At 37.0% G+C, this 93268-nt stretch carries 86 protein-coding genes and 1 pseudogene (1 of these 87 only partly in view); 19 read left to right on the top strand and 68 right to left on the bottom strand.

Translation table 11 applies throughout. The features are described 5' to 3' along the window. The 3 genes and pseudogenes from AC1Q8L_RS20275 to nuoA form a co-directional block, all read right to left on the bottom strand. A pseudogene (locus tag AC1Q8L_RS20275) lies at positions 1-728 on the bottom strand (NADH-quinone oxidoreductase subunit C); the annotation flags it as partial. Beyond that, entirely contained in the window at positions 725-1243 is a 519-nt protein-coding gene (gene nuoB / locus AC1Q8L_RS20270; protein ID WP_000236331.1) for an NADH-quinone oxidoreductase subunit NuoB, read from the bottom strand. The pseudogene AC1Q8L_RS20275 and the gene nuoB, both read right to left, overlap by 4 nt. Next, on the bottom strand, positions 1234-1602 hold the full coding sequence (nuoA, locus tag AC1Q8L_RS20265) for an NADH-quinone oxidoreductase subunit NuoA (protein ID WP_000179273.1): 369 nt from the start codon (positions 1600-1602) through the stop codon (positions 1234-1236). Before nuoA ends, nuoB begins: the two co-directional genes overlap by 10 nt. A gap of 254 nt (positions 1603-1856) precedes the next feature. Here nuoA and AC1Q8L_RS20260 point away from each other — a divergent pair, with 254 nt between their 5' ends. Continuing rightward, on the top strand, positions 1857-4586 hold the full coding sequence (locus AC1Q8L_RS20260; RefSeq protein ID WP_098311677.1) for a putative bifunctional diguanylate cyclase/phosphodiesterase: 2730 nt from the start codon (positions 1857-1859) through the stop codon (positions 4584-4586). A 23-nt stretch (positions 4587-4609) separates the two neighbouring features. Here the strand turns inward: AC1Q8L_RS20260 and AC1Q8L_RS20255 are convergent, their stop codons facing one another. The 19 genes from AC1Q8L_RS20255 to AC1Q8L_RS20165 all read right to left on the bottom strand — a co-directional run bounded on the left by AC1Q8L_RS20255 (position 4610) and on the right by AC1Q8L_RS20165 (position 18888). Then, positions 4610-5254, bottom strand: a complete 645-nt coding sequence (locus tag AC1Q8L_RS20255) for a DUF975 family protein (protein ID WP_000622468.1) — start codon at positions 5252-5254, stop codon at positions 4610-4612. 49 nt (positions 5255-5303) lie between these two features. Next, positions 5304-6089, bottom strand: coding sequence for a DUF975 family protein (locus AC1Q8L_RS20250; RefSeq protein ID WP_000578826.1), 786 nt, complete (start codon positions 6087-6089; stop codon positions 5304-5306). A 137-nt stretch (positions 6090-6226) separates the two neighbouring features. Then, complete coding sequence (gene atpC, locus AC1Q8L_RS20245; RefSeq protein ID WP_000847215.1) at positions 6227-6628, bottom strand: F0F1 ATP synthase subunit epsilon; 402 nt, start codon at positions 6626-6628, stop codon at positions 6227-6229. 20 nt (positions 6629-6648) lie between these two features. Beyond that, positions 6649-8055 (bottom strand): F0F1 ATP synthase subunit beta, encoded by a 1407-nt coding sequence (gene atpD / locus AC1Q8L_RS20240; RefSeq protein WP_001032596.1) that lies wholly within the window; start codon positions 8053-8055, stop codon positions 6649-6651. Positions 8056-8172: 117 nt separating this feature from the next. After that, positions 8173-9033, bottom strand: coding sequence for a F0F1 ATP synthase subunit gamma (gene atpG, locus AC1Q8L_RS20235; RefSeq protein ID WP_000157703.1), 861 nt, complete (start codon positions 9031-9033; stop codon positions 8173-8175). A gap of 266 nt (positions 9034-9299) precedes the next feature. Next, positions 9300-10808 carry a F0F1 ATP synthase subunit alpha gene (gene atpA, locus AC1Q8L_RS20230; RefSeq protein ID WP_000027521.1) on the bottom strand — a complete coding sequence of 503 codons (1509 nt, stop codon included), beginning with the start codon at positions 10806-10808 and terminating at the stop codon, positions 9300-9302. A gap of 11 nt (positions 10809-10819) precedes the next feature. After that, entirely contained in the window at positions 10820-11362 is a 543-nt protein-coding gene (gene atpH / locus AC1Q8L_RS20225) for a F0F1 ATP synthase subunit delta (protein WP_000064682.1), read from the bottom strand. Continuing rightward, positions 11359-11865 (bottom strand): F0F1 ATP synthase subunit B, encoded by a 507-nt coding sequence (gene atpF / locus AC1Q8L_RS20220; protein ID WP_001142615.1) that lies wholly within the window; start codon positions 11863-11865, stop codon positions 11359-11361. Before atpF ends, atpH begins: the two co-directional genes overlap by 4 nt. A 129-nt stretch (positions 11866-11994) precedes the next feature. After that, positions 11995-12213, bottom strand: coding sequence for a F0F1 ATP synthase subunit C (gene atpE / locus AC1Q8L_RS20215; protein ID WP_000052064.1), 219 nt, complete (start codon positions 12211-12213; stop codon positions 11995-11997). 56 nt (positions 12214-12269) lie between these two features. Next, positions 12270-12989, bottom strand: coding sequence for a F0F1 ATP synthase subunit A (atpB, locus tag AC1Q8L_RS20210; protein ID WP_000399870.1), 720 nt, complete (start codon positions 12987-12989; stop codon positions 12270-12272). 7 nt (positions 12990-12996) lie between these two features. Beyond that, the gene (locus tag AC1Q8L_RS20205; protein ID WP_000567600.1) at positions 12997-13389 is read right to left on the bottom strand and encodes an ATP synthase subunit I; all 393 of its coding nucleotides are present in this window, start codon (positions 13387-13389) and stop codon (positions 12997-12999) included. Further along, complete coding sequence (locus tag AC1Q8L_RS20200; protein ID WP_001171223.1) at positions 13389-13613, bottom strand: AtpZ/AtpI family protein; 225 nt, start codon at positions 13611-13613, stop codon at positions 13389-13391. Before AC1Q8L_RS20200 ends, AC1Q8L_RS20205 begins: the two co-directional genes overlap by 1 nt. A 26-nt stretch (positions 13614-13639) precedes the next feature. After that, on the bottom strand, positions 13640-13753 hold the full coding sequence (locus AC1Q8L_RS20195; protein ID WP_000232962.1) for a DUF4024 domain-containing protein: 114 nt from the start codon (positions 13751-13753) through the stop codon (positions 13640-13642). Between the two features lie 378 nt (positions 13754-14131). After that, complete coding sequence (gene upp, locus AC1Q8L_RS20190; RefSeq protein WP_000517539.1) at positions 14132-14761, bottom strand: uracil phosphoribosyltransferase; 630 nt, start codon at positions 14759-14761, stop codon at positions 14132-14134. 272 nt (positions 14762-15033) lie between these two features. Continuing rightward, positions 15034-16275 carry a serine hydroxymethyltransferase gene (gene glyA / locus AC1Q8L_RS20185; RefSeq protein ID WP_000349806.1) on the bottom strand — a complete coding sequence of 414 codons (1242 nt, stop codon included), beginning with the start codon at positions 16273-16275 and terminating at the stop codon, positions 15034-15036. A 253-nt stretch (positions 16276-16528) separates the two neighbouring features. Beyond that, positions 16529-17101 carry a TIGR01440 family protein gene (locus AC1Q8L_RS20180; protein WP_000136377.1) on the bottom strand — a complete coding sequence of 191 codons (573 nt, stop codon included), beginning with the start codon at positions 17099-17101 and terminating at the stop codon, positions 16529-16531. Positions 17102-17167: 66 nt separating this feature from the next. Continuing rightward, on the bottom strand, positions 17168-17611 hold the full coding sequence (gene rpiB, locus AC1Q8L_RS20175) for a ribose 5-phosphate isomerase B (protein WP_000869539.1): 444 nt from the start codon (positions 17609-17611) through the stop codon (positions 17168-17170). Between the two features lie 96 nt (positions 17612-17707). Beyond that, positions 17708-18148: a low molecular weight protein arginine phosphatase gene (locus tag AC1Q8L_RS20170; protein ID WP_000832375.1), complete on the bottom strand. Its 441-nt coding sequence runs from the start codon at positions 18146-18148 to the stop codon at positions 17708-17710. 242 nt (positions 18149-18390) lie between these two features. Further along, entirely contained in the window at positions 18391-18888 is a 498-nt protein-coding gene (locus AC1Q8L_RS20165; protein ID WP_000473666.1) for a PTS sugar transporter subunit IIA, read from the bottom strand. 387 nt (positions 18889-19275) lie between these two features. Between AC1Q8L_RS20165 and AC1Q8L_RS20160 the strand changes: the two genes are divergently transcribed. Both AC1Q8L_RS20160 and AC1Q8L_RS20155 read left to right on the top strand, forming a co-directional pair. Further along, positions 19276-19662 (top strand): DoxX family protein, encoded by a 387-nt coding sequence (locus AC1Q8L_RS20160; protein ID WP_000968616.1) that lies wholly within the window; start codon positions 19276-19278, stop codon positions 19660-19662. Positions 19663-19820: 158 nt separating this feature from the next. Further along, positions 19821-20432: a flavin reductase family protein gene (locus AC1Q8L_RS20155; RefSeq protein ID WP_000949046.1), complete on the top strand. Its 612-nt coding sequence runs from the start codon at positions 19821-19823 to the stop codon at positions 20430-20432. A gap of 327 nt (positions 20433-20759) precedes the next feature. Here AC1Q8L_RS20155 and AC1Q8L_RS20150 read toward each other — a convergent pair whose 3' ends face one another. The 15 genes from AC1Q8L_RS20150 to spo0F all read right to left on the bottom strand — a co-directional run bounded on the left by AC1Q8L_RS20150 (position 20760) and on the right by spo0F (position 33843). Further along, entirely contained in the window at positions 20760-21038 is a 279-nt protein-coding gene (locus AC1Q8L_RS20150) for a DUF3935 domain-containing protein (RefSeq protein WP_000197475.1), read from the bottom strand. Positions 21039-21117: 79 nt separating this feature from the next. Beyond that, a complete protein-coding gene (locus tag AC1Q8L_RS20145; protein WP_001037634.1) occupies positions 21118-21249 on the bottom strand; it encodes a hypothetical protein in 132 nt (43 codons plus the stop codon). 19 nt (positions 21250-21268) lie between these two features. After that, positions 21269-21817 carry a manganese efflux pump MntP gene (locus AC1Q8L_RS20140; RefSeq protein WP_000142477.1) on the bottom strand — a complete coding sequence of 183 codons (549 nt, stop codon included), beginning with the start codon at positions 21815-21817 and terminating at the stop codon, positions 21269-21271. 77 nt (positions 21818-21894) lie between these two features. Then, positions 21895-22935: an L-threonylcarbamoyladenylate synthase gene (locus tag AC1Q8L_RS20135; RefSeq protein WP_000557352.1), complete on the bottom strand. Its 1041-nt coding sequence runs from the start codon at positions 22933-22935 to the stop codon at positions 21895-21897. A gap of 108 nt (positions 22936-23043) precedes the next feature. Then, the gene (locus AC1Q8L_RS20130) at positions 23044-23502 is read right to left on the bottom strand and encodes a GNAT family N-acetyltransferase (RefSeq protein WP_000758437.1); all 459 of its coding nucleotides are present in this window, start codon (positions 23500-23502) and stop codon (positions 23044-23046) included. A 49-nt stretch (positions 23503-23551) separates the two neighbouring features. Next, positions 23552-24415: a stage II sporulation protein R gene (gene spoIIR, locus AC1Q8L_RS20125; RefSeq protein ID WP_000745068.1), complete on the bottom strand. Its 864-nt coding sequence runs from the start codon at positions 24413-24415 to the stop codon at positions 23552-23554. 112 nt (positions 24416-24527) lie between these two features. After that, on the bottom strand, positions 24528-25379 hold the full coding sequence (prmC, locus tag AC1Q8L_RS20120; protein WP_001267024.1) for a peptide chain release factor N(5)-glutamine methyltransferase: 852 nt from the start codon (positions 25377-25379) through the stop codon (positions 24528-24530). Next, positions 25379-26446: a peptide chain release factor 1 gene (prfA, locus tag AC1Q8L_RS20115; RefSeq protein ID WP_000887066.1), complete on the bottom strand. Its 1068-nt coding sequence runs from the start codon at positions 26444-26446 to the stop codon at positions 25379-25381. The genes prmC and prfA overlap by 1 nt, the downstream gene beginning before the upstream one ends. 266 nt (positions 26447-26712) lie before the next feature. Next, positions 26713-27300 carry a thymidine kinase gene (locus AC1Q8L_RS20110; protein WP_000280851.1) on the bottom strand — a complete coding sequence of 196 codons (588 nt, stop codon included), beginning with the start codon at positions 27298-27300 and terminating at the stop codon, positions 26713-26715. 108 nt (positions 27301-27408) lie between these two features. After that, complete coding sequence (locus AC1Q8L_RS20105; RefSeq protein ID WP_000643435.1) at positions 27409-27654, bottom strand: type B 50S ribosomal protein L31; 246 nt, start codon at positions 27652-27654, stop codon at positions 27409-27411. A 503-nt stretch (positions 27655-28157) separates the two neighbouring features. Beyond that, positions 28158-29429 carry a transcription termination factor Rho gene (rho, locus tag AC1Q8L_RS20100; RefSeq protein ID WP_001053903.1) on the bottom strand — a complete coding sequence of 424 codons (1272 nt, stop codon included), beginning with the start codon at positions 29427-29429 and terminating at the stop codon, positions 28158-28160. 272 nt (positions 29430-29701) lie between these two features. Next, a complete protein-coding gene (glpX, locus tag AC1Q8L_RS20095) occupies positions 29702-30667 on the bottom strand; it encodes a class II fructose-bisphosphatase (RefSeq protein WP_000442336.1) in 966 nt (321 codons plus the stop codon). A gap of 116 nt (positions 30668-30783) precedes the next feature. Further along, positions 30784-32073: a UDP-N-acetylglucosamine 1-carboxyvinyltransferase gene (gene murA, locus AC1Q8L_RS20090; protein ID WP_000413248.1), complete on the bottom strand. Its 1290-nt coding sequence runs from the start codon at positions 32071-32073 to the stop codon at positions 30784-30786. A gap of 332 nt (positions 32074-32405) precedes the next feature. Further along, positions 32406-33263, bottom strand: a complete 858-nt coding sequence (locus AC1Q8L_RS20085) for a class II fructose-bisphosphate aldolase (protein ID WP_001131852.1) — start codon at positions 33261-33263, stop codon at positions 32406-32408. 211 nt (positions 33264-33474) lie between these two features. Then, entirely contained in the window at positions 33475-33843 is a 369-nt protein-coding gene (gene spo0F, locus AC1Q8L_RS20080) for a sporulation initiation phosphotransferase Spo0F (protein ID WP_000398593.1), read from the bottom strand. A 201-nt stretch (positions 33844-34044) separates the two neighbouring features. On the opposite strand from spo0F, the gene AC1Q8L_RS20075 reads away from it, so the two are divergent. Further along, positions 34045-34569 carry a DUF2529 domain-containing protein gene (locus AC1Q8L_RS20075; RefSeq protein ID WP_000912413.1) on the top strand — a complete coding sequence of 175 codons (525 nt, stop codon included), beginning with the start codon at positions 34045-34047 and terminating at the stop codon, positions 34567-34569. Between the two features lie 31 nt (positions 34570-34600). Here AC1Q8L_RS20075 and pyrG read toward each other — a convergent pair whose 3' ends face one another. From pyrG to AC1Q8L_RS20035, 8 genes are all read right to left on the bottom strand, one after another. Then, positions 34601-36208 (bottom strand): CTP synthase, encoded by a 1608-nt coding sequence (gene pyrG, locus AC1Q8L_RS20070; protein WP_000170447.1) that lies wholly within the window; start codon positions 36206-36208, stop codon positions 34601-34603. Between the two features lie 257 nt (positions 36209-36465). Beyond that, a complete protein-coding gene (gene rpoE, locus AC1Q8L_RS20065) occupies positions 36466-37002 on the bottom strand; it encodes a DNA-directed RNA polymerase subunit delta (protein ID WP_001009771.1) in 537 nt (178 codons plus the stop codon). Positions 37003-37157: 155 nt separating this feature from the next. Next, complete coding sequence (locus AC1Q8L_RS20060; protein WP_000238600.1) at positions 37158-37787, bottom strand: TetR/AcrR family transcriptional regulator; 630 nt, start codon at positions 37785-37787, stop codon at positions 37158-37160. Between the two features lie 66 nt (positions 37788-37853). Next, entirely contained in the window at positions 37854-38993 is a 1140-nt protein-coding gene (gene acdA / locus AC1Q8L_RS20055) for an acyl-CoA dehydrogenase AcdA (protein WP_000545539.1), read from the bottom strand. 21 nt (positions 38994-39014) lie between these two features. Next, positions 39015-40145, bottom strand: coding sequence for an acyl-CoA dehydrogenase (locus tag AC1Q8L_RS20050; RefSeq protein ID WP_001011175.1), 1131 nt, complete (start codon positions 40143-40145; stop codon positions 39015-39017). Between the two features lie 73 nt (positions 40146-40218). Next, on the bottom strand, positions 40219-41070 hold the full coding sequence (locus AC1Q8L_RS20045; protein ID WP_000538874.1) for a 3-hydroxybutyryl-CoA dehydrogenase: 852 nt from the start codon (positions 41068-41070) through the stop codon (positions 40219-40221). A gap of 49 nt (positions 41071-41119) precedes the next feature. Then, entirely contained in the window at positions 41120-42403 is a 1284-nt protein-coding gene (locus tag AC1Q8L_RS20040) for an acetyl-CoA C-acetyltransferase (RefSeq protein ID WP_025118040.1), read from the bottom strand. Positions 42404-42412: 9 nt separating this feature from the next. Continuing rightward, a complete protein-coding gene (locus AC1Q8L_RS20035) occupies positions 42413-44524 on the bottom strand; it encodes a (Fe-S)-binding protein (protein WP_001086771.1) in 2112 nt (703 codons plus the stop codon). A gap of 408 nt (positions 44525-44932) precedes the next feature. Between AC1Q8L_RS20035 and cls the strand changes: the two genes are divergently transcribed. The 3 genes from cls to AC1Q8L_RS20020 all read left to right on the top strand — a co-directional run bounded on the left by cls (position 44933) and on the right by AC1Q8L_RS20020 (position 49917). Further along, positions 44933-46126 (top strand): cardiolipin synthase, encoded by a 1194-nt coding sequence (gene cls / locus AC1Q8L_RS20030; RefSeq protein ID WP_492339483.1) that lies wholly within the window; start codon positions 44933-44935, stop codon positions 46124-46126. Positions 46127-46158: 32 nt separating this feature from the next. After that, positions 46159-47112, top strand: a complete 954-nt coding sequence (gene uvsE, locus AC1Q8L_RS20025; protein WP_002094209.1) for a UV DNA damage repair endonuclease UvsE — start codon at positions 46159-46161, stop codon at positions 47110-47112. Positions 47113-47238: 126 nt separating this feature from the next. Continuing rightward, complete coding sequence (locus AC1Q8L_RS20020; protein ID WP_016513272.1) at positions 47239-49917, top strand: DUF4084 domain-containing protein; 2679 nt, start codon at positions 47239-47241, stop codon at positions 49915-49917. A 16-nt stretch (positions 49918-49933) separates the two neighbouring features. Here AC1Q8L_RS20020 and AC1Q8L_RS20015 read toward each other — a convergent pair whose 3' ends face one another. Both AC1Q8L_RS20015 and plcR read right to left on the bottom strand, forming a co-directional pair. After that, positions 49934-50080 (bottom strand): quorum-sensing peptide PapR, encoded by a 147-nt coding sequence (locus AC1Q8L_RS20015; RefSeq protein WP_000734730.1) that lies wholly within the window; start codon positions 50078-50080, stop codon positions 49934-49936. Between the two features lie 87 nt (positions 50081-50167). Then, complete coding sequence (gene plcR / locus AC1Q8L_RS20010; protein WP_000542919.1) at positions 50168-51025, bottom strand: transcriptional regulator PlcR; 858 nt, start codon at positions 51023-51025, stop codon at positions 50168-50170. Positions 51026-51193: 168 nt separating this feature from the next. On the opposite strand from plcR, the gene AC1Q8L_RS20005 reads away from it, so the two are divergent. Next, a complete protein-coding gene (locus tag AC1Q8L_RS20005; RefSeq protein ID WP_001109501.1) occupies positions 51194-52945 on the top strand; it encodes a M4 family metallopeptidase in 1752 nt (583 codons plus the stop codon). A 38-nt stretch (positions 52946-52983) separates the two neighbouring features. On the opposite strand, the gene AC1Q8L_RS20000 is transcribed toward AC1Q8L_RS20005, so the two are convergent. Genes AC1Q8L_RS20000 through AC1Q8L_RS19985 form a run of 4 tightly spaced genes read right to left on the bottom strand, consistent with a single transcriptional unit; the run spans position 52984 to position 56347 of the window. Continuing rightward, the gene (locus AC1Q8L_RS20000; protein WP_000619252.1) at positions 52984-53586 is read right to left on the bottom strand and encodes a response regulator transcription factor; all 603 of its coding nucleotides are present in this window, start codon (positions 53584-53586) and stop codon (positions 52984-52986) included. Continuing rightward, positions 53583-54713: a sensor histidine kinase gene (locus AC1Q8L_RS19995; protein WP_098311678.1), complete on the bottom strand. Its 1131-nt coding sequence runs from the start codon at positions 54711-54713 to the stop codon at positions 53583-53585. Before AC1Q8L_RS19995 ends, AC1Q8L_RS20000 begins: the two co-directional genes overlap by 4 nt. Further along, on the bottom strand, positions 54714-55448 hold the full coding sequence (locus AC1Q8L_RS19990) for an ABC transporter permease (protein WP_001202428.1): 735 nt from the start codon (positions 55446-55448) through the stop codon (positions 54714-54716). After that, a complete protein-coding gene (locus AC1Q8L_RS19985) occupies positions 55445-56347 on the bottom strand; it encodes an ABC transporter ATP-binding protein (RefSeq protein ID WP_000411124.1) in 903 nt (300 codons plus the stop codon). The genes AC1Q8L_RS19990 and AC1Q8L_RS19985 overlap by 4 nt, the downstream gene beginning before the upstream one ends. Before the next feature lie 157 nt (positions 56348-56504). On the opposite strand from AC1Q8L_RS19985, the gene map reads away from it, so the two are divergent. The 4 genes from map to AC1Q8L_RS19965 all read left to right on the top strand — a co-directional run bounded on the left by map (position 56505) and on the right by AC1Q8L_RS19965 (position 70170). Next, complete coding sequence (gene map / locus AC1Q8L_RS19980; RefSeq protein WP_003313889.1) at positions 56505-57299, top strand: type I methionyl aminopeptidase; 795 nt, start codon at positions 56505-56507, stop codon at positions 57297-57299. Between the two features lie 779 nt (positions 57300-58078). Then, entirely contained in the window at positions 58079-67759 is a 9681-nt protein-coding gene (locus AC1Q8L_RS19975; protein ID WP_098281705.1) for a SpaA isopeptide-forming pilin-related protein, read from the top strand. Between the two features lie 489 nt (positions 67760-68248). After that, a complete protein-coding gene (locus AC1Q8L_RS19970; protein ID WP_001232224.1) occupies positions 68249-69649 on the top strand; it encodes a M28 family metallopeptidase in 1401 nt (466 codons plus the stop codon). A gap of 146 nt (positions 69650-69795) precedes the next feature. Further along, entirely contained in the window at positions 69796-70170 is a 375-nt protein-coding gene (locus AC1Q8L_RS19965) for a hypothetical protein (RefSeq protein WP_000738223.1), read from the top strand. 26 nt (positions 70171-70196) lie between these two features. Here AC1Q8L_RS19965 and AC1Q8L_RS19960 read toward each other — a convergent pair whose 3' ends face one another. The 3 genes from AC1Q8L_RS19960 to AC1Q8L_RS19950 all read right to left on the bottom strand — a co-directional run bounded on the left by AC1Q8L_RS19960 (position 70197) and on the right by AC1Q8L_RS19950 (position 73057). Then, positions 70197-70697, bottom strand: a complete 501-nt coding sequence (locus tag AC1Q8L_RS19960; protein ID WP_000391660.1) for an RNA polymerase sigma factor — start codon at positions 70695-70697, stop codon at positions 70197-70199. A 252-nt stretch (positions 70698-70949) separates the two neighbouring features. Continuing rightward, positions 70950-72620, bottom strand: a complete 1671-nt coding sequence (gene argS / locus AC1Q8L_RS19955) for an arginine--tRNA ligase (RefSeq protein WP_025118038.1) — start codon at positions 72618-72620, stop codon at positions 70950-70952. Then, positions 72620-73057 (bottom strand): YwiB family protein, encoded by a 438-nt coding sequence (locus tag AC1Q8L_RS19950; protein WP_000744343.1) that lies wholly within the window; start codon positions 73055-73057, stop codon positions 72620-72622. Before AC1Q8L_RS19950 ends, argS begins: the two co-directional genes overlap by 1 nt. A gap of 202 nt (positions 73058-73259) precedes the next feature. Here AC1Q8L_RS19950 and AC1Q8L_RS19945 point away from each other — a divergent pair, with 202 nt between their 5' ends. Further along, the gene (locus tag AC1Q8L_RS19945; protein WP_492339482.1) at positions 73260-74246 is read left to right on the top strand and encodes a S66 family peptidase; all 987 of its coding nucleotides are present in this window, start codon (positions 73260-73262) and stop codon (positions 74244-74246) included. 25 nt (positions 74247-74271) lie between these two features. Here the strand turns inward: AC1Q8L_RS19945 and AC1Q8L_RS19940 are convergent, their stop codons facing one another. After that, entirely contained in the window at positions 74272-74634 is a 363-nt protein-coding gene (locus AC1Q8L_RS19940; RefSeq protein WP_000779932.1) for a YxeA family protein, read from the bottom strand. 233 nt (positions 74635-74867) lie between these two features. Here AC1Q8L_RS19940 and AC1Q8L_RS19935 point away from each other — a divergent pair, with 233 nt between their 5' ends. Next, complete coding sequence (locus AC1Q8L_RS19935) at positions 74868-75905, top strand: PTS sugar transporter subunit IIC (RefSeq protein WP_000996313.1); 1038 nt, start codon at positions 74868-74870, stop codon at positions 75903-75905. A gap of 387 nt (positions 75906-76292) precedes the next feature. Here AC1Q8L_RS19935 and speB read toward each other — a convergent pair whose 3' ends face one another. The 4 genes from speB to AC1Q8L_RS19915 all read right to left on the bottom strand — a co-directional run bounded on the left by speB (position 76293) and on the right by AC1Q8L_RS19915 (position 79952). Next, a complete protein-coding gene (speB, locus tag AC1Q8L_RS19930; RefSeq protein WP_001209831.1) occupies positions 76293-77165 on the bottom strand; it encodes an agmatinase in 873 nt (290 codons plus the stop codon). A 218-nt stretch (positions 77166-77383) separates the two neighbouring features. Then, positions 77384-78211 (bottom strand): polyamine aminopropyltransferase, encoded by an 828-nt coding sequence (gene speE / locus AC1Q8L_RS19925; protein ID WP_000424696.1) that lies wholly within the window; start codon positions 78209-78211, stop codon positions 77384-77386. A 164-nt stretch (positions 78212-78375) separates the two neighbouring features. Further along, the gene (locus AC1Q8L_RS19920) at positions 78376-79539 is read right to left on the bottom strand and encodes an MFS transporter (protein ID WP_000444233.1); all 1164 of its coding nucleotides are present in this window, start codon (positions 79537-79539) and stop codon (positions 78376-78378) included. A 5-nt stretch (positions 79540-79544) separates the two neighbouring features. Further along, positions 79545-79952, bottom strand: a complete 408-nt coding sequence (locus tag AC1Q8L_RS19915) for a MerR family transcriptional regulator (RefSeq protein WP_000276560.1) — start codon at positions 79950-79952, stop codon at positions 79545-79547. Positions 79953-80104: 152 nt separating this feature from the next. Between AC1Q8L_RS19915 and AC1Q8L_RS19910 the strand changes: the two genes are divergently transcribed. Next, on the top strand, positions 80105-80830 hold the full coding sequence (locus tag AC1Q8L_RS19910) for a glycerophosphodiester phosphodiesterase (RefSeq protein ID WP_000042783.1): 726 nt from the start codon (positions 80105-80107) through the stop codon (positions 80828-80830). Between the two features lie 100 nt (positions 80831-80930). Beyond that, positions 80931-82982: a transglycosylase domain-containing protein gene (locus tag AC1Q8L_RS19905; protein WP_000372960.1), complete on the top strand. Its 2052-nt coding sequence runs from the start codon at positions 80931-80933 to the stop codon at positions 82980-82982. 34 nt (positions 82983-83016) lie between these two features. Here the strand turns inward: AC1Q8L_RS19905 and AC1Q8L_RS19900 are convergent, their stop codons facing one another. Beyond that, positions 83017-83526, bottom strand: coding sequence for a YwhD family protein (locus tag AC1Q8L_RS19900; RefSeq protein ID WP_000136682.1), 510 nt, complete (start codon positions 83524-83526; stop codon positions 83017-83019). Between the two features lie 25 nt (positions 83527-83551). Next, a complete protein-coding gene (locus tag AC1Q8L_RS19895) occupies positions 83552-84226 on the bottom strand; it encodes a site-2 protease family protein (protein ID WP_000372443.1) in 675 nt (224 codons plus the stop codon). Between the two features lie 112 nt (positions 84227-84338). On the opposite strand from AC1Q8L_RS19895, the gene thmT reads away from it, so the two are divergent. After that, complete coding sequence (gene thmT / locus AC1Q8L_RS19890) at positions 84339-84524, top strand: 2-hydroxymuconate tautomerase (RefSeq protein WP_001147171.1); 186 nt, start codon at positions 84339-84341, stop codon at positions 84522-84524. A 38-nt stretch (positions 84525-84562) separates the two neighbouring features. Here thmT and AC1Q8L_RS19885 read toward each other — a convergent pair whose 3' ends face one another. The 6 genes from AC1Q8L_RS19885 to AC1Q8L_RS19860 form a co-directional block, all read right to left on the bottom strand. Further along, the gene (locus tag AC1Q8L_RS19885) at positions 84563-85867 is read right to left on the bottom strand and encodes an HD domain-containing protein (protein ID WP_000262741.1); all 1305 of its coding nucleotides are present in this window, start codon (positions 85865-85867) and stop codon (positions 84563-84565) included. A 145-nt stretch (positions 85868-86012) separates the two neighbouring features. Further along, on the bottom strand, positions 86013-86951 hold the full coding sequence (locus AC1Q8L_RS19880) for an ABC transporter substrate-binding protein (protein WP_000787724.1): 939 nt from the start codon (positions 86949-86951) through the stop codon (positions 86013-86015). Positions 86952-87141: 190 nt separating this feature from the next. Next, entirely contained in the window at positions 87142-87954 is an 813-nt protein-coding gene (locus AC1Q8L_RS19875) for an ABC transporter ATP-binding protein (RefSeq protein WP_000212068.1), read from the bottom strand. A 15-nt stretch (positions 87955-87969) separates the two neighbouring features. Further along, positions 87970-88986 (bottom strand): FecCD family ABC transporter permease, encoded by a 1017-nt coding sequence (locus AC1Q8L_RS19870; protein WP_001260759.1) that lies wholly within the window; start codon positions 88984-88986, stop codon positions 87970-87972. Next, complete coding sequence (locus AC1Q8L_RS19865; RefSeq protein ID WP_000388296.1) at positions 88983-90038, bottom strand: FecCD family ABC transporter permease; 1056 nt, start codon at positions 90036-90038, stop codon at positions 88983-88985. Before AC1Q8L_RS19865 ends, AC1Q8L_RS19870 begins: the two co-directional genes overlap by 4 nt. A 312-nt stretch (positions 90039-90350) precedes the next feature. Next, positions 90351-90575: a YuzB family protein gene (locus tag AC1Q8L_RS19860; RefSeq protein WP_000526079.1), complete on the bottom strand. Its 225-nt coding sequence runs from the start codon at positions 90573-90575 to the stop codon at positions 90351-90353. A gap of 284 nt (positions 90576-90859) precedes the next feature. Here AC1Q8L_RS19860 and AC1Q8L_RS19855 point away from each other — a divergent pair, with 284 nt between their 5' ends. Further along, entirely contained in the window at positions 90860-91552 is a 693-nt protein-coding gene (locus AC1Q8L_RS19855) for an RsfA family transcriptional regulator (RefSeq protein ID WP_000868358.1), read from the top strand. A gap of 128 nt (positions 91553-91680) precedes the next feature. Beyond that, a complete protein-coding gene (gene lipL / locus AC1Q8L_RS19850) occupies positions 91681-92526 on the top strand; it encodes an octanoyl-[GcvH]:protein N-octanoyltransferase (protein ID WP_000071941.1) in 846 nt (281 codons plus the stop codon). Positions 92527-92575: 49 nt separating this feature from the next. Here the strand turns inward: lipL and pta are convergent, their stop codons facing one another. Then, positions 92576-93268, bottom strand: partial view of a phosphate acetyltransferase gene (pta, locus tag AC1Q8L_RS19845; RefSeq protein WP_000067217.1) — the 3' portion only. Its footprint extends 279 nt past the window's final position; 693 of the gene's 972 nt are visible here — the last part of the coding sequence; its start codon lies beyond the right edge, outside the window; the stop codon is at positions 92576-92578.

The raw sequence follows: 93268 nt of genomic DNA, 5'->3' as shown, positions 1-93268 counted from the left end.
GCCGCTTTTGCTTTTGCAGCTGCTGCTGCCTTCGCCTTGGCTTTCGCTTTTTCTTCTTCCGTTACTTCTTCTGTTCCTTCTCTTTTTTGCTTCGCTAACGCCGCCGCTTTTGCTTTTGCAGCTACTGCCGCCTTCGCCTTGGCTTTCGCTTTTTCTTCTTCCATTACTTCTTCTGTTCCTTCTCTTTTTTGCTTCGCTAACGCCGCCGCTTTTGCTTTTGCAGCTGCTGCTGCCTTCGCCTTGGCTTTCGCTTTTTCTTCTTCCGTTACTTCTTCTGTTCCCTCTCTTTTTTGCTTCGCTAACGCCGCCGTTTTTGCCTTTGCTGCCGCTGCTGCCTTCGCCTTGGCTTTCGCTTTTTCTTCTTCCGTTACTTCTTCTGTTCCTTCTCTTTTTTGCTTCGCTAACGCTGCCGCTTTTGCTTTTGCTGCCGCTGCTGCCTTCGCCTTCACTTTCGCTTTTTCTTCTTCCGTTACTTCTTCTGTTCCTTCTCTTTTCTGCTTCGCTAACGCTGCCGCTTTTGCTTTTGCTGCCGCTGCTGCACGTCGTTTTGCTTCTTCTATAGTAATATCATCATTTTTTGGTAGCGCTTTCTCTTTTTCTTGATCTTCTGCCTCAAGCTCACTTATTTCCGCCTCGTGTTTCGCTACAAGGCGTTTTCTCGCTTCTTCTTTTGCACGCCTAGCTGCTTCTTTTTTCAGATCCTCTAAATCTTTGTTTGGATTACTCATTTATTCGTCACCTGCTTCCCGGTCTTTGCTTCGTAACGAATTTTTTCTTTTAATTTATTAATTCCATAAATTAAAGCAGCCGGATTTGGGGGACAACCAGGAATATACACATCAACTGGTACGATTTGGTCTACACCTTTCACAACAGCATATGAATTTACATACGGACCACCTGCTGTCGCACAAGATCCCATCGCAATAACCCATTTCGGTTCAGGCATTTGATCATATAAACGCCGAACAATAGGAGCCATCTTCTTCGTTACTGTTCCCGATACAATCATGACGTCCGATTGCCTTGGTGAAGTCCGAAAAAATGACCCAAATCGATCTAAATCATAATGTGATGAGCCTACTCCCATCATTTCAATTGCACAGCACGCCAGTCCGAATGTCATCGGCCATAAAGAATTGCTCCTCGCCCACCCTTTCAACTGTTCCAATGTAGAAAAAAAGATATTTCGTTCTAATTCTGCTCGCTCATTTGGATGTAATTCCTCAAAATTTATAACCATTGTAACACCTTCTTTTTCCAAGCATACGCTAATCCAACTAGCAACATTACAACAAAGATGAGCATCTCAATTAATGCAAATAAACCTAGCTTGTCATACGCAACAGCCCAAGGATATAAAAATAAAGTTTCTACATCAAAGATCACAAACAATAAAGCGAAAATATAATAACGAGCATGAAACCGAATATTTGCATCGTGAAAAGGCTCAATTCCACTCTCATACGTCGTCGCCTTTGCTGCACTTGGTTTATTTGGGCGCAGCATCCTTCCTAATGTAAGAGCCACTACCGGCAGCAATATACCTAATAGTAAGAAAATCAAAACGATCATATAACTATTTTCATATACACTTGCCATTGTGAAACCCTCCCCCCTAAATTAAGAACAAGTTCACATAGTAAACAATATGTCCTAGTTGCAGTAATTATTATTTTTAAATTTTTCTAAATAATACAACTATTCTAATCATTATAGCAAACTTCAAATTCCTATGTCGATATGTTGGGAGACAGAAACAAGAATTATTAAAATCTATCTTTACAACTTGCTATAATTGTGCAAAATAAATATAAAACTTATATATGCTTTTCAAGGAACCGTAGGTGATATAAATGAAAAAACAAACACATGTAAGTATTCTTATAAGCATTGTATTGCTGTCCATAACGCTTCACTACGTAGCGATGCCTTTTCTATATGAATACTCATTTCCTTTCCAGCTATTAATCGGAACGAGTACCCTATTAATTGATATTATCGCTTGTAGTTATATTCTTTACTTTTCAAACACGAAAGAAGGGCTACCTCGTTTATTTTGGATCATATTATCTGTTGGAGCTCTCTCTTATTTTATCGGTGATATAGTCGTTGCCTATCAGCGTTTAATTGTAAAGGACTTCTATACGTTCGTTGATCCGTCTGATTTTTTTTACTTACTTTTTTTAGTTAGTTTTGCATTTGCCTTTCTATACGAAATCATTTACAACCGAGATTTATTAGAAAAACTTTTTATGCTATGTGATATTTGTATTATCGTTACAGCCCAATTTACTTTAAGTTACTACTTACTTATTGAACGAACCATTCACATCTTTACAACATCCTATATCGACATATTTGTTCAACTTACCTATCCAATGGCTGATTTACTCTTTCTCTTAATAGGAATCAATCTTTTATTCAAACCACTATCCTTATTACCTAAAAAGGTTGGTGCGCTTCTTGGCAGTGCTTTAATTTTATATGCTACTACCGATGCGATTTATGCTTATATAAAATACTTCATACCAGAGTATTCTATGTTTACAGTTACTCCTTTCTATCAAGTAACCTTAGTACTAGTAGCAATTGCCTGTATTCTCCATACAAAAGAACCTGAAAAACAAGAACAAGTACTACTAACACTTAAAATTGGTGAAGCAATCCGATTATCATTACCGTATATTTCGGTAGTAATGCTTATTGTTTTTATATTAGTCGAATACGTTTTTGCGCCTATTATAGTAATCGGACTTATAATAACTTTCTCTTTCGTTCTCATACGTCATAGTTTAGTTCGAAAACAAAATAAAATATTATTGCTAGCTCAAATGCAATTCAACTCAGAACTCGAGAAACAAATTGAACTACGTACAGAAGATTTAGTAGCACAGAAAAATGAACTCTATCATAATCAACAAATGTTTAAATCTTTATACGAGCATCATCCAGATCCAATCTTCACATTAGATTTGTACGGTAATTTTCTCAAAGTAAATAACGCTGGTACTACTTTACTTGGTTATCAAACGAATGAATTATTAAATCAGCCTTACTATTCACTCATATACGAAGAAGATTTAGAAGAAATGATTAACGCCTTTCATCGTGTAAAAAAGGGATATTCTATCTCTTTAGAAATACGGGCGTACCATAAAAACAGAGATATTTACTACTTGCACGTTACCGCCGTACCGATCTTTTTAAAAGAGAAAATTTCTGGGGTTTATTTAATGATTAAAGATATTACGGAAAGCAAACAACAACAAGAACAAATTAATTTCCTAGCATACCATGATACTTTAACAGAGCTTGCAAATCGTCGCGCATTTCATCAACATTTAGAACAGGCAATTGCACGAGCAAAAGTATCGAAAAAGTCTTTTGCTGTTATGTTTCTCGACCTAGACCGTTTTAAAGTTATTAATGATACCCTCGGTCATCGAGTAGGAGACCTATTGCTTATCGCAGTAGCAAAAAGGCTCGAAAGAATATCAACATCAAATATGAAACTCGCACGGCTAGCTGGGGATGAGTTCACGATCCTTATCGAAAATTACAAAAAAAAGCCAGATGTCCAAAAAATGGCTGATATGATTGTAGCGGCCATGAATGAGCCATTTGAAATCGAAAATCAACATTTACAAATCTCACCAAGTATCGGAATTGCAATATATCCTGAAGCAGGTGAAGATCCGCTATCCATTTTGCAGCATGCTGATATGGCCATGTACGAAGCAAAGAATAAAGGAAAAAACGGTAGCACTCTTTACACGAAAGAACTATATAAAAAAATGGAGCGAAAAGCTCGAATTGAAAAAGATTTGCCAATCGCTTTAGTAAACAAAGAATTTTATCTCGTTTATCAACCACAAATTGATACGACAACAAATAAAATTATCGGTGCTGAAGCTTTAATACGGTGGAAACACCCGCTATTAGGTGACATTTCACCATGTGAGTTTATTCCAATTGTAGAAGAGACGCCACAAGTAGTCCCACTTGGACATTGGGTATTACAAGAAGCTTGTCTCCAATTAAAAATATGGCATACCTTTGGCTACCAAAATTTAAAAATAAGTGTTAATTTATCTGCAAAAGAGTTCCGGCAAGATCAATTAATCGAAAACATTTCACAAATATTAAACGACGTGCAAGTCGACCCAAAATATGTAACCCTCGAGTTAACAGAAAGAATTGCAATGATTGACGAGAAAGAAACGTTATTAAGACTGAAGCAATTAAAAGAATACGGTATCCAAACTTCCATTGATGACTTCGGTACTGGGTATTCTTCTCTTGCTTATTTATCAATTTTTCCAATCGACACATTAAAAGTACCTAGAGAATTTACACAATTAGCTGATCATCGTCCTGAAGAACGAGCCATCGTTTCTACAATCCTTTCCCTCGCAAATACTTTAAATCTTTCAGTCGTTGCCGAAGGAATTGAAACCGAAAAACAGCTTAAGTTTCTGCAAAAACATAAATGTAAATATATGCAAGGTTACTATTTCAGTAAACCACTTACTAGCAATCAATTTATAAAGTTTCTACAAAAAACCCCCAGTATGAACAAATAATTCATACTGGGGGTTTTATAGTGCTAAATATTTTTCTCATAATATTCTTCTGCGATCTCTTCGTAAAAAGCCGCAGATGTTGTGTAGAAATATGGAATTAACCATAAGAATCCAATCCCTAACGTAATACAACTTAATATAAACCAACCGATAAAACTTAAACATAAAATGAAATACTCCATCTTATGTCCATCCATCATACGACGACTTTCTGTAATAGCTTGGTTCAGTGAATACTCAGGATGATCATTTATAATAAAGTATGTCATCGCATAAGAAAATGATTTAATAATACCTGGAATAACGAACAATAACGTCCATAAGAAAAGATAAAGATTTACTAATAAATATAATAAAAATGATTTTAGAAATCTCTTTCCCTCTGAAAACCAAATGAATACATTACCGATACTAGCTTGATTTTCACGAAGGATATTTAAACCAAGGTAATATCCACCTAAAGTTAACGGTCCAGTAACAAAAAATGTAAGAATATTCGTTGAAAGTGAACCATTTGTTTTTTGCCAACCGAAAATTAAAGAAAATCCCCAATCAACACTAAAACTAAAAGCCGTGATAAGAATTGAAATGAGCAGTGTAGCCCCAACAGCTAATCCCCATTTCCCTTCTAATGAATCTAGTGCTTCTCCTTTTAGATCACTAATCATGCGTAGCCTCGCCTCCTATACACAATAATTCTATTAGTATAGCATGTTCCTATTGAAATTCACCTTTTGAAATGTAGCGATAAAAGTGTGCTGTCGTTGTACTCATATACGGACTAAGCCAAAGAAATCCTATTCCAAAAGTAAGAAGCGCTAAAACAACCCAGCCTATGAAGCTCAGCCATAAAAGAAACAAATCTAACTTATGACCCCTCATAAGATTCTTACTTTCCTTCATCGCCTGCGAAACACTATATTCTGGATTTTCAATCATCACATAGTACGTCAGTGCATAAGAAAAATACATCACAATCATACCAACAATTGAAATTGCTAATAGTACGAAGAAAGCTATTGTAAACGACAGATTTCCTTCTTCACCTAAGAATATGAATAAACCTGTTAACAACATCGGAATCCATGTACCTGTATATAACAAAATCGCAAGCATTGCCCACATTGTTTTCATCATTCTTTTAAAGCCACGAAATCCTTCGAATAAGTAATCTACTTTAGCATCTTCTCGTTTACTAATCTGTAAAAATACATTTGTATAACCATATGACGTAATCCCATACGATGCGTTACTCAAAATTATCATAATGCAATAAAAAATTCCAAAGGTAATACCCGCTCCAATTGACATCGTTTCCGCTTCAAATGATCCAGTCACACTTACAACTAAAAGAAATATAATAATTCCTGGAATTAATAATATAAGCATTGCAGCCATCGAAACGACATAACTTAAAATAAAATATAAAATCGTTGATCCAACACCTAGTCCCCATTTCCCCTTTAAAGAGTACAATGCTTCTCGTTTCATTTCACCGATCATTGATTCATCCCCTTCATAAAATATAAATTGCTGTACACTTCTACTTATACAAGCATCAATATAATTATACCAGTTTTGTAAAATTATCCATAAAACACATAAAAAAATCCGTAAAGGCAAGGCCCTTACGGATTTTTTTACTTCATATCAGAAACATTTAAACGGTTCACAGCACGTTGTAATGCCATTTCTGCACGTCTAAAGTCAACATGTGCTTGTTTGTCTTGCATACGTTGCTCAGCGCGACGCTTCGCTTCATTTGCACGATGGATATCGATATGGTTTGCTTCTTCAGCAGATGATGATAATACAGTTACTTTATCTGGACGAACTTCGATAAAGCCACCACTTACTGCTACATAATCAGTGTGTCCACCATTTTTCAGACGAACTGCACTAATTTTTAATGGTGCAACAGTTGGAATGTGACCTGGTAAGATCCCCATTTCCCCACTCTCTGCTTTTACACTTACCATTTCTACTTCTTTTTCGTAAACCGGTCCATCAGGAGTTACAATACTGACTGGAAATGTCTTCATACTTCGTCCCTCCTAAGGCCTTACGCCATCATTTTCTTCGCGTTCTCAATAACTTCTTCAATGCTACCAACAAGGCGGAATGCATCTTCTGGAAGGTCATCATATTTTCCTTCTAGAATTTCTTTGAAGCCACTAACTGTATTTTTTACAGGTACGTAAGAACCTTTTTGACCTGTAAACTGCTCAGCTACGTGGAAGTTTTGAGATAAGAAGAATTGAATACGACGAGCACGATGTACAACTAACTTATCTTCTTCAGATAACTCATCCATACCTAAGATAGCAATGATATCTTGAAGTTCTTTGTAACGTTGTAAAGTTTGCTGCACTTGACGTGCTACTTCATAATGCTCTTCTCCTACGATTTCTGGAGAAAGTGCACGAGATGTAGATGCTAATGGATCTACGGCTGGGTAAATACCCATTTGTGTTAAACGACGCTCTAAGTTTGTTGTTGCATCTAAGTGAGCGAATGTTGTAGCTGGTGCTGGGTCAGTATAGTCATCGGCTGGTACATATACCGCTTGGATAGACGTGATAGACCCTTTATTTGTAGATGTAATACGCTCTTGTAATTGACCCATTTCTGTTGCAAGTGTTGGTTGGTAACCTACCGCAGATGGCATACGACCAAGAAGGGCAGATACTTCAGAACCCGCTTGCGTGAAACGGAAGATGTTATCGATGAACAGAAGTACGTCTTGTCCTTGCTCATCACGGAAATGCTCAGCCATTGTTAAACCTGTTAATGCAACACGTTGACGTGCTCCAGGTGGCTCATTCATTTGTCCGAATACCATCGCAGTTTTCTTGATTACGCCAGAATCGCTCATTTCATGGTATAAGTCATTACCCTCACGAGTACGCTCACCTACACCAGCGAATACAGAGATACCACCGTGCTCTTGTGCGATGTTGTTAATTAATTCCTGAATTAATACTGTTTTACCTACGCCGGCACCACCGAATAGGCCGATCTTACCACCCTTAATGTAAGGAGCAAGTAAGTCTACTACTTTAATACCAGTTTCAAGAATTTCTACTTTAGTAGATAATTCTTCGAATGCAGGTGCTTGACGGTGAATTGGGTCACGGTGTACATCCGCAGGAAGTTCACCATCTAAGTCAATTGCATCACCTAATACGTTGAATACACGACCAAGTGTTGCATCACCAACTGGTACAGAGATTGCTTTACCAGTATCTTCTACTTCTGTGCCACGAACAAGTCCATCTGTGGAAGACATCGCAACTGTACGAACTGTATCATCACCTAAATGAAGTGCAACTTCAAATGTTAAGTTCATGCTTCCGTTTTCGTTGCTTTGTTTTACCGTAAGGGCGTTGTAGATTTCTGGTAGCTTTCCGCCATCAAACTTAACGTCTACAACCGGACCCATGATTTGCGTAACGCGCCCTTTATTCATCGGGTTCCCTCCTAGCTTTCTTTTAATTAGCCAGCTCTCTAAGCGAAGTCGGCTTTTAATTTTTTATTAGTTTAGCTTACGCGACTCTTTTGAAAGAGCCGCTTCCACTTTTTATTACTATTCTAACGCTGCTGCTCCACCAACGATTTCCGTAATTTCTTGCGTAATCGCTGCCTGACGCGCACGGTTGAATGAAAGTGTAAGTGAATCGATAACTTCCATTGCGTTGTCTGTAGCACTCTTCATTGCTGTCATACGCGCTGCGTGCTCACTTGCTTTACCATCTAGTAATGCACCGTACACTAAGCTTTCTGCGTATTGTGGCAATAATACTTTTAAAATTTCTTCTTCAGAAGGTTCAAATTCATAAGCTGTCGTCGGTTTGTCAGACGCCACATCAGTAAGCGGTAAAATTTTATTTTCCGTTACTTCTTGTGAAATTTTACTTACGTAATGGTTGTAGTAAATATACAGCTCATCATAAGCACCATCTGCGAACATCGCAATTGCTCGAGAAGCAAGATCTTTAATATCAGTAAATGATGGGTGGTCAGATAATCCAACTACTTCATCAATGATGTTAAAGCCGCGACGTTTTAAATAATCACGTCCTAGTCGTCCAAGTACAATAATTGAATATTGATTTGAATCCATATTATGACGTTCACGAATTACGTTACTTACTGTACGTAATACGTTACTGTTATAACCACCTGCTAGTCCGCGATCAGATGTAATAACGATGTATCCTGTACGCTTTACAGGACGCGCATTTAGCATTGGATGATTAATTCCTTTACTTCCTTGCGCAATGCTCGCTACTACTTCTTGAATCTTTTCCATATACGGAACGAAAGATTTAGCATTTTGCTCTGCACGGTTTAACTTAGATGCAGATACCATCTCCATCGCCTTCGTAATTTGACTCGTTTTCTTTGTCGAGGTAATCTTCGCTTTTATATCGCGTAAAGATGCCACAGGTTTTCACCACCTTTTTTCCGGAAGTTGGCACGATTAGTAAGAATCCTCTTCCTAATCTACGTTGCAAGATATTCTTGCTCATGATTGAAGGAAAAGAATAGGTGCACCTACTCTTTTCCTTTACATAACCGTCAGCAATCTCAGAGTCTGAGATGCCTTATATATTATCTAGCGTCGGCGGCTTGTACGAGCCGCTTCCGCTTTTATTAATCTAGTTCCGCCTCTTAGCCGATGAGGCTGAACAGTCGGCTTCACTTTTATTATTATTCAGAAGCTACGAATACTTTTTTAAATCCGTTAATTGCTGCTGCAAATTTGTCGTCATCCGCAAGTTTCTTAGTTGTGCGGATTTCTTCTAATAAGTCAGTCGCATTAGAATCTAACCAAGCATGGAATTCTTCTTCGAAACGAGTGATATCTACTACTGGGATATCATCTAGGAATCCACGTGTTAAAGCGTAAAGAATGATAACTTGTTTCTCTACACGTAACGGTTTGTGTAATCCTTGTTTTAATACCTCAACAGTACGAGCACCACGGTTTAATTTCGCTTGAGTTGCTTTATCAAGGTCAGAACCGAACTGAGCGAACGCTTCTAACTCACGGTAAGATGCAAGGTCAAGACGAAGTGTACCTGATACTTTACTCATTGCTTTAATCTGAGCAGATCCACCTACACGAGATACAGAAGTACCCGCATCGATCGCTGGACGTACGCCAGAGAAGAATAGGTCAGATTGTAAGAAGATTTGTCCATCCGTAATAGAAATTACGTTTGTTGGGATGTATGCTGATACGTCCCCTGCTTGTGTTTCGATGAAAGGTAGTGCAGTTAAAGAACCGCCGCCTCTTGCATCACTTAATTTTGCTGCACGCTCTAATAAGCGAGAATGTAAGTAGAATACATCCCCTGGATAAGCTTCACGACCTGGAGGACGACGTAATAGTAATGACAGCTCACGGTAAGCCGCTGCTTGTTTTGATAAGTCATCATATACTACTAATACGTGTTTACCATTGTACATGAACTCTTCACCCATTGTTACACCAGCATAAGGAGCTAAGTATAATAATGGAGCTGGTTGAGAAGCAGATGCAGTTACAACGATTGTGTACTCTAATGCACCGTGCTTACGTAGTGTTTCTACTACGTTACGTACAGTTGATTCTTTTTGTCCGATAGCTACATAGATACAAATCATATCTTCATCTTTTTGGTTAATGATTGTATCAAGTGCAACTGCTGTTTTACCAGTTTGACGGTCACCGATGATTAACTCACGTTGACCACGGCCAATTGGTACAAGAGCGTCGATCGCTTTAATACCTGTTTGAAGTGGCTCATGAACAGATTTACGATCCATTACACCTGGTGCTGGACTTTCGATTGGACGAGTGTTTGTTGTATTGATTGGGCCTAAACCATCAACTGGTTGACCTAATGGGTTTACAACACGACCAATTAGTTCTTTTCCTACTGGTACTTGCATGATGCGACCAGTACGACGAACTTCGTCACCTTCACGGATTTCTGTGTAAGGTCCTAAAATGATAATACCTACGTTGTTTTCCTCTAAGTTTTGTGCTAGTCCCATAACGCCGTTAGAGAACTCTACAAGTTCACCAGCCATAACGTTATCAAGACCATGAGCACGCGCGATACCGTCACCAACTTGGATAACTGTACCAACATCACTAACTTCGATTTCAGACTGATAGTTCTCGATTTGTTGCTTTATCAGTGCGCTAATTTCTTCAGCTCTGATGCTCATGTGCTTCACCCCTATCTATTCTTCATTAATTCACGCTGAATACGTGCTAATTTTCCTTGTAAACTTCCGTCATAAATGCGATTTCCAATGCGTACTTTAATTCCGCCTAGTAAATCTTCATCTACAACATTTTTCACGCGAATTGCATCTTTTCCCGTTCTCTTTGCAAATGCTTCTGCAATGTTAAGCTTCTCTTCTTCAGATAGAAGACGAATAGAATATACAGTTGCATCCGCTACGTTACGTTCTTCATTAGCAAGAACAACATATTCATCTGCAATTTCAGGTAAGATATCAATACGCTTGTTATCAATTAAAATATATAACGTATTTAAAATTGATTCAGAAACAGATCCGAATACGTTTGCAAGAAACGTTTTCTTCTGCTCTTTTGAAATGTTCGGTTGCGTTAAAAAGCTATGTAGTTCTCCGTTCTTTACATAAACGTTTTGTACAAGGCGTAATTCTTCTTCAAACATTTCTAATACGTGTTTTTCTTTTGCAATTTTAAAAAGAGCGACAGCATAACGTTTTGCTACAATCCCATTGCTCATCGCGCTTCTCCTACTTCTTTAATATAATCGCGAATTAACTTAACTTGATCTTCTTCTTTTAATTCTTTTTCAATTACTTTAGAAGCAATTTGAACAGATAAAGAAGCGACTTGTTCTTGTAAAGCAGCAATCGCTTGCTCTTTTTCGCGTTGAATTTCTTGTACAGCAGATGCTTTAATTGATTCTGCTTCTTCTTTCGCAGCAGCAACAATAACATCCTTTTGATCTACAGCTTGTTTTTTCGCTCTTTCGATTAACTCTTGTGCTTCAACACGTGATTGTTTTAACATTTCACGTTGTTCTTCTACTAACTTCTTCGCTTCAGCGTTACTTCTTTCTGCAGCGTCGATTTCATTAGTAACATGCTCTTCACGTTCTTTCATAATTCCCATTAAAGGACCCCACGCAAATTTGCGTAGCATTACTAATAGAATTAAGAAAATGAACAATGTATAAGCAATCGTTCCAAATGGAATGGCAGCTCCTAATAATAAAGTTGGCACAAGGATTCACTCCCTTCAAAATATCTAAATTGATCATATGAAAAAAAAAGACATACGTTTCGTTCATAAAGCAATGGCGAAGAAAGTTCGGAAAAACACTCTTCGCCATCTATGTAAGGGGAGTCTCCCTTATTTGTTCATTACGATGAATGCAATAACTACACCGATGATTGGAAGTGCCTCAACTAAAGCAACCCCGATGAACATAATTGTTTGAAGTGCGCCTTTTAATTCTGGTTGACGAGCAACACCTTCGATTGTACGTGATACGATAAGACCGTTACCAATACCTGCACCTAATGCTGATAAACCAATTGCAATTGCAGCTGCGATTACACCTAAACTCATTTAATTTGTCCTCCTTTGTATTATAAAAAAATAAATTTTTTCTTACTTAAATTATATTAATGGTCATGACTTACTTTATGAGCCATATAAACCATCGTTAACATAACGAAAATAAATGCTTGGATTGATCCAACGAATACACTGAATCCCATCCATGCTAACATTGGTACAAGCGCACCTAATGCTCCAAGGAATGATGCCCCGCCTAACTTAGCAAGTAATCCTAATAAGATCTCACCTGCATAAATGTTACCGAATAAACGAAGACCTAACGTTAATGTGTTAGCAAACTCCTCAATAACCTTTAATGGGAATAAGAATTTCATAGGTTGGAAATAACCTTTAACATACTCTTTCGTACCCTTCATCTTAATTCCATAATAATGGGTGAGGGTAACTACCATCACGGCTAATGTTAATGTAACTGCTGGATCAGACGTTGGTGACCTCCACCATGCAATATGTTCGCCAGCTTCAGTTGCTGAATACATGAATGGTAAACCAAGGAAGTTCGATACGATGATAAACATGATAAGCGTAACGCCAAGCGTTAAGAAACGTCCACCTGTTTTCCAGTCCATCGTACTATTGATAATCCCTTTCACGAAGTCAAACACCCATTCCATGAAGTTTTGCATCCCGGTTGGGCGAAGGGCTAAGCTGCGAGTTCCGATAACAGCGATTAAGAAAACAATAACTGCTGCTACAGTAACCATCATAACTGATGACAAATCGAACGTTAAACCTAGAAATTCAACTAATTTACCGTGTTCCACTAGTAATTCACCTCTCTTCCCTGCTCTTATACTCTAAATAAAGAAAATCTATGATCATGACAAGGTATCCTGTCAGCAATCCTACACCTAAGCCCCACATCGCAATTAACTCTTGATATTTGGCTGCAAATAAAATTAATAACCCAATCGTGGCGAATCTTGAATATGTACTTACAGCTGTCGCCTTAAACTTCACGTTTTCTCCATTTGTTACGCGATCTAACAGCTTGTCTGTTCTACGTGCAATGATGCGCAAACTAAGAAAACTGAAAATCGTTCCGATAATCAGCCCAAGAAATACATCCTTGTAAGAGGTAAATCCCCATCCTAGCACTAGAAGCGCAAGCAAGTAGTACATATATTTCTTTTGTCTTTGGACAAGTCCATGTACGTCTATCATCATTGCTCTCCCGAATAGTAATGTCGAATGAGTCGAATCATTGCGTATACCCCTGTTCCTAACCCGAGTAATAACCCTATAATAAGAAACAATGGAAACGTTCCAACCTTATTATCAATCCACTGCCCACCAAAGATTCCAACAAGTATAGAACCGACTAACTGAGCAAGAATTCCTGACATTAAAGCATATGCTTTTATATGGCTGCGATCGTTTTTTTGCAAGGATTCATCCCTCCAATATGTAACCCTCATTCACGATGTGTTAATAATAACTCATTTTTTTGCATAAATCCTATACAAAACAAAAAGTTTACATTTTCGTCACGGAATAGATGTAATTTTGTCACTGAAAGCCCTACCATCTATCCCCGTTGTTAGCATACAATAGGGTATTAACAGTGTCAACGAGAAATCGTAAAAAATCTAAAAATTTGAGTATTAGGCATTTCCTCCCAAAAATGAAAACGTTCCCCTTCTAAATACTGGTTACATATATGCAATTTCTAACAGTTTTCTCTTTATAATAGAAGGAAATGTTCACAAGTTTGTCACTATTATATTTTCGAGATATAACGCTTTTCTTCCATAATATAGTGTTCCTCAGACGTAAGACTTCTATATTATATGTGATGTGTATGCAACTTATGTTGTATATACGATGTATATTTATCCTCCCCCTCCCCTACTTGTTTGCAGCAAAAAAAAACGAGCAGGGGAATCTCCCCTGCTCGTCAGTTGTCTTACTTCGTTCCGAATAAACGGTCACCAGCATCACCAAGACCTGGTACTACATATCCGTGGTCATTTAATTTCTCATCTAATGCTGCTACATAAATATCAACATCAGGATGTTCTTCTTGTACTACTTTTACCCCTTCTGGAGCTGCAACGATACACATTAATTTAATTTGTTTCGCACCGCGCTTTTTCAGAGAGTTAATTGCTTCAGCCGCAGAACCACCTGTTGCTAGCATCGGATCTAGTACGATAAAGTCGCGCTCTTCTACATCCGTTGGAAGTTTCACATAGTATTCTACCGGTTGCAATGTTTTAGGGTCACGGTATAAACCAACGTGTCCCACTTTTGCTGCTGGAATTAATTTCAGAATTCCATCAACCATTCCTAAACCTGCACGTAAAATCGGAATTAAACCAAGTTTTTTACCAGCGATCACTTTTGTTGTCGCTTTGCTTACAGGCGTTTCAATTTCGATGTCCTTAAGCGGAAGGTCGCGAGTAATTTCGAAAGCCATTAAGCTTGCTACTTCGTCCACTAATTCACGAAAATCTTTCGTACCTGTATTCTTATCGCGAATATATGTAATCTTATGTTGAATTAACGGGTGATCAAATACATACAGTTTTCCCATGTGAATCTCTCCTTTAGATGATATTCATGCGTTTGCACGCTTTTTTACACTATTTACGATTGTAAAGAAAACGCTACTAATATTCAAGGGCAAATTTGGCAAAATCATGATTTTACGATGAATCTATCTAGTATCTTTACCAATTATGGGAGCTGTATCCTTCATTATATCGCCAAAATTTATTCATCATTTGTATACATACTTTAAAAATAATATATGTCCACAAAAAAGACCGCCAAAACAATTAAGTCTCGGCAGTCTTCTTCAATCTATTATAGATTTGGATACATTGGGAATTTGCTAGTTAACGCTTCTACACGCTTACGTACTTCTTCTAATGCAGCTTCATTTTCATGATTTTTTAATGTATAAGCAATAAGTGACGCAATTTCATCCATTTCTTCTAAACCGAAACCACGAGATGTTACAGCTGCTGTACCGATACGTACACCACTTGTTACAAATGGGCTTGCTGTTTCAAATGGAATTGTATTTTTGTTCACTGTAATACCAACTTCATCTAATACGTGCTCTGCTACTTTACCTGTGATTTCTAAGTTACGAACATCAATCAAGATTAAGTGATTGTCTGTTCCGCCAGAAACAAGTGTAAGTCCTTCTTTTTGAAGACCTTCAGCTAAGCGGTTCGCATTGTTAATGATATTTTGTGCATATGTTTTGAAATCATCTTGAAGTGCTTCACCAAACGCAACAGCTTTTGCAGCGATTACGTGCATAAGTGGACCACCTTGAATACCAGGGAAGATTGATTTATCAATTTGTTTTGCAAATTGCTCTTCACATAAAATCATACCACCACGCGGGCCACGTAACGTTTTATGTGTTGTCGTTGTAACGAAATGTGCATGTGGTACTGGATTTGGATGTAAACCAGCAGCTACTAAACCAGCGATATGTGCCATATCAACCATTAAATAAGCGCCCACTTCATCTGCAATCTCACGGAATCGCTTGAAATCGATAACACGAGGGTATGCACTTGCACCTGCAACGATTAATTTTGGTTTATGTTCTTTCGCTTTTGCTAATACATCATCGTAATTAATACGGTGAGAGTCAGCATCCACGCCATATTCTACGAAATTATATTGTACTCCACTGAAGTTAACAGGGCTTCCGTGTGTTAAGTGACCACCATGAGATAAATTCATACCAAGTACTGTATCGCCTTGCTCTAAAATCGTGAAGTATACTGCCATGTTCGCTTGTGCACCAGAGTGTGGTTGAACATTTACGTGCTCTGCGCCGAAAATTTCTTTCACGCGATCACGTGCGATATCTTCTACTACGTCTACGTGTTCACAGCCACCATAATAACGTTTTCCAGGATATCCTTCAGCATACTTATTCGTTAAAACAGAACCTTGCGCCTCCATTACTGCTTCACTTACGAAGTTTTCCGAAGCAATTAACTCAATCTTCGAACGCTGTCTTCCTAGTTCTGCCTCAATTGCAGCAAATACCTTTTCATCTTGACGTTTTAAATGATCCACCAAAATCCCCCTTTTCTGAACGAATTACATCAATTCCCAACAGTTTTTTCTTATTTATTCAGAAAAAACGAAAATTCAGGTTGTAATTCTTTCGAACCTTCATGTTTTCAACTACATTCTAACATGACTTTCTATATCATAAAAGAAAAAAAAGACCGAAAATCGGTCTTTTCTTTCTTCTACTATAAAGTCAGACAACATACCTTTTATCTTATGATAAACAGCTACTATATGACTTCCTAATTTCTCATATTTAACTGCAAGTGGTAGTCTCTTCCGCCACCGCGTAAACAGCACGTGCTCCACCTATTAGTTTTCCACGTGTTTTGGCCATCGTTACATGTGCACTTCCAATTGCCTTCACACTTGTACGAACCGGAACAGCTACATGTTTTAAATGCATACCAATAAACGTATCACCAATATCCATTCCTGCATCTGCTTTAATAAACTCAACTACTACCGGATCTTTCAAATTGTGATACGCATATGTCCCCAATGCACCACCTGCTGATCTAACAGGCGTAACTGTTACAATTTCAAATTGATATTTTATCGCTACTTCTCTCTCAACCACTAAAGCACGGTTTAAATGCTCACAACATTGAAACGCTAATTCAATACCTGTTTGCTCTTGAAATTGTTTTAACTCAGAAAAAATCGCCTCTGCTACTTCCATCGTTCCTGATGTTCCAATTCTTTCGCCTAGCACTTCACTCGTGCTACAACCCACTACAAAAATTTGACCGCTTTGTAATGAAGCTTGTTCTTGGAAATCAGAAAGCGACATTTGTAGCTGTTCTCTTACCTTTACGATTTCTGTCATTACGCCTCTTCCTTTCACAGGTTGGTTCACCAAATTATATTTCACACTACTGATAGTTAGAATGTATTACTTTGTTTCGTATGTTTTAATTTTTCCTACGCGGTTTTCGTGACGACCACCTTCATAGTCAGTTGTTAACCAGATTTTCGCGATATCACGCGCTAGACCAGCACCAATTACACGCTCGCCCATTGCTAGCATGTTAGTGTCATTATGCTCTCTCGTTGCTTTCGCGCTGAAAGTATCATGAACTAACGCACAACGGATACCATTTACTTTGTTTGCTGCGATTGACATACCAATGCCTGTCCCACAAACTAAAATACCACGATCCACTTCACCATTCGCTACCATTTCAGCTGCTGGAAACGCAAAGTCAGGGTAATCAACAGAACCAGCTTCACATTCACAACCTAAATCAACATATTCAATATTTAACTCTTCTAATAAATTTACAAGTTCTTTGCGGATATTCATACCGCCGTGATCAGATGCTATTACTACTTTCATTTTTACCCCTCCAAAGTTTCAATCAATTATCTTCATTTCACACTCGCTACCTCAATAGGACGAAGTGATCTCCAATATCGTATTATACACGAAACATCAACCTACCGAATGTTTTTTCAGTAAAGTTTGTACAAGTTTTTCCATCTCATCTAACGTTTCTTTATAAATAGAAAGCGAGCCTCCAAATGGATCTGAAATGTCCTTGCCTATACCTTCAGTTAATCCATATAACGTATTCAATTTCTTTTCAACACTCGGATAATGCCCAAGTACAATTTGTTTATGATTTTCTGTCATCGTTACGACAATATCAGCCCAATCAAGCAAAGTTTCGTTTACTTGCTGCGCGGTATGGTCAATTGAAATCCCTTTTTCAGCTAAAGCTTCCTTCGCATGTACCGATGCATCGCTCCCAGGATAGGCGAAAACACCGGCAGATTGTACTTCAAACCTATCTCCTCCGTGATGACGAAGCAACGCCTCAGCCATTGGACTACGACATGTATTGCCAGTACAAACAAATAATACTCGTTTCATCCAAACCCACCCCTATATTCGATTTCTTACCACTCATCATAACTTACATTAGAATAGAACAAAAGAAATGTGAATATACAAAAGGCGCATTTCTCTTATATTTTTTCTAAGAAAAATGCGCCTTATCCACATATATGTGAAACCCTATTTCCAAGTGCCCAGAGTATTTTAACATACCTACTGAATATGCAACAAAAATAAGGAATCCATTTCATACGAAACGGATTCCTCTTATACAGCAATTATTTCATTGTAACTTTCATTACTTCTGTTGAACCTTTTGTAGCTGTTACGCCTACAGTTGTCTTAATAGACTCAGCTGCATCTGTGTTTGTAATAACGATTGGAGTAATTGTGCTTTTCGCTTTTTCACGGATTAATTCTAAGTCGAATGAGATTAATTTATCTCCAGCTTTTACAGCTTGGCCTTCAGAAACGTGAGCTTCGAAACCTTCGCCTTCCATTTTTACAGTTTCTAATCCAACGTGGATTAAAATTTCTGTGCCATTTTTCGCTTTAATTCCGATAGCATGTTTTGTGTGGAATAATTGTACGATTTCACCATCAACTGGAGATACAACTACACCTTCAGTAGGATCGATTGCAACACCGTCACCCATCATACGACCAGCGAATACTGGATCTGGTACTTCTTCAATATTTTTCACTGCTCCAGTTAATGGAGCTACGATTGTTTCTTCATTTGTTTTTGAACCAAGACCGAATAATTTTTTAAACATAGGATAGTCCTCCTTATAATTTACCTAAAAGTTTATAGGGCAATCCCTAGTAAAGCTCGGGATACATGTAAGACTTCATACTTCGAATATTATACTGTAAAAACGCTTTCGAAATAAATTACGTCATTACTAATAGACTCTTATTGTAGCGCTTCACAAAATTCCAGTCAATTCTGATTGTCTGAATAACAATAAGAAGTTAACTTCTATTTATATTTTCTCTTTTTTTGCCCAACTTGTCTAGAGGTCTTTACTACATTTTATTTTTTGTTGTTAATTTGTAAAATTTAATTCAAACTTTTTTCAAAATCCGCTTGACTAAAGTAAGTAACTATTTTATCATTACTTACGTAAGGTAAGTTAATAACTTTTAGGAGGTTTTTAAAAATGATGGATTTCGGTCTACTTATTATTCGTCTTATTATAGGAATTACATTCATGGGTCATGGCGCTCAAAAATTATTTGGTTGGTTCGGCGGTTACGGTTTAAAAGGAACAGGTGGCTGGATGGAGTCAATCGGTTTACGCCCTGGTGTATTTATGGCATTTATGGCTGGCGCAACTGAATTACTAGGTGGTTTCTTATTCGCATCAGGTATTTTCATTGTAGTTGGTTCATTATTTATCGTTGGAACAATGTTAATGGCTATCTTCACTGTTCACGGAAAAAATGGTTACTGGGTAACACAAAATGGATATGAATATAACTTAATGTTAATCGCTGTTGCTGTTGGTGTAGCTTTAATCGGACCTGGCGCATACGTTTTACTTTAATTTTTATCTCAGATTTGAGATTCTTGAAAAAGAACTTACTTCATTACAATTGAAGTAAGTTCTTTTTATGAAACAAAATATTATTTCCAGCAGGATTTTCTCATCGTTATCTTGTAAACAAACAATAAGTATTCATATTTAGAAAGGGGATTACAAGCATGTTATCCATTAATCCAAATGAACAAACTGAAAAAGATAATTACAAATTACTTACTGGAAGTATCATCCCTCGCCCTGTCGCATTCGTTACTTCTTTAACAAAAGACGGTGTATTAAACGGCGCACCATATAGTTATTTTAATATTGTCGCTGCTAATCCACCACTTATCTCAGTATCTGTACAACGAAAAGCCGGAGAAAGAAAGGACACTTCCCGAAACGCAATTGAAAAAGGTGAATTTGTCGTACATATTTCTGACGAATCATATGTAGCAGCAATTAATGAAACAGCAGCTAATCTCCCGCCAAATGAAAGTGAAATTGAACTAGCAAAACTAACACCAATTGAAAGTGAAGTCATCTCCGTTCCAGGTGTAAAAGAAGCAAATATTCGAATGGAATGCGTATTAGAACGTGCAATTCCACTTGGTGGAACAGAAGACTCACCAGCTTGTGATCTACTAATTGGACGCGTCGTTCGTTTCCACGTTGCCGAACATCTATATGAAAAAGGGCGCATTCACGCAGAAGGACTCAAACCAATAAGCCGCCTAGCAGGACACAACTATGCAAAATTAGGAGAACAATTTGAATTAGTTAGGCCAGTTTAAAAGCGAAAGCGGCTCGCTCAGAATCGCAGGGCATTGGAGCTCTCGACCTTGAAGCGCTTTTTGCTTCATGCGAGAGAGCGAAATGACCGGAGATTCTAGCCGCTGAAGCTGGATAATATTTAAAAGCGGAAGCGGCTCGCTCAGAATGGGAGGGGGATGGAGCTTCTGACGTAGAGGCACTTTTTGCCTCGCAGGAAGACGCGAAGCCACCGACCATTCTAGCCGCTGGAACTGGATAATATCTAAAAGCGAAAGCGGCTCGCTCAGAATCGATTCCTGCCATCACTCAAACATAAAAATCCCCTGCTTTTTAGCAGGGGATTTTTATCATTGTAATTCTTCCTTCTTTTCCTCTAAAGTAGGCAGTTTTTCTTTTTTCGGTTTCCCTAGCTTCATTACGAAGAAGTATAGGGAAAGCAGTGTAATAAGAAAAACAATTAAAAACGGGTACGGAGAGTAAAAGGCACGCGCCGCCTCAGTCTTTCCTGCAACAAATTTCAATGACTCAATATCTAAAAACTCAGCAAACATTTGTACACCGAGCATACTAAACCAAAAAACAAAAAAACTAATAATAATACCGAAAACTTGCTTCAATCTCGTCATTCATCTCATCCTTTCTATATCTGTAATTTTTAGTGCAATAAATATAGTACAAACAAAATATTCACAGAAAGGAACTATCTCACCATTCACGAATTAACTTAATCCAACCTAACATCGAAATTTGCAAAATAATACCCCAAATTATAAGTCTTCTTAGCCATCGAGGAAAGAAGGTTAAAAACTTAACATACCATTCCAATAGCTTGTTCATAATTCCCTCCTACATAAAATTATATAGGAAAAAGGATATATAATCCAAATCCAACCAAAATGATGCCACCTACTATCTCGCCATATGTACCGAGCATATCTTTCGCATGTCTACCAATTAATAGACCAATCCATGCTAATAACATGCTAACAAATCCAAAAAGTAATATCGTAATGATTGTTTGTGCCCCATAAATACCAAGACTAAGCCCTACTGAGAAACTATCTATACTAACGCCAAATGCAAATACGAATAAGCTAATTCCAATAGGGGCAGTTCTAGTCTCTTCATTTTGTAAAATGGTCGAATATACGATATAAAAACCTAGTCCGATTAATAAAATAGCACCCGCAAAATGTGCAATCTCTCCATACTTCTCTGATAAAAAACGACCTAGTACCATCCCTATAAACGGCATAATAATATGAAATATCCCTATCGTCATACCAATATACAGGATTTGTCTTAACTTTAGGGGCATCATCCCCATACCAAGACTCACCGAGAACGCATCCATCCCTAAGGCGAATGCCATAATTATTAAAGGTATTAGCTGTTCAAACGTCATTCATGCCCCTCCTTGGACGTGCTACTTCACAATATGCTTATCCAAGGAGAAATATTCTGTTTGCTAATCGTACCTTATCATTCAATAATAATATGATGTCCTGCCGCTTTTGTTAAACGATTCATAATAGCATTTCCTATTCCTTCATTAGGGAACGACTCACTAAAAATAACATCCACTTCACTTGCATCAAATGTTCTAAGTACATCATATAATTTAGTCGCAACGCTAGCTAAGTCACTTCGAACACCACAAGATAATATAACATCTGCGCTATATACATGCTGATACTCTTCCGTCGTTAATACGCCTACTTTAAATCCTTCTTCCTTTTTCTCATCTACAAGATGCTGAATAAACTCACGTGAGCCCTCAACAATACTAAGTGGTGCTTTCGGCGCATAATGTGTGTATTTCATTCCAGGTGATTTCGGTTTTTCCTTCTCATCCTTTAAAGCTGGATCTAAAGAAACGGTACCTATCACTGCTTCTAATTGTTCTTTCGTAATCCCACCTGGACGTAATATTGTTGGAACCGTGCTTGTACAATCAATTACAGTTGATTCAACGCCTACTCCAGTTGCACCACCATCAACAATACCTGCGATCTTCCCGTTCAAATCTTCATATACGTGAGAAGCTAGTGTTGGACTTGGACGCCCTGAACGATTCGCACTTGGTGCCGCAACAGGTACATTCGCCTCTTCAATAAGAGCAAGTGCAATTGGATGATCAGGCATTCTTACTCCAACCGTATTAAGTCCTGCGGTCACCTTCTCTGAAATCCCTTCTTTTCTCGGCAAAATAATTGTTAATGGCCCTGGCCAAAAATGCGCCATTAACTTCTCTGCAACTGGTGGAATTTCTTTCACAATGCCATCTAACTGAGATTTTGTACCTATGTGGACAATGAGTGGATTATCACTCGGTCTTCCTTTCGCTTCGAAAATTTTTGCGATTGCTTCATCATCCATCGCGTTTGCACCTAACCCATATACTGTTTCCGTAGGGAAAGCAACCGCCTCATTTTCTCTTAATAATTTTGCTGCTTCTTGTAACTGTGGATAATATTTTTTTCTTTCCACAACATTATCCACAACCCACATATTTGTATGCATTTTTTTCCACGTCCTTTTCTACCCTTAAATACTTGTCTATTTTTAGTTTACTATGAGATTTATCCAAAAGACAAACAAGGTTTATCCACAAAATGTGGATAAACCTAATTAATCCGTGGATAACTTTGTGAATAGCTGACAATTTAGTATTATTGCATTCTGCTCTTTTATATTTTTACAAAAATGTTCTAACTGTTGAATTCCCTCTGGAACCTCATCCTTTTCTATAGTAAAAAAGTCAAAGAACTGAAAGATTGGTACAGATTGTGGATGGTTTGTTAGTAAGTACAATTGTTGAACACTTTTTTCTTTCATATACTGCAAAAACATTTCAAAAAAATATAAGAAAGTCTGTTTATCCACATGAGGTGTGAATAAACAAGAACGAATAAGTACATCTTCCCCACTTTGTTCATAACCAATTACAGCTCGTATTTCTTCCGCCTCTTCCAAAATCATAAATTGTGCGTACAACTCATTTATTTTATCATCTTTTTTATTAGCTTGTCCGAAAAAAGAATGTAATCTTTCCACATCTGCCTTCGTAGCAAAATACACTTTCTTCATAATAAATCCCTCCTCATTTTTATATATGAGGAGGGATTTATTAATAGTACTATTTAGAGAATAAAGATGTAAAAGCTTCTACAATAAACAATTTAACTTCTGGCTTTTCTTCTTCCTCTTCTACTTTTACATACTCATTTTGCTTTTCTTGTTTTTTCTCCACAGGTTTCTCCACTTTTTCCACAGTTTTTGTTTCTTCTTTACTTACAGGCTGCTCTTCGACTTTTGTTTCATTTTTTACTACTTTCTTTTCAGAAGATGTTACTTTTTTTACTACTTCCTGTTTTACAACTTTCGTTTCTTTTACCTTATCCACTTTCTTCTCTTCTGTATTTACTACTTCCTCATCTAGTTGTTTCACCTGCTCCTCTTCAGGAGATTCCGCCTTCACAACGTGCTCTTCTTTTCTTACAGCTGTCCCACTCGAAAAATCTAAGAAACACATTGGTGGAAATAATACACACCACCAGTTCGCCCCTTCACCTTCTCCAATTGTAATCAATACCGCTTCATATTCTCCTGCTGGATAAATAAAATTCCCATATACCTTTGTAGGAAACTTTACATTCTTACTAAATTTCACTTGAAATGATTCTTTACTTCCTTCTCTTTTTAACGTATTTTCCACCGTTTTCTCGATTTCTGGAATATGACTTTGAATTACTTTGCGCGCCTCTTCAAATGAAGTTAAATCCGCTACCCATCCATCAATTTGTGCTTTTACTTCATCACGCACTTTACGCTTTAATGCCTGGTCTTTATCTGAATCACTATTTGCTAAAATTCGTAATCGAACGGCCTCTTTCGGAATAACTGAAGGCCCTTTTGCATCAGCTTTCATATATCCAAACTGCACAAGTAACTGTGCACCAATTAATAATATAAGAAGATAAGCAATAACTTGTTTTTTCATTTCCTCCACCGTCCCCTCTACAAACAGTGTGGACAGACTTTCATATTTCTAAACTATTAAATTCAAAATCTATATGAATTTTCCCACAAAAAAATGGAGTAAGGTGTGAACCTTACTCCATCTCTGCAAATACCATACGGTCTTTTCCGTTAATATCGAAAACAACCTCAACATGGGCATGTGGAAAAGCTTGTTGTAACAATCTTTTTACATCCTCACCTTGTCCTACTCCAATTTCAAACGCTACAATTGCTTTCTCCTGCAACACATTCGGCAATTCTTCCATAAAACGGCGATAAAAATCTAATCCGTCTTCTCCACCAACAAGCGCTCTCTTCGGTTCATGCTCTTTCACAACAGGAGAAAGACCACGCCAATCCTCTTCCGGTATATATGGAGGATTTGAAACAACAACATCTAGCTTTTGACCCGTTTTATGAAATGGTGACAATAAATCACCGTGATAGAACGTTACTTCTGCACCTAAAGCTTTTGCATTTTCTTTTGCAACTTCAATCGACTCTTGTGCAATATCTACTGTATATACGTGGAGATTTTTATTTTCTAAAGCAAGCGTAATAGAAATCGCTCCACTACCTGTGCCTATATCTGCTACATGTAGTTCCTTGTCGCCAAAATGGCGCTCAATTCTTTCTAATACTCCTACTATAAGCTCTTCTGTTTCCGGTCTTGGTATTAATACTTCTTCATTCACAAAGAACGACCGGCCATAAAACATTTCATAACCAATCATATATTGAATAGGAATACCTTCTACATGCTTGTGGATAAACTCCGTAAAGCTTGCCTCTTGTTCCTCATTTATTTCTTCACGCATATTCATAAGTAATCCTGTTCTGTTCATCTTTAATACATGACAAAGGACAATTTCTCCCGCATTTTCATCTCGTCCATTTTCCTGTAAAAAAGAAGAAGCCCATTTCAGGGCTTCATAGACACGCATTACTCAGCTGCCTCCATCCTTTGAGCCTGATCTTCCATCACTAAGGCATTGATGAAATCATCTAACTTACCTTGTAAGATTTGATCTAGCTTTTGAATCGTTAAACCGATTCGATGGTCTGTAACACGGTTTTGCGGGAAGTTATACGTACGAATACGCTCTGAACGATCACCCGTACCAACAGCTTGTTTACGGTTTTGATCATATTCAGCTTGTGCTTCTTGTCTAAACTTATCATAAACACGTGCGCGTAATACTTTCATCGCTTTTTCTTTATTCTTAATTTGTGATTTCTCATCCTGACAAGATACAACTACACCAGTCGGTAAATGCGTTAAACGTACCGCTGACATCGTTGTATTAACACTTTGTCCACCAGGACCACTAGAAGCGAATGTATCAACACGAACATCTTTCTCGTGAATGTCGATTTCTACTTCCTCTGCCTCTGGTAATACAGCTACAGTTGCTGTAGATGTATGAATACGTCCACCAGATTCCGTTTCAGGAACACGTTGTACACGGTGAGCACCATTCTCGAATTTCAGCTTCGCGAAAGCACCTTTACCGTTAATCATAAAGATAATCTCTTTATATCCACCTAACTCTGTATAGCTAGCCTCGATAATCTCCGTTTTCCAGCCCTGTACCTCAGCGTAACGGCTATACATACGGTATAAGTCACCAGCAAATAAAGCGGCCTCGTCGCCACCAGCAGCCCCACGAACCTCAACGATAACGTTCTTATCATCATTAGGGTCCTTTGGAACTAGTAAAATTTTCAGACGTTCTGATAACGTTTTTTCTTGTGATTCTAACTCAGAAACCTCTTCTTTTACCATGTCACGCATTTCTGCGTCTAACTTCTCTTCTAACATTGCTTTCGCATCTTTTAATTGCTCACGAACATCCTTATACTCACGATACACCTCTACCGTTTCCTGTATATCAGACTGTTCCTTTGAATATTCACGAAGTTTATTTGTATCGCTAATAACCTCTGGGTCACTTAACAATTCATTTAACTTCTCATAACGATTTTCTACAGCTTGCAAACGATCTAACACATCATTCACCTCTACATCCTAGTATCTAATACAAATAGTATATGGTACTTACTCAAAAAAACGCAAATTATATTTAAAAGTGGCGGTGGCTCTTTCAGCTCTGACCAGCTAAGGTTCTTTCGACCTAAAGGTGCTTTTTACCTTTTGGGCGGAAGGTTCTTAGATGCGAAGAGCTAGCCACCAGAACTAGATATATTTAAAAGCGTAAGCGGCTCACACCACCCACACTCTCTATTCTGAAAAAAACCCGCCTTGCGCAGCGAGTTTTACTTATCTTTGTTTGTAGGAACTGCATGACAATGACGACAGCGTGGCTCATACGATTCTGAAGCCCCAACTAAAATAATCGGATCATCAAATGCCGCTGGTTCTCCATCAATTAATCGTTGTGTACGACTTGCCGGAGATCCACATGCAGAACATACTGCTTGTAGCTTTGTTACATGTTCAGCAATCGCCATCAGCTGAGGAACTTGTCCAAATGGTAGACCACGGAAATCTTGGTCTAAACCAGCTACAATGACACGATAGCCACGATTTGCCAATACTTGCACCACTTCCACAATGTCCCCATCAAAGAATTGTACCTCATCGATTGCAATTACATCCATATCTTCAGTGATATGTTCAAATATATCTTTTGAAGCTGAAACAGGAACTGCTTTTACCTTTAATCCGTTATGTGATACAACGTCTTCTTCACTATAGCGATTATCAATACATGGTTTAAATACAATTGCATGTTGTTTCGCAAATTGCGTACGGCGCACACGGCGGATTAACTCTTCTGATTTACCAGAAAACATACTACCGCAAATCACTTCAATCCAGCCATTTTGATTTATTAAGTACATGAAGCTCTCCTTTCATCTACTTTTTAGTTAAAAGTAGGGTAAAGGTATAATATTTTCACAAAAAAAACAGACAAGCGAATACATACACTTGCCTGTTTTATGTTTTTATTACTTGATACCGTATTTCTTATTGAAGCGATCAACGCGTCCGTCTGCAGTAGCAAACTTCTGACGTCCAGTGTAGAATGGGTGAGAATCAGAACTGATCTCAACTTTTAGTAATGGATAAGTGTTACCATCTTCCCACTCAACAGTTTCGCTAGAGCCTTTAGTAGACCCGCTTAAGAATTTGAAGCCTGTGTTTGTGTCCATGAATACAACTTTCTTGTAATCTGGGTGAATTCCTGCTTTCATTCTTTTCATCTCCTTCCGCCCTGAATCATTTTCGAAACAGAGTTTTTCATCTTCAGCTGCATACACAACTATATTGATGAAACACATATGATGAAATTATAACAAGGCTAACTTCATTTTGCAACTACCTGTTTTTGTCTTTTGAAATTAAAAGTGTAGACGGCTCGTTTAGCTCTGACCAGCTAAGGTTCTTTCGCCCTAAAGGTGCTTTTTACCTGTCGGGCGGAAGGTTCTTAGATGTGAAGAGCTAGCCACCGGAACTGGATATCACTTAAAAATCCAGGACACTTCACACCCTCTCACTTGAGGCGCTTTTTGCCTCATGGAAAGACGCGAAGCCACCTACCATTCTAGCCGCTGGAGCTAGATATCACCTTAAAGTGGAGGCGGTTCGTTCTGCTCTGACCAGCTAAGGTTCTCCCACTTATTTCTCTCTTTAATATCACCTAAAAGGCATAAAAAACTCGCTTACTATAAAATAAGCGAGTCCCAATCTTTTCCCTTTACTTAGTTGTTACATATCTTTTCGAGTCTGCAACAATGTTTTGTAAAAATTCTTCGTTTGTCTTCGTTTGACGAAGCTTACGTAAGAAACTTTCAACAAAGTCTGGTGTATCACGCATTGTTTTACGAATGCCCCATAACTTGTCTAAATGCTCTTTTGGAATTAATAGATCTTCTTTACGTGTACCAGAACGACGAATATCAATCGCTGGGAAGATACGACGTTCAGCTAACGAACGATCTAAGTGAAGTTCCATATTTCCAGTTCCTTTAAATTCCTCGTAAATAACATCGTCCATACGAGATCCTGTATCAACAAGGGCTGTTGCTAAAATCGTTAAGCTACCGCCTTCTTCAATATTACGTGCCGCTCCAAAGAAACGCTTCGGTCTATGGAAAGCCGCTGGGTCGATACCACCCGATAATGTTCTACCACTTGGCGGAATAACGAGGTTGTAAGCTCGCGCTAAACGGGTAATACTATCCATTAAAATGATAACATCTTTTTTGTGCTCTACAAGACGCATTGCACGTTCTAACACAAGTTCAGCTACTTTAATATGATTTTCTGGTACTTCATCAAAAGTAGAACTTACAACGTCGCCCTTAACAGAACGTTCAATGTCTGTTACTTCCTCTGGACGCTCATCAATTAAAAGCACAATTAATTCTGCTTCTGGATGATTTGTTGTAACACTGTGTGCAATTTCTTTTAATAGACTTGTTTTACCAGCCTTTGGAGGCGCAACAATTAAACCACGTTGTCCAAATCCAACTGGTGCGATTAAATCCATGATACGTGTCGGTAACTTTTTCGGTTCCGTTTCCAATTTCATTTGGCGATCTGGGTATAATGGTGTTAATGCAGGGAAATGCACACGCTCTTTTGCTGAATCTGGATCATCTCCGTTTACAGCTTCAACTTGTAATAACCCAAAATAGCGTTCATTTTCTTTCGGAGGTCGTACTTTACCAGAAACTTTGTCTCCATTACGTAAATCGAAACGACGAATTTGCGAAGCTGAGATATAAATATCTTCTGAGCTTGGAGAATAGTTGATAGGACGTAGGAATCCAAATCCTTCTGATTGAATAATTTCTAATACGCCTTCCATGAAAAAGAAACCTTCTTTTTCTGCTCGAGCTTTCAAAATAGAAAAGATTAACTCTTTTTTCGTTAACTTGCTATAATACGAAATCTTAAATTCTTTCGCAAGCTCGTATAACTCTTTTAATTTCATGTTTTCTAATGCTGCAATTGACAAATTCATTCAGACACCACACTTTAACGTTATTCTCTTTTTTCATGGGTAAAGGGAAAAAATACGGAAGGCAAATAATTAATAATGAAAGGCAATAAGTTCAAGTAGGGTAATATTCACTATTGTAACCCTTTTATCTAGTTTTAATCAATACGTTGGAACACAAATACAAGAAGCGAAGACAAGAAAATTTGTCTTCGCTTCTTATTTAATTTAGTTCCGGCTCCGATAGTTAAAAAGATCGACCATTTTAACCTTTCTGAACGAGCCGCTTCCACCTTTTACTTAATAACCAAGTTCGGTTTTTTATTTAAGCTATGACGACCATCTACAAAGCGAACTGTACCTGATTTTGCACGCATAACAAGAGATTGTGTTGTTCCTACGCTACCTTTAAATTGAACACCACGTAATAGTTCACCATCTGTTACACCTGTTGCTGCAAAGATTGCATCGTCACCTTTTACTAAGTCCTCCATACGAAGGATACGATTAATGTCTTCTATGCCCATTTTTTTACAACGTGCTAATTCAGCTTCGTTTTGTGGCAATAGTTTTCCGTGAATTTCTCCACCTAAACATTTTAAAGCAACTGCTGCTAATACACCTTCAGGTGCTCCACCAGATCCAAATAAAATATCTACACCTGTACGGTCAAACGCTGTATTAATTGCTCCAGCTACATCTCCATCGTTAATTAATTTAATACGAGCACCAGCTTTACGAATTTCTTCGATAATTGCTTGGTGACGTGGACGGTTTAAAACTGTTGCTACAACATCTTCAATGTCTTTATTTTTCGCTTTCGCAACTGCACGTAAGTTATCAATAATAGGCGCATCAATGTCGACTGCCCCAACTGCTTCTGGGCCAACCGCGATTTTATCCATGTACATGTCAGGAGCATGTAACAAATTACCGTGGTCTGCAATTGCAATAACAGCAAGAGCATTCCAGCCACCAGCTGCTACGATGTTTGTCCCTTCTAAAGGATCAACCGCAACGTCTACACGTGGTCCATATCCTGTACCTAATTTCTCTCCGATATATAGCATTGGTGCTTCATCCATCTCACCTTCACCAATTACGACTGTACCTTTCATCGGAATTGTATCAAATACATCACGCATAGCTGATGTTGCTGCACCGTCTGCCTCATCCTTTTTCCCGCGCCCCATCCAACGCGCTGATGATAATGCTGCAGCCTCTGTTACACGTACTAACTCCATAGATAAACTTCTTTCCACAATAATCCCTCTCCTTTAAGTCTTTATATTTCTGCCGTATTTTGTGAACCGTGTTTTTCTATAAAGTGTACTTCCGCAAGTAGTGATGCTTCGCTTCCCCCTTACGGAAGTATCACTTATGCGTTCTTCATCTCTTCAATTTCTTGTTTTGTCATTTGTTCTCGCCAAATGTTTGCTCCAAGCCCTTTAAGCTTGTCCACTATATTCTCATAACCTCGATCAATATGCTCAAGTCCTGTTACTTCTGTAATTCCATCTGCCATTAACCCTGCAATAACAAGTGCTGCTCCCGCTCGTAAATCACTCGCCTTCACTTTTGCACCTTGCAGTAACACAGGACCAGTTACAATTGCCGAACGACCTTCTACTTTAATTTGAGCATTCATACGACGTAATTCATCAATGTGTTTGAAACGGGCACCGTAAATTGTATCTGTTACAACTCCCGTCCCGTGCGCCTTTGTTAAAAGCGTCGTAAACGGCTGTTGTAAATCTGTTGGAAAACCTGGATATACAAGCGTTTTGATATCAACTACTTTTAACTTTCTATTACCGTTCACTGTAATTTGATCATCATTCGTTTCAACTTGAACACCAGCTTCTCTTAGCTTAGCAGTAACTGATTCTAAATGCTGAGGAATAACGTTATCAACCGTTACTTCTCCTCCTGATGCAGCTCCTAGAATCATATACGTACCAGCTTCAATACGATCTGGGATGATAGTATGGTGACAACCATGTAAAGAGTCCACACCATCTATTCGGATTACATCTGTACCAGCACCTTTAATACGTGCTCCCATGCTTGTTAACAATGTAGCTACATCAATAATCTCGGGCTCTTTCGCTGCATTTTCAATAACAGTTCTACCTTTTGCTCGTACAGCTGCTAGCATAATATTAATCGTAGCCCCCACACTAACAACATCTAAATAAATACGTGCTCCATGTAGTTCATCTGCTCTTAAATAGATGGCACCTTGTTCATTTGTAACATGTGCACCTAGCGCTTCAAACCCTTTAATATGCTGATCAATCGGCCTCGGTCCTAAGTGACATCCACCCGGAAGCCCAATAACAGCTTTTTTAAAACGGCCAAGCATCGCACCCATTAAATAATAAGAAGCGCGCAATTTTTTCACTTTTCCATTTGGCAAAGGCATTGCAACCATGTTAGAAGGATCGACTACCATCTCTTCCTCCTGTCCATAAGTTACTTTCCCTCCAATTTCCTCTAGTAAGTCGCCTAACATTTTCACGTCCGAAATATTAGGGACACCACCAATAGTTACTGGAGTATCTGCTAAAATTGTCGCTGGAATTAATGCAACAGCACTGTTCTTTGCACCGCTTACTCGAATTGTTCCATTTAAAGCTCTTCCGCCTTCAATTAGCAATTTTTCCATATTGAGCTCCCTTCTTGTGAATGTATTTACTTTCTATCTTTTTATAGAAAGCTCCCCTTAAGAATCTCAATTACTCTTTCCATCCCAAAACTCAATAAATAGGAAACCATTATCTTCATTCCTCCTGTAGCACGAATAGATAAAGATCAACTATTCATCGAATTCACTTTATCAATTTAGATACGTTATCACATTTATTAATAGGACTATGCACATTATTTTCTATTTAAAAACCAAAAATGATAAAATCTTTCGACTTGTTCACGCTTTCATTATACAACGAAAGGAAACCGTCTAAAAGACTAGACGGTTTCCAAAACGGAATTTTATTCTTACGCTTTACCGTTAGAACCGAACTCACGCATTTTACCAGCAACAGTTGCTTTAATAGCGTCGCGGCCAGGTCCAATAAATTTACGAGGATCGTAAACTTCTTGGTCTTTGTTTAATACTTCACGAACAGCTTTTGTAAACTCGATTTGGTTCTCAGTGTTTACGTTGATTTTTGAAGTACCTAAAGAGATAGCTTTTACGATATCAGCAGTTGGGATACCAGTACCACCGTGTAATACTAAAGGTACGCCAGTGAAGTCACGAACTTGTTCCATTTCAGCGAATCCTAAGTTAGGCTCACCTTTGTAAGGACCGTGTACAGAACCTAAAGCTGGAGCTAGGCAATCGATACCTGTTGCTTCAACAAGGTGTTTACACTCTGCAGGATCAGCGTAAATTACGCCTTCAGCGATTACGTCGTCTTCTTGTCCGCCAACTGTCCCAAGCTCAGCTTCAACAGATACGTTACGAGCGTGTGCGTATTCTACTACTTTTTTAGTAGTTTCAACGTTTTCTTCGAATGGGTGGTGAGAAGCGTCGATCATTACAGATGTGAAACCTGCATCGATTGCTTCTTTACATTTTTCAAAGCTTGAACCATGGTCAAGGTGAATCGCTACAGGAACAGTGATGTTCATTTCTTCGATTAAAGCTTTAACCATAGCTACAACTGTTTTGAAACCAGTCATATGACGAGCTGCACCCTCAGATACACCTAGGATTACAGGAGATTTTTCTTCTTCCGCAGCAGCTAAGATAGCTTGAGTCCACTCTAAGTTGTTCATGTTGAATTGACCAACTGCGTATTTTCCTTCTAGTGCTTTGTTTAGCATTTCTTTCATAGAAACTAAAGGCATGGTGAATCCTCCTAAAAAACGTTTTTTGTATCCGATAAATTCTTATCGCTGGTAGTATGACCAGGATAAGGTAAATTATGTATATTTACCTACCGGACTTTTTTCTACACTCAATAGGATAACAACTTGTACTCAAAAACTCAACTGTATTCACCTGCTCAATAGTCCATGTAAACGCTTTTTTCCATATTTTTTATAAAAAATTCATTTTTTACGCCTCTACAGCAAGTTGCTCTCTCACAGCTTGACGAATTTCATCAATATCAAATGGTTTAGCAAAATGCATTAAAGCACCTAAATCTTTTGCTTCTTGAATCATATCAAGCTCTCCATAAGCAGTCATTAAAATGACTTTAATACTCTCATCAATTTCTTTTACATGCTTTAAAATCTCTATACCATCCATGCCTGGAATTTTCATATCTAACACTACTAAATCTGGATTATCTTTTTTCACGATATCTAAAGCTTGAAATCCATTCGCTGCTTGGAATGTCTGATAACCTTCTTTTTGGAACACTTCATGTAATAACACACGAATCCCATATTGATCATCAACAATTAAAATTTTACCTTCCATAATTCCCAACCTTTCTGTGTAAGTACAAGATTTAAAGCTTCTTATATCTTAACGATTTATTTTCGCTATTCTTTGGCAAATTCCTTCCTATTCTTTCTTATTTTACCGTTTCCTATTTTGTTATGCTACCCTACGATTTCACCTTTCTAAAAAAATAAACTATAATGAAAGCCGGCAAACACGTACGAAGGGAGTAACATTATGTTAAAAATTTTTTCAACTCAATTAAGTGGTTATTTCTCCAGAGTTTCTCAAAAAGAGGAAATGAATATAGAAGATAGCGCTCGTTTACTTGCTCAAGCACTAGTTGGCGATGGTTTCATTTATTTATATGGTACAAATGAAATGGAGGGCGTTGTTGCCGAAGCACTATTCGGTGCTGAACCAATGAAGCAAGCAAAACGCTTATTTGAAAATGGTAAAGAAGCAGAAGTAACCTCTGCAGATCGTGTACTTCTTATTAGCCGTTTTTCAACAGATGAAGCGGTTGTAGAAATTGCAAAAAAACTACAAGAAGAGGGACACTCTATTGTCGGCATTTCTGCTCTTCAAGAAGGTACGGAATCACTGGAACAATATACAGACGTACATATTGATACAAAACTGTTAAAAGGTCTTATTCCAGACGATGAAGGTAATCGCTACGGGTTCCCAAGCTTAATAGTAGCTTTATTTGCTTATCACGGAATCAAATTTACAATTGATGAAATGTTAAATGAATATTAAAAAAAGCGCCTTATTTCAGGCGCTTTTTTTATTACTTGCTCTCTTTATTCGTAATAGAAGCTCTTACGAAGTCATGGAACAATGGTTGTGGACGGTTTGGACGAGAAACAAGTTCTGGGTGGAACTGTGCCGCCACGAACCAAGGGTGGTCTTTTAATTCAATGATTTCAACTAGACGGCCGTCTGGGCTTGTACCAGAGAATACGAATCCTTCTTTTTCCATATCCGGACGGAACTGGTTGTTGAACTCATAACGATGACGATGACGCTCATATACAACCGGCTCATTATAAGCATTGTAAGCATTTGTTTCTTCAGCAAGCTTACATGGGTATAGACCAAGACGAAGTGTACCACCTAAGTCCTCTACATCTTTTTGTTCTGGTAATAAGTCAATGATTGCATATGGCGTATCAGGATTGATTTCAGAAGAGTTAGCACCTTCTAAACCTAATACGTTACGTGCAAATTCGATTGATGCAAGTTGCATACCTAAGCAAATTCCTAAGAATGGAACTTTGTTTTCACGAGCATATTGAATCGCAACGATTTTACCTTCTACACCACGATCGCCGAAGCCACCTGGTACAAGGATACCATCTGTATCGCCAACTAATTCTTTTACGTTTTCTGCTGTTACGTGCTCAGCATTTACCCATTTTACTTCTACATCTGTGTCGAATGAGTAACCAGCATGACGAAGTGCTTCTACAACAGAAATATATGCATCTTGAAGTTCTACATATTTACCAACAAGAGCGATTTTTGTTTTCTTAGAAAGATTACGTACTTTGTTAACTAGCGCAGTCCACTCTGTCATATCTGCAGCTGGATTGTCTAATTTTAAGTGGTCACAAACGATTTGGTCCATGTTTTGTTCTTGAAGAGATAATGGAACCGCATATAAAGTATCTGCATCGCGAGCTTCGATAACTGCTTTTGTATCGATGTCACAGAATAATGCAAGCTTGTCTTTCATATCTTGAGAAACAGGAAGTTCTGTACGAACAACGATAATGTTTGGTTGAATACCTAAGCTACGAAGTTCTTTAACGCTATGTTGCGTTGGTTTTGTTTTCATTTCACCCGCTGCTTTTAAGTACGGGATTAACGTACAGTGAATGTACATTACATTGTCACGACCGATGTCGCTCTTAATTTGACGGATTGCTTCTAAGAATGGTAGAGACTCGATATCACCAACAGTTCCACCGATTTCTGTAATAACAACATCCGCATTTGTTTCACGGCCAGAACGATATACGCGCTCTTTAATTTCGTTAGTAATGTGAGGAATAACTTGAACTGTTCCTCCTAAATATTCACCGCGACGCTCTTTTTGAAGAACTGAAGAGTAAATTTTACCTGTTGTTACGTTGCTGTATTTGTTTAAGTTAATGTCGATAAAACGCTCATAGTGACCAAGGTCTAAGTCAGTTTCTGCGCCATCATCTGTTACGAATACCTCACCGTGTTGGTATGGGCTCATAGTCCCTGGGTCTACGTTAATGTATGGATCAAACTTTTGAATCGTTACATTTAAACCACGATTTTTTAAAAGTCTTCCAAGAGATGCTGCTGTAATACCTTTCCCTAAAGACGATACTACACCGCCTGTTACAAAAATATACTTAGTCATGAAAAAGCTCCCTTCTATTTTGCTGTTATATAATCACCGTTGCAAAGCGCAACGTATGTAGATAACACTGTATCCATCTTATTGTTAGACTCTTTTTATTTTCTAAACAAAAAACAAAAAAGAAAATTGCTCCCCTCATCACATAAAGTAATAAGTAGGGAGCAATTTTCTTTTATATTTACACTTTAAAAGTATTATCGTCCTTTTTTAAAGAGCCCAAAAATGATTCTACATGGACGATAATGAAAAGTCAAGAACTACAGTTCTTCCTCTTCTTCTTCTTCAGTTTCATCATACTCAAGTTCTTCTTCAGCGAAGTCGTCGTCTTCATCCTCTTCTAAATCATCAAGATCGTCGTCATCTCCGTCTTCATCTTCAAGAACCTTGTCCAAATCTTCTACATCATCTTCTTCGTCTGCATTTCCGTCTGCATCGTCAAAGTCATCTTCATCTTCTTCAATGTAGTCGTCAAAGCCGTCTTCTTCAACTTTACGTTTCTTCTTCGGTTTTGGCTGCGGTAAGATTTCTTCATCAATTTGCTCATATGGGTACCAGCTGCGTAGTCCCCAACGATTTTCTCCTAAATTAATGAAACGTCCATCGATGTTTAAGTCTGTATAAAATTGTGCGAGTTTCGCATTAACTTGCTCTTGAGATAGTCCCAGCACTTGAGCGATTTCTTGAACCAACTCGTTGAATGTCGTTGCTTGTCTTTTATCCCCTAAAACGCTATGTACAACTTCAATCATTGAACATTCTTTTAGCTCTTCTGGTGAATATTGCTTAAAATTCACTTATGCGGCACTTCCTTTCATCAAATATAACCTTATATATAACGGTCTGCCTAAAAAAATCCATACTATTCATTATAAACAAAAGTCGCACAAATATGCTACAAAAAAAACGTGAAACTTTTATATGGTAATAAAATTAATAATTTGTCTGTTCCTTATTTCGGAAGCATATGGGCACCTTGCAACACATACCTAATTTGCATTTCTGTATATTCTTCGAGCGTATACAGTTTTTGCAGTGCCCAACGTCTAAACCCCCACATTTGTCCTTGTATAAAAATATTATGTGCAAGAAGCTGTATTTCTTTTTTATTTAATATAAATGTTCCATTTTCCGTACACTGTTCTAAAATATCCTCAAACATCCCTACCATTTGAAACTCTTTTTCTAATACATATGGGAGAGATTCTTTCGGTAAAAAACGTACTTCTTGATACATAATTAATACTTCTTCTTGTAATTCGTCCATCACTTTAAAGTAATTCTTTATCGCTACCTTTAAACTTTCTATACTCCCTTTTTCTGTACACACTACTTCCTCTAATCGTTCTTTTACATGTTCATATATACTATCACAAACTAAATACAAAACATCATCTTTTGTACGAATGTACTCATAAAGTGTCCCTATACTAAATCCAGCCGCTTTTGCAATCTCTCTCGTTGTTGTACGCGGAAATCCTTTTTGTTTAAACAGTTGCACCGCACCTTTAATCATTTGTTCACGTCTTAACGCAACTAATTTTTCATCTTTCACCGATGCATGTACATTATGTTTAACCATTCCCTTCACCTCTCTCTATTATTTTTTGGAAGGAAAAAGCGTAGGAGAATACCTACGCTTTCGTTCCTACTTCGTTAACATACGAGAAATTACAAGCCTCTGAATCTCTTGTGTTCCTTCATATATTTGTGTAATCTTTGCATCTCGCATATAACGCTCTACTGGATAATCTTTCGTATAACCGTAACCACCAAATACTTGCACCGCTTCAGTCGTCACCTTCATCGCTGTATCCCCTGCAAATACTTTTGACATCGCTGATTCTTTTCCATACGGAAGCCCTTCTGATTCAAGCCAAGCCGCTTGATATGTTAAAAGGCGTGCCGCTTCTACATCTGTTGCCATATCCGCAAGTTTAAAGCCAATCCCTTGCTGCGCCGCAATTGGTTTTCCAAATTGATGGCGCTCCCTTGCATATTCTACAGAAGCATCTAAAGCCCCTTGTGCAATACCAACAGCTTGCGCCGCAATACCGTTACGACCTCCATCTAATGTTTGCATCGCAACTTTAAATCCTTGCCCCTCTTCTCCAAGTAGATTCTCTACCGGAATACGGCAATCTTCAAACATAATTTCAGTAGTTGGTGAAGAGCGAATCCCTAGCTTGCTCTCCTTCTTCCCAACTGAAAATCCCGGTGTATCACTTTCTACAATAAATGCACTCGTACCACGCTGCTTCGATTCAGGATCAGTTAGCGCAAAAACAACATAAATATCAGCAATACCGCCATTTGTAATGAAAATTTTTGATCCATTTAAAATATAATGGTCGCCATCTCTCTTTGCGATTGTCTTCATTCCACCAGCATCCGATCCAGATGCTGGCTCCGTTAAGCCGTATGCACCAATTTTCTTCCCTTCAGCCATCGGTCGTAAAAACTTTTGCTTTTGTTCTTCTGTCCCAAATTTAAAAATTGGCCATCCCGCAAGTGAAGTATGCGCAGATAGTGTTACACCTGTTGAAGCACAAACTCGAGATAATTCTTCAATCGCAATTACGTAAGCTAAGTAATCGCTTCCAATTCCGCCGTACTCTTCAGGCCATGGAATACCGGTTAAACCAAGCTCTGCCATTTGATCAAATAACTCTCGATCAAATCGCTCTTCCTCATCACGCTCAGCTGCTGTTGGTGCTACTTCATTTTTAGCAAAATCTCGAACCATTTTTCTTATCATTTCATGTTCTTCTGATAGTTTAAAATGCATCTCCGTCTCCCCCTCGCCCTTTTATAAAGCACGGCTAATAACAAGTTTCTGTATTTCACTTGTTCCTTCATATATTTGCGTGATTTTCGCATCCCGGAAAAATCGTTCTACTGGATATTCTTTCGTATAACCGTAACCACCAAATACTTGCACCGCCTCAATCGCGACTTCAACCGCTGTCTTAGAAGCAAATAATTTCGCAATAGATGCTTCTTTACCGCATGGTAATCCTTGTGCCCTAAGAGACGCCGCTCTATATACGAGTAACCTTGCCGCTTCGACACTTGTTGCCATATCTGCAAGCTTGAAGCCAATCCCTTGCTGCGCCGCAATTGGTTTCCCAAATTGTTCTCGTTCTTTTGCATAATCAATCGCACATGCAAGCGCCGCTTCAGCAATTCCTAACGCCTGTGCACCGATTCCAATTCGCCCAACATCTAAATTCGCCATCGCCACCTTGAATCCTTGTCCTTCTTCCCCAAGTAAATTCTCCGCTGGTACTTTCATATCTTCAAAAGTAAGTTGTACTGTACGAGAACCAAGGAGCCCCATCTTATGTTCATCTTTTCCGATGATTAAACCAGGTGTATCTTTCTCTACTATAAATGCAGAAATACCACTTTTTCCTGCCTCTGGATTTGTAGAAGCGAATACAATGTATGTACTTGCTTCACCACCATTTGTAATAAACACTTTCGATCCATTAATAATATAATGATCGCCTTTTTTGACAGCTCTTGATTTCAAACTCCCTGCATCTGATCCTGCATTTGGCTCTGTTAAAGCAAATGCGCCTAAATATTCCCCGGTTGCAAGTTTAGAAACATATTTTTTCTTCTGTTCTTCTGTTCCGAAATATAAAATCGGATTCATTCCAACTGACGTATGTACAGCTAAAATTACACCAACTGTTGCACTTACCTTTGAGATTTCCTCAATGGCTAGAATATAAGAAATAAAATCCATTTCTGCCCCGCCGTATTTTGCAGGCGCTGGAATACCCATTAATCCAAGCTCACCCATCTTTTGCAAAATCTCTTTCGGGAACACCCCTTGTTCCATACTAGGAACAAAGGGAGCAATTTCCTTCTGTGCAAAATCCCGAACCATTTTCCTCATCATTTGCTGCTCTTCATTAAAACGAAAGTTCATATATTCCGCCTCCATTTGCTATATATCCTTTAAATAATTTGGTAAGACCACTATTTTGTAACAAAAGGGGCATTTATTCGTAAACGTAGAATCCACGACCTGTTTTACGCCCTAACCATCCTGCATTTACATACTTACGTAATAACGGACATGGGCGATATTTACTATCTCCTAATCCTTCATGCAACACTTCCATAATGTATAAACACGTATCTAAACCGATAAAATCAGCGAGTGTCAAAGGCCCCATCGGATGGTTCATACCAAGCTTCATGACCTCATCAATTGCTTCTTTCGTCGCTACACCTTCGTATAACGTATAAATTGCTTCGTTAATCATCGGTAGCAAAATGCGGTTTGATACAAAACCTGGGAAATCATTTACTTCAACTGGCACTTTCCCAATTTTTTTCGTAATATCTTCAATTGCTTCATATACTGCATCATCTGTAGCCAAACCACGAATAATCTCAACAAGCTTCATAACTGGAACTGGATTCATAAAGTGCATGCCGATTACTTTTTCCGGACGCTTCGTTACCGCTGCAATTTCTGTAATTGGCAGAGATGACGTATTTGTCGCTAAAATTGCGTGTTCTGGAGCAATTTCATCTAGATTCGCAAAGATTTTCTTTTTAATATCCATTTTCTCAACAGCTGCTTCAATAATAAGATCCGCTTCTTTCACACAATCTAAATCAAGCGTTACTGTAAGACGATTTAATGTCGCTTCCTTCTCTTCTTCCTTCATGCGTCCTTTTTCTACTTGGCGCGCTAAGTTTTTCGTAATGATAGCCAATCCTCTATCTAATTGCTCTTGTTTTAAATCTTGTACCTTCACGTCATATCCTGCCATTGCACATACTTGTGCAATTCCTGATCCCATTTGCCCTGCACCAATTACAACAATGTTTTGTACACCCATTTTTTCTTCCCCCTTAATTGTTAATAAATTTTATACCCTCGAACTTTAATTAGTGAACTTCAATCATCACTGCGTCCCCTTGACCGCCACCGCTACAAATCGATGCAATTCCAATTCCGCCGCCGCGCTGCTTAAGTGCATGGATTAGCGTAACGATAATGCGCGCTCCGCTTGCTCCAATTGGATGGCCCATCGCTACCGCGCCGCCATTTACATTCAATTTTTCTGGATCAATTCCTGCGATTTCTGTACTTGCAATTGCTACCGCTGCAAATGCTTCATTAATCTCGAATAAATCGATGTCTTCAATTGTCTTGCCTGTTTTTTCAAGCAATGCGTTAATTGCATAACCTGGCGTTCTTGGGAAATCTTTAGATTCCACTGCAATTGCTGTATGCGCCAAAATTGTCGCTAATGGCTTTCTTCCTTCTTGCTTCGCTCTGTCTTCGCTCATTAACACAAGTGCGGCACCACCATCGTTTAGTCCTGGCGCATTACCAGCTGTCACTGCCGCTGTCTTATCAAATACAGGTTTTAACTTTGCTAACTTTTCAATCGTTGTATCTTCACGTGGCGCCTCATCCTTTGCAACGACAATAGGATCGCCTTTTCTTTGCGGGATCGTTACTGGCACGATCTCCTCTTCAAAACGTCCTTCTTTATGCGCTGAAACCGCACGCTGATGGCTACGATATGCCCATTCATCTTGTGCTTCGCGAGAAATTCCATCTTCCTTCGCAACTTCTCCGCCATAAACACCCATGTGTGTACCTGAAAATGCGCATGTTAAACCGTCAGCAACGTTTAAATCAATAACTTCGTTGTTGCCCATTCTGTATCCCCATCTTGCTCCGCGTAAAATGTAAGGACTGTTACTCATCGACTCCATACCGCCAGCTACAATCAGTGATTGATCGCCAGTACGAATAATTTGATCCGCTAACGTAACCGCACGAAGTCCTGATGCACAAACTTTATTCACTGTTTCCGTCTGCACTTCCCAAGGGATTCCAGCAGCCCTTGCAGCTTGACGCGATGGAATTTGCCCCTGTCCCCCCTGAATAACCGTTCCAAATATAACTTCTTCAACATCACTAGCCGCAACATTTGCTCTTTCAAGCGCTGCTTTAATTGCAATTCCTCCAAGTTCCGTCGCTTTTACATCTTTTAAAGATCCTCCAAATTTTCCAACTGGTGTTCTTGCAGCACTTAAAATAACTGTTTTACTCATGTTTCTTTCCCCCATTTCATTTTTTAACACTGAGCGCTCGCTCGGTATCCCTACGTTGAGAAGAGGTGCAATCATTGCACCTCTTTCTAAAGTTGTATACATTCTTATAAACTACATCGCTTCTTTTTTCTGTCCGATAACAGATCGTTCTAAAATCTCTGTCACATCAAGAGTTTGAACTTTCTCTTCTACCTCTTTCGCTTTCGTTCCATCACTGATCATCGTTAAGCAATATGGACAACCTGTACCGATAATGGATGGCTGTACAGCTAATGCTTGTTCTGTACGAGCAACGTTAATACGAGAACCTGTTGTTTCTTCCATCCACATTAAGCCACCACCTGCGCCACAGCACATTCCAGTTTCACGGTTACGTGCCATTTCTACAAGATTCACTCCAGGAATCGCTTTCAAAATGTCACGTGGCGCTTCGTACACTTCGTTGTATCTTCCTAAATAACAGGAATCATGGTACGTAACTGTTTCTTCAATAGCGTGAACAGGCTTTAAGCGCTCTTCTTTCACCCACTGAGCTAACAATTCTGTATGATGATAGACTTCTGCTTGCAAGCCAAAGTCCGGATACTCATTTTTAAATGTGTTATAAGCATGAGGATCAATCGTAACGATTTTCTTCACTCCTGCCTTTTCAAATTCTTCGATATTCTTTGTCGCCATCTCTTGGAATACAAATTCATTTCCAAGGCGGCGTGGTGTATCTCCAGAATTCTTTTCTTTATTACCGAGAATTGCGAATGAAATGCCTGCTTCGTTCATTAACTTCGCAAACGATATCGCAATCTTCTGACTACGATTGTCGTATGATCCCATTGAACCAACCCAGAATAAATACTCGAATTCCTCCCCAGCTTTTGATTTTTCTTTTACAGTTGGAACTGTTACTTCGTCATCACCTTGGCGCCATGTTTCACGCTCTTTACGGTTCAGACCCCACGGATTCCCTTGACGCTCGATATTTGTCATCGCGCGTTGTGCTTCCGCGTCCATTTTTCCTTCTGTTAAAACGAGATATCGACGTAAATCAATAATTTTGTCAACATGCTCATTCATAACTGGACATTGATCTTCACAGTTACGACACGTTGTACATGCCCAAATCTCTTCTTCTGTAATAACATCTCCGATTAAACTCGGATCGTAAGCGAGAGTTGTAGCCGCTGATTCTTGTTGTCCTTTTCCAGCCGCCATCATCGCTAACTGATTTCCTTGTGTATTATTGAAGGCAACTACTGGAACCCACGGTGCTTTTGATGTTACCGCAGCTCCTTTATCAGTTAAATGATCACGAAGTTTTAAAATTAAGTCCATCGGCGATAACATTTTTCCTGTTCCTGTTGCCGGACACATATTTGTACAACGACCACACTCTACACAAGCGTATAAGTCAATAAGTTGATTTTGTCTAAAGTCTTCAATTTTACCAACACCAAATGTTTCTTGCGTTTCATCTTCAAAATCAATCTTTTCAAGCTTCCCTGGGTTTGAAAGACGACCGAAGAATACATTAGCTGGTCCCGCAATTAAATGCGCATGTTTTGATTGTGGAACATAGACTAAAAACGTTAACAAAATTAGTAAATGCACCCACCAAGAAAAATAGAACACTGAAATGGCTACGGTTTCATTTATCCCGCTAAAAACGTAAGCGATTGCAGAAGCGATTGGTTCACTCCATGAAAGCTCCTCGCCATGCCATATAAGTCCCATACCGTTACCAAGTAGCACAGAAATCATTAAGCCACCGATAAAGATAAGAACAAGACCTGATTTGAAGTTACGTTTTAAACGAACAAGCTTTTCTACATAACGTCTATGAAAAGCCCAAAATACTGCAATTAAAATAACAAGTGTGACAATTTCCTGGAAGAATGTAAATGCAGGGTATAGTGGTCCAAGTGGAAGATGTGATCCTGGTGCGAGTCCTTTCCAAACGAAGTCAATTGCTCCAAATTGGACAAGAATAAATCCGTAAAAGAACATAACGTGAATGATGCCGCTTTTCTTATCTTTCAGCAGCTTTTTCTGACCGAAAACATTGACCTTAAGGAGATCCCAACGCTCTTTAAAACGACGGTCAAATTCAATTTTTTTTCCTAATTGTATGTAGGCCATTCTCGTCCGTATAAGATATACAAACAAATATCCTGCATAAGCAATAACAGCAATGGCAGCCAGCCAATTAATGATCAGTAAGCTATTCATTTTTATGCTACCCCTCTCTTTGTAAGCCCTATTTCTTTTTTTGAATCTTCAAAAATATATAATTTTCTGAATTATATCCCCTATCCCCATTATATAATGAGTGAGCATTCAGTCAACAGTTTTTTGTTATAGAACAACACATTTTTTCATAAAGCTGTTTATTTCGGTGAAACTATAAAGTGAAACTTTAATCAGTAGGGCTTTTACGGGCAGTTGATTTCCAAACTAACTTCTACTTATCCACCAGTTTTTGAGGTGGGAAGCTTACTGCCCGTTAAAGCGGGATAAAGTGAAACTTTAATCAGTGCAACATACTATCCTCTAATGAAATTTATAATAACAGCCGTACTACCCATATCATTTGTAACACACTGAAGGTGAAAAGAATGCAAAGGAGGGAATTCACTGATGCTCTACTTATCTCTTTTGTTAATATCCGTTGCTCTTTGGATTACAATTGACCTTTCATACGGGCGACTTCTTCATTTAAAACGAGTAAGCTCTCGCACTTTCCCTTTACGTCAAAGTGATTTTCACCTTTATACATACGGGAAAGATTTATATGACGCTTTATTTACTGATATAAAACAAGCACAGCATCACATTCATATTTTATTCTTCATTGTAAAAAATGATAAAATCAGTCGTGAATTTTTTAAATTGCTGATTGATAAGGCTCAGGAAGGAATTGAAGTACGACTTTTACTTGATCGATTTGGCAGCCATTCTTTATCAAACGAAGCTATTCGCTCCCTGCAAAAACATGGTATATCTTTTTCATTTTGTCATAAGGTAAAATTTCCTCTGCCTTTCTTTTCTGCTAATCAAAGAAATCATAGAAAAATTACAGTGATTGATGGGAAAACCGGCTATATCGGGGGATTTAATATTGGCGAAGAGTATCTAGGGCATAATGAACACTTAGGATTATGGCGAGACTATCATTTACGTCTTACAGGAGAAGGGGTTCAAGATTTACAAAAGCAATTTTTGCATGATTGGTTTGATGATACGAAACAGAATTTATTGGATGCTTCTCTTTATTTTCCAAAACAACAACCAGGTACCATCCTGCATCAATTTATTCCGACTGATGGTGCTTATTTACAGCATACTTTTTTACATTTAATTAACGCGGCAAAAAAAGAAATCTGTATCGGTACACCATATTTCATTCCTGGAAAAAAAATTATGAATGCCTTATTAAAAGCAAGAGAAAGAGGGGTTCAAATCACAATTCTTGTTCCAGAAAAAGCTGATCACCCTCTCGTTCGGGAAGCAAAATTCCCGTACTGCCGAAAATTAATACAGGCTGGTTGCAATATTTATGCCTTTCAACAAGGGTTTTTTCACGCAAAAATTATTATAGTGGACGATAATATTTGTGATATCGGAACGGCAAACTTTGATATGAGAAGTTTATATATTAATCATGAAATAAACTGCCTGTTATATAATAAACATTTCATTCAAACAGTAAAAAATAAATTCCATGAAGATCTAGAGAATGCATCCGTACTTTCCTATAGCGATGTAAACCCGCCTTCTCTTATCGATAGAGGAAAGGAATGGATTGGAACAATGTTTGCTTTCTTTTTATAGGAAAGACAATGAATAAAAGAGGTGTATCTCATATGATTATACGGTTTGGATATGTCTCACATGCAATGGCACTCTGGGACTGTTCTCCTGCCAAAACAATGACGTTTACAAGCTTTAAGAAACTTAGCAAGCAAGAACGAGAAGACAAACTGTACCATGTTATAAGGCAAAATTTAGAGCACACAATACGTATCCTTCATTACAATATAGCACATGAAATCCCACTATATCGCCTATCGTCTTCCATCGTCCCACTTGCAACACATCCCGAAGTCGAGTTTGACTATATTGGGGTATTCACACCACTTTGGCATAAAATAGGGGCTTTAATTAAAGAACACAATTTACGAATAAGTTTTCATCCGAATCAATTTACGCTGTTTACAAGCGACAAACCACATATTACTACTAACGCTATTACGGATATGACTTATCATTATAAAATATTGGATGCTATAGGCATTGCAGATTCTTCTTACATTAATATTCATGTAGGTGGAGCCTATGGAAATAAAGAAAAGGCAATTGAGCGCTTCCATGAAAACATAAAAAAACTTCCTACACATATAAAAAAACAAATGACTCTTGAAAATGATGATAAAACCTATACAACCGCTGAAACTTTATCCATTTGCCAAAAAGAAAATATTCCATTTGTATTTGATTATCATCATCATATGGCCAATCTTTGCGAGGAACCACTAGAAGAGTTGCTTCCTGCAATTTTTGAAACTTGGTCACATACAAATATCTCTCCTAAAGTTCACATTTCCTCCCCGAGATCGGAAAAAGAATTTAGGGCTCATGCTGAATATATCGATTTAGAGTTTATTAAGCCTTTCTTACACATTGCAAAAAAACACAATCATAATTTCGATATTATGATTGAAAGTAAACAAAAAGACTTAGCACTATTCCAATTAATAGATGAACTTTCTGCTATAAGAGGAATTAAAAGAATAAGTGGTGCAATGTTACAGTGGTAAATTGTAACTTTGCACCATTTTTTCAAAAAAGTAATTTTTATAGTAAAAAACATTCTGTTTTATATGCTATTATTTAAATTAGCATTTTCTCCCCGAGATTCAACTTTATTGAAACGGAGTCATAATATGATTAATCAAAAAAAGTATATACAATCTGTCATAATATACATATTTATATTTGCTCTTTGGATATTCCTTATACCAAATGAGTCGAATATAAAAGAAATCGGGATTCTTTTCTTATTCTGTTTCGCTGCACTTTTTTCTTGCTATTGCTTATGTAAAGCGATTAGAAAAATGACGCATGGTGATAAATTATTTTGGATTTTATTATTATGTACTTGTCTATGCGGGTTAGCTATGGAAATAACTTTATTTCTTCCTTCACTTTCTATTCATAAGCAAGTTATATTCTCATATAAAGCATTACCTTTTTTTATCATACAATATGTTTTACTCTTTGTTGGATTTGCTATAAAGTTTATAAAAATTTACTCTATTAAGGGTCTTGCTCAATTTTCATTCGATAGCATCTTTATTGTTATTATGAACATTTATTTCACTTTAACTTTTATCTTGGACCTTTCAAGCTTCCGTATGTTAACAAAGGAAACTTGGATTTTAATTGGCTATTTTATTGCACAATCATTAGTAATTTACGCCGTTATTAGTCTTTATAGAAGAGAACAATATTCTTCTAGTAGAATCGCATTAATTATCGGTTTCACTATTATACTCGTATACGGTTACATTCATCTGTTTCAATTAAATTTTGGGATGAAAACTTCTCCTGAATTTAATTATTTAATACACACTGCTTCTATTTTATTAATTGGACTTTCTTCCATACTATATATCTTGGATAAACCAATGCAACATGAAACGAAAGCAAAATATTATCGATTCGATTATGTACGTTTTATACTACCTTATTTTAGTATAATTATTACTTTTTCCTTTATTATCATTCAACCTTGGGATGATAAATTTATGTTAATTGGTCTCGTATTATCACTTATTTTGTTATTCTTGCGGCAACTTTACATGTGGAAAGATAATCAAGCACTAATCCTTACATATGAACAGTTGACTACACAACTAGAGGACGAAGTTGAAGAAGGTGCATTTGCATTATCAAAAAGTGAACAACGCTATAAGTCTTTATTCGAAGATCATCCCGATGCCGTTTTCTCTTTAAATATGAATGGCATTTTTCAACAATCTAATAAGGCATGCGAAAGCTTATTTACTGCCTATTATTGTGAAGTAGCAAGCTATTCTCTGGTACACTTCATTGATTCAAAAGACCACGAACTACTAAAGAAGGCTTTACAAATTACAAAGGAAGGTAGGCCACAAACGTTAGAAGTTCGTACAAAAGAACAAGAAGGCTATTATTATTATCTTCATATTACACTTATCCCTACTTTTATAAACAAAGAAGTGGTCGGAATGTTTGGGATAGCGCGTGATATTACAACTTTATATGAAAAACAAAAACAAGTAGAGCATTTAGCCTTTCACGATGCACTTACTGGATTACCAAATCGCCGAAAGTTCGAAAAAGATTTAAAAGCCATTTTAAATACAGCCCAAACTAACGCAAATGATGTTGCCGTCATATTCCTTGATTTAGATCGATTTAAAAAAATTAACGATAGACTTGGTCATGACGTCGGAGATTTATTATTAATTGAAGTAGCAAAAAGATTACGCGGTTGCTTGCGTTCAAAAGATATCGTCGCTCGCCAAGGTGGAGATGAGTTTACAATTCTATTACCAGAAATGTACTCAGAAAAAAGTGCAATTTTTATAGCTGAACAGATTTTAACTATTTTAAACAAACCATTCTTCATTCAAGGCGAAGAACTCTCTATTACACCAAGTATCGGAATTGCGATGTACCCTGATTATGGAACTAATGTAAATGAGTTAATGAAAAATGCTGATATGGCTATGTACCGTGCGAAAGCAAATGGAAAAAACAGATTTGTTTTCTTCTCAAAAGAAATGAGTATCGCTCAAAATGAAATTCAATTCTTAGAAGGTGAACTTTCAAAAGCATTACAACAAAATGAATTTTTCCTTGAATACCAGCCACAAGTAAGCACAAAAACAAAACAAATTATCGGTTTTGAAGCATTAATACGTTGGAAGCATCCAAAACTCGGTATCGTATCTCCTGCCCAATTTATCCCTCTAGCAGAGGAAACTGGTTTTATTATTGAACTTGGCAATTGGATTTTACGTACTGCCTGCTTAGAGGCAAAAAGATGGCATAATCAAGGTTTTTCTCACTTAAAAGTTGGTGTAAATTTATCTGTTGTTCAATTTAACCATGCAGATTTAATCCCAACTATTTCAAAGGTGTTGGAAGAAACAGAACTGAAACCAGAAGCACTAGATATTGAAATTACGGAAAGCATCGCAATTAATCAAAATCAATCTGTAGTTGCAAAACTAGAACAACTTCAAAATCTCGGTATTCAAATTTCAATCGACGACTTTGGAACTGGTTATAGTTCTTTAGCTTATTTAACAAAATACCCAATCAACACATTAAAAATCGCTCGAGAGTTTATTTGTGGAATTACAACTAGTCCTTTAGAAGAAGCAATTGTCTCTTCCATTATTACACTATCAAAAGAACTAAATTTAAAAGTGATTGCAGAAGGTGTAGAAACAGCAGAAGAATGGGAATTTTTACATAAACAAAATTGTGATCACATTCAAGGATTCTTTATTAGCAAACCTGTTTCTAGTAAAGACGTTTGGATGTTACTCCATAAAAAAACAACCGCCTAAGTAAGACGGTTGTTTTTTAATATTCAAAAGGTAAATCTTTAGCTAATTGTACCTCTTGATCGTTATGAGAAATTATATGGCTTTTCTCTAATGCCGTATCGCCTAATGAAATACCCCATGCCATCGCTAACGTTAATAAACTACCAATAAGTAATTTCTTCATATTCCATCACCCACATTTTTTATTTTAATATATCATGAAAATTTATCCCTATTATATGCAATTATGCATACCCATTTTTTAGGATATTTATCTACTGATTTTATTTACGAGCGCTTCTTTATATGCATGCATTTCTAATATATCAAAAAAGAAACTTGCCTTTTTATATGCATCTTCAACCTCTGCCTCATCGTACTCCAACTTCCCTAGGCATTCACCTCTTTGATAATATAGCTGTCCAATTAATGCCATACTATTAATTCGGCATGATATTTCAATCGCTTTATTTACTTGATAAAGTGACTCTTCATATTGATTATCTAAATATAATGCTTTTGCATGATTATATCTTACCTTCACTTCAAATTCTTCATTATCATGCAATACATCTAATTGTTTTAATATATCTTCAAATAACTCAATACTCTTCTTAAAATAGCTATTTTCAGCATAAATATTTGCAATCGCATTTTCTATATAAAGATTTTGGTATACGTCTATTCCAGCTAACTGTTGATTTAACAATTTTTTCAATTCTAAAATACAATATTCGTAATCGATTTTCTTTAATATGTAAGCTGCTACATGATATTGCCATTGAAGAAACTGCTGAAATTCAGGATGATATTCTTCCTTTTTCAGCTCATTCCATACTTTATTATAAATTTCTTTATATCTTTTTTGCTTACAAAGCATAATGATTTGATCTTTAAACTGTTTTTTTCTTTCAATATCAGAATAAATGAGTACCTCGTAAAAATGAATAATGGGAACTTGTAATTTTGCTGCGATACCTTGCAATATATCCATACTTGGGTATACCGCGCCCGATTCAATTCGACTTACTTCCGATTGATGACATATGTTCTCGGATAACTGTTTCTGTGTTAATCCTCTCATCACCCTAATTTTCTTAATTTCACTTCCTAATTTTTCTGCGTGCATACTTACTCACCATCCCATTAGAACAATCTAATTTTTTGAGTTGTCATACCACTACAATAATGTGAATTCGACAATTTTTGATATGAAATAATGCATAATATATATAAAATTCGGCAAATTTTTCATACAATTCATCTCACATACAATAATAGATTAGGAGTGTTATAGATGAATTATAGAAAACTTGCTAGTGCTTTCGTTACATTCGGTCTTCTTTGCCCTTTATCAACAGAAGCTATTCATGCTCAAGAATTAGACAAAGGTGCAGTCAAAGTTGAAATTGCTCAGCCTGGTTTAACAATCGGTAAATTAACACAACCTCAAAATGATACGAAAGAAAATATTGCTAAAAAGTATTTAAAAGGTGAGGTAAATGGGGCGAAAGCTCAACAAGAACAAGTCACTACTGAAAAAAATGTAGATTTCCAACCTACAAATAAAGAAACCAAAGAAAATCAAACCGAAGTTCGCCTTGCACAAACATATAAAAACTATAAAGTATATGGCCAAGATCTCATTGTAAAAGTAGATAAAAATGGAGTAATCACAACTGTTAGTGGTAAAGTTGTTCAAAATTTAAATCAACAACCTAATCTTACTATAACAAATTTTTTGTCGAAAAATGAAGTAAAATCTAAATTACGCGATATAGTTCAAATTCCAAGTGATGCAGTTGAGACAGAATTCTCTAGCGAAACCGTTGTTTATAAGAAAAAAGATGGCTATTATACATTCGCAACTGTTATTACATTTACTTATGAAAACAATGAACAAATTATAAACGGCAATGCTATAGTTGATTTAAAAACTGGCGAAGTACTTTTCCAAGAAAAATTCATTAAAAACAAAGAGAATAAGACTATAAATCAAGTAACATCACCTAGATTATCCCCCGCAAGTGAGCAAGGAACTGGGAAAAATGCACTTCAAGAAAACATCTCTTTCAATATTGCCAAAGGAACTGATGGAAAATTTTATTTAGCGGATTTATCACGCGGAAATGGTATTTATATTTATAATGCAAACTACGCCGATTCCCTCGGGGGATATAGTCAAGCTGGTTATCCAGGGACACTAATTTCAAGTAGTACTCCTAATTTTGCAGATAAAGAAGCCGCGGGCGCTATGAAGAACATGAGTGATATTTACGATTACTTTAAGAAAGAACATAATCTAAAAAGTTACGACAATAAAGATTCAAAAGTTGTTGCTAGTGTACACGGTTTTGATTCTACTGAAGTTAGTGATGGTGTAAAAGAAGACTATGTAAATGCATTTTGGCATCCCGCTTGGAACCAAATGGTATTTGGTGATGGTTTAGACGGAAAACTAACATCCGCTCTTGATGTAACAGCTCATGAATTTGGACATGCTGTATTTAGTGGCACGACGAAAAATAAAGTCGTGAGATATCCAAGCGCTGAAACATCTGCACTAAACGAGGGATTAGCGGATTTCTGGGGTACACAAATCGAATATTACGTAAAGAAAGATAAAGGAAACTGGATTATGGGCGATACATTAGGTGGCCTAACAATTCGTGATATCCCAAGGGAAATTGGTGACGGCGGTCATAAATTATATACAAATTTACAAGATTTCTATAACGATGGTAATAATCAAGAATCACACGTGAATTCTGGTATTATCAGTCACGTATTATATCAATTAGCTGAAGGTAAAACATATAACGGTGTTGCTGTTCAAAAGCAAGGAAATGAAAAAGTAAGTAAAGTTGTTATGCGTACATTGCAAAATTATGCAACTTCCGCTGAAGACTTTGAATCACTTCAATCTCATATTGTACAAGCTGCAAAAGATTTATATGGCACTGCCGTATCAAATGAATTTGCAAAGGCATTTGAAGCACACGGTTACAAACCGTTACAAAAAATAAATAAAGTAATAGCGGTACAATAATAAAAAAAGAAGTTTACCAATCATAGGTAAACTTCTTTTCATATCCAACCCTTTTCTTCCGCAATTGTAATTGCCTCAATTCTATTTTTCGCATCGAGCTTCGTTAATACTTCAGAAATATAATTACGCACTGTACCCGGCGAAAGATAAAGTGCCTTCGCAATTTCGTTTGCCGTCTTTCCTTCTTTCGCAAGCAACAATACTTCCTTTTCGCGATCTGACAACGGATTTTGCTCCTGCCATAGGCCGAACATTAAATCTTGGGAGACCTCTCGTTTTCCCTTCATTACATTACGAATTGCTGCTGCTAAATCTTCACTTGGGCTATCTTTTAACAAATAGCCGTGCACACCAGCTTTCATTGCTCTTTCAAAATATCCCGGCCGTGCAAATGTTGTTAAAATCATTACTTTGCATGATGATTTTTCTTTCTTTAACGCTTCAGCAACATCTAATCCACTTTGAATCGGCATTTCAATATCCATAATACTTACATCTGGCTTTAACGATTCAATTAATTTTAACGCCTCTTCCCCGTTCGCAGCTTGCCCAATTACTTCGATATCATCTTCTAGATCAAGCAGAGCCCCTAACGCACCACGAAGCATCCGCTGATCTTCTGCAATAATAATTCGGATCATGCCCTCACCTCATCTTTTCCTGTTCTAATAACAACTGGAACTTTTACTGTTAACAACGTCCCTGGATTGATTGTACCTAGTTCAACAAATCCATCAATAAGAGCAATTCGTTCTTTCATGCCACGGATACCATTTCCATCATGATTTTGATCTGTTAAACCGATTCCGTTATCTTCTACTTTCAAAATCAGCTCACCTTGCGATTCTAATACAGAAACTGCGCATCGCGTTGCCTTACTATGTTTTACAACATTTGTAACGGCCTCACGTAAACACATCCCGACAATATTTTGTTCAATTGGTGATAACGAGCTCGATCTTGCTTCTTGCCTCACTTCTAATTCAATATTAGCTGCTTGTAAGATCGCTTTTATTTGCTCTAGCTCTTCTTCTACCGTAATCATACGCATATCAGAAATTAATTCTCTCAGCTGTTTTAAGGCTGTACGAGACGTTTGTGTAATTTCCTTCGCTTCCACACTTGCACGCTCCGGATTTTTCACAATTAACTTCTCTACAAGCTGGCTTTTCAAAGTAATAAGAGATAACGTATGTCCTAATGTGTCATGAAGATCTCTTGCAATCCGCTGCCGTTCTTCACGTTTTACTAAGTCTTTAATTTGCTCGTTTGCTTCATTCAGTTGGTTCTTTAACATCTTTTTCTGATTAAAATTGCGCATACCAAATGGCGTAAGAAGCATTAAAATAAACATCGGAACGATATTTACTAAACTTGTAGTTGTTAGTTGATTCATATTTATAAATAAAAATGCTCCAAGCATGATAACTAACGAACATAACAGCACTCGAAATACTTTCTTATTTGGCGCAAATCCCATTGCACTTGCTGTGAAAAAGCCAAAAAATATCATAAAAGGATTATAAAATAAAGCAAATAAAAAGATGAGTACCATTTGAATACACGCCCAAAAAACAAACGTCCTCTGAACAAAATAAAGCTGACGGTATGTGAAGATAAAAATTATCAACATACCGCTTCCTATTACAAGCTTCCATCCTGATGCCTGCGCTAAGTGATAAATTGGAAATAATAGATAAACAAACCACATATACGGGAAGAATCCCATATGTTTCGGAAAAATCTCAATCCTCTTCTTCTCTATCATTTATACCGCTTCCTGTCTTTTTCTTATATATATTGATACTACAACAAATATAAGGAAATAACCTCCTAATACCGCGATATTTTCCCATCCAATTGATTTTCCAGCTACAATATCCCACGCACCGCTTCCGAAGTGGTATGTTGGTGTCCATTCACCAATTGTTCTTAATATTTTTGGGAATACTTCAATCGGCATCCATAACCCACCAACTATAGCTAAACTCATATTTAAGATATTTGCTAAGCCAGCAGCTGCGTCCGCCTTCTTAATGGAACCTATTACTGTTCCTAATGCTAAAAATGGTGTTACCCCTAACAATAACCATAACCCCGCACCAATCCATTGCCCTACCGTTAACTCAACATGATTAATCAATATCCCTGCTATAAAAATAACTAAGATTGAAAAAGCATTCACCACTGTTTGGGCAATAATTTTAGCAGTTATATACGCACCCTCTGGAAGTGGCGTGATTTTCAAAAGATGTGTCCATCCTTGCCCTCTTTCCTGAGAAAGTCTCACACCGAAACTAAAGAGCGCAGTCCCTACAATACTGAAAGTTGCCATCGAAATTAAATAGTGTGCTTTCCACGCATCTCCGTTTTGTGGTACTTGAACAACATTTGTAAAAATGTAGTAAAACATAACAGGCATTAATAATGAGAAAAAGATAAATAATTTATTGCGGAATGTACGTAAAATTTCTATTTTGCATTGCATCCATAATGCTCTCATGCGATTTCCTCCTTCTGATTTGCGACAAACTGTTCAAATGCTTCATCAAGGCTTCCACGTTCAACTGAAACATCTATTACAGGTAAATTCCTTTGATAAATGGCTTTTAAAGTTGCATCCGTATCCTCCGTTGTTAAAATGAAGCGTCCTTCGTTTGACTTTACTTCTGTTACATTTGGTAATTCCTTTAGTAACTTTGTAGGAATGCTTTCCTTCGAGTAAAATGTGATTGTTTTTCGCGAAATCGTTGCTTTCATTTCGTCTGGTGTACCATCTGCGATAATCTTTCCGTTCGCAAATAATAAGATACGATTTGCTAAAGCATCTGCTTCTTCTAAATAATGCGTCGTTAAAATAATCGTTTTCCCTTCACTTGCTAACTTTCGAATCGTTTCCCAAAACGTTCTTCGAGACGTAATATCCATTCCGACTGTCGGCTCATCTAAAAATAACAAATCTGGATTTCCCGCAAGTGCAAGCGCAAAGTTTAACCTTCTTTTTTGCCCACCTGATAACTTCTCACATCTTTGCTTTCGCTCTGATTCTAAATTTGATAACTGCAGTAACGTTTCTTTCGCTATAGGATTCGTATAATAACTACGGAATAACTCAATTGCCTCTTCCACCTTAATACTATCAATGACACTTACTTCTTGCAGCATCGCACCGAGGCTATTACGAACATCTCTATGCTTTGGACTCTTTCCAAATATAAAGACCTTACCTTCTGTTGGGTCCTTTAATCCAAGCATCATCGACATCGTCGTTGTTTTCCCCGCACCATTCGGACCAAGTAACGCTACTATTTCCCCTTTATTTACATGAAATGAAACATTATTTACTGCGTTTTTATGTTTAAATGTTTTAGAAACACCATTTACTTCAATAATCTTTTCCATCTCTCCACCCCCGCTGTTTCTTATATTTACATTGTATTACTTGGAAAACTTAGGAAACAGTATGATGCGTCATGACATCGATATGACAATTGTCATGTATTCTTTATGAGAGGAATCAACCCGCATACCGCAAGCGAGTAGCAGGACGAAAATAAACATGATACAATCGGATAAGATATATATTCGAGGAAGGACAGTGGTTTTCATGATTATTCGTAATGAACAAGATTTAGAAGGCTTACGAAAAATCGGCCGCATCGTTGCGCTTGCACGTGAAGAAATGAAAAAACAAGCGAAGCCAGGTATGACAACGAAAGAGCTTGATTTGATCGGTAAAAAAGTATTAGATGAGCATGGTGCTATTTCTGCACCTGAAAAAGAATATGATTTCCCAGGTGTAACTTGCATTAGTGTAAATGAGGAAGTTGCTCATGGTATTCCAGGAGATCGCGTATTAAAAGAAGGCGACTTAGTAAACGTCGATGTATCTGCTGCACTTGATGGCTATTATGCAGATACAGGTATCTCATTTGTTCTTGGAGAAGACGAAGCAAAAGAAAAGCTTTGCCAAGCAGCAGTTGATGCATTTTGGGCAGCAATGAAAAAGGTTAGAGCTGGCTCAAAACAAAATCAAATTGGTCGTGCTGTTTCAAACTTCGCACATAAAAGTGGATACAATGTTATTCAAAACTTAACTGGTCACGGCATTGGTCTTAGCTTACATGAAGCACCAAATCACATTTTAAGTTACTATGATCCAATGGATAATGCGCTTCTAAAAGACGGTCTTGTTATCGCTGTAGAACCGTTCATCTCTATGAAAGCTGATCATATTATTGAACGTGGTGACGACGGCTGGACATTCGTTACACCTGATAAAAGTCTTGTTGCACAATGTGAACATACCGTTGTCGTAACGCGCGGCGAACCAATAATTTTAACAGAAATCTAATACCAAAAACGGCTGTTTTGTAGATTTATTCCACATAAAACAGCCGTTTTTATTTTTGGGAAAATATGTGAACTACTGTTGAACTCTTTATCATTTAAGTATATAATCTTTAGCGGAGGTTACTTAAGCTTATCTTTACTAAAAAGATATTGTAACTAAGGAGGAAAACACCTTCTTTCTTATTGTTTAAACAGTCTCAAAAATGACCGTAGTAACGTGTTAGTCAAATATTCTGTAATTCTTATATTCCTCTAACAATGTAAGAAACTATCATCTTTCAACTTCGGTCCACTAATCGCACAACTCTCTTTAGACAAAATAAATGACTATTTTCAAAGTACATATTGTCTTCATTCTGACCAAAACCAACCCTATCTAGCTTTTTATCTCCACATAACTTTAAGGCAAAAATAAGCCTTCACAAAGGGATACACTACATTGGTTAGTATGTATCGTAAAACTTACCTTTATAACCATTCTTTTTTACTAGATATACATGAAAACTATCTCACATATAAAGGTCTGATATCATTCTTTAATATCAGTATTTTTTTCGACATTTTTTGTCGAATTGTGTATATTTCCACAGAACTGTGTAAATATACATTTTGTTTTACGTTAAATAATATTACTTTGAACATAACTCTACTTGTCTGAGAACGCGTATAGAAACGGAGGGATAGCAAAAAGTAAATAGCTTATAAAAAATACTTTTTATATTCCATTTGTTCATGTGGAATAAGTCCCCAATGGACAAATGAATGTTCAGAGGAGGAAAAATGAAAAAACTTTTCAATGTATGTTTAATTGTATTCGTACTATTTTCGCAACTTGCTAGTTTTCCATACAATCAAGTAAAAGCGGAAACCTTAACAGGAGATTCCTTATTTGACACTGTTGAAATGAAAGATGCAACGAATCATATTATTGACGAAGCATTAAATCCTAAAAACTTAATAAATGCAGGATCAATCATTCACCTAGAATATGCTTGGTCAATAAAAGATCATCAAATTGCACAAGAAAAAGATGCAACAGTTCTTCAAATACCTAACGCATTAAAAGTAAAAAATGATCAACAAGGAAACTTGATGGCAGATCAACAAATTATTGGTCAATATTTTGTTACGGCAAACGATAACAAAATGAAAATAGTCTTTAACGATTCAGTAAAAGATTCAAAAGGTGTTAAGGGAAAAATTAAATTTGACACTGTATTCAATCCAGATTTAAAACCTGGCATAAAAGCCGTCCCACTCACTTTCCCTCTAGGTACAGTAGCTAAGACTATCTCAGTTCCTGTTCAAGTAGATAACCCTACTTCACCTACTATTAATAGTGATGATGCTAAGCAGACTACCGAAGAGCAAAAGAACGGTGACGCACAGCAACCTACTGAACAGCCAAAAGATGGTGAAACACAGCAGAAACCTGCGGAACAACCAAAAGACGGAAATCCTCAGCAGCCTGCGAAACATTCAAAAGATGGTGAGACACAGCAGAAACCTGCGGAACAACCAAAAGACGGGAACACTCAGCAACCTGCGGAACAGCCGAAAAACGGGAATCCTCAGCAGCCTACGGAACAGCCAAAAGATGGCGGGACACAGCAACCTACTGAGAATCCTGGTGATAACACAACAGGGCAACCTGTTGAAAATCCAGACCCATCACCTAAGCAAATTAAAGAAAATATTTTAACAAGCGTAAAATTAACAGATAAAGACGGAAAACCATTTAATGATACAGATAATCGTCCAAATCCTGATTCTGCTGCCAATATCGATTTTACATGGGAAGTTTTAGAATCATTAAAAGTAAAAAAGGGAGATTACTATATTTTCCAACTACCGGAATATTTTATCGTCCACAACACCATTACACAGCCTTTAGTTGATGGAACTGGACATGAAATTGGGACGTTCGTTGTTGACTTAAACGGAAAAGTAACTATGACTTTTAACGAGTACGTTGAAGACAATCCTAATATAGATGGTCATTTAAAAGTTGGTACGGAATTCAATAAAACAAAAATTAAAGGGACTACGGAACAAAAAATTCCTTTCCCAATTAAAGAACAAGACGTTATTATCGAGCTTGATTTCAAACCTAATGTAAAGAAATCTATGAATAAAAAAGGTATACCTGATAGACCGATTAATACGAATCAAATCAATTGGACAGTCGAAATGAACAAAACAAAAGACATTCTTACAAACGCTGTCTTCCAAGACAATATTCCAAATGGAGCCAATCTCAATGAAGATTCTATTAAGGTTTATGAGTTAGAAGTAGATATTAACGGGAAAACGACTCGTGGAGCCGAAGTTAGTAAAGAAGAATATACACTCACTTCATCCTCCGATAAATTAAATATCGCTTTTAAAAATGAAACGAAAAAAGCATATCAAATTGAATATGCGACAAAAATTACTGACGAAAGTGTTACTAGTTTCAAAAATGAAGCAAAAGTATCCAGCAAGAATCAAGGAGATGTATCCGCAAATGCAACTGTAACTGTTTCACGCGGTACACATCTAGAGAAAACTAGTAAATATAATCCAAAAACACAAACAATTGAATGGACAATTACTTTCAACGGTGACCAGAGAGAGATTAAACAATCTGATGCGCTTTTAAAAGACATCTTGGACAAATCTCATAAAGTTGATGCAAGTTCTATCGTGGTTAAAAATGCTTCTTATGATAATAACGGAAAACTTGTTACAGGTGACAACGCTACAAACTTTACTGTAAAAGAAACCGATGAGGGATTTGATTTACAATTTAATGAAGATATTAATAGTGCCTATGTGATTACTTATACATCGAAAGCCAAGAATGATGTTATACAAGATGGCGAAATCGAAAATACAATTATTGCAGATGGAAAATGGAGTAAAACAAACAAAGTTACATTACAACAACAAAACATCATAAAGAAACATAATAAAAATGCAAACGATACAGATTACAATAAGAAAACAACGAAATGGACAATTATTGTAAATGATAACAATTACGTGTTAAATGATGCTGTTATCACTGATACGTTTGACTATAGTGGACTTACATTACAAAAAGATAGTTTCAAAATTACTGATGGATCAACTGAACTGAAATTAGACTCTGATTACACACTTGATGTAACAGCTGACGGATTCAAAGTAACACTAGCTGGTATTTATAAGTCTAATATGGATAAAACTTTAACCATCACGTACACAACAGACTTTAATTACGAGACTCTATCTAAAAAGGATGATAATAAATCATTCAAAAATACAGCTGAGTTATCATGGAAAGATATAAATGGGAACGATAAAAATAGTAAATCTCATGATAGATTCAATCCTGACGGCTATACAAAAGGAAACGGATTTAAATACGGTTCTTACAATGCCCAAACGAAAGAAATCAAATGGGACATAGGGTTTAACTATAATAACAGGACTATTAAAGACCCTTCTATCGTTGACGTACTAGAAAACAATCAAAAACTTATACCAGACTCCATTGAGATTCATCATATGGAATTAACTGGTGGTGCAGACGGTTATAAATTAGGGGCACTTGTTTCCCCTGACGAATATACGGTAGAAAATGCAACGAAAGATAATAAAAATACATTAACGATTCATTTTAAAAATGAAATTAAAACAGCGTACCATATCAGCTTTAAAACTTCACTTGCAGGTGAAGAAATTAATAAGCGCTATGATAATTACGCCAAATTAAAAGATGGATCGGAAACTATCGCCAATATTCATGGTGCATTCGAGATCAAAAATGGTGGTAGCGGCGTTACGAAAAAAGCAAAACAAAATGACAAGTACATTGATTGGAGCGTTTCTATTAATGCAAGTCAATCAACGATTGAAAATGCTGTCGTAACAGACGATCCGACAGACAATCAAATTCTCGATGAAAAGTCATTCCACCTATATGGGACAACAGTAGCCGTGGATGGCACTTTAACGAAAGATACAACAAACGAATTAAAAGAAGGAAAAGACTATAAACTCAAAATAACAACAGACAACAATACGGGGAAACAACAATTTACAATTGAATTTCTTCATACTATTGATCGAGCTTATATTTTAGAATACCGTTCACTCATTAATGCAGACAATAATGAAAAGGTAAGCAATAAAGCGAAGATTACTGGTAATAGTTTGAAATTAACAGAAACTGAAAAAATTGAAGAAATAGTAGTTAAAGTATCTTCTGGATCTGGAGGCGGTTCTGCTACTAAGGGACGCGGAAACCTTCAAATTAAAAAAGTAGATAATGCAGATCCAAATAAAATTTTATCTGGCGTAGTATTTACTTTATTCGATCGCACAGGTACAACTGCTATTCGAACAATTACAACAGACGACAATGGTATCGCTCAGTTTAACAACTTAAAACGCGATGAATATCTGCTTAGAGAAATGAAAACTCTTGATGGCTATGTCATTAGTAAAGAATTAAAAGCAGGTAAACTTGTTAAGCTTGGTGCAGAAGAAACTACAACATATACTCTTAAAAACGAGAAATTTGTTGGAAAAGTAGTACTTACAAAGACCGATGCTCATAACAAAGAAAAGCTTAAAAATGCAGTTTTCTCTCTGCTTGATCAAAACCATAATGTCATTCCTGAACATAAAGAATTAATAACAAATGATAAAGGACAAATTACTGTAGATAATTTAAAACCAGGAACTTACTACTTAAAAGAAATAAAGGCTCCTGAGCATTATCAATTAGATGATCGACTTATTGAATTTAAAATCGAGGAAGATCAAACAACAGTAATTAATAAAGAGGCCCAAAACAGCTTAATTAGAGGCTCAGCTATCCTAAAAAAAGTTGATAAAGAGGGTAATACTTTAGAAGGTGCTGTATTTAGTGTACGGGACCGAAATAACAAAAAAATCCCTGGTTATACCAAATTAACGACAAATGGTAACGGACAAATCGAAGCGAAAAATTTACTTCCTGGAGAGTACCAATTTGTTGAAGAAAAAGCACCTGAACATTATGAAATAGATAAAAAACCGCTTAAATTTACAGTTGAAAAGAGCCAACAGAAAGCACTTACTGTTACAGCGACAAATCACCTCATTAAAGGTGGTGTCACTTTAACGAAAGTCGATGATGTCGATGGCACTGCCCTTGAAGGTGCTGTATTTAAAATTGTCGATGCGAATGACGAGAAACAAGTAATTCGTGAAAATATAAAAACAGGTTCAGATGGAAAAGTTACCGTTAAAGATCTAGAGCCTGGTGCTTATAAATTTATCGAAACAGAAGCTCCTAAGGATTATACGTTAAGTACAAACCCTATCGAGTTTACAATTGATAAAAGCCAACAAACTCTTGCTACTGTTACGGCAAATAACAGCTTAAAAACGGGCGAGGTTGAATTATTAAAAGTTGATGAGTTTGGTGAGAAAAAACCACTAGAAGGTGCTGTATTCAAACTTGTCGATACAAATAATAATGACGTTTCCCCTCACACTAACTTAACTACTGATAAACACGGTAAAGTTAAAGTTAGTAACCTACGTCCTGGTACGTATAAATTTATTGAAATAGCTGCTCCTGAACATTACGTTTTACGAGCAGAACCTATTGAATTTACAATCGATAGAAGTCAGAAAGAAACTCTACTTGTGAAAGCTGAAAATGCTTTAAAACCAGGAGATGTTGAATTAACTAAAGTTGATGATATCGATGGTACAGCTCTTGAAGGTGCTGTATTTAAAATTGTTGATGCAAATGATGAAAAGAAAGTTATTCGCGAAAATGTAAAAACTGGTGCGGATGGTAAAGCTATCGCTACTGGCTTACGCCCTGGCGATTATAAATTTATCGAAGTAACAGCACCGAAGTATTACGACAAAAATACAAAACCAATTAAATTTACGATTACAGAAAGTCAAACAACTCAGGCTACTGTTACCGCTAAAAACAGCTTAACAAAAGGCGGTATTGAGTTAACAAAAGTGAATGCTGCAGATGAAAAGGAAACACTTGAAGGTGCAGTATTTAAAATCGTTAATAGAGATACTAATGAAGATGTTCGTACGGACCTTGTTACGAATAGTAAAGGAATGCTAGTTGTAGATGACTTACGTCCTGGTAACTATAAGCTTATCGAAACAAAGGCTCCAACTTATTACGATGTAAATGTAGAACCAATTGAATTTACAATCGAAAAAGGACAACAAAAACTCCTTCCACTTACATTTAAAAATAGTTTAACGAAAGGAAAAGTTAAACTTATTAAAGAAGATGATGTGGAAAGTAGTAAAGCTCTTGCCGGCGCTGTATTCACATTGCAAGATGCAACTGGCAAAGAAATTATGAAAGATTTAACAACAGATGATTACGGAGTATTAGTTATTCCTGATTTAGCACCAGGGGATTATCAATTTATCGAAACAAAAGCCCCTGAACATTATAAATTAGACAAAACACCTATTAAGTTCACAATTAAAAAAGGTAGTAAGGAAGATCTTCCTATCCCTGTTACTGTAAAAAATAGTTTACTTACAGGTGGCGTCACTTTAACAAAAGTTGATGATGTTGATGGCACTACTCTTGAAGGTGCAGAATTTATAATCGTTGACGCTCATGATACTAAAAAGGTAATTCGCAAAGGTTTAACAACTGATAAAAACGGTAAAATTTCTGCTTCTGATTTACGTCCTGGAGACTATCAATTTATTGAAGTAAAAGCTCCAAAAGACTATACCTTAAGCAAAGACCCTATTCCATTCACTATCGAAAAAAGTCAAAAAGAGAATATTACTGTTACTGCTACTAACAGTTTAAAGAAAGGTGCAGTAACATTAACAAAAATTGATGACATCGATCGTACGATGCTCGAAGGTGCAATCTTTAAGATTGTGGATATGAATGGTAAGGAAGTTCATACGAATCTTGTTACAGATAAAAACGGTAAAATTTCTGTTTCTGATTTACGCCCTGGAGACTATCAGTTCATTGAAACAAAAGCTCCTGAGCACTATGTATTAGATGAAACAACGATTCCATTTACAATTGAAAGAAGTCAAACGAAAGAGATCAATGTTACAGGCAAAAATGCTTTGAAAAAAGGTAGCGTTGAACTAACAAAGATTGACGATATTGATGTAAATACAAAACTTTCTAACGCCGTATTTAATTTATTAGATGCAGACGGAGAGCTAGTTAAAGAAGGCTTAAAAACAAATGATGAAGGTAAAATTGTTGTTGAAAACCTACGTCCTGGTACGTATCAATTCGTTGAAACAATTGCTCCTGAACATTACGATTTAGATAAAAAACCTATCGTATTTACAATTAAAAAGAGCCAAACTGAAACTCTTCATATCACTGCTACAAATGCTTTAACAAAGGGTGCAGTTAAACTTTCTAAAGTAGACGATGTTGATGGCACTGTTCTTAAAGATGCAGTATTTAAAATTGTTAATATGAACGGTGATGTAGTTCATAAAGACCTTGTTACAAATGAACAAGGAATAATCGAAATTAATGACCTACGTCCTGGTGATTACCAATTTATCGAAACGAAAGCTCCTAAGCATTACGTTTTAGATGAAACACCAATCAAATTCACTATTGAAAAAGGACAGAAGAAAGCTATTTCTTTAACTGCTACAAATAGCTTAAAACAAGGTAGTATCGAATTACTTAAAGTTGATGATTTAAACACTCAAACAAAACTTGCTGATGCGGTATTTAATTTACTGGATCAAGATGGCAAAGTACTTAAAACAGATTTAAAAACAAACAGTGAAGGTAAAATCGTTATCGAAAACTTACGTCCTGGTACGTATCAATTCGTTGAAATAACGGCTCCTGAACACTATGATTTAGACAAAAAACCAATTATATTTACAATTGAAAAAAGCCAAAAAGATATTGCTACCGTTACTATGAAAAATAGTTTAACAAAAGGCGGCGTGGAACTTTCTAAAGTGGATGACGTCGATGGCACTACTCTTGAAGGCGCAGTATTTAAAATTGTGGATATGAATGGTACTGTAATTCGCAAAAATCTTGTTACGAATCAACAAGGTAAAATTAGCGTTTCTGACCTACGTCCTGGTGATTATCAATTCATCGAGACAACGGCTCCGAAACACTACGATTTAAACAAAGAGCCAATTCCATTCACAATTACAAAGAGCCAAGCTGATCCTATCTCCGTTACAGCTACAAATAGCTTAACGAAAGGCGCTGTGGAACTTTCTAAAGTGGATGATGTAGATGGTACTGCTCTTAAAGATGCGGTATTTAAAATTACTGATCTGAATGGTAACGAGATTCGTACTGAGCTTACAACAGATGTACATGGAAAAATTTCTGTTTCTGATTTACGTCCTGGGGACTATCAGTTTGTTGAAACGAAAGCTCCTGAACACTATAAATTAGATAGTACACCTATTAAGTTTACAATTAAGAAAAGCCAAAAAGAAAAGCTCCAAGTTACTACTACAAATAGCTTAACTGAAGGTGCTGTAGAATTAATAAAAGTGGATGATATAAATCCAGATACAAAACTTTCTGATGCAGTGTTTAACATCATCGATGCGAAAGGTAAAATTGTTCGCACTGATTTAACTACTGATAAAGATGGTAAGATTACTGCTACGAACTTACGCCCAGGAGACTATCAATTCATTGAAACGAAAGCTCCTAAGCATTACGATTTAAATAAAACACCTATTAGCTTCACTATCGAAAGAAGTCAACTAACTCACGCTTCTGTTACTGCTAAGAATGGCCTAACAAAAGGTGGCGTGGAATTAACGAAAGTTGACTCTATAGATAAGAAAGAAATGCTAGAAGGTGCGGTATTTAAAATTACTGATCTGAACGGTAACGACATTCGTACGAATTTAGTTACCAATAAAGACGGAAAAATCATCGCTAAAGACTTACAACCAGGAGACTATCAATTTATTGAAACAAAAGCTCCTAAACATTACGACTTAAATGAAGAACCAATTAAGTTCACAATCGAAAGAAGTCAAACAAAGCATGTCTTCGTTACAGCTATTAATAGCTTAACGAAAGGTAGTGTTGAGTTAATTAAAGTTGATGATGCCAAGCAAAACACAACACTTGAAGGTGCAGTATTTAAAATTGTTAATAAGGATGGACACGATGTTCGTACCGATTTAACTACTGATAAAAACGGCCGTTTAGTTGTGGATGAATTACCGCCAGGAGACTATGAGTTTATCGAAACAAAAGCTCCTGAACACTATGACTTAAACAAAACACCTATTAAGTTCACAGTTAAAAAAGGCCAAGAAAAAATCGCCTCTGTTACTGCTACGAATAGCTTAACTAAAGGCGCAGTTGAATTAACTAAAGTTGATGACATCGATGGTACTACTCTTGAAGGAGCAATCTTTAAAATTGTAGATATGGACGGCAAGGATGTTCGTTCTGATTTAACTACTGATAAAGATGGGAAGATTTCTGTTTCTGATTTACGTCCGGGAGATTATCAGTTTATTGAAACGAAAGCTCCTAAGCATTATGACTTAAACCAAAATCCTATCAAGTTTACTGTTGAAAAGAGTCAAACTGCTAAAGCTTCTGTTACTGCTACTAACAGCTTAACTAAAGGCGCAGTTGAATTAACTAAAGTTGATGACATCGATGGTACTACTCTTGCAGAGGCTATCTTTAAAATTGTAGATATGAACGGTAAGGATGTTCATTCTGATTTAACTACTGATAAAGATGGTAAGATTTCTGTTTCTGATTTACGTCCAGGAGATTATCAGTTCATTGAAACGAAAGCTCCAACTGGCTATGATTTAAACATTAAACCAATTCCTTTCACAATTACGAAAGGACAATCTCAGATTACCTCTGTTACAGCTTTAAATAGTTTAACAACAGGTTCAATTGAGTTAACTAAAGTTGATATTGATCACCATGGAACACTTGAAGGTGCCATTTTCAATATTTTAGACCAAGATGGAAAAATCATCCGAGAAGGTTTAAAAACAGACCAACACGGAAAAGTAATCGTAAATGATTTGAAACCTGGTAATTATCAATTAGTAGAAACACAGGCTCCTAAAGGCTATCAATTAGATGCATCACCAATAAACTTTACAATTGATAAAGCCCAAGCTACACCACTACAAATTACAGTTTCAAATAAAAAGATTGAATCTTCGTCAGGTGGAGATGACAAGCCAGTTACTCCTCCAAATAAAGAAGAAAACAAAGGCAATGAAACATCTGAGAAACACAAAAACGGAACTTCCGAAGAAACATCAAATGAAACAGATAACAAACAGCAAGATGATCGAAATACGGATAAACACCTTCCAAATACAGGTCATAAAGAAGACCCTACACAAACAGTAGGTATCGTCCTTCTACTAGCTGGATTATTAAGTATTTTAGCTACAAAACGCAAAAAACATTATTAATAATGTTTTTACATCCAATCAATCTCTCAATTGATTGGATGTTTTTTTATACAAAAAGGACGATACATAAAGTATCGTCCTTTTAACGGGGTGAGGCTGCCCAAAAGTACGGAAAACCTTTGAACAGCCTCTTATTTTCATATGGATGCCTTACATATATCACTGATAATAATTATGAAATGCGGAAACATAATTACCATCAACTGATTCAAACATGAGAAATGAAACCCTACAGTGGTTCCATTTCTCTACATAATCTAAAGTTTGGGTACACTAGATTCATGCAATGTAGGAGCTTTCAGAGTAGAAAGCGAACCTTCGTTTAAAATGATAGCATACATATCTTCCTCAAAAATATGCAAATATGCATATATTGTTTTTATTTCTCAATGTCAGAATATTGAAAAATAAAAGGCGCGAAGGTAAAATAAAGTCATTATCCGTCTTCTTTTGTCAGTCACAGAGAATAGAAGAATAGGAGAGGAAAAAATGAGAAAATCATTGAAACAAAAAATAGTAAGCTCTTTGCTTGCTGTATCACTCGCTGTTAGCTTAGCTCCAATTGGGCAAGCAAAAGCGGATTCCACGTCAGAGGTTACACAAACTCCATCTATTACAAAACAGATTGATCCAAACCGCGCAATTGAACATGTTCGTTTCTTATCTGAAACAATTGGTCCTCGACCCGGTGGAACAAAATCCGAAGAATGGGCTTCTCGTTACATTGGTATGCAGCTTAAATCGATGGGCTATGAAGTAGAATATCAGCCATTTCAGGTGCCCGATCAGTACGTTGGATTCATTGAATCACCACTATCAATAAAACGTAATTGGCAAGCTGGTGCTGCTCCTAATTCACTAATTTCTACAGAAGCTGTTACAGCTCCCCTTATCTTTGTTCAAGGTGGGACAAAATTAGAAGATATTCCAAATGAAGTAAACGGTAAAATTGTTTTATTTGAAAGAGGAACGACAATTACAGACTATAATAAACAAGTTGAAAATGCTGTTAGCAAAGGTGCAAAAGGTGTTCTTTTATACAGTTTAATTGGCGGACGCGGAAATTATGGACAAACCTTCAATCCCCGCCTAACGAAAAAGCAATCTATCCCTGTCTTTGGTCTTGCTTATGCGCAAGGAAATACATTTAAAGAAGAAATCGCTAAAAAAGGGACAACAATTCTTTCCCTAAAAGCGAGACATGAATCTAAATTAACATCTCTAAATGTTATCGCCAAAAAGAAACCAAAAAAGAGTACCGGTAATGAAAAAGCAGTCGTTGTAAGTTCGCACTATGATAGTGTTGTCGGAGCACCTGGCGCAAATGATAATGCTTCTGGAACTGGATTAGTATTAGAACTAGCTCGTGCTTTTCAAAATGTAGAAACTGATAAGGAAATTCGGTTTATTACCTTTGGTTCTGAAGAGACTGGCTTACTTGGCTCCGATTATTACGTTAATAGTCTATCCCAAAAAGAACGCAATCGAATTTTAGGTGTCTTTAACGCAGACATGGTTGCAACAAATTATGATAAAGCAAAGAATTTATACGCTATGACACCTGATGGCTCTACAAACTTTGTAACAGATGCTGCCTTGCAAGCAGGTAAACAACTAAATAATGACCTCGTCCTACAAGGTAAATTCGGTTCTAGTGATCATGTTCCATTTGCTGAAGCTGGTATTCCTGCTGCTCTATTTATTTGGATGGGTGTCGATAGTTGGAATCCATTAATCTATCATATTGAGAAGGTATACCATACACCTCAAGATAACGTATTAGAAAATATTTCACCTGAACGAATGAAAATGGCATTAGACGTTATCGGAACAGGGGTTTATAACTCGCTTCAAAAACCTGTTACTCAAACTGAACAGAAAGCTGCTTAATCAATAAAAGACCACTGATTTTTATCAGTGGTCTTTTATTGAGAAAAAATATATATGCATAAAAGCATATTTTATCCTACTCATTATCGTATACAATATTAACTGTAACAATATCGATTACAACTTATAAGGAGGCTTTTTCTATTATGAAAAAAATGATTTTAGCAGGTGCGTTAACTTTAGCAGGAATTACCGGCGCTACCGCGTTTATTCCTGAAACAAAAGTCGCTGCTGCCGCTCAAGAACAAAGCTTTACAAAATTTTATTCTTTGCAAACTGGAGGTAGTTCTGAACAAGAACCTGTTTTCCTTCAAAAGGGACAAGAGTTAACAATTCAACCTAACAGCAAAACTCCTAGTTACAGTGTTTATGACTCAAATCATAACCTTATTGGACGTTATTCTGATGGTTACGGCCGAATTTTCACTGCAAAAACAGATGGAAATATGTACGTTCAATTTCATGCACCTTACGTTTACTATAGTCCTGTTAGTTTTTCTGTTACTTATACAATCCAATAAAATAAAGGGCCTTTCTCAAGGGCCCTTTATTTTGCTTCCCAATCCACTTTTACAAAACCATCTTTCACCATTACCGTACCAATCGGTATATTTAATATTTCACTCATTTCCTTGTAAGAATATTGTTCATAGTAATAGAGTACGAGTACCGTTTTATATTTTTCATTTAATAACTGTATTACTTCCCGTATCATTTCCGCTTCCACTTTTTGAATAAATTCTTCTGATATATTCACTTCATCTGCGAAATCTATTTCTCCACCATCTTCTTTATGAAACAAATCCAATATTCGATCTTTCCACCTTTTTTTCTTACGATAAAAATCATAAAACGTACGAACACAAATTGTAGTAATCCACTTTTTATAATTATCCACATAAGAAAGTCGGTGCCTTGATGAAAAAACCTTTATCCACGTCTCTTGAAAAATATCTTCCGCATCTTCTTTCGTTTTCGCTAACTTATAGCATAAGGAATATATTTGCTGCTTATATATATCAATTAATTCTTCTACCTTTTCTTCCATCATAAGCCTCCTGTCATTTATATAAGACGACGCAAATTATCCTTTTGTTTGATGAAATTTTATTTTTTTATTATCTCCATACAAAAAGGCAATCACAACATCGTGTGATTGCCTTTTACTGAAAGCGAAAAATCGGCTCCGCTTTGCTAGAATACTCGGTGGCTTCGCGCCTTCCTCCGAGGCAAAGTACGCCTCTCTGTCAGGAGCTCCATCCCCCTCCTATTCTAAACGAGCCGCTTTCGCTTTTCTTAATTACATTTTTTCTGGTGCAGATACTCCTACGATTGCTAATGCATTTTGAAGTGTAGTGCGTACTGCTTTCATTAACTCGTAACGAGCTTTACTTAATTCTAAGTTATCTTGGTTCAATACTTTTTCTGCATTGTAGAAGCTGTGTAATGCTGCTGCTAATTCAAATGCATAGCTTGTAATGCGGTGTGGCAGACGTTTTTGTGCTGCATCCGCAACTACAGCTGGGAATTCACCAAGTTTTTTCAGTAACTCTACTTCTTTCTCAGAAGTAACAAGTTTGTAATTCACGTCTCCATCTGCAGCTAATCCTAACTCTTCACCTTGACGAAGGATACTGCATACACGAGCATGAGCATATTGTGCATAGTATACTGGGTTTTCATTAGATTTTGATACAGCTAAGTCCATATCGAAGTCTAAATGAGAATCACCGCTACGCATCGCGAAGAAGTATCTCATTGCGTCCACGCCTACTTCTTCCATAAGCTCACGAAGTGTAACTGCTTTACCTGTACGCTTACTCATTTTCATTTTTTCACCATTTTGGTACAGTTGTACCATTTGGATGATTTCTACTTCAAGTGTTTCTTTATCGTAACCTAGCGCTTGAATAGCAGCTTTCATACGAGGAATGTAACCGTGGTGGTCAGCACCCCAAATGTTGATTAACTTATCGAAACCACGCTCTAATTTATCACGGTGATAAGCGATATCTGGCGTTAAGTATGTGTAAGAACCGTCATTTTTAATTAATACACGGTTTTTGTCGTCACCGTAAGTCATTGAACGGAACCAAGTTGCTCCGCCTTCTTCAAAGATTTCATCACGCTCTTTTAATACAGCAAGTGCAGCATCAATTTTTCCGTTTTTGTATAATGATGTTTCTGAGAACCATACATCAAATTTAACACGGAAGCTCTCTAAGTCTTTTTGAAGTTTTGCTAACTCATATTTCAAACCATATTCACGGTAGAATTCATAGCTTTCTTTTTCATCAGCTTTTGCGTAACGATCACCAAACTCTTCAGCTAAACGTTTACCGATTCCAATGATATCCGCACCATGGTAACCGTCTTCTGGCATTTCTTTCTCTAAACCTAAAGCTTGCATGTAACGAGCTTCAACAGAAAGAGCTAAGTTATGAATTTGGTTACCAGCATCATTAATATAGTACTCACGAGATACATCGTATCCTGCTTTTGCTAATACGTTACATAAAGTGTCACCTACTGCCGCACCACGTGCATGTCCTAAGTGAAGGTCACCTGTTGGATTCGCAGATACGAACTCAACTTGTACTTTTTCACCTTTACCAGTGTTCGTTTCACCGTAAGCTTCACTAGCGTTTACGATTGTTGGAATTAAATCTGTTAAGTAGCTATTATCCATATAGAAGTTAATAAAACCAGGACCAGCGATTTCGATTTTTTCAATAGAAGCTTTTGCTTTATCGAAGTTTGCAACTAGTTCTTCTGCAATCATACGAGGTGCTTTTTTCGCAACGCGTGCAAGTTGCATTGCCATATTTGTAGAGAAGTCACCATTTATTTTATCTTTTGGAGATTCTAATACAACGTTTGGAATCTGTTCTTCTGTCGCTAATTCTGCCTTTAATACAGCAGCTTGAATTTCTTCTTTAATCAATCCTTTTACCTGTTCTAAGGAATTCATTATTTTGCCTCCTTCAAATTAATTGTAATTGTATATCTGCCAGCTTCTTGTTCACTTAGAAGCAATGCGTACGTTAAGAAGAGTTGTCCTTTTTTCTTTTCATCCGACCATTTAAAAAGAACGTTATCAGTTTTCGTTTGCAGTGCAAACGTACCAAGTTCACTCGTATACGTACCCGTTGTCCATTCACCTTTCACATGCGTCTGACGCATAGAAATAGCACCTGAACGCATAATGAGAACTTGTTCATCTTGAATTTTAATAATTGTTTTCACTTCGCCTTGTTCGTTCGGCTCCTGGAATGTTACATATGTACCTTGACCTTTTACATAGTATTGACCATTTGCTTCAAAAGCAACGGTTTCCTTCCTCGCCCCTTCACGGATTTCTGTTACGAAATGAACGTGTACCGGCAAGCCTGCAAGTTGTTTCTTCACGTCTTGCACACCTTTCAAATGTTATAGATATTAAATACTACTTATAATAAATCACTTTTCCTATCATATCAAAAAAAGACGCTGTCTGTCTGCTGAAAAATCAGGAAAACTCCATTTCAAAAAATAATTCACTTCTACTTTATTTCATGTGATAAAATATTTTTTAAATCTAAATATTCTTTTAATTATAGAGGTGAATTCAGTGATACCAACAAAGTTAAAAAAGGGTGATGAAATACGCGTGATTTCACCATCCTGTAGTTTAAGTATTGTTTCAAATGAAAATAGAAAACTTGCTACAAAAAGATTAACTGACATGGGCTTTCAAGTTACATTCTCAAAATATGCCGATGAGATAGATCAATTTGCTTCCTCTTCTATTTCTTCCCGCATTCAAGACCTCCATGAAGCATTTGGAGACCCTAATGTAAAAGCTATTTTGACGACACTTGGCGGATACAACTCCAATGGTTTATTGAAACATCTCGATTATGATCTAATTCGTAAAAACCCGAAATTTTTCTGTGGTTATTCTGATATTACTGCCTTAAATAATGCAATTTACACAAAAACAGGGCTTGTTACATATTCGGGTCCCCACTTCTCTTCATTTGGAATGGAGAAAGGGCTCGAGTATACAAACGATTACTTTTTACAATGCTTAACCACTAATGAGCCTATTGAAATCATTCCGGTGGAAACGTGGAGCGATGATTCTTGGTATATGGATCAGGAAAATCGAGAATTTATAAAAAATGAAGGGTATGTTCCAATTCAAGAGGGGGAAGCGACAGGAGAAATTATCGGTGGCAATATGAGCACACTTAATTTACTACAAGGCACACCATATATGCCAAACTTAAAGGGCAAAATTTTATTCCTTGAAGAAGACAGTTTAACAGGAAAATCAACGCTTAAAACTTTTGATCGCTATCTACATTCCCTTATGCAGCAACCTGATTTTGAACATATAACAGGTATTGTAATAGGAAGAATGCAAAAAGAAGCAGAATGTACGATAGCGGACATTCAAGAAATGATTTCTTCAAAACCTGAACTTGCACATATTCCTATCATTGCAAATGCAAATTTTGGACATACAACTCCAATTTTTACTTTTCCAATTGGTGGACATGCCAAAATCATTTCTAACAAAGAAAATACATCTATCACTATTTTAACGCACTAAAAAAGGAGCGAACGATTCGCTCCTTTTATGATTTTTCTATTTTTTGCAATGCTTTTTGCGGGATTGACTCTTTCGTTATTTCAGCCCATCCTTTTCCTTGCATACCTTTTGCATAAATTTTTATAAAAGCACCTGCATGCAATTCACGATTTACCATTCTTTTAATAATTTGTTGCTTTCCGTCCTCTGTATACCCTTTAAATGTATACAAATATTCACCGTCTTTTTTCTCACCTTTATCTACAACCGCATAATAATCTTGTATTTCTTTATTTGAAAAGAAGTTGTCTACAAAAGCATGTACACCTTCTGTTTTTGTGTTTAAATAATATGCTGTTCCCCCTAAAATGATGGCGAATACAGCTAAAACTTTAATTACCAATTTCATACATGCGCCTCCTGTTTGCACTTCTTTCTCACTAGTATTATATCTATACTTGTATTATACGGAAAAGAGCATACTATACTCTATCTAAAAGTCTTACACTTTCCTTACATTATTGTAAGGGATTTTTTCTTAAAGCAAGTTCCCAAGAAAAAATTTTTCCGTTTCATACACTTTTATATTATTATTGAATGATACGAATTTTTATTACAAAAATCAAAGGAGACAGTTTTCAAATGGCTATCTTGCAAGGTTTAGCACTATTACTTGTTGTACTTTGTCTATTTACACTTTTCAGTTACCGTGCGCCTTACGGAATGAAGGCGATGGGCGCTTTAGCTAATGCAGCAATCGCAAGTTTTCTTATTGAAGCATTTCACCGTTATATAGGTGGAGAAATGTTTCATAATGACTTTTTACAATCAGTAGGAGAAGCTTCTGGTAGTATGAGCGGTGTCGCAGCAGCGATTTTAGTCGCATTAGCAATCGGTGTTTCCCCCGTATACGCTGTTTTAATTGGTATCGCTACTAGTGGATTCGGTATTTTACCAGGATTTTTCGCCGGATACGTTTGTGCCTTCGTCGTGAAATTTCTCGAAAAGAAATTACCGGCTGGTGTGGAATTTTTAGCAATCCTATTTATCGCTGCACCAATCTCACGTGGAATGGCAATGCTTATGGATCCGCTCGTTAACGCAACACTTGGTAAAATCGGTTCTATGATATCAGTTGCAACTACAGAAAGTCCTATCATTATGGGTATTATGCTTGGTGGATTAATAACAGTTATTTCTACCTCTCCACTGAGTTCTATGGCACTAACTGCAATGCTTGGATTAACAGGTTTACCAATGGCAATTGGTAGTCTTGCCGTAGCAGCCTCAGCCCCGATGAACTTTATTTTCTTTAAGCGACTAAAAATTTGCTCAAAGAAAGACACAATCGCTGTAGCAATCGAGCCTTTAACACAAGCAGATGTTGTTTCAGCAAATCCAATTCCAATTTATGCAACAAACTTCGTTGGCGGTGCACTTGCCGGTATTATTACATCGCTATTCCAGCTTGTTAATAATGCACCAGGAACAGCATCACCAATTCCAGGTCTTCTTGTCCTATTCGGATTTAATGACGTTATAAAAGTAACGATTGCTGCTGTACTATGTGGAATCGTTACCACTATTGTCGGATACATCGGGTCTATTGTGTTCCGTAAATATCCGATCCGCTCTGCTGATGAAATTCGTGGAGTTACTTCGGAAGAGAAGGTTGCATAAGAAAAAGAGCTATTCCCATCGTTTGAGAATAGCTTTTTTTGTGTTGCGTAACGGTAAATGAAATTATATCGGCGATTTTTTAAATATATCGACTTACCGACACATAACGACAAAGCAAGAGCCCTCTAATCATATAGAGGGCTCTTACTTTATCTAGCTGCAGCGGCTAGAATGATCGGTGGCTTCGCTTCTTCCTTCGAGGCAAAAAGAGCCTCTACGTCTGAAGCTCCATCCCCCTCACATTCTGAGCGAGCCGCTTCCGCTTTTATTTCTATCCAGTTACACCTCCTAGACCCTTGCGTCTAAGAACCTTCCCTGCCAAAAGGTAAAAAGCACCTTTTGCAGGAAAGAACCTTAGTCACCGGGTCTAAACAGTCGGCTTCACTTTTATTTCACCCAACCGAGCAGCATTTCCCGCACGAATTTGCTTGCTGCGACTGGTGTTTGATCACTATGGTCGTAGACTGGGGCTACTTCTACTAAGTCTGCTCCAACTACATTTATATTTGAATTTGCAATTGCTACGATGGAATCTAATAATTCTTTAGATGTGATACCGCCAGCTTCTAACGTTCCTGTTCCTGGAGCGTGAGCTGGGTCTAATACATCAATGTCGATTGTGACATAGACTGGGCGTCCAGCAAGTTTCGGTAATACTTCTTTTAACGGTTCTAATACGTCAAATTTATATAAGTTCATACCTACTTCTTTCGCCCATTCAAATTCTTCCTTCATTCCAGAACGAATTCCGAAAGAATATACGTTTTCCGGACCAATTAAATCACACACTTTACGAATTGGTGTAGAGTGGGATAAAGGCTCCCCTTCATACGATTCACGTAAATCAGTATGAGCATCCATGTGGATGATTGCTAAATCCGGATATTTTTTTGCCATTGCCTTAAAAATTGGCCAAGACACTAGGTGCTCACCGCCGAGACCTAGTGGAAACTTATCGGCATCTAAAAGTTTTGATACATACTCTTCAATCATGTCTAAGCTGCGTTGTGCGTTTCCGAATGGTAATGGGATATCACCCGCATCAAAATATTTTACCTCTTCTAATTCACGATCTAAATACGGACTATATTCTTCAAGACCGATTGATACTTCACGAATACGTGCAGGGCCAAAACGAGATCCTGGACGGTAACTTACTGTCCAATCCATAGGCATCCCATAAATAACTACCTTTGACTCTTCAAAACTTGGATGACTTTTAATAAATACTTTACCTGAATAAGCTTCATCAAAACGCATATTCTTTTCCTCCTTATGTGGAACTTAAGGTATCCCAACCTTTCACTATTTCTCAAATTTGGAGCGAATTGCTCCTCTTTCTCGATTTACCGGGTCTTCTTTTTAACAACAAGAAGACGATTTTCTCTACAGAAGTGTAAGTAGCTAGCATGTTCAAGTCTTCTGGACAAACACCTTAAATGAGCTACTCACACTTTATTTGTTCAAGCTCGATTTTCTTACTTAATTAAATCGCCAACAAATTTCGGTAATGCGAATGCTGCGTTGTGTAATTCTTTTGTGTAGTATTTCGTTTCGATTTCGTGGAAACGCTCTTCACTTACTTCTAATGGATCATGTTTTTTAGATCCAATTGTGAACGTCCAAAGACCACTTGGGTATGTTGGAATATTAGCTGTGTATAAACGAGTAATTGGGAAAATTTCTTTTACATCTTTAAACACAGTCGTAATTAACTCTGGTGTGAACCAAGGGTTGTCCGTTTGTGCAACGAAAATACCATCTTCTTTTAACGCTTTTGAAATTCCAGCGTAGAAGCCTTTTGTAAATAGGTTTACTGCTGGTCCTACTGGCTCAGTAGAATCTACCATAATTACATCGTATTCATTTTCGCTTTCTGCGATATGTAGGAAACCGTCTCCTACTTTTACTTCTACACGCTCATTATCTAATGCGCCTGCAATTGATGGTAAGTATTGTTTGGAGTACTCAATTACTTTTCCATCGATTTCAACAAGAGTTGCTTTCTTTACACTTGGGTGTTTTAACACTTCACGAATAACACCACCATCACCGCCACCAACAACTAATACGTTTTCAGGGTTAGGATGTGTAAATAAAGGTACGTGCGCTACCATTTCATGATAAACGAACTCATCTTTTTCTGTTGTCATAACCATGCCATCTAAAATAAGCATGTTTCCGAACTCTTCCGTTTCAACCATATCAAGTTTTTGGAATTCTGTTTGCTCCGTATGTAATGTGCGGTTAATACGCGCCGTAATCCCAAAATGTTTTGTTTGTTTTTCAGTGAACCATAGTTCCATCGTACAATCACGCCTTTCAATGCAAATTTATAATAGGGACATCATTAATGTCCCCTAACAAAAATAAAACAAAACATCCAAAATGTATAGTTAAAAGTACAAAAATACCGAAAATATATTTTAGTCAGAGGGTTCTAACATATATGTATAAAGAAAACCCTTTCTTAAGAAAGGGCTTTTGTCTCTATTTCTACTGGTTTACGAATTGGAATTAGGATCATAATACAACCAACTAACACCACAATTCCACCTACTAAAAACGGGCTTTGTGGTGAAACAGTATGACCGATAATTCCTGATAAAATCGGAGCAATTGCGCCCCCTAACCAACGAACAAAGTTATAAACACCTGACGTAACAGATCTTTCATAAGGTGAAATATCCATTACATAACTTGTATATAATGCATTGTTTAAGCCAGATGCTAATCCTGATAAAACGATAAGAGTAATTTGTAACCACATAATTTTCACAAAGAATAGTGCAATTAAGAAAATCGCAAATACAAGTAAACTACCCTTCAATAATGTTTTTGGTTCATATTTCCCTTCTAGCTTATGTGCTAAAATTGCAGAACCGTAAGCTAACGCTAATCCCCATCCGCAAAATACAAAGCCTAATTGAATAGCTGATAAATGCATAATAAGTGGTGAATATGCTAACACAACGAAAAATCCGTAGTAGTATAACATTCCTGAAATCGCACCTTGCATAAACGGTTTATACTTCACCAGGTTAAGTAATTCTCCTACGCCAGCAGCCTTACGCTTCACTTTTCGCTCCGGTTCTTTTACAAAAAAGAATACTAAAATAAATGCTAAGAAAATTAAAATACTCGTCGCGAAAAATGGATAACGCCAAGAATGTCCACCTAATATTCCACCCAATAACGGCCCCCCAGCCATACCTAAGCCGATCGCTGCTTCGTATAATCCTACTGCTTCATGAACTTCTTTACTTAATGCTATTAACAGCGTCATTGCTGTAGCAAAAAACATCGCATTTCCTAATCCCCATCCAGCACGGAAAAGAGATAATTGAGCAATCGTTTGCGATATACCACATATAAACGCAAATACAGTCACAATCGCAAGACCGATTGTCATCATCCGTTTATCACCAAATCTTGATGCAAATATACCAGCTGGTAACATCATGATTGCCATCGTTAAAATATAAGCAGTAAATAACATTTCAACTTGCCAATGCGTTGCACCAATTTTCTCTGCAATAATCGGCAAAATTGGGTCGACTACTCCTATACCCGAAAAGGCAAGGAAGGTAGCCACCACTGTAATCAATCTCCCTAGTTTTTGTTTGCTCTCCATTTTGATTACTCTCCTTTTGTGCTCTCTAAAAATGTTACTGCACGATGTAAACTATCTTCAAGTTCTGCCTTTACACGTTGCATTTGCTCCATTTTTTCGTCTAACGTTTGCACTTGTTTTTCAAGCATATCTTTAATTTCTTGAATCACTTCACGATCACGAGGGTTCTCGCTATTTCTTCTTTGCTCCATTCTTTCTTTTAGTGATAAGAAATGCTGCATTTCTTGAAGTGTGATTCCTAGCACTTCTTTCGCTTCTACAATTCTTTTAATTCTGGCAATATCCTCATCCGTATACAGACGAATATTCCCCTCACTACGTTCTGGGGGATGAATTAAACCAATTTCCTCATAATAACGAAGTGTACGTTTTGTTAAACCGACTTGCTTTGTTACTTCATCAATTTTATACATGTTTATTCCTCCCTTCACTTGATTATTACATTTTACGTTAACGTTAACTTTTCTGCAACTGTTAGACTTTTGTAAATGTTTATCATATTCAATTGTATTTTCCCTAAAGCAGTTTCATAATGAAAGAAAAGAGATAATAAGGAGAATTTCACATGAGTAAACCACTTATTTTCGCTCACCGCGGAGTAAAAGGTACACATCCCGAAAATACGATGATTGCCTTCCAAGAAGCAGAACGCATTGGCGCTCACGGAATTGAACTCGATGTCCACTTATCAAAAGATGGTGAACTTGTCGTAATTCACGATGAAACCGTCGATCGTACAACAAATGGCGTTGGACTTGTTTCGGAAAAAACGGTAGAGGAACTACAATCATTGGACGCTGGTAGCTATAAAGACCCTTCTTTCCATGAAGCAAAAATCCCAACGTTGCGTGAGATTTTCATTTGGCTTTCCACAACGAACTTACAACTAAATATTGAATTAAAGACAGATGTTATTCATTACCCAAATATTGAGGAAAAAGCTGTTGCACTTGTGCGCGAATATCATCTTTCTAATCAAATTGTATTTTCATCATTTAACCATGACTCTGTTTCATTATTAGCAGAAATTGCTCCTGAAATCCCAAGAGCAATTTTATATGATACACCGATTGCTGATCCAATTGCCGAAGCAAAACAGAGAAAAGCAAGTGGATTACATCCAAACTTCCAGCTATTAACGAAAGAATTTGTGCAATTAGCACAAGAGCAAGGATATGTTTTCCGTCCATATACAATTAACGAATACAAAGATTTACAAACTATGATTGATTATGGTGTAGATGTCATCATTACCGATTGGCCAGCACGTGCCTTTGAGCTCCTTTCTTAATGGAAGGAGCTTTTTATTTTCGAAATTTCATTGTTTAAAATAAATGAAAACCCTCAATACTAATACAATAACGCTTGTATTAATGAGGGGCTGAAAAAAGATGGATCAGACTATGAATCCAAAACTTAAAAAATATAAACGTCTTTTCTTCACCGCAATGTTTTCTTGCGTCCTTTTCTTCGTTTTTTCTTTTTTTGTTATTATTATAGTCGCAAAAATTATGGGACCTCCTCCTGTTGCGGTCCCGCAAACAAGCGTCTTTTACGCAAACGATGATACTGTTATTGGACAAAGTAATGAAATTCAAAAACGTTACAATGTATCTCTCAATGAAATTTCTCCTTATGTAAAAGAGGCGACACTATCTATCGAAGACCAACGATTCTACAAACATCACGGCTTCGATGTGAAACGGATTGCGGGTGCAATTGTTGCTGATTTAAAAGCGATGGCAAAGGTACAAGGAGCTAGTACAATTACACAACAATACGCGCGTAATCTGTATTTAGATCATGATAAAACGTGGAAACGGAAATTATTAGAGGCAATGTACACTGTCCGCCTTGAAGTAAACTATAATAAAAATCATATTTTAGAAGGATATTTAAATACAATTTATTACGGACATGGCGCTTATGGAATCGAAGCTGCGTCCCGTCTATATTTCGATAAAACAGCAAAAGATTTAACATTAGCAGAAGCTAGTATGCTCGCAGGTATCCCGAAAGGGCCAAGTGTCTATTCTCCCTTTTTGAAAGAGGATCGTGCTAAAGGACGACAAGCTCTCATATTAGATGAAATGGTCGAACAAGGATATATTACGAAGCAACAAGCAGCCTTAGCGAAGAAAGAGCCACTAACTTTTGCCTCATTAGATACGAAAAAAGTAGCAGAGGTCGCACCATATTTCCAAGATGCTGTACAAGCTTCGCTTCTTCGTGATGTTGGATTAGACGAACAAGCTTTACAACGGGGTGGCTTGCGAATTTATACAACGCTAGACCCTAAACTACAAGCTGTAGCAGAGCAAGCTGTAAAAGATCATATACCTGACACAACAAACATACAAACTGCTCTCGTCTCTATGAATCCAACGACAGGTGAAGTGGCTGCTCTTGTTGGCGGAACTGATTATACTACGAGTCAATTTAACAGGGCTACACAAGCCGTTCGTCAGCCTGGTTCTACATTTAAGCCATTTCTATATTATGCAGCATTAGAACGAGGATTCACGCCTGCTACGCGCTTAAAAAGCGAATATACTGTATTTACTTTAGGTGACGGCGTTTCAAAGTATAAACCAAAAAACTATAAAGATTATTATGCAGATGATTTTGTAACGATGGCACAAGCTCTCGCAGTCTCTGATAACATATATGCTGTAAAAACGAATTTATTTTTAGGAGATGACGCACTCGCAAAAACAGCAAAACAATTTGGAATTACAAGTGCATTAAAAGATGTGCCTTCTCTAGCTCTCGGCACATCACCCGTAAAACCAATTGAAATGGTTAACGCTTATAGCATGTTCGCAAACGGTGGAAAAGAAGTAAAACCTACTTTCATTCGCCGCATTATGGATCATGAAGGAAATATATTATACGATGCTCATTTAGAGAGTAAACAAGTTCTCGACAAGAGCAAAGCGTTTGTAATGGAAGAAATGATGACCGGTATGTTTAATAAGAAACTAAGCAGTTATGCTGCTGTAACTGGCCAATCGATGTTATCAAAATTATCAAGAACATATGCCGGAAAATCTGGTTCTACTGAAACGGATAGTTGGATGATCGGATTTACTCCGCAAATCGTAACAGGTGTATGGGTCGGATATGATCAACCTAAATCTATTTCAAACGTAGCAGAACAAGGATATGCGAAGAAAATATGGACTGATACGATGGAGAAAGGCTTAGATGGACAGCCCAAAAAAGAATTTAAACAACCAGGTGACGTCGTAGCGGTTAATATCAACCCAGAGAACGGTAAAATTGCTACAAAAAATTGTCCTATTTCTGTGAAAATGTATTTCGCTAAAGGTACCGAACCGACTGAATATTGTATGGATCACGTCGATGATAAAGAAGAATTTGAAAAAACGACTGAAGAAAAGAAAAAAACAAGTTGGTGGAAAAAATATCTTCCTTGGTAAAAAAAATAGCTGACGGGCATCCGTCAGCTATTTTTTATTCACTTAATAATGCAAGGCGCAATTCTTCACTAGATTCGTTCCAAATCGCTTCATTATGTTCTTTCAAGAACGTACCAAGTACTTTTTTAGATGATTCATCCATATGGTCAACCATAATGTGACGCTTCATTGATTTATCCATTTTGTTTACGTGTTCTGGAAGTGATTTATATCCGCGACGAATTTCACGGTCTACTGTCATTTCACAAGCTGTTACACCTGCGTAATAAGCACCAGTTGCAGTTCTTTCAATCGTTACCCAAACAAGCCAAAATGGTTTTCCGTTTGGAACTTCATCTTTATTTGTTAAAAACTTAATACCTTTTTCTACTGTACTACGCGCATGCATCGCACCGATATCAACGAATGCGGTTTTCTCTAGTACATCAACAAATACAGGTGAAATGTTTTCTAGGCTTAATGCCCCAACACCAAATCCACCATGTCCATCTGTTGAATCATTTTTCACAATATTAAAACCGATTTTTTTCTTTTTCTCTGTCATATGTAAAATCCTCCTCACTTAAAAATTATAAAAGGCCAAAAATAGGCGCAATGATACTTTGTAAAAACATTAATACATGCGGAATAACTACCTGGAAAATAGGTTGAATTGTGTAATTACTAAGCGGTGTAATAACGAGAATTAATAACGCAATCGCTCCATATTTTTCATACTGTGTCATTTTCGCGCGAATATTTGCTGGTGCTAAATCTTCCACTACACGATACCCATCAAGTGGCGGGATCGGTAATAAATTAAATACAAGTAAAACAATATTTAACATAATAAAGAGCTCAAAAAACTTTCCTAATGTTTCAGCTACTGCAACTGGAACTGCATCTAACACTCCAAATACTGCTAAGCTATACAAAATAATTAAACCAATTGCACTTAAAATTAAGTTACTAATCGGCCCTGCAATTGAAACTAATATGCCTGCAAGACGCGGTCTTTTAAAGTTATATGGGTTAACAGGAACCGGTCTTGCCCAACCGAATCCAAGAATTAATACTGCAATCAAACCGATAGGGTCTAAATGAGCCATCGGTGATAACGTTAAACGCCCTTGTCTCTTTGCTGTATCGTCCCCAAATTTATATGCAACATATGCATGTGCAAATTCATGAACGGATAATGCAATAATAATCGCCATTGCTACCAACGGAATTTCGTGCAATGGATATCTAAATAACTGATCCATACTTCATCTCCTCTTCCATATGTCAAAAAAAGAAATTATTTGTTTTTTCGATTGTTCTTCCCCATAATCCGCTATAATAAGAGTGTAACTTATATAAAAGGAGCGATTGTACATGCCATACGTAACAGTGAAAATGCTAGAAGGACGCACAGAAGAACAAAAGAAAGCTCTTGCTGAGAAAGTAACAGCAGCAGTAAGCGAAACAACTGGTGCTCCTGAAGAAAACATCGTTGTTTTCATCGAAGAAATGTCTAAGAATCATTATGCAGTTGGCGGAAAACGCTTAAGCGACAAATAATTTCAAGTTTTTCATAAGAAGCAGCCACTAGCTGCTTCTTATTTCTTTCCTTCTAACAACTCAATAATTCTCTCTTTATATTTTCCTTTTCTTCCATCTTCATAGATTAAATCATGTGGATAGAATAGCTTTTGGTCCGTTCTTTTCTTACCTGTAATCGCCTCAACAATATCCGATTCACGTGAAAGCTCTCTAAGCTCTCCGTTTGGCATAAGAAGTAGGATTGGCAAACGCTCTTCTTCTTCTCCTGCACGATAAAAGTCATACGGTAAGTCTGATGTTGAATCAACTACTAAATAATACTCCGGATCAAGTCCAATCTTTTTAAATAAACTACTTAATTCCATCCAATTATCTAAACCGTGTTTATCTGTAAACTCTACATATTTAAATAGATTTCGATTCATAAAACGGCGGCATAGATCGCTTAAAATTGGATCTTCTTCTTCCTGCCATACTTGGAAGTAGTAATACATAACGTTCTCGTCTAACTTTAAATAATCCTCTACTGTTACTTCTTCTTCAAATAAAGAATAGAAATGAACAGGATGATTTTTAAATGTATAATACTTCTCGTGCAATGATTTAGCACGGTGTAAAATCTTCGTTAAAATAACTTCTGCACTTCGCGTTACCGGATGGAAATATACTTGCCAATACATTTGATAACGACTCATAATGTAATGCTCAACAGCATGCATACCACTATTTTTAATGACTACTTGATCCCCATACGGGCGCATTACACGCAGTATACGTTCCATATCGAAGTTTCCATACTTTACGCCTGTAAAATAAGCATCTCTTAATAAATAATCCATACGATCCGCATCAATTTGGCTCGAAATCATACTAATTGCTAATTTATTAGTAGACGTTTTTGCAATTACATCTGCTACCTTTTGTGGAAACTCCTTATCAACACGACTTAATACATCATTAATCTCCGTATTGCCAACAATAATCTTTTGCGTAAATTTCTCATGATCTAATGAAAATACTTTTTCAAACGAGTGAGAAAATGGGCCGTGACCGACATCATGAAGTAATGCCGCACATAAACATAACAATCTATCTTCAGCATTCCAATTTGGTCTGCCATCAAACACATCATCAATCATACGACGAATAATTTCGTATACACCTAACGAATGAGTAAAGCGACTATGCTCTGCACCGTGAAATGTAAAAAATGTCGTTCCAAGCTGCTTAATACGGCGCAAGCGTTGAAATTCTTTCGTTCCGATTAAATCCCAAATAACACGATCACGCACGTGCACATATTTATGTACTGGGTCTTTAAACACTTTTGTTTCGCTGAGTTTGTCGTTTAAATATACCACTTTCCGACATCCCCCTTTCTTTACTACATTCTTACTTTATATTATAAACGAAATGAGAAACAGAAAGAAATGAAAGACTGTATTAATTACCTTTATAAAAAGAAAAAATCACCTTTACCGAAGTAAAAGTGATTTCCTTTATACATTATTTACCTAAAACGAATTCAGCAACTTCGTCTAAGATCATATCTTTCCCTAATGGGAAGTAACCTTTGTTTAAGTCTTCATTTTTAATTGTGAATACGTGGTTGTTTTTAACAGCGTTCATGTTTTTCCAAATTGATTCTTCTTGGAATTCTTTTAAGCGCTGAGAACCGTCACCAGTTGTAAATACGAATAAGTAATCTGGGTTGTAATCGATTAAAGCTTCTTTTTGTACTTGTACTAGTGGTTTATCAGTTGGTGTACCTTTAACTGCTGGTAGTTTTAAATCATTAAAGATTACGCTACCGTAACCGTAGTCACCGTATACGCGGAAAGCATTTGGATACGCAGCCATTTTCATAAATGTTGCTTCACCAGTTTTAGCGACGATTTTGTCATGTAATTTGCTTGCTTTTTCATCATACTTTTTGAACCATTCTTTTGTTTCTTTTTCTTTACCGAAGATTTGACCTACTTCTTCGAATTTTGGACGCCATTGATCTAATGGAGTGTTTAACATAACTGTTGGTGCAATTTTAGATAATTGATCATAAATCTTTTCTTGACGATTATTTACAAGAATTAGATCTGGTTTTGCAGCAGCTACTGCTTCGATGTTAATTTTATCGCCCCAAGCAGAACCAACTGGTTTAACGTCTTTTAGTTTCTTTTCAATATGTGCATCAATTTTTTCTTGAGATGTATTAGCAGTAATAACCGGTTTCATACCGAAAATTAATAATTCTTCTGTTGAACCACTAAGGTCAGCAATTTTCTTTGGGTTTGCAGGAATTTTAATTTCCCCTTTTGCATGTTTTACAGTGCGCTCTTCAGTCTTTGCATCTGCTTTCTTTTCTTCTTCTTTGTTAGAACAAGCAGCAAATAGTACAGAAGTCACAACTAATACCATTGCTAATAGTGCCATTTTAAAATTCTTCATGTTCCCACTCCTTCTAGCTGTATTTATCTTATAAGTTGCAATGAACTATAAGAAACGAAGATAACAATTAATCAATATATTTTTATTAATTGTTGTTAATACCCCATTCTAACGGGCGTTCAACTTCCCATTCTTATATAAGAAGCTCAACGTCCATTAGAAGTCCCCCCTCTTCACGAGGGGGTTCTACTTAAGCTTTTTTACGCAATTGATTACTAATCATCGCTAAATCATATGTTAAGCAAATTGGCTTACAGTTTACTGGACATGGAACGATTTGAGCTTCAATCTCAAATACGTTACGAAGTGTTTCACTTGTCATAACTTCATCTGGTGTTCCTTGTTTCATTAACTTACCTGCTTTTAATGCAATCATATGATCTGAGAAACGAGAAGCGTGGTTTAAGTCATGGATAACCATAACAATCGTTCTACCTTCTTCTTCATTTAACTTTTTCAATAAGTTTAATACTTCTAATTGATGAGCCATATCTAAGTACGTTGTTGGTTCATCCAATACAAGTAATTCTGTTCCTTGTGCAAGAGCCATTGCAATCCAAACACGTTGACGTTGACCACCAGATAGCGCTTCTGCTGGACGATTCGCAAATTCTTTCATTCCTGTCACTTCAAGTGCCCAGTTAATGTAGCGATAATCCTCTTCTTTCAACGTGCCAAACCCTTTTTGATGAGGGAATCTTCCGTATGACACAAGCTCAAATACAGTAAGACCCGTTGGTACTTCTGCAGTTTGTGGTAAAATCGCCATTTTCTTTGCAATTTCTTTCGTTGGCTGTTTCTCAATTGCTTTTCCGTCAAGATAAACAGTACCTTGTTTTGCCTTCAAAATACGAGACGCCGTTTTTAATAATGTGGACTTCCCACAACCATTTGGCCCAATAATTGTTGTAATTTTCCCTTCCGGAATTTCAACTGTTAATCCATCAATAATTAAACCTTCATTATAGCCAACAGATACCGCATCAACCGCTAAAGTTGCCATACGAAAAGCCTCCCTTTATTTTGTCCTCATAAGTAAATAAATGAAATACGGTGCACCAATTACAGAAATAACAAGACCAACTGGTATTTCTGAAGTTGTTAGTACACTTCTTGAAATTACGTCTGCGAATAAAAGTAAAAACGTTCCTATTAGCGCAGCTGTGGGCAACATGATTTGATGTTTGCCACCAACAAGGCGCCTTGCTAAATGCGGGGCCATTAAACCGATAAAGCCAATTCCACCGGCAACAGCAACAGATGCACCCGCTAAACAAACTGCAATAAATAATAATTTACGTCTTTCTTTTTCTACATTTACACCAAGGCCAACTGCTGTAGAATCGCCTAGGTTCATTACATTTAATATGTGTGCTTTACTTATAGCAAGCGGTAAGAAAATAACCATCCATGGAAGTACGCTTAATACGAATTTCCAATCTGTACCCCATAGACTTCCCGCCAGCCAAATCGTAGCAAAACGAAAATCGTTAGATGTCATCTTCATAGAGAAAATTAAACTAACAGCTCCAAATCCAGCTGCAACGGCAATACCGACTAGTATTAATCGAGTCGATGAAACGCCGTCTTTCCATGCTAATAAATAAATAATTACCGCTGCTAATATCGCTCCAACTAGTGCGAAAAATGGAAGAATGAATACAGATAAAAATGTACCAGTCCCTACTTTCCCGAAGAAGAAGTAGACGAATATAACAACTGTTAATCCCGCTCCAGCATTAATCCCTATAATACCTGGATCAGCAAGTGGATTTCGTGATAAACCTTGCAAAATCGCACCTGACATAGCTAAAGCAGATCCGACTAGTATAGCGATTACCATACGCGGCATACGGAATTCAAATAAAATAACAGACTGATCTTCACCCCCTAGTCCAACCAATGACTTTAATACGTCCATTGGGGGTATTTTAAAAGTTCCTGTATTTAAACTAATAAGAAATATAGAAACGATTAGTCCTACTAAAATCGTTAATATAGAAATGTTCTTTTTTGTTAAGACACTCGTCCTCACATCTTTCCTCTCCCTTCATTACGTGCTAAGTAGAGGAAGAATGGAACCCCAATTAGCGCTGTAATTGCTCCAATTGGCGTTTCAAATGGCGGGTTAATAACGCGAGATAACATATCTGCACATTCAATTAACAGCCCGCCTAAGACCGCAGAACATGGAATAACCCATCTATAGTCCGAGCCTACAAGGAAACGAGTCATATGCGGGATTACAAGACCAACAAACCCTACTGATCCTGCCATGGAAACTGCGGAACCCGTTAAAACAAGAACAAGTACTGTTCCGATAAATTTAATTAATGTCGTATTTTGACCAAGTCCAATTGCAATTTCTTCACCGAAGCTCAAAATTGTAATATATCTCGACATCATAATTGCGATAAAAAGACAAACAAGGCCAATTGGCACTAACATATTAATACTTTGCCATTTCACTCCAGCAACTCCGCCTGCATTCCACATGCTCACCTCTTGGGCAAGATTAAAATACAATGCGATTCCAGATGAAATTGCCCCTAATAAAGCACTAATAGCTGCACCTGCTAAAGCTAATTTCACAGGTGTTAATCCACCTGGTGAAGAAGACCCAATTCCATATACAATGCTTGCACCAAACGCAGCTCCAATAAAAGATGCGATAACAAACATTAAATAAGGTGAATTAGGGAAAAATGCATACATAATTGCAATTCCAAATACAGCCCCATCTGTAATTCCCATTAACGATGGTGAAGCAAGTGGATTTCGCGTCATGCCTTGCATAATTGCTCCTGATACCGCTAAAAAGGCACCTGCAACTACGCCCCCTATTGCTCTAGGCATGCGAAGCTCTTGAATTACGTTATGATGTGTAATAGATCCATCAAACTGAAATACAGCTTGCCATACAGTCTTTAAACTAATATCTGCAGCCCCAAAAGAAATAGAAACTGCCATGCTTAAAGCTAACAAAACTGTACCCGCTACTAAAATAATAGAAGCGATGAGCGGTCTGCTCTTAATCTCTTTAACATTCTCTTCTTGCTGTTCTATACTGCTTGCGCTCGCTTCCATCCCTCAACCATCCTAACCAACAACATATATTTATTAAAATGAAATTTATTCTCAAATAGTAATAAAAAAATTAGGTGAATTGTTATTTTCCTGATAATGATTCTCAGAATCAGACACTTCTATTCTACCTATCGCTTTAAAAGACTGTCAACCATTATTTTGAAATATAAATTTATATAAATTGGAACTTTAATACAAAAGTTATATCCATCCTTTAGAAAACGTTCGTCCACACAAGAGTACTTTCGCAGAATAAATCTTTCCTCTTATGGGCATAAAAAAAGAAGAGTAATCTTTTCACTCTTCTTTTTCTTACTTATTTAACTTTGCTTCAATTTTTACGATTAACTCATCTTCTGTTGGAGCCGCAACTGGACGGTTATTTACAAATGCGAATGATTTTTTACGACCAGGACCACAGTAAGACTGACATCCAACTTCAATCGTTGCACATGAATCTACTTTTTTTAACTTCGGAACTAACGTTTTAACGTTCGTTGCCTGACAGTCATCGCACACGCGAAATTCGTTTCCCATTATATAACACTTCCTCTATTTTAAACTTTTCTCAAGTTCGTTTAAAAATAAACACTAAATGGTATTTTACCGCTCTTTGAAGCTCGTTGCAAGTTTCCCTACAAAGCCTATTCTCTACATAATGCTACATATTTATATGCTCTCCTACAGAAGCGCTCACCATTCATGGGAAAATTTTTACCTTTCATCGAAATCTACCATATTTTTAAAAGCTTTGTATAAAAGTTTATTTTTTTGCCCATTATAAAAATAGGAAGTTCATAAAAAGAAAGGGAGTTGAATCTATGAAAGTAAGACAAGATGCTTGGACAGATGAGGATGATTTATTACTTGCTGAAACGGTACTTCGTCATGTTCGAGAAGGAAGTACGCAATTAAATGCATTTGAGGAAGTAGGAGATCAGTTAAATCGTACATCTGCTGCTTGTGGTTTCCGCTGGAATGCTGTCGTTCGCTATAGCTATGAACAAGCTCTTCAACTAGCAAAAAAACATCGTAAAGATAAAATGCGTGCTGCAAGCGGTGAACAAGCGAAAAAACGTTTACTTTATACACCACCAGCTTCAGATTCGATAACTGATTATGAAGAATTAGTACAAGAGGAATCAATCGTACAATATAAAGAAGCTATTCCATATCAAGAATCTACTGCTCCTGCTGCAAGAAGCTCTATGACAATGCAAGATGTTATTTATTTTTTACAAACAGTCGGATCTTCAAATATAAAAGTGACAGCTCTTGAAAACGAGAATACGAGATTGAAACAAGAAATTAAAGCACAAATCCTTCGGAATGAGGAACTAGAAAAGAAACTAGAAAAGTTAGAAAAGCAATCTCATACTGTACAAGAAGATTACGAAACACTTATGAACATTATGAACCGAGCTCGTAAATTGGCAGTCATGGATGACGAAGAACGTTCTCAAACATCTTTCCGAATGGACCGAAACGGTAATTTAGAAAAAATTGCAGAATAAAAAGGATGCATGTAATGCATCCTTTTTATTATTTCACCTTTAAGCTCCTCCTTTATATGTGAGAAAACTCCATTCTTCATTTTTTGCTATAATAGAGATTGTCATTTTAAAGATAAGGGGTTAGTTATATGAGCAATTCCCGTTCCATTTTATCTCAGCCAGAGTGGCGCATTGTAGATCAGTCTAGTTTGGGACCAACATTCCATGCACTTCAGTCATTCGCAATGGATGACACATTATGCACAAGCATTGGAAATGGCAAGTCAGCCGCAACAATGCGTTCTTGGGTTCATCACAATACAATTGTCCTTGGCATTCAAGATTCACGCCTTCCGCATTTAGAAGAAGGTATTTCTTTTTTAAAACAACACAACTTCAATGTTATTGTTCGTAATTCTGGCGGGCTTGCAGTCGTGCTTGATGAAGGTGTTTTAAACGTATCACTTTTATTCCAAGAAACAGAAAAAGGTATCGATATTGATCTTGGATACGATACGATGTGGCATTTAATTAAGGAGATGTTAAAGGATGACAACGTTACTATCGAGGCAAAAGAAATTGTTGGCTCTTACTGTCCTGGTAGTTATGACTTAAGTATTCGCGATCAAAAATTCGCTGGTATTTCACAACGTCGTATTCGCGGCGGTGTCGCTGTCCAAATTTATCTCTGTGCTACCGGAAGTGGCTCTGAGCGTGCCGCACTCGTTCGTGATTTCTACAACCTAGCAATTCAAGGAAAAGAAACACGCTTTACGTACCCTGAAATTGTACCAAGTACGATGGCCTCACTCTCAGAATTACTTGGCGAAACCATTACAGTACAAGATTTAATGATGCGTCTTTTAAAAACATTGCAGCAATTCGCTCCAAAGTTAACACCATCTCAATTAACAATAGATGAGATTCCTTTATATGAGACGAATTTACAACGTATTATTGATCGTAATAATAAAGCACTTGGCTTAGAAAAATAAAAATGACCACCCTAAGGGTGGTCATTTTCCATACTAATTCATTTTAGAATTAAAGTGCTTGAGCTGCTGTAATTAAAGCTAACTTGTACACTTCTTCTTCGTTACATCCACGAGACAGGTCATTTACAGGCATGTTTAAACCTTGTAAGATTGGTCCTACTGCTTCGAAGTTACCTAAACGTTGAGCGATTTTGTAGCCGATATTACCAGCTTCTAAGCTTGGGAATACGAATACGTTAGCATCACCTTTAATTGTAGAACCTGGAGCTTTTTTCTCAGCTACAGATGGTACGAATGCAGCATCGAATTGGAATTCTCCATCTAAAGTTAACTCAGGAGCCATTTCTTTTGCAATGCGAGTTGCTTCTACAACTTTTTCTGTTTCTGAAGATTTCGCAGAACCTTTTGTAGAGAAGCTTAACATAGCAACACGTGGATCAATGCCGAATAACTCAGCAGTTTTCGCACTTTCGATACCGATTTCAGCTAAATCTTGGCTGTTTGGTGCAATGTTAATTGCGCAATCAGCGAATACATATTTCTCTTCTTCACGTACCATGATGAATACGCCAGAAGTTTTTGTAACGCCTGGTTTTGTTTTAATAATTTGAAGTGCCGGACGAACTGTATCAGCTGTAGAGTGAGCTGCACCACTTACTAAACCGTGTGCTTTGCCCATGTATACAAGCATTGTACCGAAGTAGTTTTCGTCTTTAAGGATTTTGCGAGCGTCTTCTTCAGT

The organism is Bacillus sp. GW823-FHT06A11 (genome assembly GCF_058795355.1).
This window is presented reverse-complemented; position numbering and strand designations above follow the sequence as displayed.

Excerpts from the sequence above, each read along its gene's own strand:
- nuoB (WP_000236331.1), bottom strand. The coding sequence starts at position 1,243 with ATGGTTATAAATTTTGAGGAATTACATCCAAATGAGCGAGCAGAATTA.
- nuoA (WP_000179273.1), bottom strand. The coding sequence starts at position 1,602 with ATGGCAAGTGTATATGAAAATAGTTATATGATCGTTTTGATTTTCTTA.
- AC1Q8L_RS20260 (WP_098311677.1), top strand. The coding sequence starts at position 1,857 with ATGAAAAAACAAACACATGTAAGTATTCTTATAAGCATTGTATTGCTG.
- AC1Q8L_RS20255 (WP_000622468.1), bottom strand. The coding sequence starts at position 5,254 with ATGATTAGTGATCTAAAAGGAGAAGCACTAGATTCATTAGAAGGGAAA.
- AC1Q8L_RS20250 (WP_000578826.1), bottom strand. The coding sequence starts at position 6,089 with ATGATCGGTGAAATGAAACGAGAAGCATTGTACTCTTTAAAGGGGAAA.
- atpC (WP_000847215.1), bottom strand. The coding sequence starts at position 6,628 with ATGAAGACATTTCCAGTCAGTATTGTAACTCCTGATGGACCGGTTTAC.
- atpD (WP_001032596.1), bottom strand. The coding sequence starts at position 8,055 with ATGAATAAAGGGCGCGTTACGCAAATCATGGGTCCGGTTGTAGACGTT.
- atpA (WP_000027521.1), bottom strand. The coding sequence starts at position 10,808 with ATGAGCATCAGAGCTGAAGAAATTAGCGCACTGATAAAGCAACAAATC.
- atpH (WP_000064682.1), bottom strand. The coding sequence starts at position 11,362 with ATGAGCAATGGGATTGTAGCAAAACGTTATGCTGTCGCTCTTTTTAAA.
- atpE (WP_000052064.1), bottom strand. The coding sequence starts at position 12,213 with ATGAGTTTAGGTGTAATCGCAGCTGCAATTGCAATTGGTTTATCAGCA.
- AC1Q8L_RS20205 (WP_000567600.1), bottom strand. The coding sequence starts at position 13,389 with ATGATAGACGTACATGGACTTGTCCAAAGACAAAAGAAATATATGTAC.
- AC1Q8L_RS20195 (WP_000232962.1), bottom strand. The coding sequence starts at position 13,753 with ATGGTAGGGCTTTCAGTGACAAAATTACATCTATTCCGTGACGAAAAT.
- upp (WP_000517539.1), bottom strand. The coding sequence starts at position 14,761 with ATGGGAAAACTGTATGTATTTGATCACCCGTTAATTCAACATAAGATT.
- AC1Q8L_RS20180 (WP_000136377.1), bottom strand. The coding sequence starts at position 17,101 with ATGACAGAAATCGTAAAGGTAAGAGAACAGCTACAAATGTCGCTTTCT.
- rpiB (WP_000869539.1), bottom strand. The coding sequence starts at position 17,611 with ATGAAAGTAGTAATAGCATCTGATCACGGCGGTATGAATATCCGCAAA.
- AC1Q8L_RS20170 (WP_000832375.1), bottom strand. The coding sequence starts at position 18,148 with ATGAAACGAGTATTATTTGTTTGTACTGGCAATACATGTCGTAGTCCA.
- AC1Q8L_RS20165 (WP_000473666.1), bottom strand. The coding sequence starts at position 18,888 with ATGTTTAAAAAATTATTCGGTCTTGGTTCAAAAACAAATGAAGAAACA.
- AC1Q8L_RS20160 (WP_000968616.1), top strand. The coding sequence starts at position 19,276 with ATGATGGATTTCGGTCTACTTATTATTCGTCTTATTATAGGAATTACA.
- AC1Q8L_RS20155 (WP_000949046.1), top strand. The coding sequence starts at position 19,821 with ATGTTATCCATTAATCCAAATGAACAAACTGAAAAAGATAATTACAAA.
- AC1Q8L_RS20150 (WP_000197475.1), bottom strand. The coding sequence starts at position 21,038 with ATGACGAGATTGAAGCAAGTTTTCGGTATTATTATTAGTTTTTTTGTT.
- AC1Q8L_RS20145 (WP_001037634.1), bottom strand. The coding sequence starts at position 21,249 with ATGAACAAGCTATTGGAATGGTATGTTAAGTTTTTAACCTTCTTTCCT.
- AC1Q8L_RS20140 (WP_000142477.1), bottom strand. The coding sequence starts at position 21,817 with ATGACGTTTGAACAGCTAATACCTTTAATAATTATGGCATTCGCCTTA.
- AC1Q8L_RS20135 (WP_000557352.1), bottom strand. The coding sequence starts at position 22,935 with ATGCATACAAATATGTGGGTTGTGGATAATGTTGTGGAAAGAAAAAAA.
- AC1Q8L_RS20130 (WP_000758437.1), bottom strand. The coding sequence starts at position 23,502 with ATGAAGAAAGTGTATTTTGCTACGAAGGCAGATGTGGAAAGATTACAT.
- spoIIR (WP_000745068.1), bottom strand. The coding sequence starts at position 24,415 with ATGAAAAAACAAGTTATTGCTTATCTTCTTATATTATTAATTGGTGCA.
- prmC (WP_001267024.1), bottom strand. The coding sequence starts at position 25,379 with ATGCGTGTCTATGAAGCCCTGAAATGGGCTTCTTCTTTTTTACAGGAA.
- AC1Q8L_RS20110 (WP_000280851.1), bottom strand. The coding sequence starts at position 27,300 with ATGTACTTAATAAATCAAAATGGCTGGATTGAAGTGATTTGCGGTAGT.
- AC1Q8L_RS20105 (WP_000643435.1), bottom strand. The coding sequence starts at position 27,654 with ATGAAAGCAGGAATTCACCCAGATTACAAGAAAGTTGTATTCATGGAC.
- rho (WP_001053903.1), bottom strand. The coding sequence starts at position 29,429 with ATGAATTTGTCAATTGCAGCATTAGAAAACATGAAATTAAAAGAGTTA.
- murA (WP_000413248.1), bottom strand. The coding sequence starts at position 32,073 with ATGGAAAAATTGCTAATTGAAGGCGGAAGAGCTTTAAATGGAACAATT.
- AC1Q8L_RS20085 (WP_001131852.1), bottom strand. The coding sequence starts at position 33,263 with ATGCCTTTAGTTTCTATGAAAGAAATGCTAAACAAAGCACTAGAAGGA.
- spo0F (WP_000398593.1), bottom strand. The coding sequence starts at position 33,843 with ATGGAAGGTAAAATTTTAATTGTTGATGATCAATATGGGATTCGTGTG.
- AC1Q8L_RS20075 (WP_000912413.1), top strand. The coding sequence starts at position 34,045 with ATGTTAAAAATTTTTTCAACTCAATTAAGTGGTTATTTCTCCAGAGTT.
- pyrG (WP_000170447.1), bottom strand. The coding sequence starts at position 36,208 with ATGACTAAGTATATTTTTGTAACAGGCGGTGTAGTATCGTCTTTAGGG.
- AC1Q8L_RS20060 (WP_000238600.1), bottom strand. The coding sequence starts at position 37,787 with ATGGTTAAACATAATGTACATGCATCGGTGAAAGATGAAAAATTAGTT.
- acdA (WP_000545539.1), bottom strand. The coding sequence starts at position 38,993 with ATGCATTTTAAACTATCAGAAGAACATGAAATGATAAGAAAAATGGTT.
- AC1Q8L_RS20050 (WP_001011175.1), bottom strand. The coding sequence starts at position 40,145 with ATGAACTTTCGTTTTAATGAAGAGCAGCAAATGATGAGGAAAATGGTT.
- AC1Q8L_RS20045 (WP_000538874.1), bottom strand. The coding sequence starts at position 41,070 with ATGGGTGTACAAAACATTGTTGTAATTGGTGCAGGGCAAATGGGATCA.
- AC1Q8L_RS20040 (WP_025118040.1), bottom strand. The coding sequence starts at position 42,403 with ATGTATACAACTTTAGAAAGAGGTGCAATGATTGCACCTCTTCTCAAC.
- AC1Q8L_RS20035 (WP_001086771.1), bottom strand. The coding sequence starts at position 44,524 with ATGAATAGCTTACTGATCATTAATTGGCTGGCTGCCATTGCTGTTATT.
- cls (WP_492339483.1), top strand. The coding sequence starts at position 44,933 with ATGCTCTACTTATCTCTTTTGTTAATATCCGTTGCTCTTTGGATTACA.
- uvsE (WP_002094209.1), top strand. The coding sequence starts at position 46,159 with ATGATTATACGGTTTGGATATGTCTCACATGCAATGGCACTCTGGGAC.
- AC1Q8L_RS20020 (WP_016513272.1), top strand. The coding sequence starts at position 47,239 with ATGATTAATCAAAAAAAGTATATACAATCTGTCATAATATACATATTT.
- AC1Q8L_RS20015 (WP_000734730.1), bottom strand. The coding sequence starts at position 50,080 with ATGAAGAAATTACTTATTGGTAGTTTATTAACGTTAGCGATGGCATGG.
- plcR (WP_000542919.1), bottom strand. The coding sequence starts at position 51,025 with ATGCACGCAGAAAAATTAGGAAGTGAAATTAAGAAAATTAGGGTGATG.
- AC1Q8L_RS20005 (WP_001109501.1), top strand. The coding sequence starts at position 51,194 with ATGAATTATAGAAAACTTGCTAGTGCTTTCGTTACATTCGGTCTTCTT.
- AC1Q8L_RS20000 (WP_000619252.1), bottom strand. The coding sequence starts at position 53,586 with ATGATCCGAATTATTATTGCAGAAGATCAGCGGATGCTTCGTGGTGCG.
- AC1Q8L_RS19995 (WP_098311678.1), bottom strand. The coding sequence starts at position 54,713 with ATGATAGAGAAGAAGAGGATTGAGATTTTTCCGAAACATATGGGATTC.
- AC1Q8L_RS19990 (WP_001202428.1), bottom strand. The coding sequence starts at position 55,448 with ATGAGAGCATTATGGATGCAATGCAAAATAGAAATTTTACGTACATTC.
- AC1Q8L_RS19985 (WP_000411124.1), bottom strand. The coding sequence starts at position 56,347 with ATGGAAAAGATTATTGAAGTAAATGGTGTTTCTAAAACATTTAAACAT.
- map (WP_003313889.1), top strand. The coding sequence starts at position 56,505 with ATGATACAATCGGATAAGATATATATTCGAGGAAGGACAGTGGTTTTC.
- AC1Q8L_RS19975 (WP_098281705.1), top strand. The coding sequence starts at position 58,079 with ATGAAAAAACTTTTCAATGTATGTTTAATTGTATTCGTACTATTTTCG.
- AC1Q8L_RS19970 (WP_001232224.1), top strand. The coding sequence starts at position 68,249 with ATGAGAAAATCATTGAAACAAAAAATAGTAAGCTCTTTGCTTGCTGTA.
- AC1Q8L_RS19965 (WP_000738223.1), top strand. The coding sequence starts at position 69,796 with ATGAAAAAAATGATTTTAGCAGGTGCGTTAACTTTAGCAGGAATTACC.
- AC1Q8L_RS19960 (WP_000391660.1), bottom strand. The coding sequence starts at position 70,697 with ATGGAAGAAAAGGTAGAAGAATTAATTGATATATATAAGCAGCAAATA.
- argS (WP_025118038.1), bottom strand. The coding sequence starts at position 72,620 with ATGAATTCCTTAGAACAGGTAAAAGGATTGATTAAAGAAGAAATTCAA.
- AC1Q8L_RS19940 (WP_000779932.1), bottom strand. The coding sequence starts at position 74,634 with ATGAAATTGGTAATTAAAGTTTTAGCTGTATTCGCCATCATTTTAGGG.
- AC1Q8L_RS19935 (WP_000996313.1), top strand. The coding sequence starts at position 74,868 with ATGGCTATCTTGCAAGGTTTAGCACTATTACTTGTTGTACTTTGTCTA.
- speB (WP_001209831.1), bottom strand. The coding sequence starts at position 77,165 with ATGCGTTTTGATGAAGCTTATTCAGGTAAAGTATTTATTAAAAGTCAT.
- speE (WP_000424696.1), bottom strand. The coding sequence starts at position 78,211 with ATGGAACTATGGTTCACTGAAAAACAAACAAAACATTTTGGGATTACG.
- AC1Q8L_RS19920 (WP_000444233.1), bottom strand. The coding sequence starts at position 79,539 with ATGGAGAGCAAACAAAAACTAGGGAGATTGATTACAGTGGTGGCTACC.
- AC1Q8L_RS19915 (WP_000276560.1), bottom strand. The coding sequence starts at position 79,952 with ATGTATAAAATTGATGAAGTAACAAAGCAAGTCGGTTTAACAAAACGT.
- AC1Q8L_RS19910 (WP_000042783.1), top strand. The coding sequence starts at position 80,105 with ATGAGTAAACCACTTATTTTCGCTCACCGCGGAGTAAAAGGTACACAT.
- AC1Q8L_RS19905 (WP_000372960.1), top strand. The coding sequence starts at position 80,931 with ATGGATCAGACTATGAATCCAAAACTTAAAAAATATAAACGTCTTTTC.
- AC1Q8L_RS19900 (WP_000136682.1), bottom strand. The coding sequence starts at position 83,526 with ATGACAGAGAAAAAGAAAAAAATCGGTTTTAATATTGTGAAAAATGAT.
- AC1Q8L_RS19895 (WP_000372443.1), bottom strand. The coding sequence starts at position 84,226 with ATGGATCAGTTATTTAGATATCCATTGCACGAAATTCCGTTGGTAGCA.
- thmT (WP_001147171.1), top strand. The coding sequence starts at position 84,339 with ATGCCATACGTAACAGTGAAAATGCTAGAAGGACGCACAGAAGAACAA.
- AC1Q8L_RS19880 (WP_000787724.1), bottom strand. The coding sequence starts at position 86,951 with ATGAAGAATTTTAAAATGGCACTATTAGCAATGGTATTAGTTGTGACT.
- AC1Q8L_RS19875 (WP_000212068.1), bottom strand. The coding sequence starts at position 87,954 with ATGGCAACTTTAGCGGTTGATGCGGTATCTGTTGGCTATAATGAAGGT.
- AC1Q8L_RS19865 (WP_000388296.1), bottom strand. The coding sequence starts at position 90,038 with ATGGAAGCGAGCGCAAGCAGTATAGAACAGCAAGAAGAGAATGTTAAA.
- AC1Q8L_RS19860 (WP_000526079.1), bottom strand. The coding sequence starts at position 90,575 with ATGGGAAACGAATTTCGCGTGTGCGATGACTGTCAGGCAACGAACGTT.
- AC1Q8L_RS19855 (WP_000868358.1), top strand. The coding sequence starts at position 90,860 with ATGAAAGTAAGACAAGATGCTTGGACAGATGAGGATGATTTATTACTT.
- lipL (WP_000071941.1), top strand. The coding sequence starts at position 91,681 with ATGAGCAATTCCCGTTCCATTTTATCTCAGCCAGAGTGGCGCATTGTA.